99 protein-coding genes, 1 tRNA gene and 2 pseudogenes (1 of these 102 cut by a window edge) are annotated in these 114,034 nt (G+C 62.8%); 50 read left to right on the top strand and 52 right to left on the bottom strand.

Going from position 1 to position 114,034, the window contains the following annotated elements; translation table 11 throughout:
- The 6 genes from AC07O2_RS14355 to fahA form a co-directional block, all read left to right on the top strand.
- Positions 1-817, top strand: the 3' portion of a protein-coding gene (locus AC07O2_RS14355) for an EamA family transporter (RefSeq protein ID WP_495076422.1). The gene continues 71 nt to the left of window position 1, outside the view; only the last 817 of its 888 coding nucleotides appear in the window; its start codon lies beyond the left edge, outside the window; its stop codon occupies positions 815-817.
- Positions 818-998: 181 nt separating this feature from the next.
- Positions 999-1,712 carry a TetR/AcrR family transcriptional regulator gene (locus AC07O2_RS14350; RefSeq protein WP_495076421.1) on the top strand — a complete coding sequence of 238 codons (714 nt, stop codon included), beginning with the start codon at positions 999-1,001 and terminating at the stop codon, positions 1,710-1,712.
- A 171-nt stretch (positions 1,713-1,883) separates the two neighbouring features.
- Complete coding sequence (gene mhpT, locus AC07O2_RS14345) at positions 1,884-3,137, top strand: 3-(3-hydroxy-phenyl)propionate transporter MhpT (RefSeq protein ID WP_495076420.1); 1,254 nt, start codon at positions 1,884-1,886, stop codon at positions 3,135-3,137.
- A gap of 84 nt (positions 3,138-3,221) precedes the next feature.
- Positions 3,222-4,019: a cyclase family protein gene (locus tag AC07O2_RS14340; protein ID WP_495076419.1), complete on the top strand. Its 798-nt coding sequence runs from the start codon at positions 3,222-3,224 to the stop codon at positions 4,017-4,019.
- Between the two features lie 128 nt (positions 4,020-4,147).
- On the top strand, positions 4,148-5,290 hold the full coding sequence (locus tag AC07O2_RS14335; RefSeq protein ID WP_495076418.1) for a porin: 1,143 nt from the start codon (positions 4,148-4,150) through the stop codon (positions 5,288-5,290).
- Positions 5,262-6,599, top strand: a complete 1,338-nt coding sequence (gene fahA, locus AC07O2_RS14330; protein ID WP_495076417.1) for a fumarylacetoacetase — start codon at positions 5,262-5,264, stop codon at positions 6,597-6,599. Before AC07O2_RS14335 ends, fahA begins: the two co-directional genes overlap by 29 nt.
- A gap of 81 nt (positions 6,600-6,680) precedes the next feature.
- Here the strand turns inward: fahA and AC07O2_RS14325 are convergent, their stop codons facing one another.
- The 6 genes from AC07O2_RS14325 to urtA all read right to left on the bottom strand — a co-directional run bounded on the left by AC07O2_RS14325 (position 6,681) and on the right by urtA (position 13,937).
- A complete protein-coding gene (locus AC07O2_RS14325) occupies positions 6,681-8,030 on the bottom strand; it encodes an HDOD domain-containing protein (protein WP_495076416.1) in 1,350 nt (449 codons plus the stop codon).
- A 99-nt stretch (positions 8,031-8,129) separates the two neighbouring features.
- Positions 8,130-8,822, bottom strand: coding sequence for an urea ABC transporter ATP-binding subunit UrtE (gene urtE, locus AC07O2_RS14320; RefSeq protein WP_495076415.1), 693 nt, complete (start codon positions 8,820-8,822; stop codon positions 8,130-8,132).
- An 89-nt stretch (positions 8,823-8,911) separates the two neighbouring features.
- A complete protein-coding gene (gene urtD / locus AC07O2_RS14315) occupies positions 8,912-9,790 on the bottom strand; it encodes an urea ABC transporter ATP-binding protein UrtD (protein ID WP_495076414.1) in 879 nt (292 codons plus the stop codon).
- The gene (urtC, locus tag AC07O2_RS14310) at positions 9,787-10,890 is read right to left on the bottom strand and encodes an urea ABC transporter permease subunit UrtC (RefSeq protein ID WP_495076413.1); all 1,104 of its coding nucleotides are present in this window, start codon (positions 10,888-10,890) and stop codon (positions 9,787-9,789) included. The genes urtD and urtC overlap by 4 nt, the downstream gene beginning before the upstream one ends.
- Positions 10,887-12,467 carry an urea ABC transporter permease subunit UrtB gene (gene urtB, locus AC07O2_RS14305; RefSeq protein WP_495076412.1) on the bottom strand — a complete coding sequence of 527 codons (1,581 nt, stop codon included), beginning with the start codon at positions 12,465-12,467 and terminating at the stop codon, positions 10,887-10,889. Before urtB ends, urtC begins: the two co-directional genes overlap by 4 nt.
- Before the next feature lie 210 nt (positions 12,468-12,677).
- Positions 12,678-13,937, bottom strand: a complete 1,260-nt coding sequence (gene urtA, locus AC07O2_RS14300) for an urea ABC transporter substrate-binding protein (protein ID WP_495076411.1) — start codon at positions 13,935-13,937, stop codon at positions 12,678-12,680.
- Between the two features lie 228 nt (positions 13,938-14,165).
- Here urtA and AC07O2_RS14295 point away from each other — a divergent pair, with 228 nt between their 5' ends.
- Entirely contained in the window at positions 14,166-15,575 is a 1,410-nt protein-coding gene (locus AC07O2_RS14295; RefSeq protein WP_495076410.1) for a CoA transferase, read from the top strand.
- A gap of 34 nt (positions 15,576-15,609) precedes the next feature.
- Here the strand turns inward: AC07O2_RS14295 and AC07O2_RS14290 are convergent, their stop codons facing one another.
- Positions 15,610-16,389 carry an arylamine N-acetyltransferase family protein gene (locus tag AC07O2_RS14290; RefSeq protein ID WP_495076409.1) on the bottom strand — a complete coding sequence of 260 codons (780 nt, stop codon included), beginning with the start codon at positions 16,387-16,389 and terminating at the stop codon, positions 15,610-15,612.
- Between the two features lie 116 nt (positions 16,390-16,505).
- Here AC07O2_RS14290 and AC07O2_RS14285 point away from each other — a divergent pair, with 116 nt between their 5' ends.
- Both AC07O2_RS14285 and AC07O2_RS14280 read left to right on the top strand, forming a co-directional pair.
- Positions 16,506-17,981, top strand: a complete 1,476-nt coding sequence (locus tag AC07O2_RS14285) for an aminotransferase-like domain-containing protein (RefSeq protein ID WP_495076408.1) — start codon at positions 16,506-16,508, stop codon at positions 17,979-17,981.
- A 95-nt stretch (positions 17,982-18,076) separates the two neighbouring features.
- Entirely contained in the window at positions 18,077-19,321 is a 1,245-nt protein-coding gene (locus AC07O2_RS14280; RefSeq protein ID WP_495076407.1) for a D-arabinono-1,4-lactone oxidase, read from the top strand.
- Positions 19,322-19,393: 72 nt separating this feature from the next.
- Here AC07O2_RS14280 and AC07O2_RS14275 read toward each other — a convergent pair whose 3' ends face one another.
- The 8 genes from AC07O2_RS14275 to AC07O2_RS14240 are packed head-to-tail and all read right to left on the bottom strand — an operon-like array spanning position 19,394 to position 27,289.
- Positions 19,394-20,329 (bottom strand): ornithine cyclodeaminase family protein, encoded by a 936-nt coding sequence (locus AC07O2_RS14275; protein WP_495076406.1) that lies wholly within the window; start codon positions 20,327-20,329, stop codon positions 19,394-19,396.
- 49 nt (positions 20,330-20,378) lie between these two features.
- Positions 20,379-21,953 carry a methyl-accepting chemotaxis protein gene (locus AC07O2_RS14270; protein WP_495076405.1) on the bottom strand — a complete coding sequence of 525 codons (1,575 nt, stop codon included), beginning with the start codon at positions 21,951-21,953 and terminating at the stop codon, positions 20,379-20,381.
- Positions 21,954-21,977: 24 nt separating this feature from the next.
- The gene (locus tag AC07O2_RS14265) at positions 21,978-22,859 is read right to left on the bottom strand and encodes an amino acid ABC transporter substrate-binding protein (RefSeq protein WP_495076404.1); all 882 of its coding nucleotides are present in this window, start codon (positions 22,857-22,859) and stop codon (positions 21,978-21,980) included.
- 11 nt (positions 22,860-22,870) lie between these two features.
- Positions 22,871-24,274, bottom strand: coding sequence for an amidase (locus AC07O2_RS14260; RefSeq protein WP_495076403.1), 1,404 nt, complete (start codon positions 24,272-24,274; stop codon positions 22,871-22,873).
- A complete protein-coding gene (locus tag AC07O2_RS14255) occupies positions 24,271-24,957 on the bottom strand; it encodes an amino acid ABC transporter permease (RefSeq protein ID WP_495076402.1) in 687 nt (228 codons plus the stop codon). The genes AC07O2_RS14260 and AC07O2_RS14255 overlap by 4 nt, the downstream gene beginning before the upstream one ends.
- A complete protein-coding gene (locus AC07O2_RS14250) occupies positions 24,954-25,610 on the bottom strand; it encodes an amino acid ABC transporter permease (protein WP_495076401.1) in 657 nt (218 codons plus the stop codon). Before AC07O2_RS14250 ends, AC07O2_RS14255 begins: the two co-directional genes overlap by 4 nt.
- A complete protein-coding gene (locus AC07O2_RS14245; RefSeq protein WP_495076400.1) occupies positions 25,610-26,392 on the bottom strand; it encodes an amino acid ABC transporter ATP-binding protein in 783 nt (260 codons plus the stop codon). The genes AC07O2_RS14250 and AC07O2_RS14245 overlap by 1 nt, the downstream gene beginning before the upstream one ends.
- Before the next feature lie 30 nt (positions 26,393-26,422).
- Positions 26,423-27,289 carry an ABC transporter substrate-binding protein gene (locus AC07O2_RS14240; protein WP_495076399.1) on the bottom strand — a complete coding sequence of 289 codons (867 nt, stop codon included), beginning with the start codon at positions 27,287-27,289 and terminating at the stop codon, positions 26,423-26,425.
- 111 nt (positions 27,290-27,400) lie between these two features.
- Between AC07O2_RS14240 and AC07O2_RS14235 the strand changes: the two genes are divergently transcribed.
- Positions 27,401-28,477 carry a GlxA family transcriptional regulator gene (locus AC07O2_RS14235; protein WP_495076398.1) on the top strand — a complete coding sequence of 359 codons (1,077 nt, stop codon included), beginning with the start codon at positions 27,401-27,403 and terminating at the stop codon, positions 28,475-28,477.
- Positions 28,478-28,526: 49 nt separating this feature from the next.
- On the opposite strand, the gene AC07O2_RS14230 is transcribed toward AC07O2_RS14235, so the two are convergent.
- Both AC07O2_RS14230 and AC07O2_RS14225 read right to left on the bottom strand, forming a co-directional pair.
- On the bottom strand, positions 28,527-29,111 hold the full coding sequence (locus AC07O2_RS14230) for a YceI family protein (RefSeq protein WP_495076397.1): 585 nt from the start codon (positions 29,109-29,111) through the stop codon (positions 28,527-28,529).
- Between the two features lie 4 nt (positions 29,112-29,115).
- Positions 29,116-29,730: a secretin GspD/PilQ domain-containing protein gene (locus AC07O2_RS14225; protein ID WP_495076396.1), complete on the bottom strand. Its 615-nt coding sequence runs from the start codon at positions 29,728-29,730 to the stop codon at positions 29,116-29,118.
- A 155-nt stretch (positions 29,731-29,885) separates the two neighbouring features.
- Between AC07O2_RS14225 and AC07O2_RS14220 the strand changes: the two genes are divergently transcribed.
- On the top strand, positions 29,886-30,119 hold the full coding sequence (locus tag AC07O2_RS14220) for a hypothetical protein (RefSeq protein WP_495076395.1): 234 nt from the start codon (positions 29,886-29,888) through the stop codon (positions 30,117-30,119).
- Here AC07O2_RS14220 and AC07O2_RS14215 read toward each other — a convergent pair.
- On the bottom strand, positions 30,116-30,937 hold the full coding sequence (locus tag AC07O2_RS14215) for a Rossmann-like and DUF2520 domain-containing protein (protein WP_495076394.1): 822 nt from the start codon (positions 30,935-30,937) through the stop codon (positions 30,116-30,118). The two genes, AC07O2_RS14220 and AC07O2_RS14215, sit on opposite strands and share 4 nt — an antisense overlap.
- Entirely contained in the window at positions 30,934-32,226 is a 1,293-nt protein-coding gene (locus AC07O2_RS14210; protein WP_495076393.1) for a sensor domain-containing diguanylate cyclase, read from the bottom strand. Before AC07O2_RS14210 ends, AC07O2_RS14215 begins: the two co-directional genes overlap by 4 nt.
- A 149-nt stretch (positions 32,227-32,375) precedes the next feature.
- On the opposite strand from AC07O2_RS14210, the gene add reads away from it, so the two are divergent.
- The 9 genes from add to AC07O2_RS14165 all read left to right on the top strand — a co-directional run bounded on the left by add (position 32,376) and on the right by AC07O2_RS14165 (position 41,203).
- Positions 32,376-33,395, top strand: a complete 1,020-nt coding sequence (gene add, locus AC07O2_RS14205; RefSeq protein WP_495076392.1) for an adenosine deaminase — start codon at positions 32,376-32,378, stop codon at positions 33,393-33,395.
- A gap of 146 nt (positions 33,396-33,541) precedes the next feature.
- A complete protein-coding gene (locus AC07O2_RS14200; RefSeq protein ID WP_495076391.1) occupies positions 33,542-33,760 on the top strand; it encodes a putative motility protein in 219 nt (72 codons plus the stop codon).
- A gap of 126 nt (positions 33,761-33,886) precedes the next feature.
- Complete coding sequence (locus AC07O2_RS14195; protein WP_495076390.1) at positions 33,887-34,354, top strand: CopD family protein; 468 nt, start codon at positions 33,887-33,889, stop codon at positions 34,352-34,354.
- Between the two features lie 147 nt (positions 34,355-34,501).
- Positions 34,502-35,116: a TetR/AcrR family transcriptional regulator gene (locus tag AC07O2_RS14190; protein ID WP_495076389.1), complete on the top strand. Its 615-nt coding sequence runs from the start codon at positions 34,502-34,504 to the stop codon at positions 35,114-35,116.
- Between the two features lie 86 nt (positions 35,117-35,202).
- Entirely contained in the window at positions 35,203-36,363 is a 1,161-nt protein-coding gene (locus AC07O2_RS14185) for an iron-containing alcohol dehydrogenase (protein ID WP_495076388.1), read from the top strand.
- Positions 36,364-36,387: 24 nt separating this feature from the next.
- The gene (gene curA / locus AC07O2_RS14180; RefSeq protein WP_495076387.1) at positions 36,388-37,434 is read left to right on the top strand and encodes an NADPH-dependent curcumin/dihydrocurcumin reductase; all 1,047 of its coding nucleotides are present in this window, start codon (positions 36,388-36,390) and stop codon (positions 37,432-37,434) included.
- Positions 37,435-37,462: 28 nt separating this feature from the next.
- Positions 37,463-38,143 (top strand): type 1 glutamine amidotransferase domain-containing protein, encoded by a 681-nt coding sequence (locus tag AC07O2_RS14175; RefSeq protein WP_495076386.1) that lies wholly within the window; start codon positions 37,463-37,465, stop codon positions 38,141-38,143.
- Positions 38,144-38,221: 78 nt separating this feature from the next.
- Positions 38,222-38,650: a hypothetical protein gene (locus AC07O2_RS14170; RefSeq protein ID WP_495076385.1), complete on the top strand. Its 429-nt coding sequence runs from the start codon at positions 38,222-38,224 to the stop codon at positions 38,648-38,650.
- Positions 38,651-38,902: 252 nt separating this feature from the next.
- A complete protein-coding gene (locus tag AC07O2_RS14165) occupies positions 38,903-41,203 on the top strand; it encodes a putative bifunctional diguanylate cyclase/phosphodiesterase (RefSeq protein ID WP_495076384.1) in 2,301 nt (766 codons plus the stop codon).
- 58 nt (positions 41,204-41,261) lie between these two features.
- Here AC07O2_RS14165 and AC07O2_RS14160 read toward each other — a convergent pair whose 3' ends face one another.
- The gene (locus AC07O2_RS14160; RefSeq protein WP_495076383.1) at positions 41,262-42,026 is read right to left on the bottom strand and encodes a phosphodiester glycosidase family protein; all 765 of its coding nucleotides are present in this window, start codon (positions 42,024-42,026) and stop codon (positions 41,262-41,264) included.
- A 147-nt stretch (positions 42,027-42,173) separates the two neighbouring features.
- Here AC07O2_RS14160 and AC07O2_RS14155 point away from each other — a divergent pair, with 147 nt between their 5' ends.
- The 3 genes and pseudogenes from AC07O2_RS14155 (at position 42,174) to AC07O2_RS14145 (ending at position 46,317) form a co-directional block, all read left to right on the top strand.
- Entirely contained in the window at positions 42,174-43,469 is a 1,296-nt protein-coding gene (locus AC07O2_RS14155) for a hypothetical protein (protein ID WP_495076382.1), read from the top strand.
- A gap of 31 nt (positions 43,470-43,500) precedes the next feature.
- Positions 43,501-44,448, top strand: coding sequence for a sensor domain-containing diguanylate cyclase (locus AC07O2_RS14150; protein WP_495076381.1), 948 nt, complete (start codon positions 43,501-43,503; stop codon positions 44,446-44,448).
- A 330-nt stretch (positions 44,449-44,778) separates the two neighbouring features.
- Positions 44,779-46,317, top strand: a pseudogene (locus tag AC07O2_RS14145) (IS3 family transposase).
- A gap of 54 nt (positions 46,318-46,371) precedes the next feature.
- On the opposite strand, the gene AC07O2_RS14140 reads toward AC07O2_RS14145, so the two are convergent.
- On the bottom strand, positions 46,372-47,550 hold the full coding sequence (locus AC07O2_RS14140; RefSeq protein ID WP_495076541.1) for a fumarylacetoacetate hydrolase family protein: 1,179 nt from the start codon (positions 47,548-47,550) through the stop codon (positions 46,372-46,374).
- Positions 47,551-47,647: 97 nt separating this feature from the next.
- On the opposite strand from AC07O2_RS14140, the gene AC07O2_RS14135 reads away from it, so the two are divergent.
- From AC07O2_RS14135 to AC07O2_RS14125, 3 genes are all read left to right on the top strand, one after another.
- The gene (locus tag AC07O2_RS14135) at positions 47,648-48,457 is read left to right on the top strand and encodes an IclR family transcriptional regulator (protein ID WP_495076380.1); all 810 of its coding nucleotides are present in this window, start codon (positions 47,648-47,650) and stop codon (positions 48,455-48,457) included.
- A gap of 83 nt (positions 48,458-48,540) precedes the next feature.
- Positions 48,541-49,431, top strand: coding sequence for a fumarylacetoacetate hydrolase family protein (locus AC07O2_RS14130; protein ID WP_495076379.1), 891 nt, complete (start codon positions 48,541-48,543; stop codon positions 49,429-49,431).
- Positions 49,432-49,443: 12 nt separating this feature from the next.
- Complete coding sequence (locus AC07O2_RS14125) at positions 49,444-50,364, top strand: alpha/beta hydrolase (RefSeq protein ID WP_495076378.1); 921 nt, start codon at positions 49,444-49,446, stop codon at positions 50,362-50,364.
- A 176-nt stretch (positions 50,365-50,540) separates the two neighbouring features.
- Here AC07O2_RS14125 and AC07O2_RS14120 read toward each other — a convergent pair whose 3' ends face one another.
- From AC07O2_RS14120 to AC07O2_RS14105, 4 genes are all read right to left on the bottom strand, one after another.
- A complete protein-coding gene (locus tag AC07O2_RS14120) occupies positions 50,541-51,323 on the bottom strand; it encodes an SDR family NAD(P)-dependent oxidoreductase (RefSeq protein WP_495076377.1) in 783 nt (260 codons plus the stop codon).
- 110 nt (positions 51,324-51,433) lie between these two features.
- Positions 51,434-52,513, bottom strand: a complete 1,080-nt coding sequence (locus tag AC07O2_RS14115) for an aldo/keto reductase (RefSeq protein WP_495076376.1) — start codon at positions 52,511-52,513, stop codon at positions 51,434-51,436.
- 22 nt (positions 52,514-52,535) lie between these two features.
- Positions 52,536-53,369 carry a shikimate dehydrogenase family protein gene (locus AC07O2_RS14110; RefSeq protein WP_495076375.1) on the bottom strand — a complete coding sequence of 278 codons (834 nt, stop codon included), beginning with the start codon at positions 53,367-53,369 and terminating at the stop codon, positions 52,536-52,538.
- Entirely contained in the window at positions 53,369-54,697 is a 1,329-nt protein-coding gene (locus AC07O2_RS14105; RefSeq protein ID WP_495076374.1) for an ABC transporter substrate-binding protein, read from the bottom strand. The genes AC07O2_RS14110 and AC07O2_RS14105 overlap by 1 nt, the downstream gene beginning before the upstream one ends.
- Positions 54,698-54,787: 90 nt before the next feature.
- On the opposite strand from AC07O2_RS14105, the pseudogene AC07O2_RS14100 reads away from it, so the two are divergent.
- Positions 54,788-54,968: pseudogene (locus tag AC07O2_RS14100) on the top strand (IS5/IS1182 family transposase); the annotation flags it as partial.
- A gap of 76 nt (positions 54,969-55,044) precedes the next feature.
- On the opposite strand, the gene AC07O2_RS14095 reads toward AC07O2_RS14100, so the two are convergent.
- Genes AC07O2_RS14095 through AC07O2_RS14080 form a run of 4 tightly spaced genes read right to left on the bottom strand, consistent with a single transcriptional unit; the run spans position 55,045 to position 58,900 of the window.
- Positions 55,045-55,878, bottom strand: a complete 834-nt coding sequence (locus tag AC07O2_RS14095; RefSeq protein ID WP_495076373.1) for a shikimate dehydrogenase family protein — start codon at positions 55,876-55,878, stop codon at positions 55,045-55,047.
- Positions 55,878-57,203, bottom strand: a complete 1,326-nt coding sequence (locus tag AC07O2_RS14090) for an ABC transporter substrate-binding protein (protein ID WP_495076372.1) — start codon at positions 57,201-57,203, stop codon at positions 55,878-55,880. The genes AC07O2_RS14095 and AC07O2_RS14090 overlap by 1 nt, the downstream gene beginning before the upstream one ends.
- 48 nt (positions 57,204-57,251) lie before the next feature.
- Positions 57,252-58,085, bottom strand: a complete 834-nt coding sequence (locus AC07O2_RS14085) for a carbohydrate ABC transporter permease (protein ID WP_310369696.1) — start codon at positions 58,083-58,085, stop codon at positions 57,252-57,254.
- 5 nt (positions 58,086-58,090) lie between these two features.
- Positions 58,091-58,900, bottom strand: coding sequence for a carbohydrate ABC transporter permease (locus tag AC07O2_RS14080; RefSeq protein WP_495076371.1), 810 nt, complete (start codon positions 58,898-58,900; stop codon positions 58,091-58,093).
- Positions 58,901-59,092: 192 nt separating this feature from the next.
- Here AC07O2_RS14080 and AC07O2_RS14075 point away from each other — a divergent pair, with 192 nt between their 5' ends.
- The 7 genes from AC07O2_RS14075 (at position 59,093) to AC07O2_RS14045 (ending at position 65,533) form a co-directional block, all read left to right on the top strand.
- Positions 59,093-59,953, top strand: a complete 861-nt coding sequence (locus tag AC07O2_RS14075) for an IclR family transcriptional regulator (protein WP_495076370.1) — start codon at positions 59,093-59,095, stop codon at positions 59,951-59,953.
- Positions 59,946-60,974 (top strand): Gfo/Idh/MocA family protein, encoded by a 1,029-nt coding sequence (locus AC07O2_RS14070; protein WP_495076369.1) that lies wholly within the window; start codon positions 59,946-59,948, stop codon positions 60,972-60,974. Before AC07O2_RS14075 ends, AC07O2_RS14070 begins: the two co-directional genes overlap by 8 nt.
- Entirely contained in the window at positions 60,971-61,765 is a 795-nt protein-coding gene (locus tag AC07O2_RS14065; RefSeq protein WP_495076368.1) for a 2-keto-4-pentenoate hydratase, read from the top strand. The genes AC07O2_RS14070 and AC07O2_RS14065 overlap by 4 nt, the downstream gene beginning before the upstream one ends.
- Positions 61,752-62,429, top strand: coding sequence for a hypothetical protein (locus AC07O2_RS14060; RefSeq protein ID WP_495076367.1), 678 nt, complete (start codon positions 61,752-61,754; stop codon positions 62,427-62,429). Before AC07O2_RS14065 ends, AC07O2_RS14060 begins: the two co-directional genes overlap by 14 nt.
- Before the next feature lie 70 nt (positions 62,430-62,499).
- On the top strand, positions 62,500-63,561 hold the full coding sequence (locus tag AC07O2_RS14055; protein WP_495076366.1) for an ABC transporter ATP-binding protein: 1,062 nt from the start codon (positions 62,500-62,502) through the stop codon (positions 63,559-63,561).
- 258 nt (positions 63,562-63,819) lie between these two features.
- Complete coding sequence (locus tag AC07O2_RS14050; RefSeq protein WP_495076365.1) at positions 63,820-64,611, top strand: SDR family NAD(P)-dependent oxidoreductase; 792 nt, start codon at positions 63,820-63,822, stop codon at positions 64,609-64,611.
- Positions 64,612-64,720: 109 nt separating this feature from the next.
- The gene (locus AC07O2_RS14045; protein WP_495076364.1) at positions 64,721-65,533 is read left to right on the top strand and encodes a sugar phosphate isomerase/epimerase family protein; all 813 of its coding nucleotides are present in this window, start codon (positions 64,721-64,723) and stop codon (positions 65,531-65,533) included.
- Positions 65,534-65,906: 373 nt separating this feature from the next.
- Here the strand turns inward: AC07O2_RS14045 and AC07O2_RS14040 are convergent.
- From AC07O2_RS14040 to AC07O2_RS13965, 16 genes are all read right to left on the bottom strand, one after another.
- Positions 65,907-65,994: transfer RNA gene (locus AC07O2_RS14040), tRNA-Ser, on the bottom strand.
- A gap of 82 nt (positions 65,995-66,076) precedes the next feature.
- Positions 66,077-67,399, bottom strand: coding sequence for a serine--tRNA ligase (gene serS, locus AC07O2_RS14035; protein WP_495076363.1), 1,323 nt, complete (start codon positions 67,397-67,399; stop codon positions 66,077-66,079).
- Between the two features lie 15 nt (positions 67,400-67,414).
- Complete coding sequence (locus AC07O2_RS14030; protein ID WP_495076362.1) at positions 67,415-68,353, bottom strand: threonine/serine dehydratase; 939 nt, start codon at positions 68,351-68,353, stop codon at positions 67,415-67,417.
- A gap of 1 nt (position 68,354) precedes the next feature.
- The gene (dnaB, locus tag AC07O2_RS14025) at positions 68,355-69,770 is read right to left on the bottom strand and encodes a replicative DNA helicase (RefSeq protein ID WP_495076361.1); all 1,416 of its coding nucleotides are present in this window, start codon (positions 69,768-69,770) and stop codon (positions 68,355-68,357) included.
- A gap of 175 nt (positions 69,771-69,945) precedes the next feature.
- Positions 69,946-70,398, bottom strand: a complete 453-nt coding sequence (gene rplI / locus AC07O2_RS14020; protein ID WP_495076360.1) for a 50S ribosomal protein L9 — start codon at positions 70,396-70,398, stop codon at positions 69,946-69,948.
- A gap of 12 nt (positions 70,399-70,410) precedes the next feature.
- Positions 70,411-70,695 carry a 30S ribosomal protein S18 gene (rpsR, locus tag AC07O2_RS14015; protein ID WP_092761761.1) on the bottom strand — a complete coding sequence of 95 codons (285 nt, stop codon included), beginning with the start codon at positions 70,693-70,695 and terminating at the stop codon, positions 70,411-70,413.
- 14 nt (positions 70,696-70,709) lie between these two features.
- Positions 70,710-70,997, bottom strand: a complete 288-nt coding sequence (priB, locus tag AC07O2_RS14010; RefSeq protein ID WP_495076359.1) for a primosomal replication protein N — start codon at positions 70,995-70,997, stop codon at positions 70,710-70,712.
- Positions 70,998-71,029: 32 nt separating this feature from the next.
- Positions 71,030-71,398, bottom strand: coding sequence for a 30S ribosomal protein S6 (gene rpsF / locus AC07O2_RS14005; protein WP_092761765.1), 369 nt, complete (start codon positions 71,396-71,398; stop codon positions 71,030-71,032).
- A 67-nt stretch (positions 71,399-71,465) separates the two neighbouring features.
- Positions 71,466-73,769 carry a VC_2705 family sodium/solute symporter gene (locus AC07O2_RS14000; RefSeq protein WP_495076358.1) on the bottom strand — a complete coding sequence of 768 codons (2,304 nt, stop codon included), beginning with the start codon at positions 73,767-73,769 and terminating at the stop codon, positions 71,466-71,468.
- 100 nt (positions 73,770-73,869) lie between these two features.
- Positions 73,870-76,263 (bottom strand): phosphoenolpyruvate synthase, encoded by a 2,394-nt coding sequence (ppsA, locus tag AC07O2_RS13995; RefSeq protein ID WP_495076357.1) that lies wholly within the window; start codon positions 76,261-76,263, stop codon positions 73,870-73,872.
- Positions 76,264-76,575: 312 nt separating this feature from the next.
- Positions 76,576-77,271: a FadR/GntR family transcriptional regulator gene (locus tag AC07O2_RS13990; RefSeq protein WP_495076356.1), complete on the bottom strand. Its 696-nt coding sequence runs from the start codon at positions 77,269-77,271 to the stop codon at positions 76,576-76,578.
- 76 nt (positions 77,272-77,347) lie between these two features.
- Positions 77,348-78,430 (bottom strand): ABC transporter ATP-binding protein, encoded by a 1,083-nt coding sequence (locus tag AC07O2_RS13985; RefSeq protein WP_495076355.1) that lies wholly within the window; start codon positions 78,428-78,430, stop codon positions 77,348-77,350.
- A gap of 41 nt (positions 78,431-78,471) precedes the next feature.
- On the bottom strand, positions 78,472-80,718 hold the full coding sequence (locus AC07O2_RS13980) for a glycoside hydrolase family 2 protein (protein WP_495076354.1): 2,247 nt from the start codon (positions 80,716-80,718) through the stop codon (positions 78,472-78,474).
- Positions 80,719-80,729: 11 nt separating this feature from the next.
- A complete protein-coding gene (locus AC07O2_RS13975; protein ID WP_495076353.1) occupies positions 80,730-81,548 on the bottom strand; it encodes a carbohydrate ABC transporter permease in 819 nt (272 codons plus the stop codon).
- Entirely contained in the window at positions 81,545-82,438 is an 894-nt protein-coding gene (locus AC07O2_RS13970) for a carbohydrate ABC transporter permease (protein ID WP_495076352.1), read from the bottom strand. Before AC07O2_RS13970 ends, AC07O2_RS13975 begins: the two co-directional genes overlap by 4 nt.
- A 62-nt stretch (positions 82,439-82,500) precedes the next feature.
- A complete protein-coding gene (locus AC07O2_RS13965) occupies positions 82,501-83,769 on the bottom strand; it encodes an ABC transporter substrate-binding protein (protein ID WP_495076351.1) in 1,269 nt (422 codons plus the stop codon).
- A 285-nt stretch (positions 83,770-84,054) separates the two neighbouring features.
- On the opposite strand from AC07O2_RS13965, the gene AC07O2_RS13960 reads away from it, so the two are divergent.
- The 6 genes from AC07O2_RS13960 (at position 84,055) to AC07O2_RS13935 (ending at position 90,212) form a co-directional block, all read left to right on the top strand.
- Positions 84,055-84,675: a flavin reductase family protein gene (locus AC07O2_RS13960; RefSeq protein ID WP_495076350.1), complete on the top strand. Its 621-nt coding sequence runs from the start codon at positions 84,055-84,057 to the stop codon at positions 84,673-84,675.
- Positions 84,676-84,792: 117 nt separating this feature from the next.
- A complete protein-coding gene (locus AC07O2_RS13955; protein ID WP_495076349.1) occupies positions 84,793-85,638 on the top strand; it encodes an HDOD domain-containing protein in 846 nt (281 codons plus the stop codon).
- A 238-nt stretch (positions 85,639-85,876) separates the two neighbouring features.
- Positions 85,877-87,502 carry a DUF4331 domain-containing protein gene (locus AC07O2_RS13950; RefSeq protein ID WP_495076348.1) on the top strand — a complete coding sequence of 542 codons (1,626 nt, stop codon included), beginning with the start codon at positions 85,877-85,879 and terminating at the stop codon, positions 87,500-87,502.
- Positions 87,503-87,529: 27 nt separating this feature from the next.
- Positions 87,530-87,787, top strand: a complete 258-nt coding sequence (locus AC07O2_RS13945) for a hypothetical protein (RefSeq protein WP_495076347.1) — start codon at positions 87,530-87,532, stop codon at positions 87,785-87,787.
- A 140-nt stretch (positions 87,788-87,927) separates the two neighbouring features.
- The gene (locus AC07O2_RS13940) at positions 87,928-89,073 is read left to right on the top strand and encodes a tetratricopeptide repeat protein (RefSeq protein WP_495076346.1); all 1,146 of its coding nucleotides are present in this window, start codon (positions 87,928-87,930) and stop codon (positions 89,071-89,073) included.
- Complete coding sequence (locus tag AC07O2_RS13935; RefSeq protein WP_495076345.1) at positions 89,070-90,212, top strand: HupE/UreJ family protein; 1,143 nt, start codon at positions 89,070-89,072, stop codon at positions 90,210-90,212. The genes AC07O2_RS13940 and AC07O2_RS13935 overlap by 4 nt, the downstream gene beginning before the upstream one ends.
- A 66-nt stretch (positions 90,213-90,278) precedes the next feature.
- On the opposite strand, the gene AC07O2_RS13930 is transcribed toward AC07O2_RS13935, so the two are convergent.
- Positions 90,279-91,325 (bottom strand): DMT family transporter, encoded by a 1,047-nt coding sequence (locus AC07O2_RS13930; RefSeq protein ID WP_495076344.1) that lies wholly within the window; start codon positions 91,323-91,325, stop codon positions 90,279-90,281.
- Between the two features lie 71 nt (positions 91,326-91,396).
- Here AC07O2_RS13930 and AC07O2_RS13925 point away from each other — a divergent pair, with 71 nt between their 5' ends.
- Both AC07O2_RS13925 and chrA read left to right on the top strand, forming a co-directional pair.
- Positions 91,397-92,341: a chromate resistance protein ChrB domain-containing protein gene (locus AC07O2_RS13925; protein ID WP_495076343.1), complete on the top strand. Its 945-nt coding sequence runs from the start codon at positions 91,397-91,399 to the stop codon at positions 92,339-92,341.
- Positions 92,338-93,684, top strand: coding sequence for a chromate efflux transporter (chrA, locus tag AC07O2_RS13920; protein WP_495076342.1), 1,347 nt, complete (start codon positions 92,338-92,340; stop codon positions 93,682-93,684). The genes AC07O2_RS13925 and chrA overlap by 4 nt, the downstream gene beginning before the upstream one ends.
- Before the next feature lies 1 nt (position 93,685).
- On the opposite strand, the gene AC07O2_RS13915 is transcribed toward chrA, so the two are convergent.
- On the bottom strand, positions 93,686-94,507 hold the full coding sequence (locus AC07O2_RS13915) for an HDOD domain-containing protein (RefSeq protein ID WP_495076341.1): 822 nt from the start codon (positions 94,505-94,507) through the stop codon (positions 93,686-93,688).
- A gap of 245 nt (positions 94,508-94,752) precedes the next feature.
- Between AC07O2_RS13915 and AC07O2_RS13910 the strand changes: the two genes are divergently transcribed.
- From AC07O2_RS13910 to AC07O2_RS13900, 3 genes are all read left to right on the top strand, one after another.
- Positions 94,753-95,565: a creatininase family protein gene (locus AC07O2_RS13910; protein ID WP_495076340.1), complete on the top strand. Its 813-nt coding sequence runs from the start codon at positions 94,753-94,755 to the stop codon at positions 95,563-95,565.
- Positions 95,566-95,605: 40 nt separating this feature from the next.
- Positions 95,606-96,748: a YncE family protein gene (locus AC07O2_RS13905; protein WP_495076339.1), complete on the top strand. Its 1,143-nt coding sequence runs from the start codon at positions 95,606-95,608 to the stop codon at positions 96,746-96,748.
- A 75-nt stretch (positions 96,749-96,823) separates the two neighbouring features.
- Positions 96,824-98,233: a 3'-5' exonuclease family protein gene (locus AC07O2_RS13900; protein WP_495076338.1), complete on the top strand. Its 1,410-nt coding sequence runs from the start codon at positions 96,824-96,826 to the stop codon at positions 98,231-98,233.
- A 23-nt stretch (positions 98,234-98,256) separates the two neighbouring features.
- On the opposite strand, the gene AC07O2_RS13895 is transcribed toward AC07O2_RS13900, so the two are convergent.
- On the bottom strand, positions 98,257-103,869 hold the full coding sequence (locus AC07O2_RS13895) for a PAS domain S-box protein (RefSeq protein WP_495076337.1): 5,613 nt from the start codon (positions 103,867-103,869) through the stop codon (positions 98,257-98,259).
- Between the two features lie 2 nt (positions 103,870-103,871).
- Positions 103,872-104,849 carry a diguanylate cyclase domain-containing protein gene (locus tag AC07O2_RS13890; RefSeq protein ID WP_495076336.1) on the bottom strand — a complete coding sequence of 326 codons (978 nt, stop codon included), beginning with the start codon at positions 104,847-104,849 and terminating at the stop codon, positions 103,872-103,874.
- A 457-nt stretch (positions 104,850-105,306) separates the two neighbouring features.
- Here AC07O2_RS13890 and AC07O2_RS13885 point away from each other — a divergent pair, with 457 nt between their 5' ends.
- Together AC07O2_RS13885 and AC07O2_RS13880 are read left to right on the top strand one after the other, a co-directional pair.
- Complete coding sequence (locus tag AC07O2_RS13885) at positions 105,307-106,953, top strand: sensor domain-containing protein (RefSeq protein ID WP_495076335.1); 1,647 nt, start codon at positions 105,307-105,309, stop codon at positions 106,951-106,953.
- A gap of 169 nt (positions 106,954-107,122) precedes the next feature.
- Positions 107,123-107,734 (top strand): DUF4142 domain-containing protein, encoded by a 612-nt coding sequence (locus AC07O2_RS13880; protein WP_495076334.1) that lies wholly within the window; start codon positions 107,123-107,125, stop codon positions 107,732-107,734.
- A gap of 144 nt (positions 107,735-107,878) precedes the next feature.
- On the opposite strand, the gene AC07O2_RS13875 is transcribed toward AC07O2_RS13880, so the two are convergent.
- The gene (locus AC07O2_RS13875; RefSeq protein ID WP_495076333.1) at positions 107,879-108,775 is read right to left on the bottom strand and encodes a LysR family transcriptional regulator; all 897 of its coding nucleotides are present in this window, start codon (positions 108,773-108,775) and stop codon (positions 107,879-107,881) included.
- A gap of 96 nt (positions 108,776-108,871) precedes the next feature.
- Here AC07O2_RS13875 and AC07O2_RS13870 point away from each other — a divergent pair, with 96 nt between their 5' ends.
- The 3 genes from AC07O2_RS13870 (at position 108,872) to AC07O2_RS13860 (ending at position 111,016) form a co-directional block, all read left to right on the top strand.
- Entirely contained in the window at positions 108,872-109,723 is an 852-nt protein-coding gene (locus AC07O2_RS13870) for a DODA-type extradiol aromatic ring-opening family dioxygenase (protein ID WP_495076332.1), read from the top strand.
- 21 nt (positions 109,724-109,744) lie between these two features.
- Entirely contained in the window at positions 109,745-110,428 is a 684-nt protein-coding gene (locus AC07O2_RS13865; protein ID WP_495076331.1) for an alpha/beta hydrolase, read from the top strand.
- Positions 110,429-110,503: 75 nt separating this feature from the next.
- A complete protein-coding gene (locus AC07O2_RS13860; protein WP_495076330.1) occupies positions 110,504-111,016 on the top strand; it encodes a hypothetical protein in 513 nt (170 codons plus the stop codon).
- 26 nt (positions 111,017-111,042) lie between these two features.
- Here AC07O2_RS13860 and AC07O2_RS13855 read toward each other — a convergent pair whose 3' ends face one another.
- Together AC07O2_RS13855 and AC07O2_RS13850 are read right to left on the bottom strand one after the other, a co-directional pair.
- Positions 111,043-112,167 carry an HD domain-containing phosphohydrolase gene (locus AC07O2_RS13855; RefSeq protein WP_495076329.1) on the bottom strand — a complete coding sequence of 375 codons (1,125 nt, stop codon included), beginning with the start codon at positions 112,165-112,167 and terminating at the stop codon, positions 111,043-111,045.
- 10 nt (positions 112,168-112,177) lie between these two features.
- Positions 112,178-113,785: a methyl-accepting chemotaxis protein gene (locus AC07O2_RS13850; protein WP_495076328.1), complete on the bottom strand. Its 1,608-nt coding sequence runs from the start codon at positions 113,783-113,785 to the stop codon at positions 112,178-112,180.
- Positions 113,786-114,034 lie beyond the last annotated feature (249 nt).

Below are 114,034 nucleotides of genomic sequence, written 5' to 3'. Positions count from 1 at the left end.
CGCCATCATCAAGATCGCGCTGGCGCACTTCACGCCGCTATGGCTGGCCACCTGGCGCTTCGCGCTGGTGCTGCTGCCGGCGGTGTTCTTCATCCCACGGCCGACCGTGCCCTGGCGCAACCTGGCCACCTATGGCGTGCTGATTGGCGTGGGCCAGTTTGGGCTGATCTACTGGGCCATGCAGGGCCATATCTCGCCGGGGCTGGCCTCGCTGGTGGTGCAGACCCAGGTGTTCTTCACCATTGCCCTGGCCATGCGCACCACCAAGGAACGCATGCAGGCCTACCAGTGGTGTGGCCTGCTGCTGGCGGCCAGCGGCATCGTGGTCATCATGCTGCACACCGACGGCAGCACCACCCCGCTGGGTCTGGCCGTGGTGCTGCTGGCGGCACTGTCCTGGGGTGGCGGCAACACCGCATCGCGCCAGGCAGGCAAGGTCAACATGATGGCCTACGTGGTCTGGTCCAGCCTGTTTGCCGTACCCCCGCTGCTGGCGCTGGCCTGGGTGTTCGAAGGCAGTGCGGCCCTGGTCACCAGCCTGCACACCGCCGACCTCGGCACCTGGGTCGCCGTGGTGTGGCAGGCCTGGGGCAACAGCCTGTTTGGCTACGCCATGTGGGCCTGGCTGCTGGCACGCCACCCGGCCGCCACCATCTCGCCCCTGGCCCTGCTGGTGCCGGTGTTTGGCATGGGCACCTCGGCCTGGTGGCTGGGCGAACCCCTGCCGGCCTGGAAGCTGATAGCAGCCGGCCTGGTGATGCTGGGCCTGGTGATCAACCTGCTGTGGCCGCGCTGGCGCGTCGCCCGCCAATCCTAGCCAAATCAGCCTCTAGCGCAGGAAGTATCTGCGCCAGAAGCTATCAAAACCATAGTACCCAGGTCATCCCTGGGTATTTCTTTAACATGATTTGTACAAACGTACAACATTGCAAGGTAAAAACAGGCATCGGTGTTTGTACGAGTGTTCAATATTCTTGTACAAGCGTATAAACCAACCTATGCCATCACCCAAAACCACATCTACCACCCGCAGCACACCGGCCAGCCGGCGCAAGGCGGCCACCGAACCTGGCGAGGACGCGCTGGCGCCGAATCGGCAGCAAAACATCCTGCTGGCAGCAGAGCGACTGTTCGCCACGGCCGGTTTCCATGGCGTATCGATACGCGACATCGCCGAAGAAGCCGGCGTGCCGCTGGCCCTGGTGGGCTACTACTACGGCCCTAAGCTGTCGCTGTACCACGCCATCTTCCGCGAGCGTGCGGGCTACATCGGCGAGCGGCTGGAGTCGCTGGCTGCGGCCCAGCGAAATGCCGCACCGGGCCAATTGCTGGAGGACATCGTCAATGCCTTTGTGCTGCCGGTGCTGAAGGTGGCGGCCCAGGCGACAGGGCAGAACTTCATGCGCATCCTGTCGCGTGGCATGAGCAACCACCAAGAGGAAGACGAGCCGGTGATACGCGAGCTGTTCGACCCGCTGGCCCACGCCTTCATCGACGCGCTGGCCGCCGCCCTACCCCAGGCCACGCGCAGCCAGGCCGCCTGGTGCTACCAGTTTGCGCTGGGCGCGCTGCTGCACCATGTGAACGACCGCCGCATAGAACGCCTGTCGCTGGGCCAGAACCAGCCGGGCGACTTCGACACCAGCGGGCCACTGCTGGTGGCCTTCATCACCCACGGCCTGCGCGGCGCCTGCGCTGCCCCCACCCACTAAGGACCGCCATGCCCACACAGCCTAGACACGGCGGCCAGGCCATGGGGCCATAAGCCCCCCGCCGCTCTCCCACTCCCTTTGCCCTGCCAAGCAAGGCGCAGTCGCACGCCGACCGCGCCGGGGGTGCGCACGCCCCTACCGCCCACAACACAAACCACCAGGAGACCAGAAATGACCAGCCCCACCGCCAGCGCCCCTACCGGCGCGGCCCTACCCAACACCAGCAAGTGGCTCACCCTGTTGCTCTGCTTCATCGTGGCCCTGCTCGAAGGCCTGGACCTGCAGGCCGCCGGCATTGCCGCACCCGGCATCGGTGCCGAATTCAAGCTGCTGCCGCCGCAGATGGGCGGCATGTTCAGCGCCGGCCTGGTCGGCCTGCTGCCCAGTGCCTTGTTTGGCGGCTGGCTGGCCGACCGCATCGGCCGCAAGAAGGTGCTGATCGGCTCGGTGCTGCTATTCGGCCTGTTCTCGCTGGCGACAGCCCATGTGTGGGACTACACCAGCCTGCTGGCCGCGCGCTTTCTGGCCGGTCTGGGCCTGGGCGCGGCGCTGCCCATCCTGATCGCCCTGTCGTCCGAAGCGGCGGACGAGCACAAGCGCGGCATGGCCGTCAGCCTGACCTATGCCGGCATTCCGCTGGGCGGGGCCTTGGCGGCGGTACTGGGCATGCTGAACTTTGGCGGCGGCTGGCGCGGCCTGTTCTATGTAGGCGGCGTGCTGCCGATGGCGATTGCGCTGCTGCTGGTCGTGCTGCTGCCGGAATCGCGCGCCTTTGTGAACCGCAACCTGGGCCAGGCGCAGCCAGACCGGCCCCACTCCAGCAACGCTGGCAGCAGCATGGCCGGTTTGTTCCAGGGCGGTATGTGGAAGTCCACCCTGCTGCTGTGGCTGGCCAGCTTCTTTGTGCTGACCGTGCTCTACATGCTGCTGAACTGGCTGCCCTCGCTGCTGCAGGGCAAAGGCTTTCGGCGCGCCGATGCGGGCCTGGTGCAGCTGTTCTTCAACTTCGGCGGCGCCGCCGGCTCGCTGCTGGTGGGCAAATTGATGGACGGCAAGGAGCGCGTATTCACCGCCGTCTGCATCTATCTGGGCATGCTGCTGTCACTGGCCGGGCTGGGTCTGTCGGACGGCCTGGGGCTGATGCTGCTGGCCGGGTTGGGCGCGGGCTTCTGCACCCTGGGTGGCCAGCTGGTGCTGTATGCGATGGCGCCCACGCTCTACCCCACGTCCATCCGTGCGACCGGGGTTGGAGCCTCCATCACGGTCGGCCGGCTGGGTGCCATCAGCGGACCCATGATTGCCGGGCAGGTATTGGCCGCCGGCATGGGCCTGGGCGGGGTGATGGCGGCTTCAAGCCCCGGCATTGTGGTGGCAGCCGTAGCGGCCATGGTGCTGATGCGCGCGCAGCAGGCGCTGCACCGCTGAGCATTTATACAAAAACAGCCGCTAGCGCAGATATTACCTGCGCAGGTAGCTACTGAATCCATAGCAAACCACGAAAGACCAAGCATGACCCGCCGCTTCATCGACATCTCCATGCACCTGGAAAACGACGTGCCCTCCGACCCGCCCGGCCTGGGGCCCAAGATCAGCTACATCGACCACCAGACCAGCTACCCGGAGATGGCCCGCTTCTTCCCCGGCCTGCAGCAAGAAGACATGCCTGACGGCGAGGCCTGGGCCGTGGAAGACGTGCAGCTGAACACCCACAACGGCACCCACCTGGACGCCCCCTGGCACTTCGCCTCCACCATGGACGGCGGCCAGCGCGCCATCACCATCGACGAGGTGGACCTGAACTGGTGCTTCCAGCCCGGTGTGAAGCTGGACTTTCGCCACTTCCCCGACGGCTATGTGGTGCAGCCCGCCGATGTACAGGCCGAGCTGGCGCGCATAGGCCACACGCTGCAGCCGCTGGACATCGTGGTCATCAACACCGCCGCCGAGGCCGCCTACGGCTCGCCGGGCTATACCCGCGCCGGCTGCGGCATGGGCCGCGAGGCCACGCTGTACCTGCTGGAGCGCGGTGTGCGCCTGACCGGCACCGACGCCTGGAGCTGGGACGCGCCATTCGCGCAAACCGCCCAGCGTTATGCAGACACCCGGGACGCCAGCCTGATCTGGGAAGGCCACAAGGCCGGCCGCGAGATCGGCTACTGCCATCTGGAGAAGCTGCACAACTTGTCGGCCCTGCCGCCGCACGGCTTCTACATCAGTTGCTTCCCGGTCAAGGTGCGCGCCGCATCGGCCGGCTGGACCCGCGCCGTCGCCATCTTCGACGACGCACTGCAGGCCAGCGCGCGATGAAAACCTAGCCAAGCTTAGCCAAACCAAGCCCTTCCCGCTGATTCCGCTTGTGGCGCAGTCGCCCGCCGACTGCGCCAGGGATAGCCACGTTCCGAAATTCACCACCACCCCACCGAGGAGACAACACCATGCAATCCAAACTATCCACACTCACCCCTTGGGCCCTGGCCGCCCTGTGCTCTTACGCAGGCACCGCCCAAGGCCAGCCTGCCGTCACCCCGGGCCTGCAGATGTACGGCCTGGTGGACAACGTGGCCGGCAGTTTTGCCAGTTCCATCAGCGGCATCAACACACAAAGCCTGCGCACCACCAAGCTGGAAGACGGCGGCATGTCGGCCAGCCACTGGGGCGTTCGCGGCAACGAAGACCTGGGCGGAGGGCTGAACGCCTTGTTCGAGCTGTCGGCTTTCTTCCGCAGCGATGTCGGTGCTTCCGGCCGCAGCGGTGCACTGCCGGCGCCGGTGAATGTGGCGGCCGATCCGTTGTTCTCGCGCGCCGCCTGGGTCGGTCTATCCAGCCCCAGCTGGGGCCGGCTACGCGCGGGCACGATCATCTCGCAGCTGTTTCTGAACACCATTGGCTCCAACGCCTTTGGCGACTCCATGGTCTTTGGCCCGCTGCCGCTGCTGACCTTCACCGGCGGCATTCTCGGCGGCGGCACCAGCTGGACCAACTCCCTGGTGTATGAAACCCCCACGTTTGCCGGCGCCTCGGCGACGGCGGCACGCTCGCTGTCCGAAGGCCAGGGCGGCGGCAACAGCGCGCTGCGCCTGGCCTATACCCAGGGCCCGCTGGCGACCTCGCTGGTGTGGCAAAGCGTGAAGAAGGACCCGCTGACTTTTGCCGATGGCACCACGCCGAACGACACCAGCAGCTGGCAGCTGGCGGCCTCGTACGACTTCGATGCGGTGAAGCTGTACACCCACATCGGCCATATCCAGAACGACGGCACACAGGCCGCACCGCAGAACGTCGGCTATCGCTTGTGGGACATCAGCGCCGCAGTGCCCGTAGGCGCCGGCCGCTTCCTGGCAGGCTATGCCGCCCGTACCACCCACGACACCGTGGCGCCCGTGCCGGCCAGCGTGGCCGGCGGCAATGTGGAACGCAAGATCCTCAGCCTGGGCTACGACCACAAGCTGTCGCAACGCACCGATGTGTACGCCATGTGGATGCACGACGCCACCCGCACACGCACCCTGCCCGCGCCGCTCAGCGTCATCGACGCCAGCGGCAATAGCTATGGCATCGGCATACGCCACCGGTTTTGATCCCTTGATGAAAGGCAGCTCCATGCTCAACGAAACCCATGACCCCAGCCTGCGTAGCTGGGTCGCCTCCGCCCAGCAACCGGGCAGCGATTTCCCCTTGCAAAACCTGCCCTACTGCGTGTTCCGCCGCAGCGGCTGCCAGGAGGCGTGGCGCGGCGGCGTGGCCATTGGCGACGCCATCCTCGACCTGGCCGCAGCCTATGCGCAGAATGTGTTCAGCGGACTGGCCGCCCGGGCAGCCGAGGCGGCCTGCACCAGCACGCTCAATGGCCTGATGGCCCTCGGCCCCAGCGCCTGGTCCGCACTGCGGTGGGCTCTGTCGCGCCTGCTGCGCGAAGGGGCGCCCGAAGCCGCGCAGCTGCAAACCTGCCTGGTGGCCCAGGCGGATGCGGAATACGCGGTACCGGCGCAGATCGGCGACTACACCGACTTCCTCACCTCGCAGTACCACGCGCTGAATGCGGGCCGCGCCTTCCAGCCCGACAACGCGCTGCCGCCCAACTTCAAATGGCTGCCCATCGGCTACCACGGGCGCGCATCTTCGGTAGCCATCAGCGGCACCGGCGTGCCCCGGCCGCAGGGCCAGACCCGCGCGCCCGACGCCGCCACGCCCCGCTTCGGCCCTATCGCCAAGCTGGACTACGAGCTGGAGCTAGGCATCTACGTCGGCCCCGGCAACCCACGCGGCAGCGCCATCGCACTAGACGATGCAGAGCAGCATGTGTTCGGCCTGTGCCTACTGAACGACTGGTCGGCACGCGACGTGCAGGCCTGGGAATCCATGCCGCTGGGGCCCTTCATGGCCAAGAACTTTCTGACCACGGTGTCGCCCTGGATCGTCACACTGGAGGCGCTGGCGCCCTACCGCTCGGCCCTGCCGCGCGCAGCCAACGACCCGCCAGCCCTGCCCTATCTGCATTCGCCCCGGGTGCAGGGCATAGACATCCAACTGGAAACCTGGCTCACCCCGGCGGGCCAGACCCAAGCCACACGCTTGTCGCACACCAGCTACCGGCACGCTTACTGGTCGGTAGCGCATATGCTGGCCCACCACAGCAGCAATGGCTGCAATCTGCAGACCGGCGACCTGCTGGGCACCGGCACCCAGTCCGGCCCAGAGCCGGGTGAAGAAGGCTGTTTACTGGAACTGACGCGCGGCGGCCAGGTACCGCTGGAGCTGCCCGGCGGCGTGCAGCGCCGCTACCTGGAAGACGGCGACCGGGTGGCGCTGCGCGGCTGGTGCGAACGCGCCGGCCAGGCCCGCATAGGCTTTGGCCCCTGCGTAGGCACGGTGCAGACTGCGCTATAGGGATTCAGATAAAAAGTGGCTCTGGCGCAGGTACTACCTGCGCCAGCTGCTACCAAATAAATAGCAACCCAGTCCCGTGGTTCAAGCCGGCTTGGCGCCGTCTTTCACCGCATTGGCCTCGGCCCAAGCCCAGGCCTGGCTGGAGAGTTCCAGCACCCGGTCCAGGCTGCTGAAGCCGTCGGCCGCCACACTGGCGTCGCTGGCGGTCTGGTTCTCTACCTGCGCGGCGGTATGCAGGTAGACATGCCAGGGGCCGGCCTGGCCCAGCAGGGCCTGCTCGGCCTCAGGCGGCAAGCTGAGAGTAGCGACTACTTCCTCAGGACTTATTTTGAGGATCAGGCCCAGCATGGACGCCAGCCCCAGGGTGAAGAAGCGGCCTGGCTCGGACTCGCCACGCTCTATGGCCAGCAGCTCGACCAGGCGCGAGCGGCACAGCGCGATCTCTTGCAGAGCCGAGGCCATCTTGCGGCTGCCGGCGAACTGCATCAGCATCAGCGACAACCAGCGGTGCAGATCGTTGCGGCCCAGCATCTGCACCGCCTGGTCCACGCTGGAAATGCCGCCCAGGTGGGCAAAGCTGGCGCTGTTCATGCGCTGCAGCAAACGGTAGGTCAGGCTCACATCGCCCTTGATGGCCGCCACGATCACCGGCGTGTCGGCTCCGGCAGAGAGCTGGCTCAGCAGCTGGGACAGGCGCCCCACCTCGGGTGCCAGGGCCTGGGCCTTGGGTTTGGCCACGCGTGCCGCGCTGCCCATGGCGCCGCTGGCAAACTGCGCGCCGCCGTGCAGCACCAGTTCCATATGCTCGACCTGGGCCAGGTCGGTGACGATGGCCGGTAGCTTGGCTGCCGCGCCGGCCTGGGTTTTCAGCTGCTCCAGCAAGGCATCCACACCGGCCGCGCCGGGTCGCAGCAGCCAGAAGTCCGGGGCCACGCCCATGTCCAGGCTGCTGCTCCAGGCCAGGCGGGCCCCGGCCGTGCGGAAGGCGGCCACCGTGTCACGCAACGCCTGCTGCGCCTCGGGTGCCAGCGGCTGTGCCGCATCGGCCTCCACGCCGACCACCACGCCGGCATCGTCCTTGGGCACCACAGCCTGCGCCAACCACGCCGCAGGCAACCGCGCAAAACCGGTGCGCCCCTGCATGGCCACCAGCCGAGCCGCCACCAGCACAGCCGCCACCTGGGCGGTTTGCGCAGCAGCATCGCCACTGGCACTAAGACTGCGCTGCACAGCGTCGTCGATTCGGAACTCAAACCCGGCCACATCGCCATTGGCAGAGACCAGAGGGCGGCGCGCCACTACCGGCTGCGGACGCGGCGGCACGGGCGGCTTAACCACGGCGGCAGGTGCCGGGGCTGACTGCGCCGGCGCCGCGGGCTCGGGCGCGGTCTGACCAAACTTGGGAATCAGGCGTTTTAGAAAAGAAGTCATGGCGGGTACGGCAAAAGTACGTAGTACCAGACTCTAAGGCCTTCCTGGATCGATGTCAGACCTTTACGGGTTTTTTATCTACCCCGGATACAGCAGGAATCAAATCGCCACCAGATTGCGTACGCCGTTGGCTTCCATGTCCTTGCCCAGGCCGCGGGCGATGAACTCGCCGCGCTCCATCACCAGGTAATCGTCGGCCAGTTCCTGGGCGAAATCGTAGTACTGCTCCACCAACAGAATGGCCATGTCGCCGCGGTCGGCCAGCATGCGGATCACGCGGCCAATGTCCTTGATGATGCTGGGCTGTATGCCCTCGGTGGGTTCGTCCAAGATCAGCAGCTTGGGGCCGGCGGCCAGCGCGCGGGCAATGGCCAGCTGCTGCTGCTGCCCGCCAGACAGGTCGCCGCCGCGCCGGTTAATCATCTGCTTGAGTACCGGAAACAAAGTGAACAGCTCGGGCGGAATAGGCGTGCTGGCGCTTTTGTAGGCCAGGCCCATGCGCAGGTTTTCTTCCACCGTCAGGCGGGCAAAGATTTCGCGGCCTTGCGGCACAAAGCCGACACCTGCGCGGGCCCGCTCATACGGCGTGTAGCCCTGGATGGCCTTGCCGTCCAGCTCAATGCTGCCGGTCTTGATGGGCACCAGGCCCATCAGCGATTTCAGCAAGGTCGTCTTGCCCACGCCGTTGCGGCCCAGCAGCACGGTGACCTTGCCTTTGGTGCATTGCAGGCTGACGTCGCGCAGGATGTGCGAGCCGCCGTAGTACTGGTTGATGTTCTTAACGTTCAGCATGGTGGAAGGATCTAGTTAAGGGTGAAGTACAGGCGGCTAACGTCAACCCGCCAATAGGGGTCAGAGCCCAATTGGCTAGGAGCGCAGCTCTATCGGCCAAGATAAACCTCAATCACGCGCTCATCGGCCTGCACCTGGTCCAGCGTGCCCTGTGCCAGCACCGAGCCATCGCACAGCACGGTGACGATCTCCGAGATGGTCTTGATGAAGCTCATGTCGTGCTCTACCACCATCAGCGAATGCTTGCCCTTCAGCGTCAGGAACAGCTCGGCCGTGCGTGCGGTTTCCTCATCGGTCATGCCGGCCACTGGCTCGTCCAGCAGCAGCAATTTGGGATCTTGCATCAACAGCATGCCGATCTCCAACCACTGCTTCTGGCCGTGGCTGAGGTTGCCGGCCTGGCGCGTCACGCTGTCGGCCAGGTGGATGGTGGTCAGCATCTCGGCCAGCTTGTCGCTCTGCGCCGAATCGAGCTTGTGCAGCATGGATGACTTGACGCTCTTGTTCATCTTCAGCGCCAGCTCCAGGTTCTCGAACACGCTGAGCTTTTCAAACACCGTGGGCTTCTGGAACTTGCGGCCAATGCCCAGCTGGGCGATCTCGGGCTCGTTGTGGCGCAGCAGGTCGATGGTGCTACCGAAGAACACCTTGCCGCTGTTCGGCCGGGTCTTGCCGGTGATGATGTCCATCATCGTGGTCTTGCCGGCGCCATTGGGGCCGATGATGCAGCGCAGCTCGCCGGGCGCGATGTCCAGACTCAGGCCGTTGATGGCCTTGAAGCCGTCAAAGCTCACGTGCACATCTTCCAGGTACAGGATGCGGCCGTGGGCGATGTCCACCTCACCAGGGGTATGGATGCGCGAGAAGCCGGCTTCGCGGCCACCGGATTCAGTCTGGCCGGTTCCGTGTTGCTGCTTTTCTTTGCGGTCCAGGCGCTCCGTGCCTTCGTCCATCAGATCGGGCGTCATGCCTTGGCTCCCTTCAACTTCTTCACCAAACCCACCACGCCGTCCGGCAGGAACAATGTCACAGCAATAAACAGGGCACCCAGAAAGTACAGCCAGAACTCGGGATAGGCCACGGTCAACCAGCTCTTCGCACCGTTGACGATGAAGGCGCCCAGGATGGGGCCGATCAGCGTCGCCCGGCCACCGACTGCGGCCCACACGGCGATCTCGATTGAGTTCGCGGGGCTCATCTCGCTGGGGTTGATGATGCCCACTTGCGTCACATACAAGGCCCCGGCCACGCCGCACATCACGGCAGAAATCACCCAGATGCTCAGCTTGTAGCCGAGTGGCGAATAGCCGGAAAACATGACACGCGTTTCCGCATCGCGGATGGCCTGCAACACCCGGCCGTACTTGCTACCGACCAGCCATTTGGCGAACAGGAAAAAGCCCAGCAAGGTCAAACCCGTGAGCACAAATAAGGTCATGCGCATCGAAGTGGTGGCCATGGGGATGCCCAGGATGCGCTTGAAATCGGTAAATCCGTTGTTGCCACCAAAGCCGGTTTCGTTACGGAAGAACAGCAGCATGGTGGCAAAGGTCATCGCCTGCGTGATGATGGAAAAGTACACCCCCTTGATGCGCGAGCGGAAGGCGAAGAAGCCAAAGATACCGGCCACCACCGCCGGTGCCACCACGATCAAAAACAGCGTGGCGCCGAAGCTGCCGCTCAAGGTCCAGTGCCAGGGCAAGGCCTTCCAGTCGAGGAACACCATGAAGTCCGGCAGATCGCTTTTGTAATTGCCGTCGCGGCCGATCTGGCGCATCAAATACATGCCCATGGCATAGCCGCCGAGGGCGAAGAACAGACCGTGGCCCAGGCTCAAGATGCCGGTGTAGCCCCAGATCAAATCCATGGCCAGCGCTGCAATGGCGTAGCACATGATCTTGCCGACCAGCGCAATGGCGTAGTCGCTCAGATGCCAGATGCTGTCGGCCGGCGTCAGGAGATTCAACACTGGCGCCACGGCGCAAACCAGGATCAGCGCGACAATGAAGCTGCTCCAGCCGGAACGGGTCAGCAGCGGGCCTTTGGTGGGTAGAACAACGTTACTCATGCTTCTGCACTCCGGCCCTTCATGGCAAAGATGCCCTGTGGTCGTTTCTGGATAAAGATAATGATCAGCACCAGCACCGCGATCTTCGCCAACACCGCACCGGTCAATCCCTCCAACAGCTTGTTCAAGATGCCCAGGCCCAGCGCGGCGTACACGGTGCCGGCGAGTTGGCCCACGCCCCCCAGTACCACCACCATGAAGGCATCCACGATATAGCCCTGGCCCAGGTCGGGGCCCACGTTGCCCACCTGGCTCAGCGCGCAACCAGCCAGTCCGGCGATGCCCGAGCCGAGCGCAAACGCATAGGTATCGATACGCGCGGTGTTCACGCCCATGCAAGAAGCGATGGGCCGGTTTTGCGTCACGCCGCGCACAAACAGACCAAGCCGGGTCCGACCAATCAGCCAACCCACGCCCAGCAGCACGGCCACGGCAAAGGCAATGATCACCAGCCGGTTATAGGGCAGCGACAAATTGGCCAGCACCTGCACACCACCGCTCATCCACACCGGGTTTTCCACCCCGACGTTTTGCGCGCCGAAGATGCTGCGCACCAGCTGCTGCAGCATCAGGCTGATACCCCAGGTGGCGAGCAAGGTCTCCAGCGGGCGGCCATACAGAAAGCGCAACACGCTGCGTTCCAGCGCCGCGCCCACCAGGGCCGCCACCAGAAAGGACACGGGCACGGCAGCCAGCAAATACCAGTCGAAGGCGCCAGGCAGATATTTTTGGAAAACAGTCTGCACAAAATACGTGGCGTAGGCGCCGATCATCATCAGCTCGCCGTGCGCCATATTGATCACGCCCATCAGCCCATAGGTGATGGCCAGGCCCAGCGCCACCAGCAACAGGATGGAGCCCAGGCTGATGCCGCTGAAGATGGAGCCCAGGCGGTTGCCCCAGGCCAGCGCCGCATCCACCTTGGCCAATGCGGCCGAGAGGGCCACTTTGACATCTGGCTCCGCCTCTTCCTTCAGGCGCGCCAGCAGCACCGTCTTGGTGGCAGGGTTGCTGCTGTCGGCCAGGGTTTTGATGGCGTCCAGACGGTGCGCCTTGTCGGTGCTGTTGAGCAGCAAGGCGCCGCGCAGCAGGCCCAGCTGCTCTTTGATGGCGGCATTGGCCTCAGAAGCAAAGGCTTTTTCGACCAGGGCCAGCTTGCTCTCGTCGGGCTCGGCCAGCAGGGTTTTGACGGAGGCGGCACGCACCTTGTCGTCTTTGGAAAACAGCTTCAGGGCGGCCAGCGCATTGTCCAGCTCGCCGCGCATTTGGTTGTTGTTGATGACGTCTTCGGCGTCTTCCGGTAGCGCCACAGCGGCGCCACTGGCAGGGTCCACGGTCTTGTCGCCCTGGACCCAAAAGACTTTGTCACCCTGGATCTTGATCTGGTCGTCGGACAGCGCCTGGATGAAGGCCACGGTCTTCTCGTCGGCGTTGACGACGGCTTTGTTCAGCGCTTCGATGCGCGTTTCGGCTTCGCCGGTTGCCAAGGCTTTTACCTCGTCAGCGCTTAGTGCATAAGCGTGACCAGCTATTAAAAGCAGAGCAGCAGTAAAAATGGGAAGGATGGGGCGGAACATGTCCCAGCTTTCAAAAAGAAAAAGGAGATGGGGGCGCGCCGCTGGCGTCGCCCCCACCCTAGCCCTCTCCGTAGGAAGAGGGAATGGAACCAGCCATCGAGAACGCCCCTGCTCCCTTCCAGGGATACCGCGGAACTGGCTCTGCCAGGCCGCTGGTATCGCCCCCTGCAAGGGGGTGGGCGAAGACACGAAGTGCGTAGCCTGGGGGTGTTACTTCTTCACGGGTGCATCGGGCTTGCCGGCATTGCCTTCGATGTACGGGCTCCATGGCTTGGCTTTCACAGGACCAGGCGTCTTCCACACCACATTGAACTGGCCGTCGGCCTTGACTTCACCGATGAACACCGACTTGTGCAGGTGGTGGTTGGTCGCGTCCATTTCCGACACGATGCCGGACGGTGCATTGAACTTCTGGCCGGCCATGGCGGCGATGACCTTGTCGGTATCGGTGGACTTGGCCTTCTCGACCGCTTGCTTCCACATATTGATACCGATATAGGTGGCTTCCATCGGGTCGTTGGTCAGAGGCTTGTCGGCGCCTGGCAGGTTCTTGGCCTTGGCGTAGGCAGACCACTTCTTGATGAACTCAGTATTGGTCGGGCTCTTGATGGACATGAAGTAGTTCCAGGCAGCCAGGTGGCCGACCAGAGGCTTGGTGTCCACACCGCGCAGCTCTTCTTCACCCACGGAGAAAGCAACGACCGGCACGTCCTTGGCCTTCAGGCCGGCGTTGCCCAGCTCTTTGTAGAACGGCACGTTGGAGTCACCGTTGATGGTGGACACCACGGCGGTCTTGCCGCCTTGAGAGAACGTCTTGATGTCAGCCACGATGGTTTGGTAATCGCTGTGGCCAAACGGGGTGTACTTCTCGTCGATGTCCTTGTCGTCCACGCCCTTGCTCTTCAGGTAGGCGCGCAGAATCTTGTTGGTGGTGCGGGGGTAGACATAGTCGGTGCCCAGCAGCACCCAACGCTTGGCGCCGCCACCGGCCTTGCTCATCAGGTAATCCACCGCAGGAATGGCTTGCTGGTTAGGCGCAGCACCGGTGTAGAACACGTTCTTCGACAGCTCTTCACCTTCGTACTGCACAGGGTAGAACAGCAGGCCGTTCATTTCTTCCACGACAGGCAGTACCGACTTGCGCGACACCGAGGTCCAGCAGCCAAAGATAACGGCGACCTTGTCCTGGCCCAGCAGCTGCTTGGTTTTTTCAGCGAACAGCGGCCAGTTGGAAGCCGGGTCGACCACCACGGGTTCGAGCTTCTTGCCCAAGACGCCGCCCTTGGCGTTGATTTCGTCAATCGCCATCAGCACGGTGTCTTTCAACACGGTTTCCGAAATGGCCATGGTGCCCGACAGGCTGTGCAGCACACCAACCTTGATGGTGTCAGCCGCATGCGCGGGGATGATGGACAGGCTGCTCAGAGCCACGGCGGCGGTAATTGCCTTGAGAGTAAATCGACGTTGCATGTGTGCTTCTCCGGTAGTGAAATAAACCCTGACTGAACCCATACGCCACCCGGCATGTGGGCCTGTGTGTGGCGATGGATGGACTGTAGGCACGCATGCGCTTTGAAGAAATACGCCGGGTGGCGTATGCGCGGCATTGGCAGCGCGTAGGGGTGCATCACCTCCAAATTACTGGGCTATACGGTCCTGGCTAAACTGCCTTGCCAGCATCTCCACCGCCATCACCCCATGCACACAGCCGCCCACCGCCATTTCCTCAGCGCCCTCTGGTCCGCCCTGGAGGGCAATGCAGCCGCCTTGCCGCGCGTGCGCTTCAGTGGCGACGGCGAGCTGCCCTCGGTGTTCGAGACCACCGCCCTGGCAGCTGCCTCCATAGGGGCGGCCGGGCTGGCGCTGTCCAGCCTCAGCCATGCCCTCGGGCTACCTGCGGACACGGCGGCCGAGGTGCAGGTGGATAGCCGCCTGGCCTCGTTCTGGTTCGCCACCTCGCTGCGCCCGCAAGGCTGGGCCGTGCCGCCCCTGTGGGATGCAGTGGCGGGCGACTACCGCACGGCCGACGGCTGGATACGCCTGCACACCAATGCCCCCCACCACCGCGCCGCAGCACTCGCCGTGCTGCAGGTATCGGCGGACCGCGCGGCCGTGGCGCAGGCCGTGGCCGGCTGGACCGGCGACGCCCTGGAGGCAGCCGTCGTGGCCCAAGGTGGCTGCGCTGGTGTCATGCGCAGCGCGAGCCAATGGATGCAACACCCGCAAGGCCAGGCCGTGCAGGCGGAGCCGCTGCTGCATTGGCAAATGGGTGCCAGCGCTGCTGCGCCCGCCTGGCAGGCGTCCGCCCAGCGGCCCCTACGCGGGGTGCGGGTGCTGGATCTGACCCGCGTACTGGCCGGCCCCGTGGCTACCCGGCTGCTGGCGGGCCTGGGCGCCGAGGTTCTGCGCATAGACCCGCCCTGGTGGGATGAACCAGCCGTGGTGCCAGAAACCACGCTGGGCAAACGCTGCGCCCGGCTGGACCTGCGCCGGCCCGCCGACAGGGCCCGCTGGGAAGCGCTGCTGGGCAGTACCGATGTGCTGGTGCACGGCTACCGTGGCGATGCGCTGCAACGCATGGGGCTGGACGCGGACCGGCGCCAGCAGCTGCGCCCGGGCCTGGTGGATGTGTCGCTGAACGCCTATGGCTTCAGCGGCCCCTGGGCACAGCGCAGAGGGTTCGACAGCATTGTGCAGATGAGCACAGGCATCGCCGAAGCGGGCCAGCGCGCCGCCCAGGCCGACAAGCCAGTGCCTCTGCCGGTGCAGGCGCTGGACCACGCCACCGGCTACCTTCTGGCCGCGGCAGTGCTGCGCGGGCTGGAGCGGCGCGTGCGCGAGGGCAGCGGCAGCATTGCAAGGACCTCGTTGGCGCGCACCGCTGCCCTGCTGCAGTCACTGCCACGCACGGCGGACGCAGCAGCGCAGCCGCTGGCGGCCGAGTCGCAGCGCGATTGGAGTCCGGGCATCGAACAGAGCTTTTGGGGGCCAGCACGGCGGGTGACCTGGCCGCTGTCGATACCGGGTATTGGATTTGCATGGGACACGCCAGCCTGCCCGCTGGGTAGCGTGGCAGCGCACTGGCTGAATGAAGACCCAGCGATGTAGGAACACCAGGGGGCCAGTGCGCTCCCCAAGTTCGCTATAGGCGCGGCGCGACCACAGGCAGCCCAAACTTGCTACCCATGACGGTCTTGAGTTCCTCCGCGTCCAGCGCCCGCTCTTCGAGCTTTCCGTGCGTGACCGTCTTCAGTTGATTGCCGACCAGGATGTCCCGCCCCTGCGGGTTGTGCAAAACCACCACCACTTTCTGCACGAAGATCGCACCGGGGTGGGTCGAGTTCATGTAGTTGGCGGGCTCGAAGTCGATCCACTCCTGCGCAGACAGATCGAAGCCGTACTGGTTCAGCCACTGCCCTCCCGCATAGGCCTGCAGCAGGTATTCGCCGTTGTCGGATCGGCTCAGCTTGAACCGGTCTGCATCCTGCAGCACCTCCACGTCCAGCAGTGCTAGCCGCATGGGCGCGCGGATGCCATAGCTGCCAAAGCCCAGGTCGCACAACCAGTCTTCCCCGTCTACCGTGGCGATGATGGCCATGTGCGTCTTGGGTCGCCGCACCGGGTAGAACATGGGCCGTGCCGCAATCAGGCGAAACGGTATGCCTAGCGCACACAGGGCCATAGAGAAGATGCCGTTGACCTCGTAGCAATAGCCGCCGCGCTGGCGGTCGATGATCTTTTCAACGATGTGTTCCGGCACCAGCGAGACGATCTTGCCGGCCTGCACGTCCAGATTCTCAAAGGGCACGGTAAACAGCTGGCAACGCATGATCTCAGCGAGCGTGACGGCATTCGCCTTGGCGTCACCTTCGTATCCGATCCGCTGAAAGTAGCGCTGCAGATTGAAATTCTCGGCATGCATAGGAAAGTCCTGTTATGGGTTGGGGTGATGTAGCGATGATGCGCGAAAAACACTAGCGAACAGCGCCAGCTATTAGGACATGTGTGCTATACAGATAACGATAAACCATATCTGTCATGCAGCACAGTTACATCCGGCTTTCCAAGCTTTTGAAGCTCGACATCCGCCGCCAACGCTACCAGGTAGGCGCCAAGCTGCCCTCCGTGCGGGAATACGCCACATCCCAAGGCGTCAGCGCGTCCACCGTGGTGCGCTGCTACCGCCAGCTGGAGAGCGAAGGCTATGTGGAAATCCGTGCCAAGTCGGGCATGTACGTGGCCGACTGGAAAGCGCAACAGCAAACACGCCCCCCCACCAGCGCCGCTATGGGCACCCCACCCCCATCGGCCGTGCAGTACGAGCAGTTGGCGTCCCTGCAACACCGTATGACGCAGCTATATGCGCTCACGTCCCAGCCGTTGACGCTGCCGCTGCACCTGGCCCATGCCGCCCCACCGTGGTACCCCTGCGACACCTTGGCACGCATAGGCCAGCGCGTACTGCGCCGCGACCCTTTGGCATTCGGGGCCTATGCCACAGGCACCGGGCTCCCCGCATTAAAAACTGCCTTGGTCGGCCATTTGACGCGCTGCGGCATCGAGCTGGGCCCGCAAGACCTGCTGGTGACCAACGGCGCCACCGAGGCCTTGCAGATCGCGCTGCGTGCGGTCACCCGACCGGGGGACACCGTGGCGGTAGAGTCGCCGGTGTATTTCGGCATTGTCCAGATGTTCGAACACCTGGGACTGAAGGTGCTGGAAGTACCTTGCACCGCTAGCCAGGGCATCAGCCTGGAAGCGCTGGAATACGCCCTGGAACAGCACGGCAGCGTGCGCGCCGTGGTGGTGATGCCCAGCTTCCAGAACCCGCTGGGGTCCTGCATGCCAGATGCAGCCAAGCGGCGCCTGCTCGGCATCATAGAAAAGCACGACACGGTACTGATCGAAGACGATGCCTTTGGAGACTTGGCGTCCGCGCCCGAGCGCCCACGCCCCGTGAAGGCCTGGGACCGCACAGGACGGGTGATCTACTGCGGCTCGGCCAGCAAAAGCATGGCACCCGCCATGCGCCTGGGCTGGGTGGTGGGCGGTCGCCACCAGCGGCAGCTGGAGTCGCTGAAGCTGAGCAACTCTTTGACCACGCCGCTGTTTGAGCAAGCGGTGCTGGCGGAATTCATCGCGTCCGGGGCCTTGCCCTCGCACCTGCGCAAGCTGCGGGAACGGCTGGCGGCCACAGTGGGACCCGCAACGCAGGCGGTCCAGCAGCACTTCCCGCTGGGCACGCGTGCCGGGGGCCCAGCTGGCGGCTGGTGGCTGTGGATCGCTTTGCCTGACACGCTGGACACCATGGCGCTGCTGCACGCTGCGGCGCAACGCGGCATAGCCTTCACACCGGGCGCCTTGTTCTCGGTGTCGGGCAAGTTTGCCAACCACCTGCGCCTGAACATCGCCCGCCCCTGGGACCGTGAACTGGAGCAAGGCATCAAGACCTTGGGCCTGTTGGCCAAGGCGCTGCAAAGCCAGCTTGCGCCGGACTCTGGTGTGAGGCCTTGAAACAGCGGCTGAATCTGGGTATGTTGGCGGGCAACAGGCGGGCATGATTGCTGCATTCCAGCGGCAACCATCCTCAGCCTTCAACCGGAGTCAACATGCAATTCGAAAAAGGCGGCCTGTGGCGCAATTGGGTCGGCAACCAATCGTGCATCGCGCGCTACAAGGGTGCGCCCACCTCCGAAGACCAGTTGCGCGAGATGGTCGCCGAAACGGACCGTCTCGATCTGAACCTGCGCGTCGTCGGCTCGGGCCACAGCTTCACCCCGGTGGTGGGCACCGGCGGCGTGCTGCTGTCCTTGGCGCAGATACAGGGCGTGAACGGCTTTGACAACGCGAAGAAGCAGGTGCGCGTGGCTGCCGGCACGCGCATCCACGACCTGGCGATAGCGTTAAAAGCACACGGTTTTTCACTGGTGAACCAGGGCGATATCGATTCGCAGGCAGTGGCGGGCGCGTTCACCACCGGCACCCACGGCACCGGCACCACGCTGGGCTGCCTGGCCTCGTCAATCGCCGGGCTGCGGCTGGTACAGGCCGATGGCAGCGTGCTGGTGGTGGATGGCAGCGACGCCGAGCTATTGCACGCCGCCCAGGTGTCGGTGGGCACGCTGGGCGTGATCTCCGAGTTGACCCTGCAGGTGACCGACGCCTACCAGCTGCACGAGCATGTGTGGCGCGACGACTTCGAGACCTGCATGGCGCGGCACGATGAACTGGCGGCCACACACCGGCACTTCGGCTTCTTCTGGTGCCCGACGCCGCAGAGCCGGCACCTCTACTGCCTGGCCGACACGGCCGATGCGCCGCTGACCACCACAACCAAGACCGCCGATGTTTGCGAGATGAAGATCATCGACATCACCGACCGACCGGCGCTGGACACACCGTTCGAGAAGATCGCCTACTCATCCGAGATCTACCCCATCGAGTACGTGCCGAACTTCCACGAGCTGGAATACGCCGTGCCCATACAGCACGGTAAGGAGGCGGTGCGCGCGGTGCGCGAGCTGATGCTGACCAAGCACACCAACTGCATCTTCCCTATCGAATACCGATTCACCGCGGGCGACCCGGCGTGGATTAGCCCGTTCTACCAGCAGGACAGCATCACCCTGTCGGTGTCCGGCCAGCCGGGCGTGGACTACTGGGACTATCTGCGCGATGTCGATGCCATATTGCGCCGTTACGGCTCACGCCCACACTGGGGCAAGATGCATTTTCTGGACACCGACGACGTCACCGCGCTGTACCCGCGCGCCGCCGATTTCCGCGCGCTGCGGCGCAAGCTCGACCCGCGCGGCCGCTTCCTGAACGACCATGTACGGGCGCTGCTGAGCTAAACCAGCCGCTAGCAAATTTATAGCTACTTACGCAGCTATTACCAGCGCCAGAGGCATGAAAAGCTTGTAAATTCAAACCAATTTCTGCACCGCGACGTGGCGGTTATAGGCCAGGTAGGCGCAGGCCACATCGGCCAGGCCCACCCCCACCGACTTGGCAACAATGATGTCGCCACTGCTGCCGCGCCAAGGCTGCCCATGGCGATACAGCTCGGGCAAATCCACCACCTTGGCGCGCTCGAAGTCGTTTTGCGGGCGCCACAGCACCAGCTCGCCGGCCTCGGCCAGGCTTTGCGGCTTCCATTCCACGATGATGCGGCTGGCGCGGGACAAGGTGGCGTCGTCCAGCTCGCGCCCCTTGGGCGCGCTGGTGCCGATGGCGCAGACAAAGGCACCGGGCTCCAGCCAACGACCGTCGAACACCGGCACCTGCGAACGTGTGGCGGTCACCACCAGGTCGGCGCCGCGCACCGCGGCTTCCGCACTGCACAGCTGCACCCGGCTGCCGGTTTGCAGCGCCAGGCGGCTGCACCAGCTGTCGTCACCCAGTGGGTCGACCACGGCGATCTCCTCAAAAGAAAAGACTCCGCACAAGGCCTGTGCCTGGGCCCGCCCCTGCAGGCCGGCACCAAACAGCGCCAGCTTCTTCGGCGCCGGGTTGGCCGTTTTGGAGGCGATCAGCGCCGTCAATGCGGCAGTGCGAAAACGGGTCAGCTCGGCGCCATCCAGCACGGCGATCGGCACATTCTTTTCCAGGTCAAACAGCGTGACCAGAAACGCAAACTGGCCTTGCACCGTGGGGTAGACCTTGATGCCACCGACCTGGCGCGCACCCCACAGCGCGCCCATGCTGCTCAGCCGAATGTTGCCGCTGCCGCTGCGCTGGCGCGGGTGAATTTCAGCCTGCTCTGCAGCCAGGTCGGCAAATGCGGCGTCCAGAATGGCGGCCACGCCGGCAAAGTCAAGCAGCTGGGAAATGGCGGCATCGTCGAGATAAAGGGGGTTCATATTTTCAGGTCGTCAAAAAAGGAATCGGGTGCCCACTGGCCGGGCTGGGCTATGCCAGCCGCAAGGCCCCCAGGCGAAAGGTGCCGACCACCTGGGCCAGCTTGTCGGCTTGGCCTTTCAGGCTGTCTGCGGCGGCGGCACTCTGCTCCACCAGGGCGGCGTTTTGTTGGGTCATTTCATCGAGCTCACCCACGGCGGTGTTCACCCGCTCTATGCCCACGCTCTGCTCGGCCGCGGCGGCGGTAATCTCGCTAATGATGTCCGTCACGCGCTGCACCGAATCGACGATGTCACGCATGGTGCTGCCGGCCGACGACACCAGCCGCGAGCCGGCCTCGACGCGGTTGAAGCTGGCGTCGATCAGCTGTTTGATCTCGCGTGCGGCCTGGGCAGAACGGGTCGCCAGGTTGCGCACCTCGGCCGCCACCACCGCAAAGCCCCGGCCCTGCTCGCCGGCGCGGGCAGCTTCCACCGCGGCGTTCAGGGCCAGAATGTTGGTCTGGAAGGCAATGCTGTCAATCACCGAAATGATGTCGGCGATCTTGCGCGAGCTGTGGTTGATCTCGTCCATGGTGGCCACCACCTGGGCCACCACCGCGCCGCCGCGCGCTGCCACTTCTGCGGCGGAAGACGCCAGCTGGTTGGCCTGCCGGGCCGACCGGGCCGACTGCCCCACCGTGCCGGTCAGGTCCGACAGCGACGATGCCGTGCCTTGCAAATTGCTGGCCGCCTGCTCGGTGCGTTGGCTCAGGTCCTGGTTGCCGCTGGCGACCTCGGCACTGGCGGCCTTGATCGACTCGGCAGAATCGCGCACCTCACCAACCACGGTACGCAGAGATGCCTGCATCGCATCCAGCGCCCGCAGCAACTGCGCCGTCTCGTCCCGCCCCTGCACCACGATGGTCTGGCCCAGATCGCCGATGGCGATGCGCCGGGCCAAAGCCACGGCACGGTCCAGCGGCCGGCAAATCGATTGCAGCGTCAGCCACATCAGCGGCACGAACAGCAGCAGGGTCAGGCCTACCAGGCCCACGCGCAGCAAGGATGCGGCGGTGGACTGTGCCTGCATCTGCTGGTGCGCCCGCACCGCTGCCTCTTGCTGCGCGGCGATCAGGCGTAACGTGTTATCGCCCAGCGCCTGGAAGCTCTTGTCCACCTTGGTCGAGAACACCAGCGCCGACAGGCTGTCGATCACCGCCGACTCCAGCTGTTCCAAGGCCGGCCCCATGGTCGCGGCGTAGTCCTGCATCAGCCTATCCTGGTTGGCCACCAGCTTGGCGATCTCGGCGTCGGCCGGGTTCGCCTGGCGGATTTTTGCGCCGACCTGCTGCACGTTCTGCACCTCGGCTTTCCACCGGCCGATCAGCGCATGCACCTGGTCGGCGTTCGAGGTGCCGATGGCAATCGCCGAGCTTTCCCAGCGCCGCACCAAGCCCAGCGATTCACGCAGCACGGCCACGTCGGCGGCAGCCGCATTGGCGCGGGTAAACAGATCGGCAGTGCTCTGGTTGGCCTGCACACCCGAGACCCAGCCCCAGCCGCCGAGCACCAGCAAGGACAGGGAGACGCAGGCCAGCACCAGATAAAAGCGCAACCGGATACTGAAATTGTGGAGGGACAACATGGCGTTTCAGTCTTTCAATGGCGATCAGGGGACGCCGTATTTGCTGGGGAAGCGCAGGTTCTCCTGCATGTAGACATTCATCGGCACGCGCAATGCGACGGTGTCAAACCATTTCTTGTAGAGGCCGAGCAGCTCGCCAGACGACATCAAACCCAGCAAGGTCTTGTCGACAATTTCGCGCAGCGGTACATCGCCCTTGGGCAACATGAAGGCGTACGGTTCGACCGACATGAAACGGCCGCTCACCATCAGCTGGTCTTTGCGCGGCGAGGCGCTGAGCAGGCCGTAGAGCAGGATGTCGTCCTGCGCAAATGCATCTGCCTGGCCTCGCTCCACCAGCGCAACACCTTCCGGGTCGGTGCCCACGCTGATCACCTGCAGGTTCTGTTCAGTTTGCAGCTGGCGCACCAGGCTCTCGGCCGTCGTGCCCTTGCTGACGGCCACACGCTTTTGCCACAGGTCGTTGTTGCCCTGCACCGGGAATGATTTCAGCGTCAGCAGCCGGGCACCGGTGGTGAAGAAGGTGTAGGAGAAATCCACGTCCTTTTGCCGCGCCACCGTATTCGTGTTGCCACCGCACTCGATATCGATCTTGCCGGCCTTCAACATCGGGATGCGCTGGGCGCCTGTGAGCTGGGTGTAGCGTACCCGCAGGTCCGGGCGCTTCAGGCTCTTGCGGATGTTGTCGATCACACGTAGGCACAGGTCAATGGAGTAACCCACCGTATTGCCCTGTGCATCCTCAAATGCAAACGTACCGGGCGTAGCGATATAGCCGACACTGACCACGCCCTTCGCGGCGATGCGGTCCAGCGCCAGGCTTTGCGCAGTGGCAGCCCCGACCCACCACAATCCGGCGAATACCAGCAGCGATAGTGCAGGCTTGCGCAGCAGCACGGGGCACATGGCAAGCAGCCTCAGGCCAGGCCAGGCGGCACAGCCTGGCCCCAGGGCGTGGCTTGCTCAAAAGCAAACGCCGCCCGCAAAATCGTCGGCTCGGCAAACGGGCGGCCGATGAACTGCACCGAGATCGGCATGCCGGCCGACGACAAGCCCGCCGGCACGGCCACCGAGCACAAGTCCAGCAGATTCACAAACCGGCCGAAGCGCGACAGCGGCGTGGCCAACTCGTCCACTTCAGTCAACGGTATCGCGCTGATGGCATTCGTCGGAAACACGCACACGTCCACGCCGTCCATGGCCTCCAGCATCGCGGCCTTGGCCTGTTCGCGCTGGCGTAGCAAATGGATGTACTGCGCCGCGCCGATGTCGCGGCCCAGCAGGATGCGGCGCTGGATATTCGGGTCGAACTGCAGCTCGCGGCGCTCGAACAAGGGGCCCAAATGCGCATAGCCCTCGGCGCTCATCAGGCTGCCGGCGATGCGCATGGAATGCTCCAGGCTGTGCGGCAGTGGCCGCTCCACCAGCACCATGCCCATCGACGCCAGCGCGTCCAGTGCCCGGTCGTAGGCGCGCAATACCTCGGCGTCCACATCCTCTCGCTCGGCCCATGGCAGCGTCCACACCCGCAGGCCCTTTATGTCTTTCCCCAGAGCCTGCGCCACCGAGCGCGTAGGCGCCAGGCGCGACACCGGGTCCAGCGGGTCCGGCCCGGCCAGCACATCCAGCATCGTGGCGCAATCTCGGACGCTGCGGGTCAGCGGGCCGACGGTATCGTGCGTCGGGCACAGCTCCAGCAGGCCGTGGCGGCTCACCAGGCCGTGGGTGGTCTTCAGCCCGACCAGGCCACACAGGCCGGCCGGGATGCGCACCGATCCGCCGGTGTCGGTACCGATGGCGGCGCAGGCCATGCCGGCCGCCACGGCCACGGCCGAGCCGCTGCTGGAGCCGCCGGGCACGCGGTGTGTCTGCAGGTCCCAGGGGTTCCAGGGCGTGCCCATGGTCGTATTCGTGCCCCAGCCGCCAAAGGCGAATTCCACAGTGTGCGTCTTGCCCAGCACGATGGCGCCGGCACTGCGCAGGCGCTGCACCGCGCTGGCCGTCAGTGTGGAGGTGCGCGGCGGCAGCGCGGCCGAACCACCGGTGATGGGCTTGCCCTGGATGTCGAACAAATCCTTCATCGCCACCGTCACGCCGTGCAGCGGACCAAGCAGCGTGCCGGCCTGGCGCAGCCGGTCCAGGCCTTCGGCAGCGGCCAGCGCCTCGTCGGCATACACATCGATGAAGGCGTGCAACTGCGGGTCCCAGCGGGTGATGCGGTCCAGATGCTCCTGCACCAGCGCCACGCTGGTCAGCGCGCCGGATGCCAGCGCCTGCTGGGTCTGCTCTATCGAGCCGAAAGCCACATTCGCCACGCTCATACGGCCCCCATCACACGCCGGCCACGCGCCAGCCGCCGCTCGAACAGGCGCGACAGCATGGACAGCGGAAAGGCGATGCCGAAGTAGAACAAGCCGACCAGAAAAAAGATGTGCAGCGGCAGAAAGAATTCGCTGGCCATGGCCCGGGCCGTCAGCATCAGCTCGTCGGTGGCAATCAGAGCGCAGAGAGAACTGTCTTTCAGCAGCGCCACATAGGTGTTCAGCAGCGGCGGCAGCATCAGGCGCAGCGCCTGCGGCAACACCACGCGGATGAACACCTCGCGCGGCGCCAGGCCGACGGCCAAAGCCGCTTCGCGCTGGCCCTTGTGGATGGCGTTCAGCCCACCGCGAAAGATCTCGGCCACATAGGCAGCACCGTGCAGGCCCAGGCCCAGCGCGCCGGCCCAGTAGCCCGACAAGGTGATACCCAGCGGCGGCAACGCAAAGTACAGCGCCAGCAGCAAAGCCAGCAGCGGCACGGTACGCAGCGTCTGGATGAACAGATTGGCGGCATGGCGCAGCAGGCCGTTGCCGCTGCGCAGCATCGCCACCAGCGCCGCGCCACCCAACAGCGCAGCGATGAAGCCGACCGCCGACAGCTGCGCCGTCACCACCGCGGCACGGGCCAGGCGCGGCAACCACTCGGGCAAATACTCCAGATAGGCCATGAAAAATACGGTCATCGCTGTGTCTCCAGGTGGCGTTCGGTGCGGGCGAAGGCCCAGCTGATCGGCAAAATCATGGCGGCGTACAGCAGCATGGCCGCCAGGTAGATCAGCGTGGTCTCGAAGGTGGAAGTCACCAGATTGCGGGCGAAGAACATGATCTCCGGCGCGGCGATGGCCGAAGCGATGGATGTGTCTTTCAGCAGCTGGCTGACGTAGTTGCCCAGCGACGGCAGGTTCACGCGCAGCATCTGCGGTAGCAGCACATGGCGCAGTGTCTTGACAGGTGTCAGGCCCACAGACAAAGCCGCTTCGCGCTGACCCACATGCAAGGATTTCAGGCCCGACCCGAACACATCGCACAGAATCGCCGCCCCCACCAGGCCCAAGCCAATGACGGCCGCCGTCAGCGGCGACAGCCGCAGTCCGACTGCCGCCAGTCCGAAGTACAGCAGAAACAGATGCGCCAGCGCCGGCACATTGCGCATCCATTCGATGTAGCCGGCAATCGCCCATTGCAGCAGCCGGCTGCGGGTGAAGGTGCGGCAGATCGCCAGCAGCAAACCCAGCAGCGCAGCGATGGTGAATGCGCCCACGGCTACCTGCACAGCGGTGACCGCACCCAGTGCCAGAGTGGCCAGGATGCGCGCAAAAATATCGAACGCAGCCATCACAAAACCGCTTCCGCGCCGACCTGGCCGAGAAAGCTGCGCGTGCGCTCCATCTGCGGCCGGTTGATCACATCGGCGGCGGCGCCCTGCTCGACGATGTGGCCACCGTCCATGAAGATCACCCGGTCGGCCACGTCGCGGGCAAAGCGGATCTCGTGCGTGACCAAAATCATCGAGCGGCCCTCCTCCGCCAGCTCGCGGATCACGCCCAGCACCTCGCCCACCAGCTCCGGGTCGAGGGCGGAAGTCGGCTCGTCGAACAGCATCAGCTTGGGCCGCTGCGCCAGCGCCCGGGCGATGGCCACGCGCTGCTGCTGGCCGCCGGACAGGCGCTCCGGGTATTCGGTCGCCTTGTGGCGCAGATGCACCTTGTCCAGCATCTCGTCGGCCAGCTCGTAGGCCTCGGCCTTGGACATGCCGCCAGCGCGGATCGGGCCCAGGGCCACGTTGTCGCGCACGTTCAAGTGCGGCCACAGATAGAACAGCTGGAACACCATGCCGATCTCGGTACGCTGTGGCGCCAGCTCCTTGTCGCTCATGAAGCGGAATCCACCGCGCTTGTCCGGCAGCTGGCCGATGCGCTCGGACTCCAGCAGGATGGAACCTTCGGAGGGCCGCTCCAGGTAGTTCAGGCAGCGCAGGCAGGTGGATTTGCCCGACCCGCTGGGCCCGATCAGTGACAGGGTTTCGCCTTTGGCCAGATCAAAGGAAATGCCTTTCAGCACCTCGGTCTGGCCGTAGCTTTTCTTCAGGCCTTGGACCTGCAACAGTGGGTTGTTCATGGCAGCGTGGGTGGGCAAATGGAGGGTGACTTACTTGCAGGAGGGCAATTTCCAATCGGCCGGGCGATCGACACCGGCGCGGAAGTTCTGGCCGGCGGGCACGTACCACACGTCTTGCACCAGGCCGTACTTGCTGCCGATCTTCTTCAGCTCGCAGCCCTGCCAGAGTTTGGCGATCTCGGCGTTCACCGCCTGGGCCAGTTCCGGGTTGTCCTTGTTCAAACCAAACACCACCTGGCCCAGGCCGGTCAGCAGCGGGAAGTCGGGGTTCGCATCCACGAAGGCGTTGAAGCGCACGTTCCACTGCGGATTGCGCGAGATGGCGTACTGCATCACCGGCGGGTCGCCGATCACCGCGTCGATGCGGCCGGCCAGCAAATCACGCACTGCGGCGTCCGAGGTGTCGTACATGGTTAATTGCAGACCGGCAATCTTGCGCAGCTCGGGGATGAAGGAGAAGCCGGTGATCGTGCCGACCTTCTTGCCTTCCAGGTCCTTCAGGTGCGACCAGTTGGTCTTGTTCGACTGGGTGATGCCGTTCTTGAAGTAGTGGATCGGGTCGCTCAGCGTCATGATCTTCGAGCGCTGCTCAGTCCAGCCCATGGTGCCGGCCATCACGTCCACGCGCTTGGCCTGCACCGAGGCGATGGTGCCCGACCACTCCATCAGTGCCGGTTTCACCTTGAGCTTTACCGCGTCGGCGATGCGCTGCAGGATCTCGCCGTCGTAGCCGATCATCAGGCCGTCCTGGTAGCCGGTGCCGGGCATGTCGCCGGTGAAGGCGATGGTCAAATTGCCTTTGTCTATGGTGGAAGGAGTTTGCGCCTGCACAGTGGGCAGCAGCGCGAAAGCGCCGAGCAAGGTGCACAACAGCCGGGTGATAAAGAGTGGTTTCATGGTGGTTCCTGCAAGTTGGAAGAAGGCTTCTGGGTTACGCGTTGGCGTGGCACGATTGTTCAAAATCACCCCCCACTTGGCATAGGAAGCGCTTGCCTGTAAATTGAACGTATGCGACATACGGTAAAAACCCCTAAACCCCTGGCCAAGCAAGGCGCGAACGAACTGGTCGGCCTGCTGGACGCCTCGAAGGAACGTCCGCCGCTGAACCCATCGGGCGTGGAGCTGCGCATCGGCATCCTGCTCTGGCCGCGCTTTCCGCTGCTGTCGCTGGCCGGCCTGTGCGATGCGCTGCGGCACGCAGCCGACATAGGCGACCAGAGCCGGCAGGTGCGCTGCACCTGGACGGTACTGGGCGTGCCCGACCAACCGATCCAGGCCAGCTGCGGCGTGGAGATTCCTGTGCAGCAGTCGCTATCGAGCCAGCACCAGTTCGACTACGTGGCGGTGATCGGCGGGCTGCTGCCCTTCATGGACAAAGTAGACCGGCGCTACACCAGCTTTCTGCAAGAAGTGGCTGCAGCCGGTACGCCGCTGGTTGGCATCTGCACCGGCAGCTTCGCGCTGGCCCAGGCCGGGCTGCTGCAGGGCAAGGTTGCCTGCGTGCACTCCTTCCATGTGAACGACTGGAAGAAGATGTTCCCGGCCCAGGCGTTTGCGACGAATGCCGACTACTTGTTCGACGGCGACCGCATTACCTGCGCCGGCGGCATCTCCATCATCGAGCTGGCCACCGAGCTGATCCGCCGCCACTGCGGCCCGGACCGCGCGGCCAAGGTAGTGCACCAGATGACGGTGTCGCAGCGCTCGTCCACGCATGTCACTCGCCGGCATGCGCTGGGCTATGCGTCAACGGAGAACGACAAGCTGCGCCAGGCCATCATGCTGATGGAAAAGAACATCACCACGCCGCTGGAAATCGCCGTGATCGCCCGCCTGGTGGAGACCAGCAGCCGCCAGCTGGAGCGGGTCTTCATGGCCGAGACCGGTGCATCGCCGTCCGAGTTCTACCGCAACTCGCGCCTCAAGTACGGCCGCTGGCTGCTAACCACATCCGACTCGCCCGTCAGTTCCATTGCCTATGAATGCGGCTTTGCCGACGCCTCGCATTTCATCCGGCATTTCCAGCAGCTGTACGGCGTGGCGCCGGGCCGGCTGCGCCGCGCAGTGCAACCCCAAAGCGTTTGAAAATTTATAGAAATTGAGGCTCTAGCGCAGTAGATATCTGCGCAAGCAGCTATTGAATTAGTAACGCATCTGCCACAGGCGGACGCACTGCTTCCATCTGTACCAAGAGGTGCACAGCCTTGGGCAAGCCCCAACTGACGCCCATGTCCATGCCGTAGTCGGTGCGGTCTATGGTGGTTTCAAAGCGACCGGAACACGCCTCGGGCGCGGGTGGCGTTGTGCAGGCGAAATGGGTGACATGCAAGACCACGGGCAGGGTTTTGCCTAGCAGGGTCAGGCTGCCGCCCACCTCGGTCAAGGTGTCGCCGTTGAACAGAAACTGGTCACCCACGAAACGGATGGTCGGGTACTGGCTGGCGTTGAACAGCTCCGCGCTTTGCAAAATGCTGTCGATGAAAGCCACGCCTGAGCGCACTGAAGCAGCGGCAATATTGACATTGGCCCAGCCGGTTTTGGCCTGCAGGTCCAGTTGAATGCTGCCCGAGTGCTGCTCGAATCGGCCGCTCTGAAGGCTGCCGAGTTCATATTGGGTCACGGTGCGCGCAGGATCGATCGCATAGACCACGGGCTCGGCATGGACCAGCCCCGCAGCCAGCGCCAGCACCCCATAACGCAACAAGCGTAGCCAAGCCATGGCGTCAAGGCGCCAGCACACGGATCTGCACCAGGCGGCGCGTCTCCGCCACGGCTTCGCTGCTGTAGGTATTGGCCTGGGCCTGCGCACCCGTAGCGGCCACCGTGACCCACTGACCCAGCGCCGCGCTGACCGTGGTGGCCATCTGGCTGCGCGACTGGCTGGGCAGCTCGGCATTGCCCGTGGGCGCTTCCACGCTGGCGGCCTGGACCTCGATCTGCACCGCCACCGGCTGCTTGCCACCGGGCCAGCGCGGCTGCACCGCCATGCTCTGGCCAGCCTGCATCCACACCATGCCGTAGCTGACGCCACCGCCGCTGCTACTGCCGGTTCCGCTGCTGCCCGACTGGCTGCTACTGCCCCCCACCACCGACTGCACAAAGCGGATGGGCACGGTCTGGCCCATGTGCAGCGTGGCCTTTTCGCCATTGCGCACCTGCACCTGCTGCGCCACCAACGGGGCGCTGGTGGCCTGGGTGCTGACGGTGTAGGCCGCGGCCTCGTCGATCTGGCGCAGCTCTACCGTGAGATTGCGCTGCGGCAGTTGGGCCAGTGCAGGCAAGGCCAGCCACAGGCCGGTAACGACCAGAAACAGGGATTTACGTGCATTTTTTGGCATTGCAATATTGTTTCACGTAGCCGCTTTGTGTGCCTGATGCGTTATGTAAATAAGGCCCCATATACAGCCTATCCAGGGCTTTATTCCAGCCCTTGTTCTGCATGGCCTTGCCTATATTGAAATGGACAGCCAGCCTCATTTTCGGCGGAGCTTTTATGTATACGGACACGATGACATTGGACAGCGGCACGGCGGGGGCATCGCCCAGCGGCCTGCTGCTGGAGGTGGACTTCAAATGGCTGATGGCTGGCCAGGGCCGTGATATAGACCCCGCACGGCTGATGCATGACCGTGGCTACGCCAGCAGCTGCCTGGAGTTTGCACTGCACTCGCCCTGCGCCCCCTTGCGTGCCTGTGCCAGCCGCCTGATGGTGGTACTGGGGCTCTAGGTTTTACCGGCCATCCGCAAAGCCAGCGCACTCAACGCCTCATAGGCCGCGCCGGCCTGGGCGTCCCAGGCCGTGACGGCCTGCGCCTGACGGGCAATGGCCGCGGTGTCGCCGCGCGCGGCCGGCCCGGTCAGCGCGGCGGCTGGACCCAGCGCGGTGATATTGGCCACGGCATTGTTCAGCAACATGCGGCGCAGGCCTGGGATCAGCTCCGCCGGCACGCCACTGCTACGCCAGGCGTCTTCGGCCACGCTCTGCAGCACCGGCAGGAAGTTGGTGGCAAACACCGCCGCCGCGTGGTACAGCAGCTTGTGCTCCGTGGCCACGCCAAAGCATTGCGCGCCAATGGCCGTGAAGGCGCTCCGCAAAATTTCGCAGGCCGCCGGGTCACCCTCCAGCGCGCAGGCGGTACCGGCAAACTGGGCCACGGCCGCGTCCACCGAGGCGAAACTCAGAATGCAATGCGCGCTGGCCGTCTGCCAGCCCCGCTCAGCCAGCGGTGCTAGCAGCCCATGGCCCAAGGCCCCGCTGCAATGGAAGGCCAGCGCAGGTGTGGCATTGGCAGGCAAGGCCGCCGCCAGCGCCTGGGCTGCGGCGGAAATCTGCGCATCCGGCACGGCCAGCATCCACACATCGGCGGAGCGCAGGGCCTGCGGGTTGTCCACAGCCCGGCCCGCGCCAATGGAAGCACAGGCAAGCTCGGCGCGCTGCAAAGAGGTGGTCAGCACGTCCTGTACGGCGAAGCTGCCCTGCTGCCGCCACAAACGTGCCAGGGTCTGGCCCACGCGCCCCGCGCCCACCAGGTTCAGGGTTTTCATGGCGGGTCGCTGGGCAAATGCCATACACGGTTGCGCCCGGCACGCTTGGCGCGGTAGAGCATGCCATCGGCATGGGTCAGCAACTCGTCCAAGGTGGCATCGGGCTCGGACATCACCACGCCGAAGCTGGAGCTCAGTCGCACGGGCCTGCCGTCGTTGGACAAGCACAGCGCCTGCTCCACGCCCTGGCGCATACGCTCGGCCAGGGCCAGGGCGCCCGCCAGGTCGGAATCCACCGCCACCACCACGAATTCATCGCCGCCGATGCGGCCGAAGAGGTCGGTCTCGCGCAGATTGCGCTGGCAAGCCTGCACCACGGCGACGATGGCGCGGTCGCCCACCGAGTGGCCGAAGCCGTCGTTGACCAGTTTGAAGTTGTCGATATCAAAGGCGATCACCGCGATCTGCGTCTGCGCGCGGCGCACGCGCTTGAGCTCCTGCTCGGCCCGCTCCAGCAGATGCCGGCGGCTCAGGATGCCGGTGAGTGCATCGGTATTGGCCAGCAGGCGGAACTGGTTTTTCAGCCGCACGACCTCGGTGATGTCGGTGGAGATGCCCACATAGGCGTCCACCACGCCGTGGTTGGTGATGGGCACCTTGATGGACCAGTAGTGGTGCGTCACGCCGTCGGCATCCACCAAGGTTTCTTCGCCGGTCGATTTACGCCCGCTGTCAAACACCTGCTGGTCCATCACGCCGAAACGCTCCGCTTCCTCCGGGGGAATCATCTGCGCATCCGTCAGGCCCACGATGCTCTCCTGCGTCTGGCCGAACAGCTCGGCAGCGTTGATATTGGCGTACAAATAACGGCGCTGCCGGTCCTTCATATAGACCAGAGCCTCCAAATTATTCAGCACCGTGCCCAACAGTGTCTTCTGGGCCATCAGCGTACTCTCCAGGCGTCGACGCTCGGTGATGTCGGTAGAAATGCCGCACAGACCAACGATCTCGCCACTTGGTGCGCGCAGCGGCAGCTTGACGGACCAGCAGATCGTAGGCTGCTGCTGGCCCTTGGCCAGAGTGACCTCTTCCAATTCGACCTTCTCTCCCGTGGCGATGACGTGGCGGTCATTGGCCATGAATTGGTTGTGGACCGTCAAATCAAAAAACTTGTCGTCCGCAGCGCCCACCACCTCGTCCAGGCGACAACGGAACTGCTTGCACACCATGCTGTTGGCGTAGGTGTAGCGACCCTGCAAATCCTTGGCATAGACATAAGCGCCCACATGGTCCAAGGTGGTTTGCAATGTGAAGACCTGCGCGATCAACTCTTCATAAGAAGCTTCCATGCGCACTCCTTACTTTTGAATACATTCATTCTAGAGGCTCCCCTGCTCTTGCGCCGTCCTTCAGTAGGCGGGTATTCCACGGCTAGAAACCTGTTCAAAGTCTTTTTTTGGGCCTCCCAAAAGACTTTGAACTCGCTCTAAGATGCCGTATGCATACGTCCCCCGTCCCCACCAGCATCGCCCAAGACCGACTGCGCACTCTGCCCAAGGCCGAGGTACATGCCCACCTGGAGGGCTGCTTCGAGCCCGCCTTGCTGGCAAGTTGGGCACAGCAGGCGGGTGTAACGCTGCCACGGCCTGTGGATCAGCTATTTGCCTTCCAGGGCCTGGGCGACTTTCTGCACTTTCTGGACTGGGCCTGCGGGCTGGCCGACACGCCCGAGCGCCTAGCCCAATTGGCCTATGCCTACAGCCAGCGCTTGGCCGACAACGGCGCGGGCTATGCCGACCTGATCGTCAACCCCAGCCACTGGAAGGCCTGGCATGGCCGGCTGCCAGCCATGCTGGACGCCATAGACGCCGGGCTGAGCGCCGCCGAGCAGGACGGTCTGCCGCCAGTGAACCTGTGCATCAGCCTGCTGCGCACCCAGTCGGCCAACGCGGCGGTGCAGTTGGTGGAGCAGCTGGTAGCGCTGCGCCATCCGCGCGTGGTGGCCCTGTCCATAGACGGCAACGAAGCCGCGGCCGGCCGCACCGGCCCACGCTTTGCCGAAGCCTTCCAGCGCGCCGGGGCCGCCGGCCTGCGGCGCACCGTGCATGCGGGTGAATCCAGTGGAGCCGAGGGCGTACGCGACGCCATCTTGCTGCTGGGCGCGGACCGTATCGACCACGGCGTGCGCGCCATTGAAGACCCTTCCGTGGTGGCCCTGCTGGTGGATCGGCAGATACCGCTGGGCATCTGCCCCAGCTCGAATCTGCTGCTGGGCGTTTACCCCTCGCTGGCCGAGCACCCGGTAGACCGGCTATACCGAGCCGGCGTACGCGTCTCACTGAACACCGACGACCCCTCGCTGCTGGGCGCCAGCCTGGTGGGTGAATACCAGCGCTGCCAGGCCGCATTTGGCTGGACCGACGCCGACCTGCGCACCATTGCCCGCACCTCCATCGAAGCCAGCTTTGCCCCGCCAGCCACGCGCCAGCAACTTTTGCAGGCGCTGGCCGCCTGGTAGTTGCTATGTATTCAATAGCTGACTGCGCAGTTAATACGTGCGCCACAGCCCTTTTTTCATAAAAACGGGAAATCCCGGCTCCAGACTGCCCGCAAACCGCCGATAACCAGGAACCGCGTTCTACGCCCCGCCAGGAGACCCGCACCATGGGAATTGCCAACACCACGGCCGTGCAGTCGGCCACCGCCGCCGCACAAGCCCCCGCGTCCGACAGCCTGAACATCCGCGTGCTGAAAAAAGCCCTGGACGTACAGGAAAGCAACGCGCAGACATTGTTAGACGCCCTGCCCCAGCCCGCACCCGCACCCGCACCGACACTGGCCACCTCAGGCAGCCTGGGCACCCAGCTCAACACCTACGCCTGAGTTTCAGGATAAAAACCGGCGCTAGCGCAGATAAATCCTGCGCTGGCAGCTATAGATTTAGCAGCATGCCGTGGGCCCAGGGACCGGAGGCGGTCACAATGCAGCTTTCCCCCACGAGATACCGCCATGCTGTTTGAAGCCTTTGCCTTTCTCCATTTAGTGGCCGCCATCGTCTGGATGGGTGGCATGACCTTCATGCTGTTCGCCCTGCGCCCCGCCGCCCTGGTCGCCATGGAGGCCCAGCCACGCGCCCGGCTGATGGTGCAGGTGATGCAGCGCTTCTTCCGCCTGGTGCTGGGCGCCATCGTGCTGCTGTTGGCTACCGGCGGCCATATGTATGGCAGCAGCATGAAAGCCGCCCGCGCCGCCGGTGCGGGCCTGCCCGTAGGCTGGAGCCTGATGGCCGGCCTGGGCCTGCTGATGGTGCTGGTGTTTGGCCATATCTACTTTGCCGGCTTTGCCAAGTTCAAGCGCGCCGTAGCCGCCGCCGAATGGCCCACCGCCGCGCACGCCGCCGGCCAAATCCACAACCTGGTGGTGCTGAACTTTGTGCTGGGCTGGCTGGCGATTGCTGCGGTGAAGTTCATCCACTAGGAACGAAACACGCCTCTAGCGCAATTAATTCCTGCGCAGGAAGCTACGTATTTCATAGCAAAAGCCTTCCACTAAAACCCGCCTCTATGGCGGGTTTTTTATGTGTCCAAACTAGACGACTGGTCTACTTGATCCACAATCCAACCCATGCTTGCCGACGCCTCCCCCACCCGTAACCAGATCCTCGACTGCGGAGAACGCCTGATCTCCAGCAAGGGATTCGTGGGCGTGGGCCTGGCCGAGATACTGGCCAGTGCGGGCGTGCCCAAGGGCTCGTTCTACCATTACTTCAGCTCCAAGGAACGCTTTGGCGAGGTGCTGCTGGCGCGCTATATCGAGCGCTATCTGCAGCAGCTGGACGCGTTGCTGCGGCCCGACGGCACGCCGGCACGCGCCCGGCTAATGCGCTACTGGTCGTACTGGAACGTCACGCAATGCGGCGTGGGCGACAGCACAGAGCCTGCGTCCAGCCCCAAATGCCTGATCGTCAAGCTCAGCGCCGAAGTGGCCGACATCTCTGAGCCCATGCGCGAGACCCTGCGCGAAGGCACCGACGGCGTACAAAAACGCCTGGCCCTGTGCCTGGAAGAAGCCCGACTGGACGGCTCCGTGCCCGCCAGCCTGGACGCCCCCAGCACCGCCGAAACCCTGTACGCGCTATGGCTGGGCGCCAGCCTCCTGTCCAAGCTGCGCCGCGACGGCAGCGCGTTTGACCAAGCTACCCGCAGCACCGAACTGCTGCTGGGCCCACGCACCGCCTGAGCCACGCATGTCCATCATTTTTTTCGCCGACCCAACTAGCCGACCGGTCTATTTACAACCACTCGTTCTACAAACAAGGAACCCCCATGCTGAACTTTGACTTCCACAACCCTACCCATATCGTCTTTGGCAAGGACCGCATTGCCGACATCGCCAAGTTGGTGCCCGCCAGCGCCAAGGTGCTGATCCTGGTCGGTGGCGCCAGCGCCGAGAAAACCGGCACCCTGGCCGAGGTGCGCCAGGCCCTGAGCACGCGCCAGCACAGCACGTTTGCCGGCATCGAGCCCAACCCCAGCTATGACATCGCCTTGCAGGCCGTGGCGCGCATCCGGGCCGAGGGCTTCGACTTCCTGCTGGCCGTGGGCGGCGGCTCGGTAATTGACGCCACCAAGTTCATCGCCGCTGCGGCCCTGTTCGAAGGCGATGCCTGGGACATCCTGCTGCAGCGCGGCCGCAACATCGGCCAGGCCCTGCCCTTTGGCGCTGTGCTGACGCTGCCCGCCACCGGCTCGGAGATGAACAACGGCGGCGTCATCACCCGGCGCGACATCGGTGCCAAGCTGCCCTTCCGCAGCGCCAAGGTGTTCCCGCTGTTCTCGGTACTCGACCCGACCAAGACCTACACCTTGCCGCCCCAGCAACTGGCCAATGGCGTGGTCGATGCCTTCGTCCACACCGTGGAGCAGTACCTGACCTACCCGGTCAACGCGCCGGTGCAAGACCGGTTTGCCGAAGGCCTGCTGCAGACCCTGGTGGAGATCGGCCCGCGCCTGCTGGCCGCACCCACACCGGTGTACGAGGACCGCGCCAGCCTGATGTGGGCCGCCACCCTGGCACTCAATGGACTCATCGGCGCCGGCGTGCCGCAAGACTGGGCCACCCACATGGTGGGCCACGAGCTGACCGCCCTGCACAACATCGACCACGCCCGCACCCTGGCCATCGTGCTGCCTGCCATGCTGGAAGAGCGCCGCGTGCAAAAGCGCGACAAGCTGCTGCAGTATGGCGAGCGCGTTTGGGGCATACGCACCGGCACGGACGAGGAACGCATCACCGCCGCCATCGCCCAGACCCGCGACTTCTTTGAGCGCATGGGCATCGCCACCCGCCTGAGCGACTACGGCCTGGGCGCGGACGCCATCGATACCGTGGTACAGCAGCTGCAGGACCACGGCATGACCCAGCTCAGCGAACACGGTGACATCACGCCCGCCATCAGCCGCCGTATCCTGGAAGCCGCCCTGTAACCCCCCACCCCAAGGAACCCACACATGAGCCAAACCACCACCCAAAGCAGCACCATCAACCGCCAGATTCAGCTAGCCTCGCGCCCGCACGGCGCGCCCACAGCAGCCAACTTCCACCTGGCCAGTAGCCCCGTGCCCGTGGCTGGCCCAGGCCAGGTGCTGCTGCGCACCGTCTACCTGTCGCTGGACCCATATATGCGCGGCCGCATGAGCGACGCGCCCAGCTATGCCGCCCCCGTGGCCGTGGGTGCCGTCATGGTCGGCGCCACCGTCTGCCGCGTGCAAAGCAGCCAGCACCCCGGCTTTGCCGAGGGCGACTGGGTACTGGCCTATACCGGCTGGCAGGACTACGCCGTGTCAGACGGCAAGGGCCTGACCAAGCTGGACCCGAAACTGGCACCGCCCTCCTACGCCCTGGGCATTTTGGGCATGCCGGGCTTTACCGCTTACATGGGTCTGTTAGACATTGGCCAGCCCCAGGCCGGCGAAACCGTGGTGGTGGCCGCCGCCACCGGCCCAGTGGGTGCCACCGTGGGCCAAATCGCCAAGCTCAAGGGCTGCCGCGTGGTCGGCATTGCCGGCGGCGCGGAGAAATGCCGCTGGGCCGTGGAAGAGCTGGGCTTTGACGCCTGCATAGACCACCACAGCCCCGACCTGGCCGCCCAGCTGGCCGCGGCCTGCCCGCAGGGCATCGACGTGTACTTCGAGAACGTGGGTGGCAAGGTGTTTGACGCCGTGCTGCCGCTGCTGAACAACAAGGCCCGCGTGCCGGTATGCGGCCTGATCGCCCAGTACAACGCCACCGAACTGCCCAGCGGCCCGGACCGCAGCAGCCGCCTGATGCGCACGGTGCTGACCAAGCGCATCCGCATGCAGGGCTTCATCATCTTTGACGACTACGGCCACCGCTACCCCGAGTTCGCCAAGGACATGGGCCCCTGGCTGGCCACCGGCAAGGTCAAGTTCAAGGAGCACGTCGTGGACGGCCTGGAAAACGCCCCCGATGCCTTCATAGGCCTGCTGGAAGGCAAGAACTTCGGCAAGCTGGTCATCCGCGTGGCCAACGACTAACTCCACCCCACCAACACAAGGAAACAAGATGAGCAAAATTCTGATGGTGCTGACCTCGCACGACCAACTCGGCAACACTGGCCGCAAGACCGGCTTCTGGCTGGAAGAATTCGCTGCGCCCTACTACGTATTCAAGAACGCGGGCGTGGACGTAACCCTGGTCTCACCCCTGGGCGGCCAGCCCCCGCTGGACCCCAAGAGCGACGACCCCAGCGCACAAACCCCGGCCACCGAACGCTTCAAGGCCGATGCCGCCGCCCAGGCCGTGCTGGCCAGCACCCACAAACTTGCCAGCGTATCGGCCGCCGACTATGACGCGGTGTTCTACCCCGGTGGCCACGGCCCGCTATGGGACCTGGCCGAAGACGCCACATCCATCGCCCTGATCGAGGCCATGCTGGCCGCCGGCAAGCCGGTGGCGACGGTATGCCACGCGCCCGGCGTACTACGCCACCCCAAGAATGCCGACGGTACATCGGTGGTCGCGGGCAAGGCTGTCACCGGCTTTACCAACACCGAAGAAGCCGCCGTAGGCCTGACCGAGGTCGTGCCGTTTCTGGTGGAAGACATGCTGCAAGCCCGAGGCGGCAGCTACTCCAAAGTGGCCGACTGGCAGCCCTATGTGGTGGCCGACGGCCTGCTGATTACGGGCCAAAACCCGGCCTCGTCCGAGCCCGTGGCCAAAGCCCTGTTAAAACACCTGGCTTAGCCTGCGCACAAGCGGGCGGTTTGCGTGGCGTCGATACAATGAGTTACGCATAGCGGGCCCGAGGCGGGTAGAACAGGTATGAACCTTTTTACCCAGCGCCGGTCCGATACAGCGTATGAACCTCAAGCCATCGACAAGGGAGATCTGCAGTTGAGCGACGATTTTGACGAACTGTTTGACAGCCCCGCATCGACGCCAGCAGCCCCAGCCACGCCTCTCCAGGTCACTGCGCCCACGGCCGCGCCAACCGCCACTCCAGCAGCGGCACCGGTACCCGTCAAGGCCCCGTTTCTGGACCCACCCACGCTGTGGATGCCCTTGCTCAAGCCGGGCACCGAGGTGCGCTTTCAAGACAAGCCCTACACCGTGGGCCACGTCCTCATCAGCAAGGGCGATCTGTTCGTCAACCTGAGGGAAGTAGAAGGCGCGATATCGGCTGAAAAGGTCCGCGTCAGGCTCACGCAGATCAACCTCAACCTGCCGTCCAAGTCCGGCAACACACGTTAGCGCGCGGCCACCCGGTAGCGTCCATGGTCCATCCAAAACGCTACGTATTTAATAGCGCCATGCGCACGCTGAACCTGCGCTGGAAGCCTGTTTCGCTTAAATCTCCCTGGCCGCTGCGGCGTACCCGCAACGCCGCACCCGCACGCGCCCCTGGTCAACGTTGGCAGTTGCAGGTAGATTGCGGGCATATTTGCCTGCCCTGTGACCCCGCCCGCCAGCACCACACCGCTGGCCTCCCAACGCCCACGGCCTATGCACCCCTTGGATGACCTGCTAACTGCGGCCCTGGCAGACAGCACCGCGCCAGCGGCGACCGACCCGCACGCCGCCCTGGCCCTGCTGCGCGCCATGCTGGACGCATCGCCAGACGGCGCAACCGCCATCGGCCCACAGGGTGAACTGGTGGCTTTCAACCCCTGCTTCGTGCAGATCTGGTCCATCCCGCCGGACATGCTGCAGCGGCTCAACCCGGTCGAGCTGCGGCAACATTGCTGGCAACAGATCCGTTCGCCAGAGGCAGAACCTGAGGACCTGCATCCGTACTTGGGCACACCCGGCCAGCCTGAAGAGTTCGAGCTGCACGACGGCCGCATCCTGGAGCGCTATGTGTCCACCCCACTCACCGCCGCCGGCCAGCAGGTGGTGATCGTGTACTGGCGCGACATCACGGCGCGCAGGCGTACCGAGTTGCAGCTGCAAGAGACGCAGATCTTCATGGGCAACCTGCTGGACTTTGCGCCGGTATCCATCTACGTCACCGGTCGCGATCAGCACCTGCAGCTGGTCAACCGCCAGTGGGAATACGACACTGCCACCCCGCGCGCCGACGCTGTGGGCCGGCGCATGGAAGAGGTCTTCCCCGTCACCCTGGCGCAGCAATACGCGATGGAAAACCAGCAGGTGCTGGACAGCGGCCAGCAACGGGTCAACGAAGGCTGGGCCGAAACGCCAAACGGCCGGCGTTGCTACTACACCATCAAATTTCCGCTACAGAACCGCCAGGGCCAGTTGGATGCGGTGGGCGGCATCTCCATCGACATCACCGACCGCAAGGACGCCGAGGCCCAGGCCAAGCACCTGGCCTTCTCCGACCAGCTGACCAGCCTGCCCAACCGGCGCCTGCTGCTGGACCGCCTGGACAAGGCCATGGCTGCCTGCCTGCGCCACGCCCGCCATGGTGCCCTGCTGTTCATCGACCTGGACAACTTCAAGACCCTGAACGACAGCTACGGCCACGAAATGGGCGACCAGCTACTGCAGCAGGTGGCCCAGCGGCTGATAGATTGCGTGCGCGATAGCGACACCGTGGCCCGCCTGGGCGGCGACGAATTCGTGGTCATGCTGGCCGACCTGGACGCGCAGCCCCCCCTGGCCACCCAGCAGGCGCGGTCGGCCGGCGAGAAAATCCTGGCCACCCTCAACCAGGCCTACCTGCTGGGCAGCACCCGCTACCACGTCACGCCCAGCCTGGGCATCACCCTGTTCGGCCCCCAGCCCGAGGGGCTGGAGGAGCCACTCAAGCGCGCCGACATGGCCATGTACCAGGCCAAGGCGGCGGGCCGCAACACCCTGTGCTTCTTCGACCCGCAAATGCAGGCCGTGGTGCATGCGCGCTCGGCACTGGAGATGGGCTTGCGCGAAGCCTTGGCGCAGAGCGAATTCCAGCTGTACTACCAGCCGCAGATGCTAGGAGCCTCTCGGGCTTGGAACGTCGAAAGCGAAAATCGGCCCCAGCGAGAACAGTTTTTGCCGGATTTGCAGGCCCATAGCTCCGCTATGGGACAAAAAGACGGTGAAAAATGGACCGCTGCGGTCGATTTGCAGCCGACGCTTTCCAAGTCCGACAGGCTCCTAGGCTCGCTGCAGGTCACCGGCGCCGAGGCCCTGGTACGCTGGCTGCACCCGCAGCGCGGCATGGTGTCGCCGGCCGAATTCATCCCGCTGGCGGAGGAGTCCGGCCTGATACTGCCGCTGGGCCTGTGGGTGCTGCACGCGGCTTGTGCGCAATTGGCGCAGTGGGCCGTCATTCCAGAGTTGGCCGCGCTGACGCTGTCGGTCAACGTCAGCCCACGGCAGTTTCGCCAGCCCGATTTTGTGGACCAGGTGCTCAGCGTGCTGCGCCACACTGGCGCCAACCCGCAGCGCCTGAAGCTGGAGCTGACCGAGAGCCTGCTGGTGGCCTCCATCACCGAGGTCGGCGCCAAGATGAATGCTCTGAAAAGCGTGGGCGTGGGCTTTTCGCTGGACGACTTCGGCACCGGCTATTCGTCCCTGTCCCACCTCAAGCTGCTGCCGCTGGAGCAAATCAAGATCGACCAGAGCTTCGTCAAAGACCTGCTGACCGACCCGAACGACGCAGCCATCGCCTGCATGGTGGTCAACCTCGCGCACAGCCTGGGCGTGGACGTGATCGCCGAAGGGGTGGAGACCGAGGCCCAGCGCGACTTCCTGGCCCGCCACGACTGCCACGCCTACCAGGGCTATCTGTTCAGCCGCCCGTTGCCGCTGGCGGAGTTCGAGGCCTGGGTGCACCGCAAGCTACAAAATTCATAGCTGCTTGCGCAGGTAGTTCGTGCGCCAGAGCCACTATTTTCTTAAATTTCCAGCCGACTCATTTGAGCGGCACGGCCACGCCCAGCATGGGCCCCAGCGGCGCGCCCAGCCCGCCTTCCAGTGGAAACAGCTCGGAGATGGAGCCGTCCAGGTACAGCGCGTCCTGGCAGCCCAGGCTGTCGCGCAGCGTGTTGGCAAAGTCGTAGAAGTTGATGGGGTAGCGGCTCTTGGCCAGCACCACCTCTTGTGGCGTGCGGGTGCACACGGCGTTGCGCACCAGGCGGTTGTCCGACCCGGGAGTGAACAGCGGGTTGATCTGCCGGTTCTGCAACAGCAGCGGCCCCGACTGCGTGGCGTAGCGCACACTGGGCGCCAGCTGGTCCCAAACAGTGGCCAGAGCATCGGTTTCCCAGATGGTGGCGCTTTGCTCGGTCAGCACCAAGGCACCGTTGGGCTGCAGGTAGAAGTTGCCGTAGCCGTCCTTGCGGGTGCTCAGGCGGCGCAAGACCTGACGATCCTCCACATACAGCCCGATGGGCCGCAGGTCCTTGCCGTAGATGCCGGCATTGCTGCCGCACAGCAGCCGCTCGCTACGGGTACGCAGCCAGCCGTCCACCTGCGGCAGGCCGGCAAGAGTCTGGCCATCGGGCCCGCGCCAGAAGGTACGCAAGGCATCGCCTGGCAAATGGATCTTGCACACATCCAGCACCAGCGCGCCCTTGCCCACATTGGCTAACTCGGCCGCCTGCAAACCGACGGCGCAAACACTCCACCATAGTCCCAGGCCCCAGGCCAGGGAACGCTTCAACACACGATCAAACATCCGCCCTTTTTACCTGCTTTCACCGCCATTCCGACGCGGGCCGCGCTTCTTTACCTGGCATTGTTCTGGGGGCGGTCATGACCCTGCCATGCCGCAATGGTTAAATACCGCGTCACGCTCTCCACCAACGCCACGGAACACGTACCGATGCACTCTGCACCCCATGCCTTGCAGCACGCCCACCAGCAACTCGCCGCAGCCCGTCAAAAGACCGCACTGCTGCGCAACATCGACCCCTATCTGATCGACCTGTCGCTGCGCGAGAACCCGGTGGGCTCGCGCGTGGGCCAGACGCTGAAGGACAAGCTAGCCATCCTGCCCAAGCTGCGCGAGTTCGGCTTCAAGAACATCCACCTGGGCACGCTGGACTATTCCATACCCGAAGACCTGGAGGTGGACGACGATTTCATGGTCTACCTGCGCGACCACGCCATCGACACCACCGGCTGCTTCGCCTTCACCGCGCTGGGCCTGGAGACACCGGACGGCGTCTTCACCCCCGACCCGTCGATGCTCAAGCTCAGGGATTACCGCGTGCCCAACACCCTACACGAAATCTACCTCAGCCCGGCCGGCATGCAGTCCGCCGGCTACGACCTGGCCACGCTGGAGCGCAGCCTGCCGGCAAGCATCCAGTGGCTGATGCAGAACATCCGCGGCGACCATGGCGGGCCACCGCGCATTCTGATCAACATCGTGGACGGCTGCGACGCCCTGGCCGAAGACCCGGACACCACCTTCTCCATCCTGCAGCTGCTGGCCCAGCAACCCATAGAAGGCGTGAGCATCGAGGACGACCGCGGCACCTATATGCCGTTCCAGGTTGGCGCCTATGTGGCGGCCGCGCGTAGCTTCTTGCCGCCACCGCTGAAACTCGTGGTGCACATGCACGCCGGCGGTGGCTTTGAAAACGCATCCGTGCTGGAAGCCCTGCTGAACGGTGCCGACGGCGCCTGGGGCGGCCTGCCCAAGCGCGCCGCCGTCATCGGCCACGCCTCGCTGGGCGAGCTGATCGCCAACCTGGTGCGGGTGGGCAATCCGCATATGCAGCAGTACCAGCTGGACCAGCTGCTGCCCATGGCGACCAAGCTACAGGTGCTGGACGACGAGGAACGCGTGCAGGACGACATCCCCATCCTGGGCCACAACGCCTATCGCCTGCCGCTGAGCTTCTTCCGCCAGGTACCCGACCGCTTCATGGACCTGCCGCCCGAAGCCATTGGCGGCCAGTACCGTTACCGCATCTGCCCGGTGGTCAGCGACACGGCGGTCATCGCGGGGCGGCTGGCCGAAGTCACCGGTGAACCGGCCGACCATTTCACCGACGAGGTACTGAAGCAGATGATCCGCCTCATGCGCCAGGACCTGCGCGAAGGCCTGCGCATCGCCTACGACGAACCCGGCAATTTGTTGAATCTGTACGCAAGAGCATTAAGCTCCTGACCTTTATCCGCCCACCGCCCGCACACACGCCATGCAAATCGATCCCAACGTTTACAAGACCCTGCTGGAATCCACCAAGGCCATTCCCTGGCGCATCGACTGGAAGACGCTGACCTTCTCCTACATCGGCCCGCAGATTGAAGAACTGCTGGGCTGGTCGCCCGAGAGCTGGGTGGGCGCCCAGGACTGGGCCGACCGCATGCACCCCGAGGACCGCGAGGCCACCTTCAACTTCTGCGTCGGGCAGTCGCAGGCCGGCATAGACCACGAGGCCGACTACCGAGCCCTGACCAAGGACGGCGGCTATGTGTGGATACGCGACGTGGTGCACGTGGTGCGCAAGGACGGCGAGGTCGAGGCCTTGGTCGGCTTCATGTTCGACATCAGCGAACGCAAGAAGACCGAAGAGAAGTTGATCGCGCTACAAAAGGAATTCGAAGTACTGTCCTTCAAGGACGGCCTGACCGGCATCGCCAACCGCCGCCGCTTCGACGCCATCATGGACATCGAGTGGAGCAACGCCCGGCGCAACTGCCAGCCGCTGTCGCTCATCATGCTCGACATCGACTACTTCAAGCAATACAACGACCAGTACGGCCACCTCAAGGGTGACGACACGCTCAAGCGCGTTGCCGAAACCCTGACCGCAGCCGCTACCCGCGCACGCGACTTCGTGGGCCGCTACGGCGGCGAGGAGTTTGTACTGGTGCTGCCCGAGACCGACGCCACGGCCGCGCTGAAAATCGCCGAACGCTGCCGCAGCATGATCGCCCAGCTGCAAATCTCACACGAGGGCTCGCAAGTCAGCCCCCACCTGAGCATCAGCATTGGCGTGGGCACCGTGCTGCCAGGCGTGGACAGCGTGCTGGCAGACTTCATCGACAGCGTGGACAAAACCCTGTACCAGGCCAAACAGCTGGGGCGGAACCGGGTGGAATGCATGCCGGCCACTGCGGTCAACCTGCCCGCGCAGCAGTGAAGCACATCAAACTCAGCCCTTGATTTCTTAGCAACATGCCTCCGGTCAGAAGTGGGCCTTTGGGCCCGCATCTCAGGTCTATTCGAGCATCACGGTGAAACCGATGCTGATAGTTCTTGGCGGGCTTCCTGGTACTGGAAAGACGACTATCGCACACGAACTCGTTGTCCTTTCTCGCTCCGTCTTTCTGCGCATCGACACCATTGAGCAGACGCTCAAGAAGGTGGGCTCGTTCAAAGAGCTCGGTCCTGCTGGTTACGTTGTTGCATACGAACTAGCCAGGTCCAACCGGGAGTGCGGCGGAATTCTTGGACTACTTGGAGGTAGTTCATGTACTCATACGAAGACCTCACTCGAGCAGTTAAGCTCTATATAAAACTCGGCAAACGCACTGGAGCGACCATTCGACAGTTGGGTTATCCGACAAAGAACAGTCTCAAGAGCTGGCATCGGGCGTTCGAACAAGGCCAGGATTTTCCAACTGGCTATGTGCGCTCATGGCAGAAGTATTCTGACGAACAGAAACGGGTGGCAGTCGAGCATTATCTCGACCATGGTCGCTACAATACTGGAAGCATAAAAGCTCTGGGATATCCATGCCGGGACACGTTCGCGGCCTGGATCGATAAGTTACATCCCAAAATGCGGGTTCACGTTGTCGGCAGAGCGTCCGGCGTACAGCACTCACCAGAATTCAAGCGGGCAGCAGTCGTTGCGCTTTGCAATCGGCAGATGAGTGCGCAAACAATTGCCCAAGAGTTGGCGGTGAGCAGGCCGACGTTGTACAAGTGGAAAAATCAACTACTCGGCTGTGAGGTTCCCGCATCCATGAAACCTCCCAACCATTCGCCGCCAGCACCTGATCGTTTAGGCCTGGAGCAGCAAGTCGAATCTCATCGACGTGACATCCGGTAGTTGCAGCTTGAATACGACCTTTTGAAGAAAGCCAATGAACTCTTAAAAAAAGGCCTGGGCGTCGACGTGCAGCTCCTGAGCAACCGGGAGAAGACGTTGCTGGTTGATGCCCTGAGAGAAATGTATGCGCTGCCCGAGCTCTTCGCCGAACTCGACCTGGCCCGCAGCTCCTACTTCTATCATCGAGCACAGCTGCTGGGCGCTGATAAGTATGCACAGGCGCGGCTCGCCATCACAGACATCTTCGAACGCAATCACAGTTGGTATGGGTACCGTCGGCTACAGGCGTCACTGGGCAGGCAGCACGTCTCCATCTCGGAGAAAGTCGTGCAGCGTTTGATGCGGCAGGAAGGCCTGATCGTGGCAGCTCCGAAGCGGCGTCGGTACGGCTCTTATCTGGGTGAGATAAGCCCTGCGCCAGAAAATCTCATCAACCGCAATTTCCAGGCGGCGGCCCCGAATGAGAAGTGGCTGACCGACATCACGGAATTCCAGATCCCGGCGGGCAAGGTGTATCTATCACCCATGATCGACTGCTTCGATGGACTGGTGATCAGCTGGACCATCGGCACGCGTCCTGACGCCGTTCTTGTGAACACCATGCTGGATGCCGCCATAGAGACTGTAGCCAAGAGCAATGACCGGCCCGTTGTCCACTCTGATCGCGGTGCCCACTATCGCTGGCCAGGGTGGCTCTCACGGATGCAAAACGCGAAGCTGATTCGTTCGATGTCGCGCAAAGGGTGCTCACCGGACAATGCGGCCTGTGAGGGCTTCTTTGGGCGGCTGAAGACGGAGCTGTTCTACCCTCGGGACTGGCAGGCGACAACCATCGAGCAATTCATCCAGATCGTTGACGCCTACATCCACCGGTATAACGAAAAGCGCATCAAGATCTCCCTTGGCTCACTCAGTCCCCTCGAATACCGAGCGAGCCTTGGATTGACAACATAAACCAGTCCAAGAATTCCGACGCACCCCCTTCATCTTGATGACTCTCTAATGTCTTTAAAGGAGCCCGCGCTGCGCAAGATTTCTCATCATCGCAGTGATGCCGAAGCTCCACGGCGCAATGCTGCTGCAATGGTTGACGCGGTTGACCAACGCTCCGAGCTGGGGCGTGGAAACGCGCACCACATCGCCGACTTCATGGGTAAAACCAAGGCCTGGACCATAGCGATCTTGCGTCGGCGCAAACATGGTGCCAAGAAACAGCATGAAACCGTCGGGGTATTGGTGATTGGGGCCTACTACCTGGGCCACGATATCGAGTGGATCACGGCTGATCATCGACAGTGAACTTGTGCCGCGCATTGTGAAACCTTCGGGCCCGTCGACCTGCATCGCGAGTTCCGCGCCGCGCACATCGTCGATGGTAAATCCTGGATCGAAGAGTCGAATGAAGGGGCCGATAGCGCACGACGCGTTGTTGTCCTTGGCCTTACCGAGCAGCAGCGCACTGCGGCCTTCAAAATCGCGCAGGTTCACATCATTGCCCAGCGTAGCCCCAACGGCTATGCCACGGCTGTTGACCGCAAGCACTACTTCGGGTTCGGGATTGTTCCATTTCGATTCCTCATGGATGCCCACCTGCGCGCCAGTACCTACCGATGAAAGCACCGGTGCTTTAGTGAAGATTTCGGCATCAGGCCCAATTCCGACCTCTAGGTATTGCGACCAGACGCCCTGCTCCATGAGCACCTGCTTGACGCGGGCCGATTCGATTGAGCCGGGCACAATGCCGGCAAGGTTGTCCCCTAAGATTCCCGACAGCGCAGCGCGGATCGCCTGCGCACGAGACGCATCGCCCCGCGCCTGCTCTTCGATCACGCGCTCAAGCAAGCTGGCAACAAAGGTCACGCCGCTGGCCTTGACAACCTGCAGGTCACAGGGGGCCAACAGCCAAGGCCGCACCTGGTCCCGTTTCCCTTCGTCGCTATTGGCCAGCACGCTTTCCAGCGATGCAAGCGGCGTTGCCGAAGACAGAAAGGCACGGACGGCGCTTGCAACGTTGGGTAACTCAAGCAGTTGGCTGACAGTCGCACCCAGCCGCGACAAATCAAGCAGCATGCCGTCACGGCAGGCGACTACTGTCGGGCCAACGCCGGGCTGCCAGAGTCTACCGATCAACAGCGCGTCAGCGGCGTCTTCAGGCAGAGTTCGAGAAAGATCGAGGGACACGCAAATTCTCCGTTTTATTTTGGGATGGATCTGTCAAAAGGTTGACTTTGACCTGAATTTTTATTAAAGTAACTTTGTTCCAACAAGAATTTTGTTTTATCAAATGCGACTTGTCAAGGGTTTATTGGAGCGATGCCTCCAAGTCATCGAGCTGCTGGCAGTAGAGGGCCAGTGGCGGCGCCTGTCTGACATTGCGGCTGCACTAGATTTTCAAAAGGGCCCAGCACATAGACTGCTGGCCGAGATGACCGCGCTTGGCTGGATTGAGCAGGATGCCGAGACCGACCGCTATCGCCTAACGCTGAAGCTCGCCTTGCTGGGCCAGCAATATCTGCGCGGTACCGGCTTGCTCGGTATAGTGCAGCCCGTGCTTGATGAGGCAGCTAGACGCTGCGGTGAGCTGGTGCGCTTGACCGTTGTGCAGGGCGATGCACTGCACTGGTTCGCATCGGCCCAGGGTGCGCGCCCTGGCCTGATGTACCAGCCAGCGCTCAATGGTCGGCCAGTGCTGCACGCCACCGCCAACGGCAAGGCATGGCTGGCCACGATGAGTAACGAAGCGGCGATCCAACTGGCACTGCAAAACGGCTTGGGCCAGCCATCCGCTTCAACCAAACTCGTTGGGCCGCGTGCGGTGCAAACCATTGATGAACTACTGCGCGAACTAGATTCGACCCGCACCAACGGCTACGGTCTGGCAGTTGAAGAAGCAGAGTCCGGCGTCAAGGCCATTGCGACAGCGGTGCGCGAGCCCGAAAGCCACCGCGTGTTGGGCACGATCAGTATCGCCGGACCGCTGCTACGCATGGGCACCGAGCGTGACGCCGAGTTTTACACCCTGCTGCGACAGGCGAGCGGCACGCTCGGCCTGGTCTGGCCTATGGATAACGGCCCGGCAGCAAACGAAGTCTAAAGTCTAACAAGTAACCAGTTTCTAAGCATTGAGCGGCCTTAATGGCGCTCTAAACCTACAGCACGTCTTTAAAAGGATTTCCCATGCGTCTCGTCCGCTTTGGTCCCCGCGGTTCCGAAAAGCCCGGTCTCATTGATGCCCAAGGCACTTTGCGGGATCTGTCTTCCGTTGTGAGCGACATTCACGGGCCAACACTTTCGCAGGAAAGCCTTGCAAAGTTGCGAGCCCTGGATACGTCCAGCTTGCCCGCCGTTCCTGCCGATACGCGACTTGGTGCCTGTGTGGGCCAGGTTCCCAATGTGGTTTGCATCGGCCTGAACTACTCCGACCACGCGGCAGAAACCAATACCCCCATTCCCGGACAGCCGGTTGTTTTCAACAAACACACCGGCGCGCTGGCTGGCCCCAACGATCCGGTCATCATCGCACCCGGCTCAAACAAGCTTGACTGGGAGGTCGAACTCGCCATTGTGATCGGCCGCCCAGCCTGGCATGTAAGCGAAGCCGAAGCGCTGCAATATGTGGCTGGCTACTGCCTGTGCAACGATGTGTCAGAACGTGCTTGGCAAATCGAAATGGAAGGCCAGTGGACCAAAGGCAAAAGCCACCTCGGCTATGCGCCATTAGGCCCTTGGCTGCTGACTGCGGACGAAGTGCCGGACCCGCAGAGCATCGATCTCTGGCTCGACGTGAACGGTACTCGCCGGCAGACTGGCAATACCCGCACTCAAATTTTTGGCGTTGCCACCATCGTGTCTTACCTCAGCCGCTTCATGGCGCTTCAGCCTGGCGACGTGATTTCCACCGGGACACCACCCGGCGTAGGCCTTGGCCAGAAGCCGCCAGTATTCCTCAAGGCTGGCGATGTGATGACCTTGGGCAGCACACTGCTAGGCACGCAGCGCCAGCAAATCATTGCCTACGAGGACGCCATGGGTGCTGCCTGGCGCGCCGGCAGATTGCCTGCATTCTGAAGATAAACCAAGATGGGCGATCGCAAGTCCCCCTTGGACCCGGAAGTTCGCTCGGCCTGGGACGAACTGACGCGCCTGAATCTGCCGGAGTTCCGCCAAGCCCTTGACTTCCCCCAGCGGCGCAAACAGTTCGCAGTTGAAAGTGCTTTCTGGAGCCAACCCGCCACGCCAGGCGTGGCCAGCGAGCTGCAGCGCGTGAAACTGCTCGGGCGCGAACTGAGCATGCGGCGCTTCGTGCCGGCCGTACCGCAGCCCGGCACCTTGCTGTATTGCCACGGCGGCGGATGGTGCATAGGCGATCACAATACCAACGAAGGCCTCGCGGGGGCGCTGGCATTGGCTTGTCAACGTGAAGTGCTGACCATCGACTACGCCCTCGCGCCGGAGGACCCCTATCCGCGCGGGCTGAACGAGATCGTCGCTGCATGCAAGCACCTCGCCTCCAGCGGACCGTTGTGGCTGGCGGGCGACTCGGCCGGCGCCAATCTGGCATTGGCAGCTGCGTTGAATCTGCTCGGCCAGCCGGCGCAGCCCGAACTGCTGCTGCTGTTCTACGGCGCATACGACGCAAGCAGCGATACCGCTTCGCACCGGGAGAACGGCGACGGCCGCTGGGGCCTGACCACTGAGGAGATGCGGGCTTACTGGGAAGCTTACGCACCGGGAGCGTCCCCCAACGATCCGCTGGTCTTCCCCTTATGCGCAGATCTGCGTGGCCTACCGCCCACCTTCGTGCTGGGCGCGGCGCTTGACTGCCTGCGCGATGACAGCCGCCTGCTAGCCGAGCAGTTGGCCGAAGCACAGGTGCCAAGCGAATTCCTTGAGGTGCCGGGCGTGCCGCACGGCTTCATGAAAATGCAAAGCCGGGTGCGCGCGGCTGCGACGGCACTGCGGCAGGCGGCCGACTTCTCACGACGACAGCATCCTTTTTGAGCCACGAATTTACTGACATGGAAACAGTTGAATTCGGACGGTAGCCGAGTCCTTCGGCAGCTCCGCAAGATGAGCATCTACCCGTGCAGTGCAGATTGCAGCCGATACCAGGAAGTCGGTAACTTTATGAGTAGCCCCGGGTGTGAACGTGACTAGGCATTGGTCGACTTGGTCGATCAGGTCTCCTGCTTGCGGCGAGCTATCCCAGGAATCCGGTCCAGGACCGAGAGCGTGAGCCCGCCATCGACCATGATGTTTTCGCCAGTAATGTAACGATTTTCAGGATCGATCAGGAAATCGACCGTGCGAGCGACGTCGCTGGGGGCCCCGATCCGCTTCAACGGAACGATGGCTTCACGCTGGCGCGTGATATTCATGTCATCATAAATTGATCGAGTCATCGGTGTCATGATCATTCCCGGCGAAACACTGTTGACGCGAATGCCGTGCTCCCCCCACTCCAGCGCCATCTGCTTGCACAGCATGATAAGGGCAGCCTTGGCCGCGCTGTACGCCCCGGTCTGCCGGTGCGGATGCACGCCAGATTGCGACGAGATGCCGACAAAAGCGCCTTGGCTCGCCTTCAGGTGCGGGAAACCCGCTTTGGCCAAAAGCCAACTTGCGCGGCATGTCAGCGCAAACATGTCTTCCCACACCTCAAGCGGCATGTCCTCCAACGAGGTTGGGTCGACGGCACCCGCGTTGGACACGATCGCGTCGAGTCCTTTAAACCCTCCAGCCGCGGTGTGAACGAAATATTCGGGCACTGCAGGATCCCGCAGATCGCCCTCGAGAATGAGAACATCGCAACCTTCGTGCCGCAACTCTTCGGCGAGCTTTTCTACCGGCTCGCGAATTTTTCGTACGCACATTGCGATAGCGGAACCGGGCCTTTTGGCAACCTGTTGGCAAATTGCGCCACCAATGCCCTCGCTTATTCCAGTCACAAGAACTCGCATTCAAATACCTCCATGTTGCGCTGTGGCGTTTTCAAAATTAACCACTGCCAATGTTGATTGCTGTCACCTCAGGCCGATCTCATATCCGTCCAACACGGCGATGGCGAGGCCTATGCAGCCTTGCCGGAATTGGTTCCGCCATGGCGACGCACTTCTGGCGCGAGCCAGGGAGAGACGTAGCCGCGATCCGCCTCCGAGATCAGGGCACCAGGAGGGATGAGCGCATCGATCTGGTCGAGGGTCAATGCCTCTAGTTTCGTGTCGAAGCCCGCCTTCATTCCATTGAATTGTTCAAGCGTACGAGGCCCAACAATCACAGACGTCACCGCTGCGTGTGCCAGGGGAAATGCCTGTGCCATATGCATGAGAGGCAGGCCCGCTTGCTGGGCGATTGACTCGAGTTCGGGAAGCAATTCAAGCTTTCGGCGATTGCCCGGTTGCTGCATGTCGAAGCGGGATTTCAAAATGGGATAGTGCGCTCCCCACTGACCTTTGACTCGCTCCGCCCTGGAGCCGGTCGGGGCCGTGTCGCCGGCGCTGTACTTTCCGGTCAACCATCCGCCATTCAAGGGGCTCCAGGCGGTGAACCCCATCCCGTAGTGTTGGACGGCCGGCAAAGTCTCTCGTTCGACGCCACGATGGAAAAGAGAGTGTGGCGAACTCTCGTTGACAAAACGGGATAACCTGTTCAAACGACTGACGGATTGTGCTTCCGCGAGATACCAGCTGGGCAGAGTCGAGCATCCGAGGTATCGGACCTTGCCCTGCGTCACCAGATCGCTGAGTGCGCCAAGTGTCTCCTCAAGATCTGTGTGTAGATCCGGGCGATGCATTTGATACAAATCGATATGGTCGGTCTTGAGCCGCCGCAGGCTGTTTTCGACCTGTTTCATGATCCAGTAGCGCGACCCACCCTGATCGTTTCGACCCTCGCCCGCCGATAGTCTGAATTTGGTCGCGAGGACGACCTTGTCGCGGCGACCGACGAGCGCTTTACCCACGATCTCCTCCGCCTCGCCGTGAGAATAAGTGTCGGCGGTATCAATGAAATTGATGCCGCAGTCGAGCGCCTCATGGACGATACTGATGCATTCGCGCTCATCGGTATTCCCATCGGATCCGAAACTCATGGTACCAAGCATGTATTCGCTGACCTGGACGCCGGTTCGGCCGAGGTAACGATATTTCATAGCCATTTGCTCCTTTTATAAATTACTGCAGTCCAATGCCCTGCATTGACCTGCCTTCTGGAACGTAATCGAAGCCCAGGAAGCGCATGGTATGCACCGCCTGCCCTTCGTGCATGGGACGACCGTTTTGGATACGACAACCACGCTCACTTGCGGCAATGCAAAGGAATGTCGGTTCCGCGCGTGTGACAATGTCGACGACAATAGTGTCTGGCTTAAGGCGACCAGGATCCACAGGCGGGAGATCGCCAGGCTTCATGCCTAGCGACGTGGCATTGATCACAACTTCGAATTCATGTGGGTCTGGCGCGCCGAACGTCGCATGGCAATCGGTTGCCACGTTAACGGACTTGGCTAGGTCTTCGGCGCGCCCCCTGTCAACATCGAAAATTGTGAGTGCTCGGGCACCCGCAGAAGCCACCGCGAAAGCAATGGCTCTGCCCGCGCCTCCGGCGCCGATAAGCAGCACGGATTTTTTTGCCGGATGAAGTCCTTCCCACTCCATGCCAAGAACGCAGCCAATACCGTCGAAATTGGCGCCGATCCAGCGGCCATCACTGGTGCAGCGGATGACGTTGATGGCTCCAACGTCACGCGCAGTCGGATGTAGTTCGTCGACATAGTCCAGCATCCGTTGCTTATGAGGCATCGTGACCAGCAAACCGGAGAGATTTCCTACCGCGCGCGCACCGGCGACAAACGCGGACAAATCATTGTCCTTGACTAGAAATGGGACGCAAACCGCGTCTGCGCCCTGCTCCATGAACAGCCGGTTCCATAGTTGGGGCGACTTGGCTGTCTTCAGCGGATCGCCGACCAAACCATACAGTCGAGTTGTCCCAGAGATATGAGACATCATGATTTAGCCAGTGCGTCTGCATAGCGGGTGCGCACCTCCATCGCCACCGCCGCAGGGGCCAGGTCGCGCAGGATCATGCGCTGGAAGGCTTCGCCGCAGATCTGGTTGAAAGAGGACTGGATGATCGAATAATTCACCATGCGACCACGCGTCTGCACCACTGTCTTCCAGCCCAACTGGTCCTCAGCTTCCGGCGTCTTGAAGTACGGGTCCTTGTAGGCGCTGGCACGGGCTACCACTTCGCCGCCACGCGCGGCAATGGCCTGAGCCGCTGGGCTCGCCATGAACTTAACGAACTCCCACGCGGCGGCCTGGCGTGGTGAATTGCTGTTGATGCATAGCTGAAAACCATACACCGTTTGCTTGTCATTAAGTGCCACAGAAGGCGCTGGCGCCCAGGCCAGGTCGTTGGCCACTGCAGCCTTCAAGCCGCGGTAGCGAAAGAGTCCGAACGTCGCTGAGGCGATGGTGCCAGCGCGGAGCCCGTCCTGCATCTCGTTGTATGCGAACTGCAAACTGACGGGTGTCGCTGCCTTCTTGTTGAACAGATCTTTGACGGTGCCGGCAGCGAGCAGCAACCGCTGTTCGCTGAAGCCGATCTCGCGTCCGCTGGGCACAAAGAAGGGCTCGCTGTTTCCGGCAACAATGGAGCTGACCATGAACTCCATCAGGGCCTGCGCGCCCCCGATTCCGCCGCTTGCGCCGATCGGGACGGCATAGGCCATCTGGTTCTGTTTGGTCAGCAGCGCCCCGAGTGCCGCCGCTTCCTGGTACGTACGCGGCGGCGCGATCTTCGCCTCCTCGAACTTGCTCTTGCGGTAGACGAAGATTGGAATACGATAGTCCTGCTGAAGGCCCCATAGCTTGCCGTTGAAGCGCGTCTGGTCCATGCTGATCAGCCAGTCCGTGGTGTCCACTTTGTCGCGCGCGACCAACTCATCGATAGAGAGAATGGAGCCGGTGGCCACGTGCTCGGGCATTTGGAAGTTGTTGGCTCGAATGACGTCGGGGCTGTCCGCTTTGGAGCGCACCGCGCGAATGCCGTTCTGTCCGGAGGGGTCCACGACCACCCGCACCTTCACACGTGGTTGGCTGGCTTCAAAGGCCGCAATCATCTGCGTCTGGACTGCAGCGCGTGGATCGTTCAAGTTGCCCGGGTCAAGGAAGCTGTTGTAGGTGATCGTCTCAGTGGTTTGTGCGAAGGCTCGCCCACCGGCTACGCCCAAGACAGCTGCTGCGCTAGCCACACCAGCCACGAATGTACGCCGGCTTGTACCGGACACTGGTTGCTGTTCGTTCATGTTTGACGATTTCTGCTCATTCATGTCATCTCCTTAGGGAATCAACTTAAGTGAACCATTGCTTGGCTGCGACCAGGGCCTGTTAACACAAACCGCGAAACCCATCGGCTATGAAAGAAGTGGAGTGGGTACCACCGGCGCAGTCTGGTCGAAACCAAAATGCATTGCTTCAAGCGGCTCGGGGGAGCGGGTGATGGCACGCACATTTGAGCGCCGGGTCACAGAACTGCATGTGCACGTCACACTGCTCAACCGATTCACTCAATTGGGATGCCCGACCACGGTCCCAGTGGCGGCCGTGGCATCACTTCGTCTGGGGTATGGGGCATGGCGTCCAAACCGGGATCTATGCAACAGAGCCCTTTTATAAATTACTGCAGTCCAATGCCCTGCATTGACCTGCCTTCTGGAACGTAATCGAAGCCCAGGAAGCGCATGGTATGCACCGCCTGCCCTTCGTGCATGGGACGATTGTTTTGGATACGACAACCACGCTCACTTGCGGCTCGATAAAGGGGGGTAGGTTCCACTGAATTGACAATGTCGACGACAATGGTTCCAGGCTTAAGCCGATCAGGATCCAAGGGCAGAGGATCGCTGGGCTTCATGCCTAGCGACGTGGCATTGATCACAACTTCGAATTCATGTGGGTCTGGCGCGCCGAACGTCGCATGGCAATCGGTTGCTTCGTTAACCGACTTGATAAGGTCCTCGGCGCGCCCCCTGTTAGCATTGAAAATTGTGAGTGCTCGTGCTCCCGCAGAAGCCACCGCGAAAGCAATGGCTCTGCCCGCGCCTCCGGCGCCGATGAGCAGCACGGATTTTTTTGCCGGATGAAGTCCTTCCCACTCCATGCCAAGAACGCAGCCAATACCGTCGAAATTGGCGCCGATCCAGCGGCCATCACTGGTGCAGCGGATGACGTTGATGGCTCCAACGTCACGCGCAGTCGGATGTAGTTCGTCGACATAGTCCAGCATCCGTTGCTTATGAGGCATCGTGACCAGCAAACCGGAGAGATTTCCCACCGCGCGTGCACCGGTGACGAATGCGGACAAGTCATTGTCCTTGACTAGAAATGGGACGCAAACCGCGTCTGCACCCTGCTCCATGAACAGCCGGTTCCATAGTTGGGGCGACTTTGATGCCGTCAGCGGATCGCCGATCAAACCATACAGTCGCGTCGTCCCCGAGATATGGAGCATCACGACTTGGCCAGCGCGTCGTTGTAGCGGGTACGCATCTCCATCGCCACCGCCGCAGGGGCCAGGTCGCGCAGGATCATGCGCTGGAAGGCTTCGCCGCAGATCTGGTTGAAGGAGGTTTGAATGACCGAATAATTCACCATGCGGCCGCGTGTCTCCACGAGCGCCTTCCAGCCCAACTGGTCCTCAGCTTCCGGCGTCTTGAAGTACGGGTCCTTGTAGGCGCTGGCACGGGCTACCACTTCGCCGCCACGCGCGGCAATGGCCTGAGCCGCTGGGCTCGCCATGAATTTGACGAACTCCCACGCGGCGCCTTGGCGCGGCGAGTTTCTGTTAATACACAGCTGAAAGCCGTACACCGCATGCTTGTCATTGAGCGCCACAGAAGGCGCCGGCGCCCAGGCCAGGTCGTTGGCCACTGCAGCCTTCAATCCCCGGTAGCGATACAGCCCGAAGGTGGACGAAGCGACGGTGCCTGCACGAAGCCCGTCCTGGACCTCGTTGTAGGAAAACTGCAAACTGACGGGTGTCGCGGCCTTCTTAGCGAATAGGTCCTTCACAATGCTGGCGGCCAGCAGCAACCGCTGTTCGCTGAAGCCGATCTCGCGTCCGCTGGGCACAAAGAAGGGCTCGCTGTTTCCGGCAACAATGGAGCTGACCATGAACTCCATCAGGGCCTGCGCGCCCCCGATTCCGCCGCTTGCGCCGATCGGGACGGCATAGGCCATCTGGTTCTGTTTGGTCAGCAGCGCCCCGAGTGCCGCCGCTTCCTGGTACGTACGCGGCGGCGCGATCTTCGCCTCCTCGAACTTGCTCTTGCGGTAGACGAAGATTGGAATACGATAGTCCTGCTGAAGGCCCCATAGCTTGCCGTTAAAGCGCGTCTGGTCCATGCTGATCAGCCAGTCCGTGGTGTCCACTTTGTCGCGCGCGACCAACTCATCGATAGAGAGAATGGAGCCGGTGGCCACGTGCTCGGGCATTTGGAAGTTGTTGGCTCGAATGACGTCGGGGCTGTCCGCTTTGGAGCGCACCGCGCGAATGCCGTTCTGTCCGGAGGGGTCCACGACCACCCGCACCTTCACACGTGGTTGGCTGGCTTCAAAGGCCGCAATCATCTGCGTCTGGACTGCAGCGCGTGGATCGTTCAAGTTGCCCGGGTCAAGGAAGCTGTTGTAGGTGATGGTCTCCGTGGTCTGCGCGAAGGCCCTGCCCCCAGGTGCGCCCAGCACGGCCACGCTGGCCACGCCGGTCACGAAACTGCGCCGGCTCGTTCCGCGCGCTGATGGCAGATCGTTCGTATTTGTTTGTTTCTGTGCAGTCATGTCATCTCCTTAAGTGATCAAGTTATGTAAATCGATGCTGTGCTATGGCTAGCCTTTGACGGCGCCGGCCGTCAGGCCACTGATGAACCATCGCTGGGCAAGCATGAAAATCGCGACGATCGGAATGGAGCAGACCACAGCGAAGGCCATGACGTAAGACCATGTGATGCCGATGCTGTCGAAGACCTGATTGACCAGGGCCACCTGCAGTGTCCGGTAAGCGACCTCGGGCGCAAACGCCGCCACGGTGATGTAGTCGTTCCACGTGGTGATGACGCCAATCACGGCACTGGCGGCGATACCCGGACGAACCAGCGGCAAGATGATCTTGGTGAACGTCTGCCAGTGGCTGGCGCCATCGACCTGCGTCGCCTCGTCGAGCTCGCGGGGCACGGCGTCCACGAAGTTCTGCATGAACCACACCGTCTGCGGAACCAGACGTGCGGCCTGCAGCACGATGATGACCATGGGGTTGTTCAACAGGCCCAGTTTGTCCAGCAGATAGTAGGTGGGAACCAGCAAAGCGACCGCGGGCACCATCGACGTCGACAGAATCAGCAGCATGACCGCGCGTTTTCCCCGGAACTCGAAACGCGAGGCAGCGTAGCCGGCGGGTGCAGACAGCAACACGGCGAGCGCAACCGCGGCGAGCGCGTAGAAGACCGAGTTAAAGAGATCGGAGGCGAAGGTCTGGTTCCGAAACACCGCCTTGTATGCAGACAGACTTGGGTCGGTCGGCAGGAAGGTGGGCGGGTACGCAATGACGCTGGTCTCACTCTTTAGCGAGGTAAAGACTGCCCAGGACAGCGGTATCAGCACCGTAAGCACCAAAACGGTCAGTACGGTCCAGGAGAGAATTTTTTCCGAACGATGAATGTGCATGATGTTTAGCCCGAGACCCGGCCAGTGAGCCGGGAGTAGAGATAGCCGAGGAAGAGGTTGACGATCAGGACGACAACGGAAATGACGGATGAGGGCGACAGATCCACAGAACGAAAAGCGCTGGAGAACACCTCGAAGCTCCAGGTAGCAGTCGCGCCGATTGGCCCGCCACCGGTAAGGACCAATATCATGGTGATCAGCGTGAGGTAAACAATCCCCAACGTCAGCGCGGTGCTCCCCAGCGTGGGAGCGATGTGCGGCCAGACCGCGTGACGAAGGCGTGCACCCAAACCGCCACCATCGATATCAATCGCTTCGTACAACTCTGCCGGGATGCTTTGTAGCGACGCACTCATCATCACCATCACGTAGGGAAATGACCACCACGCGGTGACCAGGATGACGAGAATGAGCGCCAGCGACGGCTCACCCAACATCAATCCAGGTTCGATACCCAGCGACCGCATCAGAAAGCTGATAGGTCCGTAAGAGGGGTTAAGCAACCATAACCAGAAGCAGCCCACAACACCCATGGACAGAGTCCATGGGAGAAGCAGCAATGTGCGTACAAGCGCTGCGGAGCTGGCGAGGTTCTGCAAAGCCAGCGCACTCGCCAATCCCATCGGCAGCACCAGGGCCAGCGCCCCGCTGACATACAGAAGGGAGTTCAGGCTGAGCTCCAGGAAGGCTGGTGACGTGAGGACGGAGACGTAGTTCGCCAAACCCACGCCTTCCACCACTTCGTACAGCCGCGTGCGATGCACGCTCAACCAAACGACCATGCCCGTTGGATACAAAGTGACGGCCAGCAGCATGGCCACTGCTGGTGCAAACCAAATTAATCCCGCCCAGAAGCCTGGCGGCCTGGGTCCGTGTTGCGCCGAAATTGCGATCTGGCTAGAGGTTGTCATACTCATTGTGTATTTAAGTTTGGAACGATGTCTCACTTTAGACAACTAAACAGGAGTTGCATCGGGGGAAAACCCGAGAAACAGACATGAATGTGGATGCTAAACTGGGACATCGTTCTAAATTTTGGGAAAATTATGGCTTCTGGTGACATGGTGGAGCGCACGCTGGACATCCTTACCCTGCTTGCAGACCATCCTCACGGCTTACCGGTCAGCGATGTGTCGCGCCGGCTGGACTTGCCGAAAAGCGCAGTGCATCGGCTGCTGTCGATCCTCGTGGTGCGTGGGCTCGCTATACAAGATGAGTACAGTCAGCGCTACCGCATGACGGTCAAGCTGGCAGCCATTGGCTTTCGTTTTCTTGCAGCTTCTGGGATCACGGAAATCTGCCAACCTTCCCTGGATCGATTGGCCGCACGCACAGGCGAACTGGTGCGTCTGGCCTTATTGGAAAACGATGCGCTGATCTGGATTGCCAAGGCCCAGGGCTCGTTTTCGGGCCTGCGCTATGACCCTGATATGGGCCAAGCGGTGGTGTTGCATGCCACGGCCTCAGGCAAAGCTTGGCTTGCGACTCTGGATGAGGCGCAAGCCACCGCACTGGTCAAGGCGAGCGGCTTCGTCGTGCCATCCCGGTTCGGCCGGCCTGTCGTGCGCGACGAGGCGAGCCTGCATGCCGAACTCGCTCTGACGCGCGAGCGCGGCTACGGCACCTCCATCGAGGAAGGAGAGCCCGGCACGTGCGCGGTCAGCTGCGCCATTTTCGACCCGCAAACCCGCCTGGCGATTGGCACCGTCAGCGTGGCCGGCCCTGTGGCAAGACTTACACCGGAGCGCATCGCCTCCATCGCGCCTGACGTGCAGGCAACCGCGGCGGAAATCGCCGATCTCTGGCCCAGCCGCAAGGTGATGCTGGCCACCATGGGACTGACGCCCTTGAAAGTCTCAAATGGTTGATGGAGTCAAAAGAGTTGTGGTGATCGAGAGCACGCACTGGCACGCGCCGCTCTATTACAGTGCGCTACAAGCGCGAGATGACGTCAAGGTCGTGGGCGTCTCTGACAGCGCAGGGCGGACCGGGGAGGAGGAGGCGCGGCGCTTCGGCTGCAATCACTACGTTTCCACCACGGAGATGCTGGAACGTGAGCGGCCGGACTTTGCCTTCGTGTTCGGACGGCATGTAGACATGCCGAACCTGGCAAGCGCACTGATCGACCGACGTATCCCTTTCGCCATCGAGAAGCCCTGCGGCCTGCACACGGCCGACGTTCTGGCGTTGCGCCAGCGCGCGGAGGCCATTGGCCTTTACGTCGCAGTGCCCCTGATTTTTCGCCTGAGCGACACCCTAGCGGTACTGCGTGAAGCGGGCGGCACACTGGAGCAAGGCAGCTTCCGCTTCATCGCCGGTCCACCGCAGCGCTATCTAGCCGCCGGCGTTCCCTGGATGCTGGACCCCGATCTCGCCGGAGGGGGGCCGCTCATCAATCTGGGCGTGCACTTCATCGATCTATTTGCGCTGCTGGCCGACGATCCGATCGTGTCCGTCAGCGCTGGCAGCAGCTCGCGCATGAACGGCCTACCCATCGAGGATGTGATCAGCATACGGCTGCTCACATCCGGCGGCCGCCTAGGCACGATCGAGTGCGGTTACCTCTTTCCCAGCGACGCCGCCCTGCAGCGCGATTTCGAGTTTGCCTGCAGGATGGAGCGCAGCTACTGCGTCTCGCGCGAGGACGGCATCCTGGTGCGCAGCTGGCAGGAAGACGGCAGCGTCAGCGCCAAGCAGCACCCCGCCCGCTTCGAGACCGATCTGTACTACCCCGAATTCGTGCGGCGCGTCTTGGACGAGTCGGCAGCGGGTGCCGTGCCCTTTGCGGGGCTGGCCGAAGCCCAGCGTGCGCTCGCCGTGGTCGAGGCCGCTTACCTCTCCGCCGCACAGGGCGGCGTTGCCGTCGATCCAAGGACTTTCGAAGCATGAACGAGCCCATCATGAACACTTTGGTGAGCTCGCTCGCCAACGCGCGTCGCACCAGGGGCATCGTGGCGACTGACGCCCTCCGACCGCTAGACAGCTTCGTCGACGCCTATGGCATCCAGGAGCGCGTGTGCGCAAACCTCGGCGCCAGGGTCGCGGGCTGGAAACTCGCAGCGCCGCTGTCTGCATCCGTGATCTCGGCCCCTTTGTTCGACATCGATTGCATGGCGTCGGACACCGCCTTGGTAGATACGGCGCTGCTGCGTGACGGCGTCGAATGCGAACTGGCCTTTCGCATCGACCGCCCCTTACCCGTTGGAAATTGCACGCGCGACGACGTACAGGCGGCTGTGGGCGCCGTCATGCCGGCCTTCGAACTGCTGTGCAGCAGGCTACCGGCAAAGTTCGCATCTCCCCGCGAACACATTGTGGCAGACGGCATGGGCAATGGCGCGGTGGTGCTGGGTGACGCATGCATCGACTGGCGCGCTCTGGCGCTCGACAAGCTGCAGGTGACGCTGTGGATCGACGACGTACCCGTGGTCGACAAGCAGGGCGGAAGTCCCTTTGGCGATCCGCTACACGCCGTCACCCTGCTCGCCAACCATCTGGCGCAGCGCGGGCAGGCGATCGCCGTGGGGACTTTTGTGCTTGCCGGCTCCCATACCGGCGTCCATCGTGCGCAGCCTGGCGAACGGCTGCGTTGTGTTTTTGAAGGGATCGGTCAAGTCGCGCTCAAGCTGCCCGCCGCCGAGTCCACAACATCCAAGGAGAATAATTATGCTAGCAGGTGAAGGTGCAGTGGCCATCTGGAATGACATCGCCGAGGTCGGGCGCGCAGAGTTTTACGCTTGGCATTTGCACGAGCATATGCCCGAGCGAGTGGGTATCCCTGGCTTTATACGGGGACGCCGCTATCGCGCAGCCGACGAAGCGACGCAACCGGAGTTTTTTACGCTCTATGAAACCTCCACTTTCCAGGTCATACAGGGTAATGACTATCTGTCCCGCTTGAACGATCCCACGACGTGGACGCGTTCAACCACCGCCCATTTCCAGAACACCACGCGCTCACTCACACGCGTGGTGGCCAGCCACGGCGTGGGCTCAGGTGGCGCTTTGATGACCATTCGATTCGACATTGCGGACGACGTTCTGAGCGCTGCGGTGCCGCGTCTCACTTCGGCGTTGGAGGCAGTGGCGCGGATGCCGCGTATCAGCGGTGCGCATTTCCTGGGCTCGGATGCTGGAGTTTCGAGTCAGTCGACTGCGGAAAGCAAGGGCCGCAAGGACCTACTGGCCCCGGCTCGTTGGGTGCTGTTATTGGAGGGATGCGATGTCTATGCCTTCGATGCGGCCTTGGAACACTTGAGCAATACCGCTGAACTGAGCGAGGCATCAGTCGGCCGGTACGTGCATGAATACACGCGGTTGAAGACTGCATGGCAAGCCGGCTGAGCAGCATGTTTTTTGGGCGAGGTACGCCCGCAAGACAACAACAACACTTCTTGTAAATTGGGATACCACAATGGCAACAGTTGAAATTCAGGGCTTGGTCAAGTCCTTTGGCAACACGCAAATCATCCGTGGCGTAAGCGTCGACATCCGCGACGGTGAATTCGTCGTGCTTGTCGGCCCATCTGGCTGTGGCAAGTCCACCCTGCTGCGCATGATTGCAGGCCTGGAAGGGATCGACGGCGGCGAAATCCGCATCGGCGGGCGCCGTGTGAACGACTTGTTGCCCAAGGATCGCGACATCGCCATGGTTTTTCAAAACTACGCGCTGTACCCCCACCTCACGGTGGCGGACAACCTCGCGTTCTCGCTGAAGCTGCGCCATGCGTCGCCGCAGGAGACCGAGGAGCGTGTTGCCCGGGCTGCAAAAATCCTCGGGCTGGAGCCGTTGCTCACTCGGCTACCTAAGCAGCTCTCCGGCGGCCAGCGCCAACGCGTCGCGATGGGCCGCGCCATCGTGCGCGACCCGCAGGTCTTCCTGTTCGACGAGCCGCTGTCCAATCTGGATGCCAAGCTACGCGTGGCAATGCGAGCCGAGATTCGCGAGCTGCACCAGCGCTTGAAGGCCACTACTGTCTATGTCACGCATGACCAGATCGAGGCGATGACGATGGCGGACAAGATTGTGGCGATGCACGACGGAATCGTGGAACAGGTGGGTACGCCGATAGAGCTCTTTGACCGGCCGCGCAACGTTTTCGTCGCGGCCTTTATCGGCTCGCCGTCGATGAACCTGGTGCCTGTCAAGGTCAACGGCCAAGGCGTCGTGGACAACGCAGGCAATCACTGGAATGTGCCTCACGTACCCGCCACGAGCGGCCAGGCCCTCACGCTGGGCGTGCGCCCTGAGCACCTGCGGCTGGATGATGCGGGCGTCGAGGCGCGCGTGCTGGTGGTGGAATCCACCGGCTCGGAGACGCACCTCGTCGTCGACGCTGGCGGCATCAAGCTCACCTGCGTGCTACGCGAAAGGGTCAGCGTGCGCCCCGGCGACCACGTGCGCTTGAGCGCGGACAACGCGCATTTGCATCTTTTCCACGGAGAAACGGGCGAGCGGCTCGAGCCGGTGCACTGACATCCAGAAGGAACACAACGGATGAAACTCGTCCGATTCGGCGCTCACGGCAGCAAGAAGCCTGTCTGTCCGGTACTTTTGCGAAAAAGCCCGCATGAAATGTCGGGGCTGACACCGACAACTTGCGCCAAGCCCTCGATCGTGAACGACCGCAACAAGTCGGCTTGGATGTAGTGGGCGTTTCCGTGCAACGCGAAACAGAGAAGCTGATGAAAAGAATGGTTTTCGAGCGACTAGCTCGTTTTTAAGGAGAAACAAATGAGAGTCTTGGTGAGCGGCGGAAGCCGCGGGATCGGAGCAGCGGTTTGCATGCGGATCACAGAGGCCGCACTCGCAAGAGGCGAGCGCCCGAAGATCGCAGTCTGCGGCCGGGAGGCCACCGAACCACAGGAGCAGATCGCCCGCGAGGTACGAGCGATGGGCGGAGAGGCCATCGCTTTGTACGGCGATTTGGCCGACGCCAACGTGCCCGGGAAACTGGTGGACGCGGCCGTTGCGGCGTTCGGCGGCCTCGACGCGCTCGTTTCCAACGCCGGCATCGCGAGTCCGGCGAAACTCTGTGACGTTTCGCTTGAGGAATGGACCAGGATGTTCGACGTCAACCTTCGCGGGTCCTGGTTGCTCGCCAAAAGTTGCTATCCGCATCTGAAGGAGAGTCGCGGCGCAGCCTGCTTCACGTCTTCAATGTCTGGGCAACTGCCACACGAAGGGTCAGGGGCGTACAGTCCGACAAAGGCGGCGCTTACCATGCTTGCGCAGACGCTCGCCCTGGAGTGGGCGGCTGACGGCATCCGGGTCAATGTGGTCTCACCGGGCATGACCCACACTCCAATGTCCGCCAAGATGTACGCTGACCCAGATATCAAACGGGCGCGGGAAGCGATTATTCCATTGGCAAGGATCGGTGAGCCGAGAGACATCGCCAATGCGATCGAGTTCATGATCAGCCCGCTGTCTGGTTTTGTTACTGGCCAAGACCTCTGCGTGGACGGTGGTTTCACCAAGTCCATCCTGAGCCATATTCCTGGTCGGCCGAGTTCCAAGTCTTAGGTGTAGAAGAGAATTTTTTGTCCATACCCTGACAACCTCAGGGCTGTTCGACACTGAGCCAGGTCGCACACCGCTTTCAAAACCGTATGTCATTGCCGGAGATTGCCAAATGTTAATTTCAACGTTCTCGTACCTGTGGTCGCACTCCGCGATCGATGCGATAGCTGAACTGAGTCAAGCTGGGTACAGCGAATTTGAGGTGCCCATCAGCTCGCCGCATTGCTGGCCGGCTGACATGTCGCCCTCAGTGCGGTCCGAAGCAAAGCAACGATTGCAGGACTGTGGTGCCAAAGTGAGGTCGCTCAATGCAGGTGGATATGACATTAATTTGGCAAGTCCCGCAGAAAATATGAGGCGCAAGAGCATAGATCACATCAAGGAGGTGATGGATCTCGCCTTCGAATGGGGTTCGACCGAAGTGGTGATTTCGCCGGGAACCCGACGTCCAATGATCTCGCCGCCGCTTTCGAAGGCGCATGACTGGCTGAACGAGAGTTTGGAAATCCTACTGCCTAGAGCGGAGCAGGCCGGCGTTCGATTGCTGCTCGAAAATACGCCATACTGCTTCCTGCCAACCCTGGATGAGATGATGGGCGTCGTCAAACGGTTCCGCAGTGACAAGCTGAAGATTGTCTACGACGTTGCCAACGCGGCATACATCAATGAAGATCCCGTCAAGGCTTTGTTGGCAGGGAGCTCGGAGATAGTACTCGTGCACATCTCAGACACGGGCCGTGAAGAATGGGGCCATGATCCGATTGGCACGGGGGTCATCGATTTCGAAGCGCTCGGCAAGGCAGTCGACGCTACGTGCAAGACAGAGAATGCCGTCCTCGAAATTATTCGAGAGAAGGACACTTTGAAGGAAATGCACAATGGTATTTATGAGCTCAAGAAGCGAGGGTGGAGCATCAACTCCTAACTTTGACGGGTGGTTGTCCACTACTGTGCAGCCCACCGCGTCAAAATAGTAGTCGCCGCGATGGAGGGCGGGCTCAAGTCTGAAGCGCAACACTGATCTTACCCCCCGAATTGAGCAGTTCTTAGCCCACGATTTATGCAGCCGTTTTGTGCTGTGCCACATACCAGCATTGCTCATATTGCATCGGACAGATAGCAAAATCTGAAATGCGCTCACCGATTGAAGGTCAAAAGCAGAGCTGATCCAGAAAAACAAAAAGCCGCATGATTTGACTCATACGGCTTTTGATAGTTGATTTGGTATTTTGCTGACTTATGAAAACTGGAAAACACCAAAATTCACTTAAAAATCAACAACTTACAACCAACGCAATTGGCGGAAAGGGTGGGATTCGAACCCACGGTACCTTGCGGTACGCCTGATTTCGAGTCAGGTACATTCGGCCACTCTGCCACCTTTCCTGGTGTGTCTTTAGCTTGGTCCTAGTGGCCTTGGGACTAAGCAACGCCCGCCATTCTAGCAGCTGACGCAGCCATATACGGCTTAGCCGCCCAATTTTTCCAAACCGCCCAGGTAAGGACGCAGCGCTTGCGGCACGGTAACCGAGCCATCGGCATTCTGGTAATTCTCCAACACAGCGACCAGCGTACGGCCCACGGCCAAACCCGAGCCATTCAAGGTGTGCAGCCATTCATTTTTGCCCTGCGCATTCTTGAAACGGGCTTGCAGGCGGCGAGCCTGGAAGGCTTCGCAGTTGGAGACCGAGCTGATTTCACGGTAGGTGTTCTGCGCAGGCAGCCAAACCTCCAGGTCATAGGTCTTGGCCGCGCCAAAGCCCATGTCGCCGGTGCACAAGGACATCACACGGTACGGCAAACCGAGCTTTTGCAGAATGGCTTCAGCGTGGCCGGTCATCTGTTCCAAAGCCTCGTAGCTGTGGTCGGGATGGACGATTTGCACCATCTCCACCTTGTCGAACTGGTGCTGGCGAATCAGGCCGCGCGTGTCGCGTCCGGCACTGCCGGCTTCGGAGCGGAAGCAAGGTGTGTGGGCGGTCAACTTGATGGGCAGGTCGGTCTCGGCAGCAATGGTGTCGCGCACGAAATTGGTCAACGGCACTTCACTGGTGGGGATGAGGTAGAGCGCGCTGTTGTCGGGCACTTCTTCGCCATCCTGGCCGCCTTTTTTGGCGGCAAATAAATCGCCTTCAAACTTGGGCAACTGGCCCGTGCCGCGCATAGAGTCAGCATTCACGATGTAAGGCACATAGCACTCGGTGTAGCCATGTTCGGTGGTCTGCACGTCCAGCATGAATTGCGCCAAAGCCCGGTGCAAGCGGGCAATCGGGCCCTGCATGACGGTAAAGCGCGAACCGGTGAGCTTCACGCCCATTTCAAAGTCCAAACCCAGGGTCTCGCCCAGATCCACATGGTCTTTAGCTACAAAGTCCATAGCACCCGGCGCACGTTCGGCGGGGCTCCAGCTGCGCACCAGCACATTGCCCGATTCGTCCGCGCCGATCGGCACGCTGGCGTGCGGCAGATTGGGTACGGCCAGCAGCAGGGCCTGAAGCTCGGCTTGCAGATGGTCCAGACGCAGGGCCGAGCTTTCCAGTTCGTCCTTGATGGCGGCCACGGCGGCCATCACGCCATCGACGCTCTCTCCTTTGGCCTTGAGCTGGCCGATCTGCTTGCTGAGCGCGTTGCGCTGGGCCTGCAGCTCCTCGGTACGGGTCTGTATGGTTTTGCGCTCGGACTCCAGCGCGCGGAACGAGTCCACGTTCAGGAAGGCTTGCGGATTTTTACGCGTTTGCAGCCGGGCTACGACGGCGTCGAGGTCTTTGCGGAGGAAGGTGATGTCTAGCATCCCCGCATTTTAGTTTCACGCCAGCGTGGCCGGATCGACGTTGCCGCCGCAGAGTATCAAAGCCACTTTTTCGTCCACACGTACCTGGTATGCGCCAGACTGCAAGGCCGCCAAACCCAGGGCCGCACCGGGCTCCACGGCCAGCTTCAACTCCTTCCACAGCCAGCGCTGCGCGATTCGGATGGCGTCGTCGTCCAACAGCAAGGCGTCTCGTACAAAACGTTGCGTGACCTCCCAACCCAGCTGCCCGATACGCTTGGCGCCCAATGAATCTGCGGCGATCCCCCCCACTGCAACATCCACCGGTTCACCCGCTTGACGCGCACGGTACAGCGTTGGCGCCAAGGCAGGCTCCAGGGCTACCACGCGGCTACGCTGCTCAAACCAGGCCGCCACGCCGCCGATCAGGCCCCCGCCGCCCACGCTGACCAACACGCTGTCGGGCAGACCGCCCTGGGCTTCCATCTCGTGGGCCAGGGTGCCGGCACCAGCCAGCACTTCCGGCTGGTCGTAGGCATGGGTCAACAGGGCGCCGGTGATCTGCTGGCGCGCCATGCAGGCCTCGAAAGCCTCCGCATACACCGCCCCGGTCACCACTACCTCGGCCCCCAGATCGCGCAAGCGGGCGCGCTTGGCCTCGGGCGAGACCGTGGGCACAAATACCTCGCAGCGCACGCCCAAAGCCTGGGCCGCAGCGGCCGTGGCAATGCCCGCGTTGCCGCCCGAGGCGATCACCACACCCGCTTCAGGGATGGTGTTGGCCAGCAGGCGGTTCAGCATGCCACGGGCCTTGAAGCTGCCGCCCACCTGGGTGTGTTCCAGCTTGAGCCAGACCTCGGCACAGCCCAGGCCCAGCGCTGCGCCGGATAGCTTCCACAACGGTGTTTTACGTAAAAAATGGCTGTGGCGCGCATCAAACCTGCGCAAGGCGCTATCAATTTCAGAGTGATTCATCTTAGTAGCCGTCACTGCCATAGCCGCTGGCCAGGCTTTCAAACTTGGTGATATTGCGCAAGAACGCCAGCTTGACGGTGCCGACGGGCCCGTTACGATGCTTGGCGATGATGACCTCAGCCACGCCCGGCTCTTTACACGCGTCCTTGGTGTAGTACTCGTCGCGGTAAATGAACATGATGATGTCCGCATCCTGCTCGATGGCGCCGGATTCACGCAAGTCACTCATCATGGGACGTTTGTCCGGACGTTGCTCCACCGAACGGTTGAGCTGGGACAAGGCGATCACCGGGCATTGCAATTCTCTGGCCAGCATCTTCAAGCCGCGCGAGATTTCGCCCAGTTCGGTGGCGCGGTTGTCGCTACCTCCGCTGGAGCTGGAGCCACTCATCAGCTGCAAGTAATCGACCACGATCAGGCCCAGCTTGCCGCACTGGCGCGCCAGGCGGCGCGAGTTGGCACGCAGCTCGCTGGGAGACAGGCCCGGGGTTTCATCGATATGCAACGACACCGTACGCAGGCGCTCCACCGCCTCGGCCAGGCGCGGCCATTCCTCGTCGGTCAGCTTGCCGGTGCGCAAATGACCCTGGTCGACGCGGCCGATCGAGCCCACGATACGCACAGCCAACTGGGATGCACCCATTTCCATCGAGAAGATGGCAACCGGCAAGCCCTCGTTGAGCGCCACGTGTTCGGCGATGTTCACCGCGAAAGCCGTCTTACCCATGGACGGACGCGCTGCAAGCACAATCATATCGCCCGGCTGCAGGCCAGAGGTCATGCGGTCCAGGTCAGGAAAACCCGTGGCCACACCGGTCACGTCGCCAGCACTGTCAGCCATCTCCTGCACGCGGTCCAGCAAGTCGACCACCAGGGTGTCCATGGCCTGGAAGCCCTGTTTGCTGCGCGCACCTTCTTCGCCGATATTGAAGATCTTCTGCTGGGCCTCATCGAGGATCTTCTCCACCGGCCGGCCCTGGGTGTTAAAGGCATTGGTGGCGATCTCATCGCTGACCGTGACCAATTTGCGCAGCACGCCGCGCTCACGCACGATTTCAGCATAGCGGCGGATATTGCTGGCACTAGGCACGTACTGCGCCAGCGAGTTCAGGTAGGCCAAGCCCCCTACTTCGTCGGACTTGCCGATTACCTGCAGCCGCTCGAACACGGTGATCACGTCGGCCGGCTTGCTGGCGTTGATCAGCTCGCGCACTGCGGTAAAGATCAGCCGGTGCTCGTAACGGTAAAAGTCATCGTCCTTGAGCAAGTCTCCCACCCGGTCCCAGGCGTTGTTGTCCAGCAGCAGGCCACCCAGCACGCTGGATTCGGCCTCGATGGAATGGGGAGGAATGCGCAACTGCGCAATTTCGCGGTCGTGGCTGGGGGACTCGTCCAAAGGGGGGAAAACGGCAGACATGGGGGCTTGCTTCCTGGGGTGAGGCTGGATGCTACGCGGTGGCGCCGGGAACGGCCAGGCACAAGTCTGTGCGCAAGCCGTGGATAAGCTCTGGACAACCCGGTATAAAGCCCGGCGCCAAAGGAAAAGGCCGCCAGAGCTTACGCCCTGGCGGCCTCTTACAGAGAAACGCTAATTAAGCGGTTTCGCCGTAGACGGAAACGGTGATTTCCACAACCACGTCGGTGTGCAAAGCCACGTTCACGGTGTTGTCGCCGATGGTCTTGATCATGCCGTTGGGCAGGCGAACCTGGGCCTTGGCAACCTTGTAGCCTTGCTTGCCCAGCTCTTCGGCGATGTCGGCGTTGGTCACGGAACCAAACAGACGGCCATCCACACCGGCTTTTTGCGTCAGCTTGATGGTCGTGCCGCCGAGCTTTGCGCCCAGAGCTTGCGACTCAGCCAGCTTGGCAGCAGCAGCCTTTTCCAATTCGGCGCGCTTGGCTTCGAACTCGGCCTTGGCCAAAGCGGTAGCGCGACGTGCGCGGCCAGAAGGGATCAGGAAGTTACGGGCGTAGCCGTCTTTGACCTTAACGATGTCGCCGAGGTTTCCAAGGTTCACAACCTTGTCGAGCAGAATGATTTGCATGTTCGTACTTCCTTAGATGCGGTGCTGGTCGCTGTACGGCAGCATGGCGAGGAAACGCGCACGCTTGATAGCGGTGTTGAGCTGGCGCTGGAAAATCGCGCGGGTGCCGGTCAGGCGTGCGGGAATGATCTTGCCGTTTTCAGCAATGAAATCGCGCAGCGTGTCGATGTCCTTGTAGTCGATCTGTTCCACACCGGTCACGGTGAAGCGGCAGAAGCGCTTGCGCTTGAACAGCAGGGACTGGGTGTTGCGCTTCGGGCGCTTGTCTTTGTTATTGAAACGTTTTGGTCCGGCCATGATGGACTCCTGAATTAATCTGGTTGAAATTCTTGAATATGGAGCGCGGGGTTTTTACCCAATCGGGGACTGGCTAGAAAACCGGTGAATTGCCAACGGCTGCCCAAAGGCTGCTGCTGGATTCGCTCGGCTATCGCGCCAAAGGCAATTGCCTTGACCACGAGTTTGATTTGCCGTGTGTGGCCTGCTTGCTCCAGACTGGACTCGTGTTCGAGCACCATATCCAGGGCCGGCAGCCCGGCGGGCGTGTAGCGCAGATTTTTAAGCTCTGCAATACAGGCCGTCAAAACAACGTGGTTCACTCCGTTCGGTGACTCCGCGTAAGCACACCACCTTAGTGGGCTGCGTACTCCGCCTGTTGCGTCTTGCGGGCTTCTTCGCGCTCAACGGTCTTCATCATCGAAGATGGGCCGGTTTCGGCCTTCTTCATCACCACGGTCAGGTGGCGCAGCACGGCGTCGTTGAACTTGAACGCGTGTTCCAGTTCAGCCATGATGGCTTGGTCGGCTTCGATGTTGACGCACAGGTAGTGGGCCTTGGCCAGCTTGTTGATCAGGTACACCAGTTGACGGCGGCCCCAGTCTTCCACGCGGTGGATCTTGCCGCCGCCGGCAGTGATCATGCCCTTGTAGCGCTCCAGCATGGCTGGAACCTGTTCGCTTTGATCCGGGTGGATCATCAAAATGATTTCGTAATGACGCATATTTCTCCTTAAGGATGTAAAGCCACCCACTGCGTCTGTAGTGGTGTAGCAAGGGCAAAGCCAAGTATTATAGCGCGGCTTTTGCACCCCCAGCCTGTTGCCTCGACAAGAGGCTGACCAACCAGACCGTCAGCGCACCGGCGGGCAGCCCGAACACCCCTGCGGAAACCGGCTGGATGCCCCACCACAGGCCGCTTTCATGCAGACCGAGGAACACCCGCACAACGGATGCATTCAAGCCCATATACCCCGTGGTGACCACCAAGCCCACCAGCATGCCGGCCACTGCTCCCGCACGGGTCGCGCCCTGCCAAAAGATACCCGCCACCATGGCCGGGAAAAAGGCCGCTGCCGCCAGAGAAAAAGAGGCCGATACCAAAACCAGAATATTCGCAGGCTTCTGCGCCGCCACGTAGGCCGCCACCAGGGCTAGCAGCAGCAAAGCGAACTTGGACAACAGCACCCGCACCATGGGATCGGACCGCCCCCCCTTTCCCTCCAGATACAAATCATGGGCCAGGGCATTACCCATGGTCAGCAACAGGCCGTCGGCCGTGGACAAGGCCGCGGCCAAGCCTCCTGCCGCCACTAGGCCAGACACGACATAGGGCAAACCGCCCAGCTCGGGGGTGGCAAGCATCACCAAGTCCGCCCCTAGCTTCAATTCTGCGAATTGCAGCACATGGTCGCCGTTGACATCGTTCACAGCCAGCAAACCGGGATCCACCTGGGCCCACTGGGCTATCCAGGTCGGCAGGCTTTCAAAGCTTTGGCCCACCAGATGGCTCATCACCTCGAATTTGACCAGCACCGCCAGAGCCGGCGCCGCCAGATACAACAAGGCAATGAACAGCAGCGACCACGCCACCGAACTACGGGCCTCGGCCACCGAGGGCGTGGTGTAGAAGCGCGTCAACAAATGCGGCAGACCCGCGGTGCCAGTCATCAGGCAAAACACCAGCGCCAGGAAGTTCAAACGACTGGTGTTGAACAAGGCCACCTCGGCAGGAGCTCCGTCCGGGTTGCCGGCAAACACCTGGGCATGCGGGGACATGCCAGCCAGCGGTCGGGCTCGGTCCAGATTGTCTTGCCGGGCCCTGCTCCACTGCTCACGCGCAGAAGCTACGTCGGACGGCAGTATGGCCAGTTCACGCGCGGCCTTGCGCACCAGCGCCGTATCCGCGCGGTCGGCCTTCAACTGCCGCAGATGCGCCTGCGCAGCCAGACGCTCCTGCTCCAAGGTCCTAGGCACATCGAGCAACATTTGCTCATACCGCGCCGCCCTGCGGCTGTATTCGGCAAGCACGGCCGTCTCCGCAGGAGACTCGGTAAGTTGCTTTTCCAAGGCGGCAATCTTGGGCAGTTGCTGACCATAAACCAAGGTCGCCAAAGGATTACCCAACTGCTTATAGGCCAGCCAGGACACGGGGATCAAAAATGCCAGGATCAAGATCACGTACTGCGCCACCTGGGTCCAGGTCACCGCACGCATACCTCCCAAGAACGAGCACACCAGCACCCCCCCCAGGCCCAGCAAAATGCCGATCTCGAACTGCACCCCGGTCAAACGGGAGGTGATCAAACCCACGGCGTAAATCTGCGCCACCACATAGGTGAACGAGCACACTACGGCCGCTCCGGCGGCAATCCAGCGCGGCCAATGCCCTCCATAGCGCTGACCAAAAAAGTCAGGCACGGTATAGAGCTGCAGGCGACGCAAGCGCGGTGCGATCAGCAAGGCCACCAGGCAAAAGCCGCCCGTCCAGCCCATCATGTATGCCAACCCACCCGGCTGCCCGTCCGGCCCCGAAAAACCATTCAGGTACAAGCCACCTGCCAAGCCAATAAAGGATGCAGCACTCATCCAGTCGGCAGCAGTTGCCATGCCGTTATAGACAGCCGGAATGCGCCGCCCTGCCACAAAGTATTCCGAAGGGTCCGAGGTACGGCAGTAGATGCCGATGCTCGCATACAGCGCCAACGTGGCGAACAGGAAAATGCCGCCTATCCAGTAGCGCGACAAACCTTGGTGCTCCGCCCAGGCCATGAGCGCCAGAAAACACAGCACACACGCCACATACAGCGAGAAATTGCGGTGTAGTCCCCGGCGATAGCTTGCCTGGACGGACGCCGCCACCTCCTGGTCGGCCCCCACACCGCGCCTGCGCCAGGCATAGAGGCCGACGATGAGCAAATAGCACAGCACCACGCCTTGGGCACTAAACCAATAATTGAATGGCCAACCCGCCACCACCCAGCTCAGGTCGCGTGCGAAGAACACCACGCCAAACGACAGCAACGTCCACAGCACCAGCAAGCCAGTGCGCAAACGGTCAAAGCGGGGAAGTGTGGCCAGTGGAGATACGTGCACAGCAGATAGAAAAAGACCCACCGCAAAGCCGCAGACATTGCGACCTTGGTGGGTCCTTCATCCTAGCCCAGGCGCAGGCCCGGGCCTATCCGCAACAGCCCTAGGAGCCTGCGAGTTGCTTCCAGGTCGCCACCACGCTGTCGGGGTTCAGCGAGATCGATTCGATACCCTGGTCGGCCAGCCACTGGGCGAAGTCGGGGTGGTCGCTAGGGCCTTGGCCGCAAATGCCAACGTACTTGCCCTGCGCCTTGCAGGCGGTGATGGCACGGCTCAGCATGGCTTTGACGGCCGGATCACGTTCGTCGAAGTCGGCGGCCAGCAATTCCAAACCAGAATCCCGGTCCAGACCCAGGGTCAGCTGGGTCAGGTCGTTGGAGCCGATCGAGAAGCCATCGAAGTACTGCAGGAACTCGTCCGCCAGGATCGCATTGCTGGGCACCTCGCACATCATGATGACCTTCAAGCCATCCTGACCACGCTGCAGGCCGTGCTGGGCCAGCAACTTGGTGACCTTCTCGGCCTGGCCCAGGGTGCGCACAAAGGGCACCATCACCTGCACATTGCTCAAGCCCATGTCCTGGCGCACACGCTTCAGCGCGGCACACTCCATGGCGAAGGCTTCGCCGAAATCGGCACTGATGTAACGCGCCGCGCCGCGGAAGCCCAGCATGGGGTTTTCTTCTTCCGGCTCGTAGCGGCTGCCGCCAATCAGCTTGCGGTATTCGTTGGACTTGAAGTCCGACAGGCGCACGATCACCGGCTTGGGCCAGAAGGCGGCGGCAATCGTTGCCACGCCCTCGGCTACCTTGTCCACATAGAAGGCGCGTGGCGAGGCGTGGCCGCGGGCCACAGACTCGACGGCTTTCTTCAAGTCGCTATCGATGTTCGGGTAATCCAGGATGGCCTTGGGGTGCACGCCGATGTTGTTATTGATGATGAACTCCAGCCGGGCCAGGCCCACGCCCTGGTTGGGCAACTGGCAGAAGTCGAAGGCCAGCTGGGGATTGCCCACATTCATCATGATCTTGGTCTTGATCTCGGGCATGGCGCCGCGCTCGACTTCGGTCACCTCGGTTTCCAGCAGGCCGTCGTAGATCAGGCCGGTATCACCCTCTGCGCAGCTCACGGTCACCAGGGTGCCGGTCTTGAGCTTTTCGGTCGCGTCGCCGCAACCTACCACCGCTGGAATGCCCAGTTCACGCGCAATGATGGCGGCATGGCAGGTACGGCCACCACGGTTGGTGACGATGGCACTGGCGCGCTTCATCACCGGCTCCCAGTTCGGGTCGGTCATGTCGGTCACCAGTACATCGCCGGGCTGGACTTCGTCCATTTGGCTGATGCTGTGCACCAGGCGCACCGGGCCGGTACCGATCTTCTGGCCAATCGCGCGGCCTTCGGCCAGGATGGCGCTTTTGCCTTTGAGTTTGTAGCGCAGCTCGGCCTTGTCTTTCTGCTGGCTCTTGACGGTTTCAGGGCGCGCCTGCAGGATGTAGAGCAGGCCGTCGGTGCCGTCCTTGCCCCATTCGATGTCCATCGGGCGGCCGTAATGCTGCTCAATCACCAGGGCGTAATGGGCCAATTGTTCGACTTCGGTGTCGGTCAGCGAATAGCGGTTGCGCTGCTCGGTAGGTACGTCAGTGGTCTTCACCAGCTTGCCGGTGGCGGCCTTTTCGGCTGCGGTGGTGAATTCCATCTGGACCATCTTGGAGCCCAGGTTGCGGCGGATCAACGCGCGCTTGCCAGCCTGCAGCATGGGCTTGTGCACATAGAACTCGTCCGGGTTCACGGCGCCCTGCACCACCGTTTCGCCCAGGCCGTAGCTGCTGGTGATGAACACCACCTGGTCGAGGCCGGATTCGGTGTCGATGGTGAACATGACCCCGGCAGCGCCCAGGTCGGAGCGCACCATGCGCTGCACGCCGGCACTCAGGGCCACGATGTCGTGGGCAAAGCCCTTGTGCACGCGATAGCTGATGGCGCGGTCGTTGTACAAAGAGGCAAACACCTCTTTCATCTTGTGCAGCACGTCGTCGATGCCGACCACGTTCAGGAAGGTTTCCTGCTGGCCCGCGAACGAGGCGTCCGGCAAGTCTTCGGCCGTGGCCGAGGAACGCACGGCAAACGAAGCCTCGGGGTTGCCCGCGCTCAGCTTGGCAAAAGCCTCGGTAATGGCCGCTTGCAGATCGGCCGGGAAAGGCTGGGCTTCCACCATGGCACGGATTTCTGCACCGGCCACGGCCAGGGCGCGCACATCTTCAATATCTAGGCGCGCCAGGCGGGCACTGATCTTGTCGGCCAAGCCGTCATGCGCCAGAAAGGCCCGGAAGGCATGCGCCGTGGTGGCAAATCCGGTAGGTACCCGCACGCCCGTGGGCAGCTGGGAAATCATCTCGCCGAGGCTGGCGTTCTTGCCACCCACCGACTCGACGTCGTCCATTCTCAGTTGTTCAAAGGGTACGACCAGGGCGGTCGGGCTGAATAGTGCAGACATGGGAAGACTCCGAAGGTTAAAACCGGGTCTGCGCGTCCAAGGGCCTGGCCTTGGACGTCGCTGCACATGCCTGCCGCGCGACGGTGTTGTTGTTGGTCTGGGTAGCAACGGGGCATGGTGTGTGGGGTGTCGAAATAATTTCGAATGGCGCGATTGTAGAGAACTCGGCGCTCCGTCACATGCAAGTTACCGCCGCGTTACGAAATTTAGAAAAAACAATGAAATCGCGCCCTAGCGCAATAAAAATCTGCGCTGGCAGCTATATTTTTAATAGCTAAATAGTAAAACCATCAGCGTCGACGCGGCCGCGCCTTAGAACAAGACCGAGCGCTTCATCAGCGCCCGCGTGTCCGACAGCATGCCGGCCATGCGATGCAGGGCGTCCTGCGAATCGCCCTCCTCGATGGCGGCAAACACCTTCTGGTGCTCGGGCAGGGCATTCTTGAAATCGCCGGCATTGCGCGCCGTAATATCCAACAAGGACTCCAACGCACTGCCGATGATGGCGGCCAGCGGCATCAGCAAGGGGTTGTTGGTGGCTTTCAGGATGGCGGTGTGAAAAGCCAGGTCAGCCTCCACCCATTCGCCGATGGAGGTGCAAGCCTCCATGGACTTCAAGGCCGCGCGTATCACCACCAGCTGTTCCGGGCTGCGGCTGGCAGCCGCCAGCGAGGCGGCCGCCGGTTCGATGATTTCACGCAACTCGGTCAGGTGGCGCAAAAACTCGGCATCGGCCCCGATCGCACAGCGCCAGGCCAAAATGTCCGGGTCCAGCAGGTTCCACAACTCGCGGTTACGTACACGGGTACCGATGCGCGGGCGCGACTCCAGCAATCCCTTGGCCGCCAATACCTTGACGGCCTCGCGCAGCGCCGTGCGACTGACCTGCAGCTCCTGGCACAGCTGCTCTTCATTAGGTAATAGCGCCTCGGCGGGATAGATGCCGCCGACGATACGCTTACCCAACTCACTCACCACTTGGCCGTGCAGGTTACGGCCGGTATACATCGAAGCAGAATGGGGAAGTACAGGATGCATGCAGGGTGCCGCGCCTCATGGCGCCTCGTAAATGCCTAATAAATACCTAATAAATGCGATTACCGGGCTTGTCAAAGAGCAATGATAGGCGCGTCTGGAAGCAGGCCTCATAAGCCTGGCCGGTCTTCAGTGCCCGGCCATGCTCGGTCTTGATGACGATGGTGCCGCCCGCGGCGGAACGTGCATAGGCAAAGGTTTCGCCGCCCAGGTGTTCCAGCATGTCGATGGTCAGTGGCAGGCGGCCATCGCCATCCTCGCGGAAATGCTCGGGGCGCACGCCCAGTTGCACCTCGGTGCCCACCGCAGGCACCGTGCCCTTCAGGGGCACGGACACCACAAGCTCGCCAAAACCGGTCAGGGCCACATGGCATAGCGGCCCATCGCTGCCCAGCACCCGCCCGTCAAAGAAATTCATCTTCGGCGAACCGATGAAACCGGCCACAAAAGTATTTGCCGGGTTGTCGTATACCTCCAGCGGCGCCCCTACCTGCTCGATCAGGCCGGCACGCAGCACCACGATCTTGTTGGCCAGGGTCATGGCCTCGACCTGGTCATGCGTCACGTACACGATGGTGGAGCCCAGCTCGCGGTGCAGGCGCGCGATCTCGATGCGCATGTGCACGCGCAGCTCGGCGTCCAGGTTGGACAAGGGCTCATCGAACAAAAACACCTTGGGATCGCGCACGATGGCACGGCCTATGGCCACGCGCTGGCGCTGGCCACCGGACAAAGCCTTGGGCTTGCGGTCCATCAGCGGGCCCAGGCCCAGGATTTTGGCGGCGGCGTCCACCTTGCTGGCTACCTCGGCCTTGGGCACACCGGCGAACTTGAGCGCAAAGCCCATGTTCTCGCGCACCGTCATGTGCGGGTACAACGCATACGACTGGAACACCATGGCAATGCCGCGCTTGGATGGGTCCACCTCGTTCACGCGCTGGCCGCCAATCTCCATCACGCCGTCGGTAATGTCCTCCAAGCCGGAGATCATGCGCAGCAGCGTGGACTTGCCACAGCCGGAAGGCCCGACGAAGACGACGAACTCGCCCTTGTTGATCTCCAGGTCCACACCACGGATCACATGCGTGCCGCCAAATGATTTTTTAACGTTGCTTAATTTGACATCTGCCATTTTTATTTCCCGCAGGCGCTTTGCCTCTTAATCCAGTTGCATCAGCATGTGGTGAGCGTCGTGGTGTGCAGGCCCAGGCGCTGCGTGGACACGGTCACCACGCTGTCGCGGCGCTCGCCCGTGCTCTCCACCCAGAAACCGGCGACTCCGCCCTTGAATGCCAGGGCCGCAGGGCCTAGCAATCTGGCGCCACCTGATACCTGCAGTGACACCACATCATCCAGGAACGGCAGCACGCGGCCATGCTGGTCCAGCGCACGCACGATGAAGCGCACGGCATCCTTCTCGCCGGCGATCAGCTCGCTGCTGTCGGCCTGCACCTCCAACGTGGTCGGCAGAGGGTTGCCACTGAGCAGCACCTGTTTGACGGGCTTGCCGCCCACATAGCCGGTCAAGCGGCCGTCCATCCACTGCATGCCCCAGGCGCCCAGCTCCTGCGGGTCGACGTGGCGGCTATCAATCACCACCGGCGCGTGCGGCAGATGCGGGTACTGCGCACGGTCGGGGTCGATACGGATGGCCGGGAAGCTACCGAACTGGAATTCCAGATAGTCGCAGTTGGTCAGCACGATCAGGGGCAAGGCCTCGCAGCGGTCCTTCTCGCCACGTGCCCAATAGGTCACGGGCTCCAGCACCACCTGCTCTTGCGGAGCGCACTGGCTGGCGTAGGCAAAGGCAGCAAACTTGGGCTCGCGGAAGATGTCCATCACGCCGTGGTGGCAGATACGGTCGCCCGCGCCGAAGTCCTTGTGCGTGTTGTAGTCGAACATGCACCAGCCGATGGAGCCTGCAATCTGCGGGTTGCCGTAGGCCTTGTTCAGCACATCCAGGTAGCGGGTCACATGCTCGGCCTGGCGCACCTCGGGGTCGATGCGCTTGGTGGGGAACATATGGCCGTTGAACTCTGTCACCAGGTAAGGCACATCCTTGTCCAGGCCGGTGACATAACGCGGTGGCCGCAGCGGCGCGGGTGGCTGGCCGCGCATCCATTCGGGCGTGGCCACGTGGCAGAAGTCGTTGACGGTGTAGACGTCTTCCAGCAGCTCGCTGTTCTCGATGTAGCGCACACCGCCAGTCTGGCGCGTACCGTCCAGCGCACGGGCCATGGCGTTGGTGCGGGTGTAGAAGTCGTGGTCGTCCTGCGACTCATTGATGCGTACGCCCCACATGATGATGCAGGGGTGGTTCCAGTCGCGCTCGACCATACGGCGCACGTTCTCCACCGACTCGTCCTTCCAGGCCGCACCGCCAATGTGCTGCCAGCCCGGAATTTCTTCAAACACCAGCAGACCGATCTCGTCACAGCGGTCCAGGAAATAGCTGGACTGCGGGTAGTGCGAGGTGCGCACCAGGTTGCACTTCAGTACGTCCTTCAGCACGTCGGCGTCCTTCTGCTGGGCGCGGCGGCCCATGGCGTAGCCCACGTAGGGAAAGGACTGGTGGCGGTTCAGGCCGCGTATCTTCAACAGCTCGCCATTCAGGCGGAAGCCATCCACCCCGAACTCCGCGGTCCGGAAGCCGAAGCGCGATGCCAGGCTGTCGCTGCCCTGTGCGGTCTCCAGATGCAGGCGCACGCTGTACAGCACAGGGCTGTCCAGCGTCCACAGCTGCAGGCCAGCCAAGTTGTCAAAGCGCAGGCTGGCCTTGTCGCTATCGACCAGCACAGAAGTCTGCTGCAACACCGCGCCATCGGCACCCAGTAGCTCGGCGCGCAGGCTGCCGCTGATGGGCAGGCCACGAGGGTTGGCCAGACTGCAGGCCACAGTCACGCTCTTGGCGTCGCTCAGCACACCGCTGGTTTCAATCTTGAGGTTGGCGATGGACACCGGGTCCGTCACCTGCAGCCATACGTCACGGTAAATACCGGCATAGGTCAGGTAGTCGATCTGGCCGCCGAAGGGGGGGATCTCGGGGTTCTCGCTGCCATCGACCTTCACGGTCAGCAGGTTGTCACCCTCTTGCAGATAGTCGGTCAGGCGCGCCTTGAACGGGGTGTAACCATCCTTGTGGCTGGCCACCTGGTGGCCGTTGAGCCAGACCACGGTATTGGCCATGGCACCGTCAAACTGCAGCGTCACTTCCTTGCCAGCAAACCCGGGCTGCCAGGCCAATGTGTACTGGTAGCCGAATTCCTTCTGGAAGCTGCGCTCGTCGAAGTAGTTCATGTCCAGATCCACCGCGTTGTGCGGCAGACGAACGGCGGCACCCGCCTTGGGCTGGGTGGTCAGATCGCTGAAAAAATCGGCGTGGAATACCCAGCCGGCGGTCAATGGAGTCACGGTACGCATATATGGAAAACCTATTTAACGGAGCCCAGCATGCCTTCAACAAACTGGCGCTGCATGGCAAAGAAAACAACCAGGGTGGGAATGGTGGCCAGGATGGTGGCGACCATGATCACGCCGAAGTCCGGCGTATACGACGAGCCCAGTGACGACAGCACCAGGGTGATGGTCTTCAGTTCAACCGACTGCAACACAATCAACGGCCACAGAAAACTGTTCCAGATGGTCATGAAGACGATGATGAAGGCCGCCGCGTAGGTGGAGCGCATCACCGGCAGATAGACGAACAGAAAGATCTGCCATTCCTTCAGCCCATCCACCCGCGCCGCGTCGCGCAGCTCCAGCGGGAAGGACTTGGTGTTCTGGCGAAAGTAGAAAATCATGTACGCCGACGCAATGCCCGGCAGGATCACCGCCATGTGCGTGTCCAGCATGTCGAACGAGGCCAGCAGGATGAACAGCGGAATCATCAGCGCCGAGAAAGGAATCATCATCGACAGCAGCACGCCCTGGTAGACACGCTCACGGCCGGGTGAACGGAATATCTCGAAGCCATAGCCGGCCAACGACGATACCGCCAGCGTCAGGAACGAGCCCAGAATCGCCACCTTGCCGGAGTTCCAGAACACCAGGCCCACGTCGAACAGCTCGGCGAACTTGTGGTAGTTCTCGGCCAGCGCATTGCCAAAGCTCATCTTGCCTTTGGTGATGTCGTGGCTTTCATTGGTGGCGCTGATCAGCATCCAGACAAACGGGAAGATGGACAGCAGCGCCATCAACCACAAGAACCCATACACCAGGGCCGTGCGTAACTTTCCGCTCCATTGGCTCATTGCTCGCGCTCCCGGGCTGCATAAAACTGGATGAAGGCCAAAATCGCCACCAGCACCACGATCACATAGGAAACCGTGGCGGCGTAGCCAAAGTTAGGCACGTATTTAAAGGACAGGTTGTAGATGTACAGCGACAGCGTCAGCGTGCTGTCCGCCGGCCCGCCGTTGGTGATGTTCATGGCCTCGTCGAACATCTGCAGCGTGCCGATGGTGGAAGTGACCGTGGTGAACAAAATCACCGGCTTCAGCACCGGAATGGTGATCGACAGGAACCGCCGTGTGGCCGATATGCCGTCGATGCGTGCCGCCTCGTAGATCGACTTGTCCACGTTCTGCATGGCCGCCAGATAGAAGATCATGTTGTAGCCAGTCCAGCGCCAGGTGATGGCGACGATCACCACCACGCGGGCCCAGAACGGGTCGGTCAACCAGGGCACGGCCTCGGAAACCAGGCCCAGCCCCATCAGCGTGCTGTTGACCACGCCATCGTAAGAAAACATGCTTTTGAACAGCACCGAATACGCCACCAGCGAAGTCACGCAGGGCAAAAATACGGCGGTGCGCAGCAGGCTGCGGCCCTTGAGGTTGGGAATATTCAGGCACGAGGCCATCACCAGGGCCAGCACGATCATGATGGGCACCTGCACCACCAGAAAGATGGAGGTATTGGTCAAGGCCCGCAGGAACATGGGGTCGTCCAGCAAACGCTGCACATTGCCCAGGCCCACAAACCTGGTCATGGTGCCCTGCCCAGACTGCACCGACATCCATAGCGATTTGCCTATGGGGTACAGCATGAAGACAGAGATCAAGGCCATCGCCACGGAGACGAAGGCCCATCCGTTGATATCAAAGAAGCGGCTGGAACTCGGCTTGCTTGCTTGCCGCATAAAGGCTCCCGGGAACAATACACACGGGGGCAGCGCCAGCGCCGCCCCCACTCAAAAAATGCTTACTTGATTTGCGCCGACAGCTGTTGCTGGATCTTGTCCAACAGTTGGTCCACCGGCACGCCCTGGTTCAGTGCCGGCAGCTGGGCCGACACAGCCGCATCACCCTCGTAGGTGTAGATGCCGTAGTTCACGCTGGGGATCTTGCCCAGCCAGTCGCTGTAGCGCTGCCACACCTGGGCGCCGCCAAAGAACGGATCAGCTTCGGCATAGGCCTTGCCGTTACGCGATGCCAGCAGCGTGCCCACAGCGCCACGTGCGGTCAGGATGCTCTGGTAGAAGTCCACGTCCTTGGCGTAGATTTCATTCAGGAAGTCGATGGCCTGTGCCTTCTCCTTGCCGCCGCTCAGCACATACCAGCTGGAGCCGCCCAGGTTGGACGCATGACCGGCACCCGGGATGTCCAGCGCCGGTGTGGGCGCCACGCCCCATTGGCCGGACTGGCCTTTTTCAGACTTGACCGAACCGGTGATCCACACGCCGGTGGTGATGGAAGCCACGTCGCCCTTATTCACCGCACCCACGTATTCGGCCCAGTTGGTTACGGGTTTGACGATGCCGGCCTTGAACAACTTGCCCTGGGTTTCCAGCGCGGCCTTCAGGGCGGGGTTGTTCTTGATGTCGAGCTTGCCGTCTTTGTCGAAGTACCAGCGGCCGGCGGACTGCATCATCACGCGGATCAGGCCGTTGTCATTAGGGTCGATGCCCAGCATCTTCTTGCCGGTGGTGGCGACGACCTTCTTGCCGATTTCAATATAGCGGTCCCAGGAGATGTTCTCCATGTCCTTCTCAGAAAAGCCGGCCTTGGCCAGCAAGTCCTTGCGGTAGTACATACCGGTCACGCCCGAATCAAACGGCAGGCCGTAGGTCTTGCCGTCGATGGTCATCAGGTCCACCTTGTATTTGGCGAAGCCCGCGTAATTCACCACGCCCGACATGGGCTCGAACGCCCCAGGGAAGGAGCGCAGGTATTTTTGGGCGTTGTAGTCTTCCACCAGCACCACATCGGGCAAGGACTTGGTCACGCCGGAAGCCAGCATGGTCTGCAACTTTTGCTCCACGTCCGCCTTGGACATGTCCACGATCTTGAACGTCGCATCAGGGTGCTTGGCCGTGTAACGGGCCGCCGCCTCTTTCATGATGGCGATGTTGAAGTTCGGGTCCCAGGCCCAGACGGTGACTTCCTTGGCCGACACCGCAGCAGCGGTCATCAAGCCCATGGATGCCAAAGCCAGACTGGCCACGGCGGTGGTTGGTTTTGCAAAATGCATGGTGCTCTTTCGTCTCTTGTACTATGGTTGACGTGTCTGCGCCGGCCACCCACGCCCGTGTACGGAACACAGGGCGCCCGGTAGCGGGGCAGTGCAGGTCCGCTGGCCAAGGCCGCCGACCCACATTCATATTACAAATAACCTCTAGCCAACTCACCGGGGATTACCCTTGGCTAATTTGGCCCTTCCAGTGAGCACTGCCACATTCGTAAAAGTAACAGAGTGTGAGCGTCACCCCTCTTGCCCATGGAATTGGCTTAATCATCATATTTTTAAAGTACCGACATGTCTGACAGCATCCACTTCTACGAACCCCGACTGGGTCATGGCTTGCCGCACGACCCGTTCAATGCCATCGTCGGGCCGCGCCCCATCGGCTGGATCGCCTCGCACAACGCCGAAGGCGCGCTGAACCTGGCGCCCTACAGCTTCTTCAACGGCTTCAACTACATCCCGCCCATCATCGGTTTTGCCAGCGTGGGCTACAAGGACACGCTGCGCAACATCGAGCAGACCCGCGAATTCGTCTGGAACCTGGCCACCCGCGACCTGGCCGAGGCCATGAACAAAACCTGCCAGGCCGTGCCCCCCGAGGTGAACGAGTTCGCACTGGCCGGCCTGACGCCCGCGCCCAGCCGCGTAGTGGCCGTACCCCGGGTACAAGAAAGCCCGGTGTCCTTCGAATGCCGTTGCACCCAGATCGTGCAACTGCAGGCCGCCAGCGGCGCGCAGATCAGCACCTGGCTGGTATTGGGCGAAGTGGTGGCCGTGCACATCGCCAAAAGCCTGCTGAAAAACGGGGTGTACGACACCGCCGCAGCCGGCCACATCCTGCGCGGCGGCGGCCCGGCCGACTACTTCAGCGTGGGGCCGGAACAGCTGTTTCGCATGCACCGCCCGCGCTGAACGCAGCACGGCTGCTTTCCTATTTTGATAGCGGCTTACGCAGGTGTTACCTGCGCTGCCGGCCAGTTTGAGCGCAAACTTCGGCAGACTTTGCGTGGCTGCAGTACATTGGCGGCTATGCCTGAATCCACCCCGTACCTGACCGAGCCACTGGCCGACCTGGCCGCCTGGACGCGCTATTTCTGCGACGCCGAAATCCCCGTGCTGGCCACCACCTCGCAGGCCCTGGAGGCGCTGCGCGCCATAGAAGACGATGTGGATGCCGCCATGCTGACCGAGGCCATCCAGCCCGACCCGCTGATGACCATCAAGCTCATGGCCTACGCAGCCAAGCAGCGCCGGCCCGGCGACTTCACCGAGACCGAGAGCATCACCAGCGCCCTGGTGATGACTGGCATCGCCCCCTTCTTCCGCCACTTTGGCCTGCAACCCACCATCGAAGACCGGCTGCACGACCAGCCCGAGGCGCTGGCCGGCCTGCGCGAGCTGCTGCAGCGTGCAGAGCGGGCCCGCCTGTTCGCCCTGGGCTTTGCCGTGCACCGCAACGACATGGACGTGGACGTGATCCAGCGCGCCGCCTTTCTGCACGACTTTGCCGAGATGCTGATGTGGAGCCACGCTCCCACGCTGGAGCTGCAGATCCGCCAGGCCCAAAAAGCCGACCCCAACCTGCGTAGCGCCAGCATCCAGCAAAGCCTGCTCAACATCGAACTGGACGACCTGGCCCTGGCCCTGATGAAGCTATGGCACCTGCCCTCGCTGCTGGTGCGCATCAGCGATGCCAAGCATGCCGACCAGGCCAATGTGCGCAATGTGGTGCTGGCCGTGCGGGTCGCCCGCCACACCATGCACGGCTGGGACAACCCGGCCCTGCCAGACGATGTGAACGACATCGCCGAGCTGCTCAACGCCGCGCCACGCATCGCCCTGGCCTATCTACACAAGATAGACGCCTCGGCCTGAGAGCCCGCCCAAAGCTCGCAAAAATCTGCCCCCAGCGCAGGCAATACTTGCACTGGCAGCTATTAAAAGAATAGCAATCAGCAAACCGCACACAATCCCGACTCACGCGGTCGGGTAAATGCTGCGTGAATCCAAAGCAAAGTTTCCTGCGTATCCGTGATGGATGTCCTGTACCAGCGTGTACCGGGCCTCTGCAAGCCAGCTTGGCATCAACGGACATGACCCTCAGGAGCACAACATGCAATTCAAACGCGGCCCCATCACAGCAGCCTGTGTACTGCTGGCCCTCGGCAACGCGGCGCTGGCATCCAGCCACCGCGAAGCGCCTTTCATCACCACCTCGCCCAAGGTGGACGGCACCGACTTCTATATGTTCCGCAGCTACGAAGGCGTGGCCAGCAACGGCAGCGGTGGCCGCTCGGACTACGTGACCATGATCGCCAACTACCAGCCGCTGCAGGCTCCGTACGGTGGCCCCAACTACTTCTCCATGGACCCCAACGCGCTGTACGAGATCCACATCGACAACGTGGGCGACGCCAAGGAGCACATGAGCTTCCAGTTCCGCTTCAACAACAAGCTCAACAACGTGGCCCTGCCGATTGGCGCGTCCAGCGTCGCCATCCCGCTGATACAGGCCGGCGGCGTGAGCAATGTGAACGACGCCAACCTGAACCTGAATGAAAGCTATACCGTCAAGGTGGTGCGCGGCGACCGCCGCAAAGGCGCCGTGTCCGACGTGACCAAGACCGACGGCAGCAAGACATTTGAAAAGCCGGTGGACTACATCGGCGCCAAGACCCTGGGCAATGCCTCCGCCTACGAGACCTATGCGCAAAAGCACATCTTCGACATCAAGATCCCCGGCTGCCCCGCCGGCATGGACACCGGCAAAGTCTTCGTCGGCCAGCGCCAGGACGGCTTTGCGGTGAATCTGGGCCCGGTGTTTGACCTGGTGAACGCACCTGCCTCCTTCCTGCTCGACCCGAACAACAAAGATGCCGTGGGCCAAGGCGGCCAGGCTGCGGTGCAAAAGACCAATATCACCACCATCGCACTCGAGGTGAACAAGGGCTGCCTGACCGCCGGCTCCGAGACCGTCATCGGCGGCTGGACCACGGCCAGCCTGCGCCAGGCCCGCCTGCTCAACGGCAAGCCGCCATCGGGCCACCAGGCCAGCGAGAAAGCCGGGGGCGCCTGGGTCCAGGTGTCGCGCCTGGGCAACCCGCTGGTGAATGAGCTGGTCATCGGCCTGCCCGACAAGGACAAGTTCAACGCCTCCAAGCCGCAGGACGACGGCCAGTTCCTCACCTATGTGACCAACCCCACGCTGCCGGCGCTGCTGGGCATCACCCTGGCCAATAGCGCCACCGCCCTGGCACCCACCAATCTGCCGCGCACCGACCTGGCCACCGTGTTCTTGACCGGCATCACCGGTGTGAACAAGCCGGCCAACGCCACGCCGTCGGAAGTGCTGCGCCTGAACACCGCCATCAGCCCCGTGCCCTTCGCCACGCAAAACCGCCTGGGCGTGGCCGGTGAAGTACTGCGCGTGGGTGGCGCGGCCAATCTGGCCCAGGCCGTGGACCTGGCCGGCTTCCCCAACGGCCGCCGCCCCAAGGATGACGTGGTGGACATCGCGTTGGTCGCCGTGCTGGGTGGCCTGTGCGTGATCAACGGCGACAACAACAGCCTGGGCTTGAACAGCGTGCCGGGCGTGCCCAGCCTGACGTCGGCCTGCAAGGCATCCAGCGTGCCACTGGGCGCCCAGTCGGCCAATATCCACGACGGCGTGGACCAGGCCACCGTGCCCTTCCTCACGCGCTTCCCCTACCTCAACACGCCCAACGCTGGCTCCAACTAAGCCCCTAGCAGTACGAAAGGACACACCATGGCTCAGTACAAATGGATAGCCCCCACCGTGGTCGCAGTTGGCCTGCTGGTGGGATGCGGAGGCGGTGGCGGCGGCGCGGACCTGGGGCAAACCGTGCCCGGCACCGACGTGCCCGTCGCGGCGGAAACCAATGTCGGCAACGTGATCTCGTTCGCCCAAAGGCAGATCGCCACGACCAGTGACAGCAGCGACCCGCTGGTGCTGGGCAGCGCCACGCTGGCCACCAGCGACTCGGACGAACCGGCGGACATCTGACCCGCCTAATGCCTTGCACCGTTCCAGCCTGGCGGCAGCGGTGCAAGGCATTTCAACATTTACATGAAAGTGGCCGGCAGCGCAGAAGATACCTGCGCTAGCAGCTACTGTTTATATAGCAAACCAGACGCCGCACACCCATGCGCCTCATAAACTTCCTGTGGCTTGCCGGCCTGCTGGCGTGCAGCGCCGCCCATGCCACCACCGAGCTGCACCCCAGCCGGAGCGATGAGGTGGTGGAACGCCTGCCCACCATCACCCGTGTACGACCGGCGGCGCCGAATGCGTCGGCCCCGGCGCAGCCCGCCGACCCGGTGGCCGCAGCGGCCCAGGCCCGCGCCCACATCGCCACCGCCCGGCAAAGCGGCGACACCCGCTACTGGGGCCGCGCCCAGGCCGTGTTGGCGCCCTGGTGGAACCAGCCGAATGCCCCGGTGGAGCTGGCCATTCTGCAGGCCACGGTGCAGCAGGGCCGGCATGAATTCGCCGCATCGCGCAGCGTGCTGCTGGCCGCCCTCAAGCGAGATCCTGGCAGTGCCCAGGGCTGGCTGAACCTGGCGGCGCTGGAGCGCCTGTCCGGCCAGTACCCGCAGGCCCTGCTGGCATGCAACGCGGTAGCCCGTGCCGGCCAGAACATGTACGCCCAGGCCTGCGTGCTGGAAACCCAGTCACTGCAAGGCCAAAACACCGCTGTGCGCAGCGGCCTGAACGCCCTGCTGGCGCAAACCCAGGATGCCGGCCAACGCAGCTGGCTGCTGTCCCTGCTGGCCGAGAGCGAGGAGCGCGCAGGCCATGACACCGCCGCCCAGGCCGCCTACCGCAGCAGCCTGCACAGCGAGCCCGACCTCTACACCAGCATTGCCCTGAGCGACCTGCTGCTGCGCACCGGCAAGCCGGCCCAGGCCCTGGCCGTGCTCAAGCCCCTGCCGTTGACCGATGCCGTGCTGCTGCGCCAGGCCACCGCCCTGCGCCGGCTGAAAGACCCCAGCTGGCAGGCGCTGCGCCAGACCATCCGCGAATGGAATGCCGAACTCGCCCAGCGCGGCGACGACCTGACGCTGCACGGCCGCGAGCAAGCCCTGGTGGCCCTGTGGCTGGACGACGACGCGCCCGGCGCCCTGGCCATCGCCCGCCGCAACCTGGGCCTGCAGCGCGAACCGGTGGACTGGTGGGTGGCCCTGCAAAGCGCCCGCCAAGCCCATGACATGGTGGCCCTGCAACAGCTGCAGGCGGATATGCACGGCATCGGCCTGGTCGATGCCCGCAGCACCGGGGAGGCACGATGAAACGCTTGTTCACGCTACTCTGCGCCCTGCTGCTGTGCAGCGCCCCCGCCTGGGCCCACAAGGGCAGCGACGCCTACCTGGACGTGCGCCAGGTGGATGCCGCGCTGAACCTACGCCTGTCCGTGGCTCTGAAAGACCTGGACCTGCTGCTGCCGCTGGACGCCAATGCCGACGGCCAGCTCACCTGGGCTGAAATACAGGCGGCCACACCCGCCGTGCTGGCCCTGCTGCAAGCCCATACCGGGCTGAACACAGCTGCCCCCGGCTGCCCGCTGACCTGGCGCTACGACGGCCTGGAGCGGCGCAGCGACGGCGCCTACCTGCGCGCCGCTGCCCAGGCGCACTGCGCTGCGGGCGCGGCCCTGGCCTGGCGCTACACCTTGTTCCGCGAACAGGACGCTAACCACCGCCTGATCGTCACCGGCGCCCTGGACGGCCACGACCTGCTGGCCACAGCATCACCCCAGCAAGCCCAGCCGCTGCAGCTGCGCCAAGCTACCCACTCCGCCAGCCCCAACGTTCCCACTGGTCCCACCGCGCAGCGCGGCATCGCCGCCACCGTGCTCGACTACCTGGGCCTGGGCATGCACCACCTGCTGGAGGGCTACGACCACATGGCCTTTCTGCTGGCCCTGGTGTTGCCGCTGCATTTGCGGCTGGGCCGGGGCGCCACGACGGCGGGACAGCGCAGCCCCTGGTGGTCACTGCTGCGCACCATCACCGCCTTCACCATTGGCCACTCCATCACGCTGATGCTGGCCACCTTTGGCTGGAGCCAGGCCTCGCCGGTGTGGGTGGAGCCGGCCATCGCCGCCTCCATCGCGGTGACGGCCCTGCTGAACATCTTCCCGGTGCCGGTGCTGCGGCCTGAGCGGCTGGCGCTGGGCTTTGGCCTGATCCATGGTTACGGCTTTGCCGGCCTGCTGATCGAGGCCGCCGCGCCGTCCGGCCTGCTGCCCTGGGCGCTGGCCGGCTTCAACCTGGGCGTGGAGGCCGGCCAGTTGACCGCCGTGACCGCCTGGGTGCTGCTGTCCCAACTTGTCGTCAACCAACCTTGGTACGGCCGCGTGGTGGTGCGCGGCGGCTCGGCCCTGCTGGCGCTGCTGGCGGCCTACTGGTTCTGGGTGCGGGTGTTTTGATTTGCTATTTAAATAGGAGCTACTTGCGCAGGTACCGCCTGCGCCAGAGCCCTATTTAACCCATATTCAATGGGGGTGCACATGTCTGTGGTGAATGTCCGGGTAATGCGGGTGCTTGTGCGTCATTGCCTCGTGCCGGTGCGGGTGCGCATGGGCGCCCTGCCCGCTCCAGGCGAAGCTGTGCGCGTGCTGGTGGTGGGCATCGTGCCGGTGGGTGTGGCTGTGCTCCAGCACCTCGTGTGTATGCGCATGCTCATGCCGTTCGCGCACATGCAGCCAGATGCCCACGGCCATCAGCGCCGCAGCCGCCCAGAACAACGGCCCCGGCAAGCCCGGCCACAGCAGCAGCGAAATCACCACGCCGAATAGCGGCGCCACCGAGAAATATGCGCCAGTGCGCGCCGTGCCCAGGGTGCGCAGCGCCACCACGAACAGCGTCAGGCTCAGGCCGTAACCCAAAAAACCCACCAACATGCTGGAGCCCCATACGCCTGCGGCCGGCAAGACTGCACCGCCGGCCAGGGCCAGCGCTGTGTTACTGATGCCGGCCAGAAGGCCCTTGAGCCCGGCCACCAGCATCGCGTCGTTAGTGGAGACTTTGCGGGTCAGGTTGTTGTCTACAGCCCAGCACAGGCAGGCGCCCAGGATGAACAAGCCGCCGCGCGAAAAGCCCAGCCCGCCCGGCTCCCAGGCCAGCAGCACGCCGCCCAGCACAATGGCCAGCATGCCCAGCACCAGTTGGCGGTCGGCGTTCTCCTTGAACACCATCCAGGCAATCAGGGCGGTCAGCACGCCCTCTACATTCAACAGCAGGGAAGCCGACGCAGCACTGGTCTGCGCCAGGCCCAGCATCAGCAGTGCCGGCCCAAGCACGCCGCCAAACACAATGGCACCCAGCAGCCAGGGCCATTCGGCCCGTGGAATGCGCAGCTTCTGCGGCTGCCGCAGGCTGCGCAACCCCAGCAACACGCCCAGACCCAGGCCGCTACCCAGGTACAAAAGCCCCGCCAAGAGCAAAGGCGTAACGTCGCCCACCAGCAACTTGGCCAACGGTGTGCTGGCGCCAAACAGCAGTGCAGCAGCCAGGGCGGGAATAGCGGGTTTGATCGACATGGTGGGTACAGAGCAGATGAGGCTTACATAATAATCTTGTATCAATCATCACGTAATGCGATGATTGATACATGAATTCCTGGCTACTGCTGACGACAACCCTGCCCACCCACCCCAGCGCCCTGCGCGTACGGGTATGGCGCGCACTCAAGGCCACTGGCGCGGGCACGCTGCGCGAAGGGGTGTACCTGCTGCCCGCCACCGCGCCAACGGCACAGTCGCTCTGGAACCTGGAGCGCACCATCCTGGAAACTGGCGCGCCCGTCCATATGCTGGTGCTGACGGCACGCAACGCAGCGCAAGAGAGCCAGTTCCTGGCCCTGTTTGACAGGTCCGCCCTGTACACGGAGCTGCTGCAGTCCGTCCAGCACACGCGCTCCAGCCTGCGAACCGCGCCGGCGGCCACCCTGCGCAAGACCCTGCGCAGCCTGGAGCAACAGCTGCAAGCCCTGCAGGGCATTGACTTCTTCCCCGGCCCCGCGCAAGCACAGGCAGAGGCCGCGCTGTCTGCGCTGCGCCAGGCGCTGGAACGCCAGCTCTCGCCGGGCGAACCCAGCCCGCGCGCAGCAACCATTGCCCCGCTGGCGCGCGCCGACTACCAGGGCCGTACCTGGGCCACGCGCCAACGCCCCTGGGTGGACCGCCTGGCCACCGCCTGGCTGGTGCAGCGCTTTGTGGATACCGCCGCACGCTTTGTCTGGCTGGAAGATCCACGGCAATGCCCGGCCTCCGCGCTGGGCTACGACTTCGACGGCGCCACGTTCAGCCATGTAGACACGCTGGTGACGTTCGAGGTGGTGGCCCGCAGCTTTGGCTTGGATGCCGACACAGGCATCCAGCGCCTGGCTGCGCTGGTGCACTACATCGACGTGGGTGGCATCCCGGTGGACGAGGCCGCCGGCATTGAGGCCCTGGTGCGCGGGCTGCAGGCCCTGCATGCCACTGACGACGCGCTGCTGGCCGCGTCCCTCCCGATTTTTGACAGCCTGTATAGCGCAATGAAAGCAGACGCATGAATACGCAAACTCCCCCCCAGCCCGTCAGCTTTGGCCAGGCCTTCCTCTACTGGCTGAAGCTGGGTTTCATCAGCTTTGGCGGCCCCGCCGGGCAGATTGCCATCATGCACGAGGAGCTGGTGGAGCGGCGCCGCTGGATATCGGAAAAGCGCTTTCTGCATGCGCTGAACTACTGCATGGTGCTGCCCGGGCCGGAAGCCCAGCAACTGGCCATCTACATCGGCTGGCTGCTGCACCGCACGCGCGGCGGCATCGTGGCGGGCGTGCTGTTTGTGCTGCCCTCGCTGTTCATTTTGATCGGCCTGTCCTGGGTCTATATGGCTTACGGCCATGTGCCGGCCATCGCCGGCCTGTTCTACGGCATCAAGCCGGCCGTCACCGCACTGGTGGTGCATGCGGCTTACCGGGTGGGCTCACGGGCGCTGAAGAATGCCTGGCTGTGGGGCATCGCGGTGGCGGCGTTTGTGGCCATCTTCGCGCTGCAACTGCCGTTTCCGTTGATTGTGCTGGCTGCCGGCAGCATAGGTTACCTGGGTGGCCGGCTGGCACCGGCGCAGTTCAGCAGCAGTGGTGGCCACGGCAAGGCTGGTGCCTCATACGGGCCCGCACTCATTGACGACGATACGCCCACACCGCCGCACGCGCTGTTCACCTGGCGGCGCTTTGGCCAGGTGCTGGCGGTATGCCTGGGCCTGTGGCTGGCCGCCATGGGCACGCTCACCGCGCTGTACGGCTGGGACGCGGTGCTGACGCAGATGGGCTGGTTCTTCACCAAGGCGGCTTTACTGACCTTTGGCGGCGCCTATGCGGTGCTGCCCTATGTGTTCCAGGGCGCGGTGGAGCATTACCAGTGGCTGAGCGCGCCGCAGATGATGGACGGCCTGGCACTGGGCGAAACCACGCCGGGGCCGCTGATCATGGTGGTGTCGTTCGTGGGCTTTGTCGGCGGCTGGGGCAAGGCGCTGTTCGGGCCAGAAGCGCTGCTGCTGTCGGGTGCGGCGGCGGCCAGCGTGGTGACCTTCTTCACCTTCCTGCCCTCGTTCATGTTCATTCTGCTGGGCGGGCCGTTCATTGAATCGACCCACGGCAATTTGAAGTTCACCGCGCCACTGACAGGTATCACAGCGGCGGTGGTGGGGGTGATCGTGAACCTGGCGGTGTTCTTTGCTTACCACGTGCTGTGGCCGCAAGGGCTGTCCGGGCACTTCGAGTGGCCCTCGGCCCTTATCGGCATGGGCGCTGCACTGGCCTTGTTCCGCTTCAAACGCGGCGTGATCCCGGTGGTGCTGGCCGCCGGGCTAACCGGCCTGGCCTGGACGTATCTGCAGCAGGCCCTGGCGTAGCTCAAGCAAAGTCGCCGGCTTCGGCCGGGCCGGTCCATTCGATGGGGTTTTCAGAGCACAGCATTTCCTGGTCGGCAAAGCCAATCGATTCAGCCACGCGGCTGGGGTATTTGTCGAACAGGGCCGGGGCGTCCAGGTCCATTTCATGGGCCAGGCTACCCCAGGCGGCCAGGTAGACGATGCCGGCCAGGGTTTCGCTGTCTATGTCTTCATTGGGGTTGGGGTGGTGCTGGATGGCATCCACGATGGCCTGCGGGAAATGCCACTTGGCGGCAAAGGCGGCGCCCACGTCGGCGTAGGAGTAGCCCAGCTCGGCCACTTGCCGGGCATGGCGGTCGCCGTCCGAGGTAAAGCTGGCTTGCATGCAGGGTTGGTTGGGCATGGCGATCTTCATCACCAAGTCGCCCACGCCGTGCAGCAGGCCGGAGGTGAAAGCCAGGCCCTTGTCGATACGCATGGAGTCGGCCAAGGACTGGGCGATCTTGGCCACGTCCAGGCTGTGGCGCCAGAAGTCGGCCATGTCCACGCCCGGCACCTGCTTGAAGGCCCCGCCCACCGCCGCAGCGCTGATCAACTGGTGGGTGGCCTTCAGGCCCAGCAGCGGAATCGCCCCTTCCACGGTACCAATGCGGCCCCCACCGCCGTAACGGGCGGAGTTCAGCAGCCGCAGTATGCGCACCGTCAACCCCACCTCGCTGGAGACCAGCTCGGTGATGCGGCGCACATCGGGCTCTTCCTTCTGAAACTCACCCAGAATCTGCGCCACCGTAGCGGGCAAGGACGGAATCAGCGTGTCCGAGGCAAGAATTTCTTCAAGTTGCATGGCGTTCTCCGGGATTGGACTGCGGGAAAATGCCATCAATATAGTCCCAATATAGTCAGTCTCCACCACGTAAAGCCCGTTTGCCTGCATATGGCTGGTCGGAACCAATGCCGCTGACCGCAGTCTGTCCGTATACAGCCGGGTTTTGACTTGCCGCAAGACCATGGTTCCCAAAAACCTGCACACTGTGCCCCCATTGCGCTGCGTGGTGGCCACCGACCCCAAACACGTTCCAAAGGATTTGTATGCATCTTCGCTTTCGCCACACACTGGCCTGTGCCGCCCTGTTGCTGGCAGCACCGCTGGTGTGGGCCCAAGCCCCCAAAACCGTGTTTCTGGAAGACCTGACCTGGACCGAGCTGCGCGACCAGGTGCAGGCCGGCAAAACCACCATCCTGGTGCCCATTGGCGGCACCGAGCAAAGCGGCCCCTATGTGGCGCTGGGCAAGCACAACGCGCGGGTCAAAATCCTTTCACAGCGTATCGCCGAAGGCCTGGGCAACGCACTGGTGGCACCCGTCGTCGCCTATGTGCCGGAGGGCGGTACGGCGCCCACGTCTTCGCACATGCGCTTCCCCGGCACCATCACCGTACCGGACGATGTGTTCAAGAAAACGCTGGAGTCGGCCGCCAACAGCTTCAAGGTGCATGGCTTCAAGAACATCGTCTTTCTAGGTGACCACGGTGGCTACCAAAAGGACATCCAGCAAGTGGTGGCCCAGCTGAACAAGAACTGGGGCGCCACGGCACAAGCACTGGTGCCACCGGTGTACTACGACACCAGCTCCGACGGCTATGCCCAGATCCTGCGCCAGCACGGCATACGCGACGATGAAATCGGCACCCATGCCGGCCTGGCCGACACCGCCTTGCTGATGGCCGTGGCGCCCCAGATGGTGCGCCAGGACGCAATGCGCAGCGGTCCCAAGCTCGGCCTGGCCGATGGCGTGTACGGCGGCGACCCGCACCGCGCCAGCGCCGAACTGGGCCAGCTGGGCATAGACGCCATCATCAGCAAAACCATACAGTCCCTCAAAACCAGCACGGCCGCGCACTAGGCAACCACTAGCGCGACCGGCATCTCTACAGGAAACCACCATGCAATTCAAAACCTCACTCACCTCTCTGGCCCTCGCAGCCATGGCTGTCGCTGCCTCGGCCCAGTCGATCAAGACCGTCCCCGGCATGCCGCCGGTGGTCAACGCCAGCAATCTGTACGGCGAGGCCGGTACCGACCGTCTGAGCCCGGCCGTGGCCAAGGCACTGCCGCGCATCTACGTGCCCAATCTGCGCTCCAACGATGTGTATGTGATCGACCCAGCCACCATGAAGGTGGTGGACAAGTTCCCCGTGGGCCAAAGCCCCCAGCACGTGGTGCCCTCCTGGGACCTGCAAACCCTGTGGGTGGCGAATAACGCCGAAGGCAAAAACAGCGGCAGCCTGACCCCCATCGACCCCCTCACCGGCAAGCCCGGCAAGAACGTGGAGGTGGACGACCCCTACAACATGTACTTCACGCCCGATGGCAAAGAAGCCATCGTGGTGGCCGAGGCCCATGCGCGGCTGGACTTCCGCGACGCCCACACCATGGCGCTCAAATCCAGCCTGTCCGTGCCCGAGTGCAAGGGCATCAACCACGCCGACTTCGCCATCGACGGCAGCTACGCCCTGTTTACCTGCGAGTTCGGCGGCAAGCTGGCCAAGATCGACATGGTGAACCGCAAGGTAGTGGGCTACCTGGAGCTGAACAAGAAGGGCATGCCGCAAGACATCCGCATCGCCCCCGACGGCAAGGTCTTCTACGTGGCCGACATGATGGCCGACGGCGTCTACCTGGTGGACGGCGACAGCTTCACCAAGATCGGCACCGTACCCACAGGCGTGGGCGCGCACGGCCTGTACCCCAGCCGCGACGGCAGCAAGCTGTACGTATCCAACCGCGGCAGCAATATGGTGCACGGCATGCGCCGCGGCAAGGGCAGCGTATCGGTGATCGACTTCGCCACCCGCAAGGTGCTGACCACCTGGCCCATCCCCGGCGGCGGCAGCCCGGACATGGGCAACGTCAGCGCCGACGGCAAGACGCTGTGGCTGTCCGGCCGCTTCGACGACGTGGTGTATGCCTTCGACACCGACAGCGGCGCGGTCAAGTCCATCAAGGTCGGCGCCGAGCCGCATGGCCTGACCGTCTGGCCCCAGCCCGGCCGCTACTCGCTGGGACACACCGGTAATATGCGTTGATGCCTGCAGCCTGCGTGCTGCGTTTTTCATAGCTGCCAGCGCAGGTACTACCTGCGCTGGAGCCCGATTTTTCTCATGAGTAGCAACGACTTCCCACCTCTGGCCTTTGTGGACATTGAAACCACCGGCAGCACTGCCGGGCGGGACCACATCACCGAGGTGGGCATTGTGGAGGTCGACGGCCCGCATGTGCGCCGCTGGAGCCAGCTGCTGGACCCAGGCACACCCATCCCCGCCTTTATCCAGCAGCTGACCGGAATCTCCGATGCCATGGTGGCCGGCCAGCCCCGCTTTGCCGACGTGGCCGCCGACATCCTGGACCGGCTGCGCGGCAAGCTCTTCGTGGCGCATAACGCCCGCTTTGACTACGGCTTTCTGCGCGCCGAATTCAAGGCCTGCGGCATCGCCTGGCAGGCGCCCGTGCTGTGCACCGTGAAGCTGTCGCGCCTGCTGTTTCCCCAGCAGGCCCGGCACAACCTGGACGCGCTGGTGGCCACCCACGGCCTGCACATGCCCGAGCGCCACCGCGCGCTGGCCGATGCCGATGCGCTGGCGCAGTTCTGGCAGCTGCTGCAAACCCGATTCGCCCCCGCCACCCTGCTGGACGCGGTAGCCAGCCTGTCCGGCCGCCCCGCCGTGCCGCCGCAGCTGGACGCCGAGCACATCGACCGCATACCCGAAACGCCAGGTGTCTACTTGTTCTGGGACGCGCAGCGCAACCCGCTGTACATAGGCAAGAGCAAGAACCTGCGCGGCCGCGTGCTGGCGCATTTCAGCGCCGCGCTGTCCAACCCCAAGGAGATGCGACTAAGCCAGCAGGTGGCCGACATCGACTGGGTGGAGACCGCCGGTGAAATCGGCGCCCTGCTACTGGAGGCCCGCCTGGTCAAACAGCACCAGCCCAGCCTGAATGTGCAGCTGCGCCGGCAAAACGATCTGCACGCCTGGCGGCTGGACGATCCTGCTTCTGTGCACACGCCCCTGGTGCCACGCCTGGTGAATGGGCCGGACATAGGCCTGGGCGTGCAGGACACCTTGTTCGGGCCGTTCCGCTCACGCCGCGCGGCCTTGCAATTGCTGGAAGACCTGGCCACTGAGCAGCGCCTGTGCCGGGCCGTGTTGGGCCTGGAAAAGATTGCATCCGGCAAGCCCTGCTTTGCCTACCAAATCCGCCAGTGCGCGGGGGCCTGCGTGGGAGAACAAAGCATGGCCCAGCACAATCTGGCGCTGCGCACCGCCCTGATCCGCCACCAGGTCAAGCGCTGGCCCTACCCTGGCGCCATAGGCTTGCGCGAGGGGGATGACCTGCATGTGCTGCACGCCTGGTGCCACTTGGGCACGGCCCGCAACGAAGAGGAAGTGCAGGAGCTGCTGCAAGGCAGCCAGGTCGCATTCGACTTTGATAGCTACAAGATCATCAGCAAGGCCCTGGCCCAGGCCAAGCCGGGCCAGGTGCTGCGCCTGGCTGAGCCCAGGGCTGAATAGATAACATCCACGCAGCAGCCGCGTCAGGCGCGCAAAGCGCCCAAAACCTGGGCCGCGTCATTGAACTGCAGGTTATCCATATCGTCACGCAAACGGGCGAAGCGCTCTGGCCCCAGCAGTGCCTTGATCTGCGCCGCCAGTTCCTCAAAACGTTGGATGGCCAGCATGTTCTGCTGCTGGAGCAGATCACACAGGCCGGCCAGATCCTCGGGGGCCAATGGCGGGCCCGACTCGACCGGCACCGCATCCACCAGCTTGTCGTAGGCGTCCAGGTACGGGGCGGCACTCTGCTGCAGGCTGTCCATTTGCGCATCCAGCTTGCGCAGCAGTTGCCGGGCTTTCTTGGTTTGTCCTTCCGCGCAGGCCTGTTCAGCCTCGCCAGCGAGGTGCTGCACGGCATTCACGCCCAGCATGCCGGCGCTGCCACGCAACTTGTGCATGCGCTGCGCCAAGGTGGTCAAGGAGGCAAGGTCCTCATCGACAGGTGCCAGGCTGGTGACGTGAAACTCCCGCAGCAGGCGTTTGAGCATGGCATAAAACAGCATCCAGTCGCCCCCCAGGCGGGCATAGGCGTCCTGGGCATCCACCCCGTGTATCGTGGGCCAGTCGATCTGCGCCGGCCCGGCCGCGGCCGCGACCACCGGTGCCTCCGGCACCACCACCTGTACGCCGCCGAAAGCCGACACGTGGCGCAGGATGGTCCGCCTCAGGTGCTGCACATCGAACGGCTTGGCGATGAAATCGTCCATGCCGGCAGCCCGGGCTTGGTGGTGCTCCTCCAGCATGGCGCCGGCCGTGAGGGCAATCACCGGCAAGCGGGTCAATCCCAGCTCCTGGCGGATGATGCGGGTGGCGCTCAGGCCATCCAGCTCGGGCATCTGCACATCCATCAGCACCACATCCACGGCTTCAGGCTGGGCCCGCAGAATATCGATGGCTTCACGCCCATTGGCCGCCAGGGTGACCAGCGCACCGTCCAGTTCCAGAACGCGTTTGGCCACCTCCAGATTGATCTCGCTGTCATCCACCACCAGCACCCGCACGCCGAGCAGCCCACGGCCCGTGCCTACCGCATGCTGGCGTTTGTGGCCCTTGGCCGCGTCGGCGGCGACCGCGCCAAAGTCCAGCTCCAGCCAGAACTCGCTGCCCACGCCTTCGGTACTCTCCAGGCCCAGATGCCCGCCCATCAGCGTGACCAAATGCTTGACGATGTGCAAGCCCAGGCCGGTGCCCCCAAAGCGGCGCGTGGTGGAGGCATCGGCCTGCACAAAGGGCACGAACAGACGCGCCTGCACCGCCGGCGGAATGCCGAGACCCGAGTCACGCACGGAAAACCGCAGGCGGATGCGGTCGCCCCCCGCCGGCAAACGTTGCAGCGACAAACGCACATGACCTTGCTCGGTGAACTTGACGGCATTGCTCAGCAAATTGGTCAAGATCTGCTGCAGCCGCGTGGCATCCCCCGTCACCACATCCGGCACATCCTCGGGCCAGTCCAGCAGAAATTCCAGCCCCTTGGCATGGGCCTGCATGGCCATCAGGTCGGACACATTGCGCAGCAATGTGTGCAGGTCGAACGGCACCTGCTCTATCGCCATTTCATTGGCCTCGATCTTCGACAGATCCAGCACGTCGTTGATCAGGGCCAGCAGAGACTGGCTGGCCAGCTTGATCTTTTCCAGGAAAGCGGCCTGCTCCTCGTCCAGCACCGTATGCCCCAGCAGGTAGGACAGGCCCATCACCGCGTTCATGGGTGTGCGTATCTCGTGGCTCATGTTCGCCAGGAACTGGCTTTTCGCCACGCTGGCCTGCTCGGCCTTGAGCATCGCATCGCGCAACGATTGCTCCACCTGCTTTTGCCGCGTGACATCGTGGGCCACGCCCAGGTAGCCGAAGATGCTGCCATCGGCCGCACGCATGGCAGTAATCACCTGTGACACCGTGACCCGGCTGCCGTCCTTGCGCACATAGGTCCACTCGCGGGCCTGGTGCAGGCTGAGCGGCTCGGTAAATACCGAGGCCCCCAGCACCGGATGGCCCACCTCGTCGCTCAGCTCCTGGCTGCGCGCCCAGATCTCCTCGGGGTCGTGAATCAGCATGGGCGTTTCACGCCCCACCATCTCGCCGCTGGAATAGCCCAGCAGGCGCTCGGCGCCAACGTTGAACACCCGGATGGTCAACTGGTTGTCGGTAGCAATGATGGACACTTCGGAGGCGGACTCCAGCACGTTCTGCAGCAAGGAGTTGGTCTCCACCTGCAGCAGCTCGGCCCGCTTGCGTTCGGTGATGTCCAGGTTCACCCCGGTCAAACGCAGCGGCGTACCCAAGGCATCGCGGTAGACGCGGCCCGCGGCCTTGATGTAGCGCACCTCGGCATCCGGGCGCAGGATGCGGAATTCAATGTCCATGGGGTGTTCACCACGCACCGTCGCATCGACATGGGACTGGTAGCGCGCCAGGTCCTCCGGGTGCAGACAGCGCGCCCAGAGCGACTCAGGCGCTTCGCCAGTGTCGGCGGCCACCCCCAGCTGCTGGTACACGCGCGCATCGCAGCTCAAGGTGTTATGGACCAGATCCAGATCCCACACGCCCAGACCTGCACCTTCGGCCGCCATTTCAAAACGCAGATTGGTGTCGTGCAGCTGTTCTTCGGTTTTCTTGCGGGCGGTGATGTCACGCGAGATACCGAAGGTGCCGATCACCTTGCCCTGCACGTCGCGCAGGGGCATCTTGGTCGTCAGGTTCCAGGTCGGAGGCCGGTCCGGCCAAAACTCCTGCTCCTCCAGGTCGATCAGGGGCGTGCCAGTCTCCATGATTCTCTGCTCCACCGCCGCCGTGCTGTTGGCATGCTCCTGGGTAAAGAAGTCTGCGTCCGACAGACCTATCGCTTCCGATGGGTCTTGCAGCCCGTAACGTTTGGCCAGGCCCGGATTGATGCGCAGAAACCGGCTGGACATGTCCTTGAAGTAAATCTGGTCGGGTACCGTGTTCAACAACGATGTCATCAGGTGGCGTTCGTAGGTCAGAGTGTTCTCAATCTGCTTGCGCGTGGTGATGTCCTGCAAAACGCCGACCAGGCGCACGGGGCGTCCCTGCTCCATCTCTGCTTCGCCCAATATCCGCACCCAGATTTGCCTCCCCCGAGCAGTCTGCATCGGCACCTCCAGATCCCAGCCCTCGCCGGACGCCATGGACCGCTCCACCATGCGCTGGATGAGCAACCGCTCCTCGGACTGGTAGAAGCTCAGTCCCTCCTCCAGCCCCGGTTGGTAGTCTGGCGGCACCTCGTGGATGAGCTTGAGCTGGGGCGACCAGACCACCCGCACCGGGTCCAAGTCCACCTGCCAGGCGCCGATCTTGGCGACACGGTTGGCACGCTCCTGGAAAGCCTGGCTGGCACGCAGGGTCTGCTCCGCCAGCTTGGATGCAGTGATGTCGGTACCCACCGCGATGTATTTCTCCACCTGCCCATCGGCCCCCACAAACGGCGCCACCGTACTGCCCAGCCAATAGACAGAGCCGTCCTTGGCGCGATTGCAGATCTCGCCCCGCCAGGGCTGGCCACTGGCGATGGTGTTCCACATCACCGTCCAGAAATCCGGCTCGTGCACGCCGGATCTGACCATCCGGTGGTTCTGTCCTATCAGCTGTTCGCGGCTATAGCCGGACACCAGGCAGAACGCATCGTTCACCTCGGTAATCCGGCCCGCGCGGTCCGTGACCGACACAATCGCATGCAAGTGGATGGTTCGCAGCAGGGCCTCGTTCTCGCGCTGCAAAGCGCCCAGTTTCAGGCGGCCATCCATCAGCTCCGACACGTCATGCACCAGCGTGACAAGACCACGCACCTCGCCATCCACAATGTCCGGCAGATAGTTCACCAGGGCATGCCGCTTGCTGCCACCACCCGGCCTGGGGATTTCCTGCTCGAAGAAGCTCTGGGGCTGGCCGCCCAAAGCGGCTTCCAGGGCAGGACGGCTGCGCTCATACAGGTCGGGACCAAGCAGGTCACGCATATGTGTGCCGCGCAACGCCATGGGGTCGATGCCAAACCAGTTGCGATAGGCCTCGTTGGCCATGCGGTTCAACAAACCTTTGTCCCAGTATCCGATCTGCGAAGGCACGGCGTCCAGAATCAGCCGCAGGTCACGGCGCGCCGCATCCAGCAATGCGGTGCGCTCCAGCACCTGCTGCTCCAGGCTGGCATTGAGCTCACGCACGCGCAGCTCGGCACGCTTGGTGGGCCCGATATCCCGTATGACTTTCACAATGCCTATGCAGCGGCCGTCAGCCCCCAGCATGGGTGCCCCGGCCACAGACACATCCAGCATGCTGCCGTTCTGGTGCATGCGCGTCGTGTCAAACAGCGGCAGCACATCGCCATGGGATATACGCGTCAGAATGTCGGCATCTTCCTGGGCCCGCTCCGGAGGTAGCAGCAACGCCGCCAGCAGTTGGCCCTGGGCCTGTTCTGCGGTGTAGCCAAACAGGCGCTCGGCTGCCGGGTTCCAGTCAGTCACACGGCCATCCAGCGTCTCCCCCACGATGGCATCGGCGGAATAGTCCACCATAGAGGCACGGCGCGAACGCTCCAGACGCACCAGTTCGGCCTGCGCCAGCTCCTTCTGACGGATACCGACCAGGGCCGCCACCAGCATGCTCATCACCAGACCCGCCAGAGCCACCCAGCGCGGGTCCAGCGGGTCCAGGTGGTCGAAAAACGGCGGCAAAACCTTGGCATCCACCACCCAGGTGCGACCATAAATGGAAAGAGAGGTGCGCTGGCCCAGCGAGTCCGGAACGGGCTCCGCAGAGGATGAACGGTAAAAAACCTGCTCTCCCTTGTCCGATACATCGCTGAGCGAAAGAACCAGCTGGTCGCGGTGTATTTCTACATTGCGCAGCATCTCCGAGATCATCAAGGGCGCATAAGACCAGCCCTCCAGAGCCGCCTCGCGTGCCGCCGGGTCCACCACGGAAGCACCCGGCCGGTAGATAGGCAGCAGCAGCAAAAAAGAACTGGGTGCATTGGCCGGGTCCTGGACCAGCCTGATGGGCTCGGTAATGGTTGCCTGGCCGGTGCGCATGGCCTGGTCGGCTGCTGATCTGCGGCTGACGTCGGAAGCCACATCCATGCCTATGCCGACTCGGTTGCGCTCAATCGGCTCCAGAAACTGGATGACATAGCGCTCGCCCGCATTCGGCTTGAACTGCCGCACGGCGAAGTCCGGCCAGCCATCGCGCTGGGCCGACGCCACAAAGGCCGCCTCGTCCGCCTGCGCCACCCGGCGTATCACGCCAAAGCCGCGGGCCCCCGGAAACTCCTTTTCTACATTCCGGGACGCGGCATATTCACGGAAATGCTGGCGGTCCAGCCGGTCGAAACCGGCCCCCAGTACCGCACCGCGTGCGCCACGCAGTCCGTATTCATAGATGCCCAGGCGGTCGTTCAACTGCTCCAGGGTACTTTGAACCAGGCTGTCAAAGTGGCTGGCTGCATTGGCCGCGTTCTGCCGGGCTTGCCACAGGGTAGCCCAGCAGGTCAATACCAGCCCCAACAGCAAAACCAGCCTGGCCCGTACCTTGGGCTGGCGCAGCCATTCCTGGGTGGACTTCCACAGGGTGGCGGGCTGCATGGTCAGGTAGCCGGTACATCCGGGCCACTGGGTGGCCGAAGCATGGCAGCCCCGGGTGCCGGCAGCTGCAGGGGTTCAGCAGCCATATGCCAGGCTCGGGCCCTCCCCGCGCTCTTGGCTGCGTACAAGGCCTGGTCCGCCGCAGCCACCAGATCACGCATCTGGCCCTCACTGCCAGGCACGTCCACATGGCCTATCCCCACGCTCACCGTCACGTTGCCAGCGATCGATGAAGCCGCATGCGGCATAGCCTGGCGGGCCATGGCGTCCAGCACCCGCTGCGCCACCAATTCGGCACCGGCCAGCGTGGTTTGCGGCAGCAAAATCGCGAACTCCTCACCGCCATAACGGGCCGCCAGATCGGCCGGGCGCTGGCAGCTTTCCATCAACACCCGCGCCACGGCCTGCAGGCAGGCGTCTCCCTCGGGGTGGCCGTAGTGGTCGTTGAAGAGCTTGAAGAAATCCACATCCACCAGCAGCAGCGCGATGGGGTCTTTGTCACGCATGCTGCGCAGCCATTCACGCTCCAAGCGTTCGTCCAGGCGGCGGCGATTGGCCAAGCCCGTCAAGGCGTCCACGGTAGAAATACGGCGCAGTTCGTCCGTCAGGCGTTTGATGCGCAACTGGGTTTTGACTCGCGCCAACAGCAGCGGTTCGCTGATGGGTTTGGCGATGAAGTCCACCGCCCCCAGTTCCAGCCCCGCCACATGCACCGCCGTATCGCTGTGGCTGGTGACGAAGATTACCGGCACATCAGCAAACTCGGGGTCGGCCTTCAATATTTCACATATCTCGAAGCCGCTCATGCCCGGCATTTCAGAGTCCAGCAAAATCAGATCCGGCATGGCCTCACGGGCCAGGCGTAGGGCGACTTCACCATTGGTAGCGAAACGCAGCATAGCCACCTCTGAAAGAATGCGGCTGATGCGATGGATGATGACGGGGTCATCGTCGACCAACAGAATGCTGCTCTTATTCATTGTCCCGCGGAATGATGGATGGCCAGAACCCCGTACCGAACTGCTCCGGCTGCGACTTGCCCACTTGGGTGACCGCAGCAGTATCTCTGTTTTGCATCGACTTGGGTAGCAATGGCCCACTCCTGTTGCAGCCCTGGGGTGACCGTGGAAATACTACGCTTTTAGTAGCATTCCGCGCACACAGCAACTGCGCCGCAAGCCTGATTCATACCCAATATATAGGAGGCGTTCCCAGCTCCGCTCTGGATGTAAAAACTTGCAATTTAGGGATTGGCATGGGCAGCACATGCAGGGCTTCGGGGTCCATGGGTTGGGCTCTGGATTTGGCTCCAAGGGGCGGTCCCAATTTTTCTGCCGTAACCCTCCAGCGCAAGGCCGAACGCGGCGGGACTGGGATAAGCTACAACGCAAAACATCGCACCAGGAGAAGCCTATCCACCCGCCAGAGCACCACAGCATGATGGACACGCTGGACCAGTTGCCCTGCGCAGTTCTGGTGACCGACCACGCGGGCTACATCCAGGCCGCCAACCACAGTCTGGCCAGCCTGGTGGGCCGCTCGGCGCAGCAGCTCAGGCAATGCGCGCTGGAAGATTTACTCCCCCTGCCCAGCCGCATCTTTGTACAAACGCATGTATGGGCATTGCTGCGCAACCAAGGCATGGTCAGCGAAATGAACCTCAAGATCCAGGACGCCCACAAGGCCAGCGTCCCGGTAATGGTGAACTGCCAGCGTGGCATGTTTGCCGGCGCAGACTGCTACTACTGGGTGTTTTTCGTGGCACTGGAGCGCCACAATATCGAGATGGAGCTGCTGGGTGAACGCCGGCGCGCCGAGGAAATAACCCGCGAGCTGGCCGAGAGCGCACGCTTTGTACAGACCATCACCGACGCCATGCCCAGCCTGGTCGCCTACTGGGACAAAAACCTGCGCTGCCACTTTGCCAACAAGCCCTACCTGGAATGGTTCAACATCCAATCCGAAGACGTGATCGGCAGCACCATGCTGGAGCTGCTGGGCACGGCCATGTGGAAACTGAACGAAGCCTATGTGCAGGGCGCCCTGGCCGGCGAGAGGCAACGGTTCGAACGCGCCATGACCAAGGCCGACGGCAGCACCGGCTACACCCTGACCCACTACATCCCGGACCACAACCACCGGGGCGAAGTGGCCGGCTTCTTTGTGCTGGTCAACGATGTGACCTACATCAAGACCACCGAGAGCGAGCTCAAGCTGGCCGCCAGCGTGTTCAGCAACACCGTCAACGGCATCATGGTGACCGATGCCGACAGCATGATTCTGTCGGTCAACCCGGCCTTCACAGCCATCACGGGCTACAGCTCGGACGAGGTGGTGGGCCGCCCCTCGCAGCTGCTGCGCTCGCACCACCACGACGACGCCTTTTACGCCGCCATTGGCCACGCGCTGACCCAGCAAGGCCACTGGGCCGGTGAGCTGTGGAACCGGCACAAAAATGGCGAAGCCTTTCTGGAATGGCAGAGCATCACTACCATTCCGGGCTCGGCCGACACGGCTACGCGCTATGTCTCGGTGTTCAACGACATCACCGAACGCTGGCGCAAGGACGAACGCATCCGCCACCTGGCGCTGCACGACCCTTTGACCGACCTGGCCAACCGCCAGCTGCTGACCGACCGGCTCAGCCAGCTCATCACCCAGACCGCACGCGAGCCACGCCGGCTGGCCCTGATGTTCCTGGACCTGGACCAGTTTAAGCACGTGAATGACACACTGGGCCACGACGTGGGCGACGAATTGCTGGTACTGGTGGCGCAAAAGCTGCTAGCGCTGGTACGGCAAAACGACACAGTGGCCCGTCTGGGCGGTGACGAGTTCATCATCCTGCTGGACAACCCGCTGAACCAGGACGACGTGGCACAGATCGCCAACCGCATCGTCGCCACCATCCGCACGCCCGTCGTACTGCAGGGGCAAACCGTGCAGATTGGCGCTTCCATCGGCATTGCCCTCCACCCGGAGGATGGCGCCACGCCAGCGGCCCTGATCCAAAGCGCCGACACCGCCATGTATGCGGCCAAGCGCGCGGGCAAGAACACTTACCGGTTCTACGCTGCCGCCTGAGCGGCGCGCGCCAGAAATGTCCTACGCAGGACGGGGGCAACCTCCTGCGGACATGGACCACCCCTGGAGGGACACTGAAACCCTAGCCGTTGCAGCATGCGGCCCAGGCAAAAGATGTGCGTGGGTGCTGCCACTGCAACTTCATTCCACCGATTGAAGGAGGTATTCCATGTTCCACCCATCTCCCCCCCTGCAGACACGGTCGCCTCGCAAGCGCCGAGCCCAACTTGCGCTGGCCGGCCTGGCGGTATCTGCCCTGGCACTATCGGCCTCACCGGTCTGGTCGCAAACCACGGGTGTGCCCAGCATGGCTGATACCCCCCCCGGCGCCACGGCAGACAGCAGCAAACTCAGTTTCACCGACAGCGCCATGCTGGGCGACTTGGCGCAAGCAACGCGGTCCGAAGTAGAGGCCGCCAAGCTGGCCCTGGAAAAGTCGCAGAACGCCAATGTGAAAAAGTATGCCCAGGACGTCATGGAGGAACACACCAAAGCTCTGACCGAGGTAGAGCAGCTGGGTGCGGCCAAGAACGTGAAACTTCCGCAAGGCGTTGGCGTGGTGAACAAGACCAAGGAAACCGCCCTGAAAGCGCTGTCTGGCAACACCTTTGACAGCCAGTACCTGAAGCGCGTCGGCGTGGGTGGCCACGAAACCGCGGTGGAGCTGCTGCAGAAGATCCAGAAAACGGCCAAGGACCCTGAGCTGAAACTGCTTGCCGACAAGCTGCTGCCGGCAATGCAGCGCAACCTGGACACGGCCAACCAGCTGGTTCCCGCATAAGCGGCACCGTGCGAACGCTACGTTTTTAGTAGCTACTTGCGCATACAAAATGTGCGCTAGCGGCCCTTTTTGACACTGAACCTTCAGCGGACACAGGGCCGCCTTCCCCAGCCCATCACACCGGCCAAACTGGCCCAACCGACATTACCAAGCGCGTACCTGCGCAAACGCCGTCGCCAGAAAGTCCACCAGCGCCCGCACCTTGGGCGGCACATGTTTGCGACTGGGGTACACCGCGTAGATACCCATATCCAGCGATCGATAGGCTGGCAGCAGCTCGACCAGCCGACCGGCGGCCAGGTCTTCGCCCACCAGAAAACCCGGCTGCAGAATGATGCCCTGGTGCGCCAGCGCCGCTGCGCGGCAGGTGTCACCGTTATTGGCATGGATGCAGGGCCGGGTGGTGACGCTGACCGGCCCCTCGGGGCCGTCAAAATGCCACTCGTCCTTGGCCGCCCAATAGGTATAGGCGACGACGGCATGCCGGGCCAGCTCGCGCGGATGCAGCGGTGTGCCATGCGCGGCCAGATAGGCAGGCGACGCGCACAGCAGCATGCGGGTACTGGCCAGGCGCTTGCTCACCAGCGTGGAGCTGGGCAGGGTAGCAATGCGGATAGCCATGTCGTAGCCCTCCTCCACCAGATCCACCACCCGGTCGGCCAGGGTCAGGTCCAGCGCCACATCCGGGTACTGGCTGCGAAACAGCCCCCACAGCGGCGCCAGGTGCAGAATGCCAAAGGTGACCGGCGCGTTGATGCGCAGCAGGCCGCTGGCCGCGCCGCTGCGCGAGGTGAGTTCCGCCTCGGCCTCGTCCACACCGGCCAGCAGCTCCTTGCTGCGTGCGTAAAACACCTGGCCTGCCTCGGTCAGCGACAGGCGCCGGGTGGTGCGCTGCAGCAGGCGTACACCCAGGCGGGCCTCCAGGTCCGCCACATAGCGCGACACCGCCGCCTTGGACAAGCCCAGGCTGTCGGCCGCCTTCACAAAGCTGCCGGCATCCACCACAGCTGCGAAGGTTTGCATCTCCAGGAAACGGTCCATTGTCTTACCCGCTGAAACAATGAATCTTATTTCAGGTCATTTATCTCCGCAACAGCCATAGATACAGTGGAGTCCATGCTTTCACCGGACACCACCATGACCTCAGCCACCCCTGTCAGCGCCGTTGCCACCGCCAGCCTGGCTCCGGTTTTCTTCATCTCCCACGGCGCCCCCACGTTTGCGCTAGAGCCTGGCCGGCTAGGCCCCTTGCTGCGGGCCGCAGGCCAGCAGTTGCAGGGCGTCAAAGCCGTGCTGGTGGTGTCGCCACACTGGCAAACCCGTGGCGTGCGCGTGTCCACCAGCCCCGCGCCCGAGACGGTGCACGACTTCGGCGGCTTCCCCGCGCCGCTGTACGCGCTGCACTACCCCGTGGCCGGCCACCCCGCCCTGGCGGCCCAGGTGGCCGAGCTGTTGGCAGTCGCCGGCTGGCCCACCAGCACAGACGGGCAGCGCGGTCTGGACCACGGCGCCTGGGTTCCGCTGCGCCACCTGCTGCCCGCCGGCAATGTGCCGGTATTCCAGGTGTCCCTGCCCCTGGGTCTGAACGCTGGCACCGCCCTGCAGCTGGGTGAGGCCCTGGCCGCCGTGCGTATCCTGGGCGTGGCCGTGGTGACCACAGGCAGCATGACGCACAACCTGTACGAGGTGGACTTCCAGGCCGGCCCGGACAACGTCTCTGCCGAGTACGTCACAGACTTCACCCGCTGGGTACGCCAGGCCGTGAGCCAGAACGACACGAAGAAGCTGGTGGACTACCGCCAGCAGGCCCCGCACGCACAACGCGCCCATCCCACCGAAGAGCACTTTTTGCCGCTGCTGGTAGCCATGGGCGCACGCGGCAATGCGGAGCCGGTACAGGTGCTGGATGGGGGTACCACCTACCACGTGCTGGCCATGGAGTCTTATGCTTGGGGTCTGCCCGCAGCCAGCACTGAAACCACCCACTGAATGCAACCTGGAACATCCGCCATGCCCACCCTGAGCCCCCTGCAGACCAGTCCCGACTTCAGCCTGGCATTCCGCCTGCTGCAACCCGCCCCCGCCCAGCCCCAGGCCTGCCTGGTACTGCTGCACGGCGTGGGCGGCTCCGAAACCAACTTGGCGGACCTAGCCAGCGACCTGCCGCCCAATACCCTGGTGGTGCTGGCACGCGGCCCGTTGACGCTGGGCCCGGAGCAATTCGCCTGGTTCCGCGTGGCCTTTGGCGCGCAGGGGCCGCGCATCGATGCGGCCGAAGCCGAAAGCAGCCGCCTGACCTTGATTCGTTTCGTGGAACAGCTGCAAACCGCCTATGGCGTCAGCCCGCAGCGCACCGTGGTGGCCGGCTTCAGCCAGGGCGGCATCATGTCGGCCAGCCTGGCCCTGAGCACGCCCGAGCGGGTGGCGGGCTTCGGCCTGCTGTCCGGGCGCATCCTGCCCGAGCTGGAGCCGCACCTGGCCGCGCCAGCGCGCCTGCACCAGCTGCAGGCCTTTGTGGCCCATGGCACGGCCGACAGCAAACTGCCCGTCGCCTGGGCCGAGCGCGCCGACGAGCTGCTGACCATGTTGGGCGTGGCCCACGAAACCCGGCTCTATCCCATGGACCACGGTATCAGCGCGGCCACGCATGCCGACTTTCTGGCCTGGTTGCACAAGGTGTTGCCTGCGCAATGAGGTGAATACTCCTGATTTGATAGCTACCAGCGCACGTATTACCTGCGCCAGCGGCATATTTCCTTTAAGAAAACCATGGACGCCGACACCACCATCCAACGCGACTACGCCGCCGCACGCCTCCAGCTACCCCCGGGTACAGCGATCACCGTGTTGCATATCGGCGAGGCCGCCACGGCGCTGGCCGTAGGCCGCGACGCAATGCCGAGCGCAGTGCTGTCGCTGGCCATCGGGTCGCAGAAAACGGCGACCGCGTTCTTCAAGCACACGCCGCCCACGCCCGGCGAAATCGAGAACGCCATCATGGTCGTGGAGGATGAAGTCACCCTGGCCCGCAGCGTCGTTGCCGGCAACATGGCCTTGTTCAGCGCCGACCCGGCCCTGCAAACCATGGCCGACCTGGTTGGCGTACGTGGTCGCAGCATGCCGATCGATACGATCGAACGCCTGTTCGATCTGCTCGCTGCCCTATCCCAGGGCCGGCCCGCGGCCAGTGCGGGTATTCCAGACACCCCGAGCTTTGCCGCCACGCTGCTGATACTGCGGGAGTTCATGCACCACCTGGGATTTGCGGAAATCCGCTGGTAGCCACTGGAGCCGCCAGTGGCTAAGGCCTATGCGTCACCGCAACGCTGCATGATGGCGTGCCGCTCCGCCTCAAAACTCAGCAAGGCGTCGACACAATCTGCATCCAGTCGCCCGCACATGGCTTCCTTTTGCATCTCGGCCACGATGGCCTCTTCGGTCCACGCCTTTTTGTAGGGGCGCTTGTTGGACAGCGCATCGTAGACATCGGCTACCGCGACGATGCGCGCTTCCAGGGGAATATCCGCCATCAGCAGTCCCCTGGGGTAGCCGGACCCATCACCCCGCTCGTGGTGGTAGGCCACGATGTTGCGCATTATTTTGAAAGCCATGCTTTCGCCCAGCCCGAGGTCCATGCCCATTTGCACGACGATGGACTCGCCAATTTCCACGTGCCTGCGCATCAACACCCACTCTTCGGCATCCAGCCGCCCTGGTTTGAGCAATACGCTGTCGGGCACACCCACTTTGCCCACATCATGGAGAGGCGCAAACAAAAAGATGTATTCAATGAACTCATCACTGAGTGGTTGCGACTGCGCCAGCTTGAGCGCTATCAGCCGGGAATAGGCCGCCATGCGGTCCAGATGCGCCCCGGTTTCCAGGTCGCGGATACGTGCCAAGCCACTGGCAATGTGCACGCTGCCCACGATGCCGTGCACCACCTGCAGCTGGAGTAGATAAAGCTGAGAAATCAGATTGGAAAACAGCTGCAAGAACTCCGTCATGTCCGGCTCAAAGGAGCAAGCCTGTTTGGAATCAAAAAACAGAAAGCCCGCCAGCGTGCTGTCCCGATAAATGGGAACCGTGAGACTGGACCGGTATGCACGTGACTTCAGCCATTCGGTGTGCCGATTGGAGGACGTAAATTCCTGGGCAATGTCCTCCACCACACGGGTCTGCCGATTCTGCGCAATCGAACGCAAGGCGGGCACATTGGCCAGCTTGGCCTCGTAATGGTCCAACAACACGCCATCCTTGTTGCTGCTGACAAATGTCTTCAATATGTCGGATACCCCGTCATAGGTGGCGAGTGCCACGCGATCGATCACGGGATACCTGGCGGCGATGGCTGTGTGGATCGTTTTCAGATGCTCTGAAAGATTGGATTCAATCCGCGAAACCGCCATCAGTGTGTAGTGGGCCGGGCTCATGGTTCCAACATCAACTCTTATGTTCACGCCGCAGTGCGACCGCATCCATCTGCCCTAAAGTCGCCTCGCCTGAACGCAGGCGAAACAGACGCATGGTGCTGCTCACCCCCTCGACCTGCCCGCGCAGCGACTTGGCCGTAGCGGCAAGCTCCTCCACCATGGCCGCGTTTTGCTGGGTCAACGAGTCCATCTGCGAAACCGCCTCGTTGATCTGGGAAATACCCAAGGTCTGCTCATCGGAGGCGTGGGCGATTTCATCCAGCACGGTACTCACCTTGCCCACCGATTCCAGCGCAGACTGCATCCGCTCCAGCGCATTGCTGCTCTGCTCACCACCGGCACTGATGCGCTGGGACGACGCCGTGATCAAGGTCTTGATGTCCTTGGCCGCGGAGGTTGTACGCTGGGCCAAAGCCCGAACCTCGCTGGCAACCACGGCAAAACCCCGGCCCTGCTCGCCGGCGCGGGCCGCCTCGACGGCCGCGTTCAGCGCCAGAATATTGGTCTGGAACGCGACCCCTTCGATCAGGTGGATGATTTCAGTAATCTGCGCAGACGATTGGGCAATCCGCTGCATGGACTCGGACACCGAATGGACCGCCTCGTTGCTGCGCAAGGCAATCTGGGTGGTTTCCTGCGCCAGCTTGGAACCTCGGCTGGCCGCCATGGCGCTTTGCTGCACAGTGCCGGTGATTTCCTCCATGGACGCTGCCGTTTGCTGCAGGTTGCTGGCTTGCGACTCGGTGCGTTCGGACAGGTCTTCGTTGCCTTCGGCGATCTCGGCCACGGCAATACTGACCTGGTCGATTTCCTGCCGCACGTCACTGACCACCGTACGCAAATTAACCGACATCTGCATCAAGGCCTGCTGCAACTGCCCTACCACACCGCTGCTATCGGTACGAACCGAATGGGACAAGTCACCCGCCGCGAGGTAGTTGGCGTCCTTGACCAAGGAATGCAGGGGATCAATCGCCATGGACCAGGACAGCCAGACGACCACGGTGGCCAGCGCCACACCCAACACGGCAGTCACCGCCAGAGGCATTTGCATCGCTACCGAAGCCAACACCACTATCAGCGCAACGGCCTGCACCAGCGCGAGACGGGCCACCGGACCTGGGCTACACAGACGCTGCAATTTGCCCACCAGGTCGTTGCGAATGACTTTTCCGTTGCGCAGGAAATAGGTCTTCCCAGCTGATTTGGCCTCGCCACGCATTTGGGTATACAACGTTTCCGCAGCTTGCACGGCCGATCGGCTGGGGACCGTTCTGACAGACAGAAAACCGGTAATCTGATTGCCGTCCACCATGGGTGTGGCATTGGCCTGAACCCAGTAGCAGTCACCGTTCTTGCGGCGGTTTTTGACCAGCCCTGTCCAGGGCAGTCGAGCCTGTATGGTGGCCCACATATCGCGAAAGGCCTCCTCCGGCATATCGGGGTGGCGCACCAGGTTGTGGGCCTGCCCCAACAGCTCGGCACGGGAATAGCCACTGACCTCAATGAATGCCGAATTGCAGTAAGTGATGCGCCCCTTCAGGTCCGTGACGGACACCAGGGTTTGTTCAGCGGGAAAGGTGTACTCATGTTGAGTGACCGGCAGATTAAGCCTCATGGATACCCCTTCTGTTGAAGTTTCTGATTCCCGTGGCGGTAGTACACAGGCCCTTGCGCAGACTTTCGCGTTGGCCGGTTTCGCATTTTCAATTTACATCAAACGAAACCCTCAAAACCGCGTTGCCACACCTACGAGCAATTTATACAGCACGCAAGCATCGTCAACATTTAGAGCGGCTAACAAAACGGGGAAAGTCTACGAAGGCAGATGACACAACAAGCCAGGGAAAGCAAGGCCGTATGAATG

It is taken from the genome of Rhodoferax sp. GW821-FHT10B06 (assembly GCF_059415605.1).
The sequence above is the reverse complement of the archived record's forward strand: the minus strand, read 5'-3'. Positions and strand labels throughout refer to the sequence as shown.

Excerpts from the sequence above, each read along its gene's own strand:
- AC07O2_RS13880 (WP_495076334.1), top strand. The coding sequence starts at position 107,123 with ATGTTCCACCCATCTCCCCCCCTGCAGACACGGTCGCCTCGCAAGCGC.
- AC07O2_RS13955 (WP_495076349.1), top strand. The coding sequence starts at position 84,793 with ATGCCTGAATCCACCCCGTACCTGACCGAGCCACTGGCCGACCTGGCC.
- AC07O2_RS14200 (WP_495076391.1), top strand. The coding sequence starts at position 33,542 with ATGGGAATTGCCAACACCACGGCCGTGCAGTCGGCCACCGCCGCCGCA.
- AC07O2_RS13945 (WP_495076347.1), top strand. The coding sequence starts at position 87,530 with ATGGCTCAGTACAAATGGATAGCCCCCACCGTGGTCGCAGTTGGCCTG.
- AC07O2_RS13890 (WP_495076336.1), bottom strand. The coding sequence starts at position 104,849 with ATGAATAAGAGCAGCATTCTGTTGGTCGACGATGACCCCGTCATCATC.
- AC07O2_RS14325 (WP_495076416.1), bottom strand. The coding sequence starts at position 8,030 with ATGACTTCTTTTCTAAAACGCCTGATTCCCAAGTTTGGTCAGACCGCG.
- AC07O2_RS13865 (WP_495076331.1), top strand. The coding sequence starts at position 109,745 with ATGCCCACCCTGAGCCCCCTGCAGACCAGTCCCGACTTCAGCCTGGCA.
- AC07O2_RS14085 (WP_310369696.1), bottom strand. The coding sequence starts at position 58,085 with ATGCACATTCATCGTTCGGAAAAAATTCTCTCCTGGACCGTACTGACC.
- rpsR (WP_092761761.1), bottom strand. The coding sequence starts at position 70,695 with ATGGCCGGACCAAAACGTTTCAATAACAAAGACAAGCGCCCGAAGCGC.
- AC07O2_RS14225 (WP_495076396.1), bottom strand. The coding sequence starts at position 29,730 with ATGCCAAAAAATGCACGTAAATCCCTGTTTCTGGTCGTTACCGGCCTG.
- AC07O2_RS14070 (WP_495076369.1), top strand. The coding sequence starts at position 59,946 with ATGGTTGATGGAGTCAAAAGAGTTGTGGTGATCGAGAGCACGCACTGG.
- AC07O2_RS14095 (WP_495076373.1), bottom strand. The coding sequence starts at position 55,878 with ATGCTCCATATCTCGGGGACGACGCGACTGTATGGTTTGATCGGCGAT.
- AC07O2_RS14270 (WP_495076405.1), bottom strand. The coding sequence starts at position 21,953 with ATGTTGTCCCTCCACAATTTCAGTATCCGGTTGCGCTTTTATCTGGTG.
- AC07O2_RS13930 (WP_495076344.1), bottom strand. The coding sequence starts at position 91,325 with ATGTCGATCAAACCCGCTATTCCCGCCCTGGCTGCTGCACTGCTGTTT.
- AC07O2_RS14195 (WP_495076390.1), top strand. The coding sequence starts at position 33,887 with ATGCTGTTTGAAGCCTTTGCCTTTCTCCATTTAGTGGCCGCCATCGTC.
- AC07O2_RS13885 (WP_495076335.1), top strand. The coding sequence starts at position 105,307 with ATGATGGACACGCTGGACCAGTTGCCCTGCGCAGTTCTGGTGACCGAC.
- AC07O2_RS14290 (WP_495076409.1), bottom strand. The coding sequence starts at position 16,389 with ATGCATGCCGAGAATTTCAATCTGCAGCGCTACTTTCAGCGGATCGGA.
- rplI (WP_495076360.1), bottom strand. The coding sequence starts at position 70,398 with ATGCAAATCATTCTGCTCGACAAGGTTGTGAACCTTGGAAACCTCGGC.
- AC07O2_RS14295 (WP_495076410.1), top strand. The coding sequence starts at position 14,166 with ATGCACACAGCCGCCCACCGCCATTTCCTCAGCGCCCTCTGGTCCGCC.
- fahA (WP_495076417.1), top strand. The coding sequence starts at position 5,262 with ATGGCATCGGCATACGCCACCGGTTTTGATCCCTTGATGAAAGGCAGC.
- AC07O2_RS13875 (WP_495076333.1), bottom strand. The coding sequence starts at position 108,775 with ATGGACCGTTTCCTGGAGATGCAAACCTTCGCAGCTGTGGTGGATGCC.
- AC07O2_RS14050 (WP_495076365.1), top strand. The coding sequence starts at position 63,820 with ATGAGAGTCTTGGTGAGCGGCGGAAGCCGCGGGATCGGAGCAGCGGTT.
- rpsF (WP_092761765.1), bottom strand. The coding sequence starts at position 71,398 with ATGCGTCATTACGAAATCATTTTGATGATCCACCCGGATCAAAGCGAA.
- AC07O2_RS13985 (WP_495076355.1), bottom strand. The coding sequence starts at position 78,430 with ATGGCAGATGTCAAATTAAGCAACGTTAAAAAATCATTTGGCGGCACG.
- AC07O2_RS14285 (WP_495076408.1), top strand. The coding sequence starts at position 16,506 with ATGCAGCACAGTTACATCCGGCTTTCCAAGCTTTTGAAGCTCGACATC.
- AC07O2_RS14065 (WP_495076368.1), top strand. The coding sequence starts at position 60,971 with ATGAACGAGCCCATCATGAACACTTTGGTGAGCTCGCTCGCCAACGCG.
- urtB (WP_495076412.1), bottom strand. The coding sequence starts at position 12,467 with ATGTTCCGCCCCATCCTTCCCATTTTTACTGCTGCTCTGCTTTTAATA.
- AC07O2_RS14255 (WP_495076402.1), bottom strand. The coding sequence starts at position 24,957 with ATGACCGTATTTTTCATGGCCTATCTGGAGTATTTGCCCGAGTGGTTG.
- AC07O2_RS14175 (WP_495076386.1), top strand. The coding sequence starts at position 37,463 with ATGAGCAAAATTCTGATGGTGCTGACCTCGCACGACCAACTCGGCAAC.
- AC07O2_RS13940 (WP_495076346.1), top strand. The coding sequence starts at position 87,928 with ATGCGCCTCATAAACTTCCTGTGGCTTGCCGGCCTGCTGGCGTGCAGC.
- AC07O2_RS14340 (WP_495076419.1), top strand. The coding sequence starts at position 3,222 with ATGACCCGCCGCTTCATCGACATCTCCATGCACCTGGAAAACGACGTG.
- AC07O2_RS13900 (WP_495076338.1), top strand. The coding sequence starts at position 96,824 with ATGAGTAGCAACGACTTCCCACCTCTGGCCTTTGTGGACATTGAAACC.
- AC07O2_RS14350 (WP_495076421.1), top strand. The coding sequence starts at position 999 with ATGCCATCACCCAAAACCACATCTACCACCCGCAGCACACCGGCCAGC.
- AC07O2_RS14060 (WP_495076367.1), top strand. The coding sequence starts at position 61,752 with ATGCTAGCAGGTGAAGGTGCAGTGGCCATCTGGAATGACATCGCCGAG.
- AC07O2_RS13960 (WP_495076350.1), top strand. The coding sequence starts at position 84,055 with ATGTCTGACAGCATCCACTTCTACGAACCCCGACTGGGTCATGGCTTG.
- AC07O2_RS14055 (WP_495076366.1), top strand. The coding sequence starts at position 62,500 with ATGGCAACAGTTGAAATTCAGGGCTTGGTCAAGTCCTTTGGCAACACG.
- AC07O2_RS13915 (WP_495076341.1), bottom strand. The coding sequence starts at position 94,507 with ATGCAACTTGAAGAAATTCTTGCCTCGGACACGCTGATTCCGTCCTTG.
- AC07O2_RS14135 (WP_495076380.1), top strand. The coding sequence starts at position 47,648 with ATGCGACTTGTCAAGGGTTTATTGGAGCGATGCCTCCAAGTCATCGAG.
- AC07O2_RS13850 (WP_495076328.1), bottom strand. The coding sequence starts at position 113,785 with ATGAGGCTTAATCTGCCGGTCACTCAACATGAGTACACCTTTCCCGCT.
- AC07O2_RS14245 (WP_495076400.1), bottom strand. The coding sequence starts at position 26,392 with ATGAACAACCCACTGTTGCAGGTCCAAGGCCTGAAGAAAAGCTACGGC.
- AC07O2_RS14115 (WP_495076376.1), bottom strand. The coding sequence starts at position 52,513 with ATGAAATATCGTTACCTCGGCCGAACCGGCGTCCAGGTCAGCGAATAC.
- AC07O2_RS13935 (WP_495076345.1), top strand. The coding sequence starts at position 89,070 with ATGAAACGCTTGTTCACGCTACTCTGCGCCCTGCTGCTGTGCAGCGCC.
- AC07O2_RS14090 (WP_495076372.1), bottom strand. The coding sequence starts at position 57,203 with ATGACTGCACAGAAACAAACAAATACGAACGATCTGCCATCAGCGCGC.
- AC07O2_RS14235 (WP_495076398.1), top strand. The coding sequence starts at position 27,401 with ATGCGACATACGGTAAAAACCCCTAAACCCCTGGCCAAGCAAGGCGCG.
- AC07O2_RS13980 (WP_495076354.1), bottom strand. The coding sequence starts at position 80,718 with ATGCGTACCGTGACTCCATTGACCGCCGGCTGGGTATTCCACGCCGAT.
- curA (WP_495076387.1), top strand. The coding sequence starts at position 36,388 with ATGAGCCAAACCACCACCCAAAGCAGCACCATCAACCGCCAGATTCAG.
- urtE (WP_495076415.1), bottom strand. The coding sequence starts at position 8,822 with ATGCTGAACGTTAAGAACATCAACCAGTACTACGGCGGCTCGCACATC.
- AC07O2_RS14030 (WP_495076362.1), bottom strand. The coding sequence starts at position 68,353 with ATGAATCACTCTGAAATTGATAGCGCCTTGCGCAGGTTTGATGCGCGC.
- AC07O2_RS14230 (WP_495076397.1), bottom strand. The coding sequence starts at position 29,111 with ATGGCTTGGCTACGCTTGTTGCGTTATGGGGTGCTGGCGCTGGCTGCG.
- dnaB (WP_495076361.1), bottom strand. The coding sequence starts at position 69,770 with ATGTCTGCCGTTTTCCCCCCTTTGGACGAGTCCCCCAGCCACGACCGC.
- AC07O2_RS14125 (WP_495076378.1), top strand. The coding sequence starts at position 49,444 with ATGGGCGATCGCAAGTCCCCCTTGGACCCGGAAGTTCGCTCGGCCTGG.
- AC07O2_RS14165 (WP_495076384.1), top strand. The coding sequence starts at position 38,903 with ATGCACCCCTTGGATGACCTGCTAACTGCGGCCCTGGCAGACAGCACC.
- AC07O2_RS13975 (WP_495076353.1), bottom strand. The coding sequence starts at position 81,548 with ATGAGCCAATGGAGCGGAAAGTTACGCACGGCCCTGGTGTATGGGTTC.
- AC07O2_RS14160 (WP_495076383.1), bottom strand. The coding sequence starts at position 42,026 with ATGTTTGATCGTGTGTTGAAGCGTTCCCTGGCCTGGGGCCTGGGACTA.
- AC07O2_RS13970 (WP_495076352.1), bottom strand. The coding sequence starts at position 82,438 with ATGCGGCAAGCAAGCAAGCCGAGTTCCAGCCGCTTCTTTGATATCAAC.
- AC07O2_RS13950 (WP_495076348.1), top strand. The coding sequence starts at position 85,877 with ATGCAATTCAAACGCGGCCCCATCACAGCAGCCTGTGTACTGCTGGCC.
- AC07O2_RS14240 (WP_495076399.1), bottom strand. The coding sequence starts at position 27,289 with ATGAAACCACTCTTTATCACCCGGCTGTTGTGCACCTTGCTCGGCGCT.
- AC07O2_RS14170 (WP_495076385.1), top strand. The coding sequence starts at position 38,222 with ATGAACCTTTTTACCCAGCGCCGGTCCGATACAGCGTATGAACCTCAA.
- AC07O2_RS14045 (WP_495076364.1), top strand. The coding sequence starts at position 64,721 with ATGTTAATTTCAACGTTCTCGTACCTGTGGTCGCACTCCGCGATCGAT.
- AC07O2_RS14260 (WP_495076403.1), bottom strand. The coding sequence starts at position 24,274 with ATGAGCGTGGCGAATGTGGCTTTCGGCTCGATAGAGCAGACCCAGCAG.
- AC07O2_RS14075 (WP_495076370.1), top strand. The coding sequence starts at position 59,093 with ATGCTAAACTGGGACATCGTTCTAAATTTTGGGAAAATTATGGCTTCT.
- AC07O2_RS14110 (WP_495076375.1), bottom strand. The coding sequence starts at position 53,369 with ATGTCTCATATCTCTGGGACAACTCGACTGTATGGTTTGGTCGGCGAT.
- AC07O2_RS14120 (WP_495076377.1), bottom strand. The coding sequence starts at position 51,323 with ATGCGAGTTCTTGTGACTGGAATAAGCGAGGGCATTGGTGGCGCAATT.
- AC07O2_RS14190 (WP_495076389.1), top strand. The coding sequence starts at position 34,502 with ATGCTTGCCGACGCCTCCCCCACCCGTAACCAGATCCTCGACTGCGGA.
- AC07O2_RS14335 (WP_495076418.1), top strand. The coding sequence starts at position 4,148 with ATGCAATCCAAACTATCCACACTCACCCCTTGGGCCCTGGCCGCCCTG.
- AC07O2_RS14265 (WP_495076404.1), bottom strand. The coding sequence starts at position 22,859 with ATGTGCCCCGTGCTGCTGCGCAAGCCTGCACTATCGCTGCTGGTATTC.
- AC07O2_RS14215 (WP_495076394.1), bottom strand. The coding sequence starts at position 30,937 with ATGAAAACCCTGAACCTGGTGGGCGCGGGGCGCGTGGGCCAGACCCTG.
- AC07O2_RS14150 (WP_495076381.1), top strand. The coding sequence starts at position 43,501 with ATGCAAATCGATCCCAACGTTTACAAGACCCTGCTGGAATCCACCAAG.
- urtA (WP_495076411.1), bottom strand. The coding sequence starts at position 13,937 with ATGCAACGTCGATTTACTCTCAAGGCAATTACCGCCGCCGTGGCTCTG.
- ppsA (WP_495076357.1), bottom strand. The coding sequence starts at position 76,263 with ATGTCTGCACTATTCAGCCCGACCGCCCTGGTCGTACCCTTTGAACAA.
- urtC (WP_495076413.1), bottom strand. The coding sequence starts at position 10,890 with ATGAGTAACGTTGTTCTACCCACCAAAGGCCCGCTGCTGACCCGTTCC.
- AC07O2_RS13965 (WP_495076351.1), bottom strand. The coding sequence starts at position 83,769 with ATGCATTTTGCAAAACCAACCACCGCCGTGGCCAGTCTGGCTTTGGCA.
- AC07O2_RS13990 (WP_495076356.1), bottom strand. The coding sequence starts at position 77,271 with ATGTATACCGGCCGTAACCTGCACGGCCAAGTGGTGAGTGAGTTGGGT.
- AC07O2_RS14105 (WP_495076374.1), bottom strand. The coding sequence starts at position 54,697 with ATGAATGAGCAGAAATCGTCAAACATGAACGAACAGCAACCAGTGTCC.
- AC07O2_RS13910 (WP_495076340.1), top strand. The coding sequence starts at position 94,753 with ATGCATCTTCGCTTTCGCCACACACTGGCCTGTGCCGCCCTGTTGCTG.
- AC07O2_RS13870 (WP_495076332.1), top strand. The coding sequence starts at position 108,872 with ATGACCTCAGCCACCCCTGTCAGCGCCGTTGCCACCGCCAGCCTGGCT.
- AC07O2_RS13860 (WP_495076330.1), top strand. The coding sequence starts at position 110,504 with ATGGACGCCGACACCACCATCCAACGCGACTACGCCGCCGCACGCCTC.
- AC07O2_RS13895 (WP_495076337.1), bottom strand. The coding sequence starts at position 103,869 with ATGCAGCCCGCCACCCTGTGGAAGTCCACCCAGGAATGGCTGCGCCAG.
- AC07O2_RS14080 (WP_495076371.1), bottom strand. The coding sequence starts at position 58,900 with ATGCTGCTGGCCGTCACTTTGTATCCAACGGGCATGGTCGTTTGGTTG.
- AC07O2_RS13925 (WP_495076343.1), top strand. The coding sequence starts at position 91,397 with ATGAATTCCTGGCTACTGCTGACGACAACCCTGCCCACCCACCCCAGC.
- serS (WP_495076363.1), bottom strand. The coding sequence starts at position 67,399 with ATGCTAGACATCACCTTCCTCCGCAAAGACCTCGACGCCGTCGTAGCC.
- AC07O2_RS13855 (WP_495076329.1), bottom strand. The coding sequence starts at position 112,167 with ATGAGCCCGGCCCACTACACACTGATGGCGGTTTCGCGGATTGAATCC.
- AC07O2_RS14185 (WP_495076388.1), top strand. The coding sequence starts at position 35,203 with ATGCTGAACTTTGACTTCCACAACCCTACCCATATCGTCTTTGGCAAG.
- mhpT (WP_495076420.1), top strand. The coding sequence starts at position 1,884 with ATGACCAGCCCCACCGCCAGCGCCCCTACCGGCGCGGCCCTACCCAAC.
- AC07O2_RS14275 (WP_495076406.1), bottom strand. The coding sequence starts at position 20,329 with ATGAACCCCCTTTATCTCGACGATGCCGCCATTTCCCAGCTGCTTGAC.
- AC07O2_RS14130 (WP_495076379.1), top strand. The coding sequence starts at position 48,541 with ATGCGTCTCGTCCGCTTTGGTCCCCGCGGTTCCGAAAAGCCCGGTCTC.
- urtD (WP_495076414.1), bottom strand. The coding sequence starts at position 9,790 with ATGACGCCCGATCTGATGGACGAAGGCACGGAGCGCCTGGACCGCAAA.
- AC07O2_RS14210 (WP_495076393.1), bottom strand. The coding sequence starts at position 32,226 with ATGGAAGCTTCTTATGAAGAGTTGATCGCGCAGGTCTTCACATTGCAA.
- add (WP_495076392.1), top strand. The coding sequence starts at position 32,376 with ATGCATACGTCCCCCGTCCCCACCAGCATCGCCCAAGACCGACTGCGC.
- AC07O2_RS14155 (WP_495076382.1), top strand. The coding sequence starts at position 42,174 with ATGCACTCTGCACCCCATGCCTTGCAGCACGCCCACCAGCAACTCGCC.
- AC07O2_RS14250 (WP_495076401.1), bottom strand. The coding sequence starts at position 25,610 with ATGGCTGCGTTCGATATTTTTGCGCGCATCCTGGCCACTCTGGCACTG.
- chrA (WP_495076342.1), top strand. The coding sequence starts at position 92,338 with ATGAATACGCAAACTCCCCCCCAGCCCGTCAGCTTTGGCCAGGCCTTC.
- AC07O2_RS14220 (WP_495076395.1), top strand. The coding sequence starts at position 29,886 with ATGTATACGGACACGATGACATTGGACAGCGGCACGGCGGGGGCATCG.
- AC07O2_RS14280 (WP_495076407.1), top strand. The coding sequence starts at position 18,077 with ATGCAATTCGAAAAAGGCGGCCTGTGGCGCAATTGGGTCGGCAACCAA.
- AC07O2_RS13905 (WP_495076339.1), top strand. The coding sequence starts at position 95,606 with ATGCAATTCAAAACCTCACTCACCTCTCTGGCCCTCGCAGCCATGGCT.